Raw genomic sequence first — 108,199 nt, 5'->3', positions numbered from 1 at the left:
GAAGCGACGCGGCTGCGGGCGCTGCTGGCGGAACTCAACCCCGTGGCCCGCCAACTGGACGCGCCTTCGGCGGCGTCCGTGCCCTGGCTCGAAGATCTCGCGGACGGCGCTTCTCGCGACGACACCGCGGGCTGGATCGCGCGCGTCGCCGCGGGCACGTTGCGGCCGCGTGCCGGCGCACGGCCGGTGCCCGCGCGCATCGGCGGCACCCATGCGCAGCAGCTGGCCGGCACGGGCGCGCGCTCGTTCTGCCTGGTGTTCGAGCGGCCCCTAGAATGGTTCACCCTCACTCTCTGGCTCACGCTGCTGGTGCATCGTCATGGCGATCGATTGCTGCGCATCAAGGGCTTGCTGGGCATCGCGGCAGACGGTTTCGCGCACGGGCAACCCACGGTGCTGCACGGGATCGGGCACCTGATGCACCCGCCCGAACACCTGGCCGACTGGCCCGACGACGACCGGCGCTCGCGCCTGGTCTTCATCGTGCAGGGCCTGTCCGAGGCGGACGTGCGCGCTTCGTGGGAAGCCTTCGAACGCTTCTACGCGCCGCGGGAAGCCGGGCCGAATCCTCTCACCTCGAAAGCGTAGCCATGGCCGCCCTGGCATCGAAGAGAACCGAGCTGCGCGTGCTGGGCACGTCGGTCACGCTCACGGAAGCCGTGCGCAAGCGCGCCATGTCGGACCTCGGCCTGCGCATCCACTTCGAGGTGCTCGACGGCTTCGACGCGCAGCGCCAGGCCGTGATCGAGCAGGGCAGCTTCGACGTCTACGACCAGTGGTTCCACAGCATCGACTACCTCTGGCCGGCCGGCGCGCTGCAGCCGATCGAGCTGGACCGGATCGAGCACTGGTCCGAGGTCAATGCCCTGCCCAAGACCGGGCGGATCGCGCCGGACGCGCGCTACGGGCAGGGCTGCAATCCCGTGACGCGCCTCTACGTGCAGCCCGACGGCAGCGTGGGCGACGCGCCGAGCGCGCAGATCAGCATGCTGCCGCTCACGCACAACGCCGACAGCTTCGTCTACCTGCCGGCCGAGATCCCGTCGCTGTTCGGCACCGAGGAAAGCTGGTCGTGGCTGGTGTCGCCGGCCTGCAATGGCCGCGTGGCGCTGCAGGCCGATGCCGCGATCGGCGCGCTCGACGCCGTGCTGGCGCTGCGCGCGAGCGGCGAGATGGCGTTCGGCGACATCAGCAACCTCGAGATCGAGGAGGTCGACCGGATGATCGCCCTGCTGATGGCCAAGAAGAAGGCCGGCCTGTTCCGCGGCTTCTGGGGCAACTACGCCGATGCCGCGCGCATGATGATCGATGCGCGCGTCGCGATCCAGAGCAACTGGTCACCCGCCATCGCGCAGTACGAGCAGGCCGGCCTGGCCTACCGGCTGGCGCGTCCGCGCGAAGGCTATAGGGCCTGGTACGGCGGCCTGGGCATCGCGCGCCGCGCGCAGGGGCCCAAGCTCGACGCGGCCTACCGCTACCTGAACTGGTGGCATTCGGGCTGGGCCGGCGCGGTGATGGCGCGGCAGGGCTTCTACATCTCGAACCCGCTGCGCACGCGCGCGCACCTGAGTGCGGCCGAATGGGGCTATTGGTACGAGGGGCTGCCGGCGGCCGAGGACCTGCCGGGAACTGACGGTACCATCCTGATCCGCCGAGGCAGCGTGCGCGACGGCGGCTCCTATGCGCAGCGCATGAGCGACGTGGCCGTGTGGAACACCGTCATGGACGAGCACAACTACCTGGTGCGCAAATGGACCGAGTTCCTGCGCAGCGGCTGAACCCCTGTTGAGACACCGAGACGCGACTGCACGACAGCGATGAGAAGACCATGAGTCCGCCAGCCTCCGACCCCGCGTCGGCCGAGGAAAGCACCGAAGCTGGCGAACGGAAGCTGCGCTACGAACTGATCCGCCACCGGCTGCGTCAGGCCATCGTCGACCGGCGCATCGTGCCCGGGCTGGTGCTGCTCGAAGGACCGGTCGCCGACGTGTTCGGCACCAGCCGCGTGCCGGTGCGCAAAGCCTTCCACCTGCTCCATGAAGAAGGCCTGCTGCAGAAGTTCATGGGCCGCGGCTACATGGTCGCGCCGCGCGGCCAGCAGGTGGAGCCGCTGCGGCTGCCGATCGACGAGGCCTCGCTCGGGCAGGACGCGCAGGACGCGACCATCTACATCCCCTCCGAGAGCGAGCGCATCTACAGCGAGTTCGAGCAGTCGATCTCGGCCGCCATCGTGTTCGGCCACTTCCGCATCGACGAAGCGCAGGCCATGCAGCATTTCAGCGTGAACCGCGGCGCGCTGCGCGAGGTGCTGAGCCGTCTGGTCGACCGCGGCCTGGTCGAGAAGAGCGCCTATGCGGCATGGCGTGCCGGCCCGCTGACGGCGCGCGCCATGGCGCAGGACTTCGAGGTCCGGCTGCTGCTGGCGCCGGCCGCGCTGCTCGAGAGCGCCCCGAAGCTCGATGCGCAGTTCCTGTCGGGGCTGCGCGAGGTGCTGCGCGATCCCGCGGCCGTCGACACGGAAGAGCTGCTGCGCATCGAGAGCCAGATCCACGACGCGTGCCTGGCGCACCACCCCAACACCAAGATGCTCGGCATCCTGCGGCAATGCCAGATGCCGCTGATCGTCCATCAGACCTTCTGCCGCATGTTCCACCAGCCGGTGCATCCCGCGCTGATCGACGAGTACCGGCAGATCGTCGAGCACCTGTGCGAGGGCCGCTACGCGCAGGCGGCCGAGGCGCTCGCGGCGCACCTGCAGGCCGCGCGCAAGCGCACGCAGCAGCAGCTCAAGGTGCTGGCCGTGCTGCCCGAGCCGCCGTTGCCGGCTTACCTCGTGCGCATTGCCTGAACGCGGGCCGTGGCCCGGCCTCAGCCGATCGCCTGCGCCTCCCTGAAGCCCTCGAGCACCGCGTCGTCGACCTCCCGCGGCGCCACGCAGTCGCCGATGCGGCGCACCGCGAGGCCGCGTGCCTTCAGCTGGTGGTACAGCCCGTCCTCGCTCTCGCGCAGCATCGACAGCACGACCGTGTCGGCCGCCAGCGTCTCGCTGGCGCCGCCCAGCGTGCTGCGCAACACGACGCGGCCCGGCTCGATGTGCTCGACGGTGGTCGAGGCACGCAGTGCCACGCCGGCCGCGGCCACGCGCGGCATCAGCCAGGGCCAGTCGAGCGTGGGCTCGAGCTTGCGGCCGAGCAGCGCGTCGGCGCCGACCACCGTGACCTCGCGACCCGCTGCGCTCAGCAGCCGCGCCAGGCCCAGCGGCAGGTAGTCGCCGTTGTCGTCGACGATCAGCACGCGGCGCCCGCAGGCGGGCAGGTCGTCGAGCGCCGAGAGCGCATCCGTCACGTGCGGCAGCTCCGAGCCCGGGATCGCGTCGCGGTCGGTGCGGAACATCGAGCGGCCGCCGCGTTGCCAGCGCGCGCCCGTGGCCACCACGACCTCGTCGGCGCCGAAGGCGGCCACCGCGTCGGCCGTGGCCTCGCGGCGCAGCACGATCTCCACGCCGCGCCTGCGCAGCGAGGCCTCGAGGTCGTCGACCAGGAAGTTCCACGAACCGTAGTCGGGCAGCAGGCCGGCGCGGCGGATCTGGCCGCCGAGCCGGTCCGTGCGTTCCCACAGGGTGACGCGATGGCCGCGCGCGGCCGCGCCGTCCGCGAACTTGAGGCCGCCCGGACCGCCACCGATCACGAGCAGCGTGCGCGGCGTGGCGGCGGGACGCGCCAGCGCCGCACCGAACTGCAGTTCGCGGCCCGCCTCGGGGTTCACGGTGCAGCTCACGTTCTGCCCCAACCGTCGCCAGCAGCCCTGGTTGGCGCCCACGCAGCGCCGGGTCTGGTCGGCGCGGCCTTCCCTGGCCTTGCGCACGATCTCGGGGTCGGCGATCTGGGCGCGCACCAGCCCGACCATGTCGGACTGCCCGTGCGCGACGATCCGTGCGGCCGTGGCGATGTCGCGCACCGAGCCCTGGATCAGCAGCGGGATGCGCCCTTGCAACGCCTCGCGCACGCGCGCGGCGTTGGCGGCCAGCGGCGCGGTCTCGCCGCTCGACTGCGGTGGCACCAGCCGGTGGTTCTGGTGGTAGTCGGTGTGCGAGAGGCACACGTAGTCGAACAGGCGCTCGGCTTCGAGCAGTGCGATCACGCGCAGCGTTTCCTCAGGCGTGGTGCCAGCTTCGCCGAGGTACTCGTCGAGGCTCAGCTTGATGCCGATCGCGAAATCGCCGCCGCAGCGCGCGCGCACCGCGCGGCCGATCTCGAGCGCGAGTCGCGCGCGGCGCCCGGTGTCGCCGCCCCATTCGTCGTCGCGCCGGTTCCAGTACGGCGAGAGGAAGTTGCTCAGCAGGTAGCCGTGCGAGCCATGGATCTCCACGCCGTCGCCGCCACCGGCCTGCACGTTGGCGCAGGTCGCGGCGAAGCCTTCGATCACCGCGCGGATGTCGTCCTCCTCCATCGGCTGCGGCATCGCACGGTGCACCGGCGAGGCCAGCTGCGAAGGCGCGAGCACGGCACCCCAGTGCGCGATGTCGTCGGTGCGGCGCGTGCCGCTGGCACCCATGTGCGTGACCTGCACGATCACCGGCACGCCGAGCCGCTTGCTCGGGGTGACGAAGGCCCGCACCGCATCGGCCCAGGCGGGCTCCCATGGCGACACGCCGGCGCGCGCGCTGGCTGGATGCACATGGAAGCCGTGCGTGACGATCAGGCCGACGCCGCCGCGCGCGCGTTCGGCCAGGTAGGCGCCATAGGCCAGCGGTGGCAGGCTCACCTGGTGCGCGGGCAGGTAGATGCGGTTGAGCGCCTGCACGGGGCCGATGCGCACCGGCTCCCACAGGCCGTCGAGCGCGGTGGGCGTCGCAGGCTGCGTCGTCATGCGCGGCTCAGGAGAAGCACATGCCGCCGTTGACGTCGAGCACTGCGCCGGTGGTGAAGCTGGCGCCGCGCGAGGCCAGGAAGGCGGCGGGCCAGCCGATCTCCTCGGGCTGGCCCAGGCGCTTCATCGGGTACTGGTCGACGGTGAAGGGCTGGTTCGCCGACACCAGCAGCGGCGTGAAGATCGGTCCCGGCGCCACGCCGTTGACCACCACGCCCGAGGCCGCGGCCTGGCGCGCGAAGTAGCGAACCAGCGCCGACAGCCCGCCCTTCGAGGCCGCGTAGGCCGGCTCCACCGCCAGCGTCGAGCCCGCGTTGCGCGCGGCCATCGAGCTGGTCAGCACGATGCGGCCGCTGCCGCGCTTCATCATCGAAGGCAGCGCCGCGCGCAGCAGGTTGACCGGGCCCTTCACGTTCACGGCCATGGTGCGCTCGAACAGCTGCTCCCATTCGTCGCCGCCATCGAGCCAGTCGCCCTTGACGTAATAGCCGCTGGTGTCGATCAGCGCGTCGATCTCGCCGATGTCCTGCAGCAGTGCATTGACGTCGTCGCGCTTCGTGTTGTCGAGCGCGGCGGCGCGTACCTTCAGTTCTGCGGCCAGCTTGGTCGGCGCCTTCAGGTCGGCGATGAACAGCTCGGCACCGAGCGCGGCGCACACGCGCGCGGTGGCGCCGCCGATGGCGCCGCCGGCGCCGGTGATCAGGATGCGCTCGCCGCGCAGGTCGAAGAGGTTCTTCATGGGTGGTCGTCCTTCAGGGAGTGGTGCAAAGAGTTCGTTTCATTCGGGCGCGCCGTAGGCGCCCGCCTCGAGCAGCGCGCGCGAGCCGAGGTCGGCGCCGTTCCAGCGCGTGAAGAAGCCCGCGGCGCTGCCGCCGTCGACGGTCATCACCGAGCCGGTGACGTAGCTTGCGGCATCCGACAGCAGAAAGAGGGCGGGGCCGGCCTGTTCCTCGGCCCGACACAGGCGGCCCAGCGGGTTGCGGTCGACCATTGCGTACTGCAGGTGGTCGGGCGGGATGTTGGCCTGCACGAGCGGCGTGTCGACCACGCCCGGCGCGAGCGCATTCACGCGCACGCCGAAGCGGCCCCACTCGATCGCGAGCGCGCGCGTGAGGCCGATCACGCCGTGCTTCGAGGCGCTGTAGTGCGCGCGGCCCGCATGGCCGCCGAGGCCGTCGATCGAGGCCACGGTGACGATCGCGCCGCGCCGGCGTTCGAGCATGCGCCGGCCCACGGGCTGCAGCGAGCGGAACATGCCCGTGAGGTTGACGTCGAGGCAGCGGGTCCAGAGCTCGTCGGGCATGGTGTGGGCGGGCGCCGGCGGCGAGATGCCGGCGCAGGCCACCATGCCGTCGATGGCGCCGAGCTGTTCCTCGATGCGCGCCACCGCGGCTTCGCAGGCGGCGGCATCGCGCACGTCGAGCGTCTGCGCGACGGCCTGCGCGCCGAGTTCGCGCAGCTCGGCCGCCACGCTCGTGGCGCGCTCGGCCACCGCGTCGACGACGGCGATGCGCGCGCCGCCGCGCGCGGCCTCGATGCCGATCGCGCGGCCGATGCCGCTGCCGCCGCCGGTGACGAGGATCACGCGGTCCTGCAGTCCGTAGTCCATGGCTGTGCCTCCACGAGGGGATGAGTGAATGAGGAGTGGGAAGAGGGGAGTGCGGCGAATGTGGCAGCGCCGCCGCGCGGCGTCTGTCCCCGTGGCAAGGGACAGCGTGGCCTGTACCACGGGCAGGGGACTGACGGGCCCGCGATGCGCGGCGAATACTGCCCGCCATGACAACCCCCTCCGCCTCCACCAACGCCGCCGCCGACGTGCTGCTGCGCGTCAGCGGCCTCGGCGTGCGCTTCGGCGGCATCGTGGCGCTCGACGGCATCTCCTTCGAGGTGCGCCGCGGCCAGATCTGCGGACTGATCGGTCCCAACGGGGCCGGCAAGACCACGCTGTTCAACTGCCTGAGCCGCATCTACACGCCGGCTTCGGGAGCTATCGTGTTCGACGGCGTCGACCTGCTCGCGCAGCCGCAGCATGCGATCGCGGCGGCGGGCATCGGCCGCACCTTCCAGAACGTGGCGCTGTTCCCCGCGATGACGGTGCGCGAGAACGTGATGGTGGGCCGCCATTGCCGCACCGGCACCGGCTACCTCGCCAATGCCTTCCGCCTGCCCTCGGTGCGGCGCGAGGAGGCCGAGGTGCGCGAGCGCACCGAGCGGTTGCTGGCCCTGCTCGACCTCTCGGCGCTGGCCGAGACGCCGGTGAAGAACCTCTCGTTCGGCACCCGCAAGCGCGTGGAGATGGCGCGCGCGCTGGTGGCCGATCCCAAGCTGCTGCTGCTCGACGAGCCCGCGGCCGGCCTCAACCACGAGGAGGTCGACGGGCTGCGCCAGCTGATCCTCGACGTGCGCGAGCGCTTCCACGTGACCGTGCTGCTGGTCGAGCATCACCTGAACCTGGTGATGCGGGTGTCCGACCAGGTGGTGGCGATGAACTTCGGCCGCAAGATCGCCGACGGCCCGCCCGCGCAGGTGCAGGCCGACCCGGAAGTGGTGCGCGCCTACCTCGGCACGGAGACCGCCTGATGGCCGCGCTGCTGGAGGTGAGGAAGCTCGAGGCCTTCTACGGCCCCACGCGCGTGCTCGAGGGCATCGACTTCGAGGTCGCAGAGGGCGGCATCACCACCATCCTCGGCGCCAACGGCGCGGGCAAGACGACGACGCTGCGCGCGCTGAGCGGGCTGGTGCGGCGCACCGGCGAGATCCGCCTCGCGGGCCAGCGCATCGATGGCCACAGCACCGAGAAGACCGCCGCGCTGGGCATCGCGCACGTGCCCGACGGGCGCGGCACGCTGGTCAACATGACGGTGGAGGAGAACCTGCGCGTGGGCGCCTACCTGCGCCGCGGCAAGGCCGAGGTCGAGCAGGACATGGCGCGCATGTTCGGCTACTTCCCGCGGCTGCGCGAGCGGCGCGGGCAGCAGGCCGGCACGCTCTCGGGCGGCGAGCAGCAGATGCTGGCGATCAGCCGCGCGCTGATGCAGCGCCCGCGCCTGCTGCTGATGGACGAGCCCTCGTTCGGCCTCGCGCCGCTGGTGATCCGCGAGATCTTCGAGATCATGCGCGTGGTCAATCGCGAGGAGGGCGTGGGCATCCTGCTGGTCGAGCAGAACGTCGCTCGCGCGCTCGAGATCGCCGACCACGCCTGGCTGCTCGAGACCGGCCGCACCGTCATCTCGGGCACCGCGAAGCAGCTGCGCGACGACGCGCAGATCCGCCGCTCCTACCTCGGCTTCTGACAAGGACCCACCCCATGTACAGCCTGCTGCAACAGATCGCCTCCGGCATCGCCATGGGCGGCATCTATGCCTGCCTCGGCCTGGCGCTGGTGATGATCTACCAGTCCACCCACCACATCAATTTCGCGCAGGGCGAGATGGCGATGTTCTCCACCTTCATCGCCTTCCTGCTGCTGAAGTGGGGCCTGCCGTACTGGGCCGCCGCGCTCGCCACGCTGGCCTTCGGCTTCGTGGCCGGCTTCGCCATCGAGCGGCTGGTGCTGCGGCCGCTGGGCGACGTGCCCGAGCTCTCGGTGATCGTGGTCTTCATCGGCCTGTTCGTCGGCATCAACTCGCTGGCCGGCTGGATCTTCGGCCACCAGCTCGAACCCTTCCCGAGTCCGTTCCCCGACAAGCTGCCCGGCGGCAGCACGCTGATCTCGGGCCACGAGCTCGGTACGGTCGCGGTGGTGCTGCTGGTGATGGCGCTGCTCTATGCCTTCCTGCGCTTCACCAAGGTCGGGCTCGCGATGCGCGCCTCGGCCGAGAACCCGGTGTCCTCGCGCCTCGCGGGCATCCCGGTGTCGCTGATGCTCTCGCTGGGCTGGGGCCTGTCGGCGCTGATCGGCGCGGTGGCCGGGCTGATGGTGGCGCCCGTGGTCTTCCTCGAGCCCAACATGATGGGCGGCGTGCTGATCTACGCCTTCGCGGCGGCGCTGCTCGGCGGCATCGACAACCCCTGGGGCGCGGTGGCCGGCGGGCTGATCGTGGGCGTGGTCGAGAACCTCGCGGGCACCTACCTCGTGGGCACCGAGCTCAAGCTAACGCTGGCCCTGGTGCTGATCGTGGCCGTGCTGCTGGTGCGGCCCTCGGGCCTGTTCGGCCGCAAGCTGGTGGCGAGGGTCTGACGATGTCGGCACTGCCCTTCATTCCCGAGCAGGCACCGGCGCTGGCCGCCGACGCCGCGCCCGCGCGTTCGCCCTGGCGCATCGCCGCCTTCGCGCTGCTCGCTATCGCGTCGCTCGCGCTGCCCTTCGCACTGTCGGACTACCGCCTCTTCCTCGTCACCATGACGCTGATCACCGCCATCGGCGTGCTCGGCCTCAACATGCTGGTGGGCTACAACGGTCAGCTCTCGCTGGGCCATGGCGCGCTGTACGCGCTCGGTGCCTATGTCACCGCGGTGCTGATGGAGCACGGCGGCTTCGCCTGGTGGGCCACCCTGCCGGTGTCGGCCGCGGTGTGCTTCGGCTTCGGCTTCCTGTTCGGCTGGCCGGCGCTGCGGCTCAAGGGCCACTACCTCGCGCTCGCCACCTTCGCGCTGGCGCTGGCCACGCCGCAGCTGCTCAAGCACAAGGCGCTCGAGCCATGGACCGGTGGCGTGCAGGGCATCGTGCTCATGAAGCCCGAGGCGCCCTTCGGCCTGCAGCTGTCGGCCGACCAGTGGCTCTACCTGGTGGTGCTGGCGATCGCGGCGCTGATGTTCGTCTGTGCCTGGAACATGCTGCGCGGCCGGCTGGGCCGCGCCACCATCGCGATCCGCGAGCAGCCGACCGCCGCGGCCGCGATGGGCGTCAACGTGCCGCATGTGAAGGCCATGACCTTCGGCATCAGCGCGCTCTACACCGGCGTGGCCGGCTCGCTCGGCGCCATCGCCACCGCCTTCGTGGCGCCCGACAGCTTCGGCATGTTCGTGTCGGTGTTCTTCCTCGTGGGCGTGGTGGTGGGCGGGCTCGGCACCATCTCGGGCGCGCTGGTGGGCGCGGCCTTCATCCAGTTCATACCGAACATCGCCGACCAGATCTCGAAGTCGGCGCCCTCGGCGATCTTCGCGGGCTTCCTGATCCTGTGCATGTTCCTGATGCCGCAGGGCTTCGTGGGGCTGGTGCTTAGCGTGCTGCGGCGCCTTCGTGGCAACGGCGCGGGCCAACGTCCCCGTCGAGGGGACTGACGCGAACGAGCGCCTGAGAGAAAGTCCTTCCATGCCCCGCGCCATCTACATCCATTCCAACGGCGAGCGCACCGAGCTCGAGGTCGCTGAAGGCCAGAGCCTGATGCTTGCCGCCACCAGCCACGACCTGCAAGGCATCGTCGGCGACTGCGGCGGCGTCATGAGCTGCGCCACCTGCCACGTGATCGTCGACGAGGCCTTCATCGACAGGCTGCCGCCCGCGGTCGACACCGAGAACCAGATGCTCGACTACACGGCCGCGCCGCGCGAAGCGGGCAGCCGGCTGTCGTGCCAGATCGTCATGAGCGACGCGCTCGACGGCATCGCCGTGCGCATCGCCGACCCTCAACTGTAAGAGCCGACATCAACACGGAGAAACGCTTCATGCAAGCCACCGCAACCGACAACAGCACCAAGCCCAAGGCGGCGCTGACCCCCAATCCCGGCCTCACGCCGATGATGCTGAACCATGCGGCCTGGGTCACGCCCGACGCGGCGGCCACCACCGACTTCTACACCCGCATCATGGGCATGGAGCTCGCGAGCACGGTGCTCGACGACAGCGTGCCCTCGACCGGCGACGCGATTCCCTACTTCCATATCTTCTTCCGCATGGGCGACGGCTCCACGCTGGCCTTCTTCGAGGCACCGGGCGTGCCCGCGCCCTCGAAGTCCAGCCATCCGGCCTACGACATCTTCAACCACATCGCGCTGCAGGCGAAGGACCGCGCCGAGGTGACGAAGTGGTACGAGTGGCTGACCTCGCAGGGCGTGGAGGTGATCGGACCGACCGACCACAAGGGCCTGATCCTGTCGATCTACTTCCACGACCCGGCCGGCGTGCGCCTGGAGATCACCACGCCGCTGGACAAGGAATGGAACCGCCACACCGACAAGGGCTATGCGGACCTCAAGCTGTGGGAGGACTGCAAGCGCCAGGCCAAGGCCGAGGGCCGCGACGTGCCCAAGGCGCTGCTGGAATTGATCCAGGACGTGCGCAAGCGCTACGGCACGGGCCACGGCGAGAAGGCCGGCGAGTGAGCGGCGCACCGGCATGACACCGATCGAACTGCGACCGCTGTTCACGATCAAGGCCGAGGTCACGGCACCGGCGCAGCTCGTGGGCGCCGTGCCACATGGCTACACGCGGCGCGTGATGTGCGTGAGCGGCGGCCGCTTCGAAGGCGAGCGGCTGCGCGGCCGGGTGCTGCCCGGCGGCGCCGACGTGGTGCTCGAGCGGCCCGACGGCGGCCTGCACCTCGATGTGCGGCTGGTGCTCGAGGCCGAGGGCGGCGGGCTGGTCTACATGACCTACAGCGGACGCCGCAACGGGCCCACGCCCGAGGTCATGCGCAAGATCGTGAATCGCGAGCCGATCGCGCGCGGCGAGGACTACTTCCGCGTCGCGGTGCAGTTCGAGACCGCGGCACCGGGCCTCGAATGGCTCAACGACCGCATCGCGGTCGGCACCGGCACGCGCGAGAGCGACGGCCCCGTGTACGACGTGTGGGAAGTCGCATGAAGCGCTTCGAGGGCCGGGCCGCCATCGTGACCGCCGCGGCCTCGGGCATCGGCCGCGCCATCGCGCTGCGGCTGCATGCCGAGGGCGCGCGCGTGCTCGCGGTCGACATCAACGCCGAGGGGCTCGCGCAACTGCCGCGCGACCAACACCTGCAGGTCTTTGCCGCCGACGTCACGGCCGATGACGCGCCGCAGGCCATCGTCGACGAATGCATGGAGCGCTTCGGCGACCTGCGCGTGCTGGTCAACAACGCGGGACTGGGCAACTGCCCGCCGTTCCACGAGACCACCGACGACGACTACCGCAGGTTCGCCGACATCAACCAGAAGGCCACCTTCATGGTCACGCGCGCGGCCTTTCCGGCGCTGATCGCGGCGCGCGGCGTGGTGCTCAACATCGCGTCCACGCTGGGGCTGGTGGGCTACCGCCGGCAGGCCGTGTACTCGATGGCCAAGGCCGGCGTGATCGGCCTCACGCGCAACCTCGCGGCCGACTATGCCGACCAGGGCATCCGCGTCAACGCGATCGCGCCGGGCATCATCGCCACGCCGCAGACCGCGGGGCGGCTGAACACCGCGCGCTTCCAGGCCACCATCGTCGGCACCACGCCGATGGGCCGGCCCGGCCTGCCCGAGGAGGTGGCCGGCGCGGCCGCCTTCCTCTGCAGCGACGACGCGGGCTACGTCACGGGCCAGGTGCTGGCCGTCGACGGGGGCCAGACCACGAGCGCCTACATCAGCGAACCGCTGGTGCAGTGCTGGGCCGAGGCCCATCCGGACCGCTGAATTCCAGGAGTCTTTTCATGCGCATCGCACTCATCACCGGCGCCGCTGGCGGGCTGGGGCTGGCCAGCGCGCGGCGGCTGGCCGAGGACGGCCTGACCGTCGCCGTGGCCGACCTGCATGTGGAGGCCGCCGAGCGTGCCGCCGCCGCCTTGCCGGGCAAGGGCCACGTTGGCCTGGGCTGCAACGTGGCCGACGAGGACAGCGTGCGCGCCGCTTTCGACACGGTGCAGGAGCGGCTTGGCAGCGTGGCCGTGCTGGCCTGCTTCGCGGGCATCCTCAGCGCGCAGCCCGCGCCGGGGCGCTTGCCCACCGTCGACATCACGCTGCAGGAGTGGGACACCGTGCTGCGCGTGAACGCGCTCGGCACCTTCCTCTGCGTGCGCGAGATGCTGCGCCGCTGCGGCGGCCAGGCCATCGAGCACGGCCGCATCGTCACCGTCGCCTCGCTCGCGGGGCAGATGGGCGGCATGCAGAGCGGTGCGGCCTACAGCGCCTCGAAGGGCGCGGTGCTCGCGCTGTCGAAGGTGGTGGCGCGCGAGGCCGCCGCGCTGGGCATCACCGTCAACACCGTGGCACCGGGACCGATCGACACGCCGATGCTGCAGCAGACCGTGCCCGAGGCGCAGCGCGGCCAGAAGTACCTCGGCACCGCGGCCGTGCCGCTGGGCCGCATCGGCACGCCCGAGGAGATCGCGGCCGCGGTGTCCTACCTCGTGTCGCCCGGTGCCGGCTTCGTGACGGGCGCCACGATCGACGTCAACGGCGGCATGTTGATGCGCTGACGCTTCTTCTTCCAAGACAACCCACGCCAGGAGACTTCCCGATGAATGCCATTGCCGGTTGCCCCTTTCATGCGGGGACTTCGCCGTCCGCCGACTTCAAGCCCTACTTCAGCCCCGAGCTGCATGCGGCCTTCGAGACCCAGCGGCGCGACGAGCCCGTGTTCTGGTGCGAGGAGATCGGCTACTGGGTGCTGACCAAACACGCCGACGTCTACAGCGTGCTGCACGACGGCGCGCGCTTCTCGTCGCAGAACACCACGCGGCCCGTGACGCCGATGCATCCCGATGCGCAGGCGATCCTCAAGGAGGGCGGCTATGCGCAGACCGGCAGCCACTCGAGCCTCGACGGCGCCGTGCACAAGCGCATCCGCGGCGTGACCGGCCAGGTGCTGAACCTGCGCGAGTTCGTCAAGCTCGACGGCCACATCCGCCGGCTCGTGAACGAGGCCATCGACCGCGTCGAGGGCAAGGATGCCGTCGACCTGCTGCGAGAGGTCAACTACGAGCTGCCGGCGCAGGTGGTGTTCAAGGTGCTGGGCATTCCCGATTCGGACATTCCGAGCGTCAAGCACTGGGCCGGCGCACGCAGCGTGATCGACTTCAGCCCGGCCACCCATGCCGAGCAGCTCGAGGGCGCGCGCAACATGGTGGCGTTCTGGCAGTACTGCACCGAGATGGTCCGCGAGCGCGAGAAGCATCCGCAGGACGACTTCACCAGCCGCATGCTCGAGATCCGCAATGGCGACGACGCCGTGATGTCCATTCCCGAGATCATCACCCACACCTTCGGCGTCGCCTTCGCGGGCCACGAGACCACCACCAACCAGCTCACCAACACCTTCCGCAGCCTGCTCGAGAACCGCGAGCAGTGGGAAGCGCTGTGCGCCGATCCCTCGCTCGCGGCCAACACCGTGGAGGAGGGCATGCGCTATGCGGGTGCCGTGATCGGCTGGCGCCGCATCGCGCTCGAGGACGTGGAGTTCCGCGGCGTGACGATCCCGAAGGGCGCGCCGATCGTGCTGTCCTTCGCCTCGGCCAACCGCGACGAGGAGGTGTTCGAGAACCCGCAGCGCTTCGACATCCGTCGCGCCAATGCGCGCAAGCAGCTCACCTTCGGCAACGGCGTGCACTTCTGCCTGGGCGCGCCGCTCGCGCGGCTCGAGATGAAGATCGTGTTCGAGGAGTTCGCCAAGCGCTTCCCGCGCATGCGGCTGGTCGAGCCCGATCGCGCGACGCATCTGCATACCTTCGTGTTTCGCGCGCCGAGCGCGCTGGAGGTCACGCTGCAATGAGCGCGCCCGTGTTCGAAGGCCAGGTGGCGGTCGTCACCGGCGGCGCCAGCGGCGTGGGGCTTGCGCTCGCGCGCCAATTGCTCGAGGCTGGCGCGCGCGTCGCCATCGTCGACCGCGACGAGGCGGCGCTGGACCGCGCGCTCGAGGGGCTCGATGCGCGCGATGCGATCGGCGTCGCGGCCGATGTCGCGCAGGAGGCCGACGTGCAGCGCTACGTCGACACGGCACTGCGCAAGTTCGGCCGCATCGACCTGTTCCACAACAACGCCGCCATCGTCGGCCCGCAATCCTCGCTGCTCGAGTTCCGCATGCAGGACTTCGAGCGCATCTTCGCGGTCAACGTGCGCGGCGTGCTGCTCGGCATGCAGGCCGTGGCGCGCGCGATGCGCGACCAGGGCGGCGGCACCATGGTCAACACCGCCTCGGTGTCGGGCCAGCGCAGCAGCCGCGCCGAGGCCGGGCTCGGCGTCTACGGCGCTTCGAAGGCCGCGGTGATCCGCATGACGCAGCAGGCGGCGCTCGAGTTCGCGCCGCTCGGCATCCGCATCAACGCCATCTGCCCGGGACCGATCGACACGCCGCTGTTGCGCAGCACCTTCCTCGTCGACGGCCGCACCGAGGCGCAGGCCGAGGCCGCGCTGAAGCAGCATTTCCTGAACCAGCCGCTCCGGCGCGCGGCGACCGCGCAGGAGGTGGCAAACCTGGTGTTCTGGCTGCTGGGGCCGCAGGCGAGCTTCGTGACGGGTGGGGTTTACAACGTGGATGGGGGGATGACGGCCTGAGCGAATGACGGCAGCCTTGAGATGCCTATTCGATACATATAAAATATGCATCCTGTACCCATCTCGGAGGCCCCATGCCCGCCACCACCAACCAACAATCGCTGAAGCTGAACTTCAAGGATGACACGCTGACCACTGTGTCGAGAGATGCATTGCGGGCGCTGGCCAAGAAGTTGGGCTTCAACGAAACCCAGACGGTCTTGTACGCCCTCGCCAGGCTGCGAGACGAGGTTTTCATCGAACAGGACAGGGAGCGTCTGGTTCCGCTCACGAAGACGCAGCATCAGGCCATCGCGCAGGCCGAGCCGAAGAAAAAAGGCAAGGTCATCGACTCGCTGCTGTGAGCGGGCTCTACTGGAAACCCCGGCCGCGGCTCGGGGACATCGTCGAATGCTGCTTTCCGCAGCAGGTGGGCGTTCCCGGTCCCAAGAACCGTCCGGCACTGGTGCTCCAGATCGAAGAGGCGAACGATGACCCGAGCGGCTCGGTGCTGGTGGTCGCTTATGCCACTTCCCAGAACACCTCGATGGTGTATCCGGGAGAGTTCGTCATCGAGGCCAGCGAAAAGACAGGCCTGACCAAGGCAACCAAGTTCGATCTGGTCAACCATCATCGCCTGCCCTTCGATGACGTCTGGTTCGCCCCTGTGCCCGGAAAGACGCCGAGGTATCCGCGGCGCGGGCGGCTCGACCTGCAGGATGGGGCCGTGAAGCGAAAGCTGCAGTCGGCCATTCTGGAAGCCAGGAGCCAACTCAAGGGCTTCTGAGACGGCGATCGCACCCAACGAGGTGGCCCGCCGAAGCACCTTCGCAATGTCTGCATGAACGGCTACAGTCCGCCTCGGCCCCGGCAAGCGCCGCGAGGTCGCGGAGGATCCCGATGCTCCCTATCGTCGTCGCGCTCGCTGCCACCGTCGTCCTGCTGGTCTGGATGGGCTTCTTCATGATGGGCTCGCTGCCGCTGCTCGTGCTCAAGCACGACACGCCGCTGGACGGGCGCTTCATCCGGGGCCTGTTCAACGTCTACTACGTGGCGGTAATCCTGACGGCGAGCGCCGCGGCGCTCAGCTATGTCTGGTCGGGCAAGCTCGTCTTCGCATTCGGGGCCGCAGTCATCGGAGGGCTCGCCTTCGCCCTGCGGGGCTGGATCATCATCCCGCGCATGGATGCGCTGCGCGGCACGATCCCGGGCGTCGACGCGTCGGTCGTCGCGTTCCGCAAGCTGCACATCGCGGGGATGCTGGTGAACGTCGCACAGCTGGCGATGGTGGCCTGGGCGCTGACGCAATTGAAGATGTGACGGGGGCCTCGATCCGGCGCCGCGATTTGCACGATTTCAACAAGTCTTGCACAATGGACGTTGTTTGACTGCAAGGAGGCGCCATGCAGAGCATGACCCTGGAGCAACTCCGCACGGCCTCCGAAGCCGGCGGTGTTTCGAGCGTGACGCTCAAAGGGCAGGGGGGCGCGTTTCTGGTTCAGATCGCCACGCGCAACGGCGACGGCGCCGTTCTGGCGAAGGCCCGCAGCACCGAGCCGCGTCGTTTCGGAAATCCGGCCACCGCACTGAGCGTGCTGCGCGACCTGGGCATCACCGTCGGGCAGTTCGATGCCAGCGAGTGGAATCCGGCCGAGCGCGAACCCCTGGAGCGTTCCACCGACAACCGTGCGCAGGCCCTGCGCAAGGCGCACGAAGCCGCTGCCTACAACGAATGGCTGGCCGCGGAAATCCAGGAGGCCGTCGACGACCCCCGGCCGAATCTTTCGCACGATGAAGTGATGGCCCTTATGGAGGCCGACATCGCGGCCCCGACGGCCGCACGAAAGCCCGCCGCGAAGAAACGCGCATGACGCCTTGCCGCATCGAGTGGCGGCCGAAGGCGGTCGACGATCTGCGTGCCATCGTTCGCTACATCGGCAAGGACAACCCTGCGCGGGCGCGCAGCTTCGGCCAGGAGTTGCGCGACAAGACCCTGCCCCTTACGCAGCACCCTGAACTCGGCCGCAGCGGAAGACCCGGTCTGCCGAGCCACGTGCGCGAGCTGGTCGTGCATCGCAACTACATCGTGTTCTATCGCGTGCTGCACGAAGCGCGCATCGTCGAGATCCTGCGCGTCAAGCATGCGGCGCAGCAGACGCCCTGACTGCCGCTTCGAGTCGAATGTCCTTCGGATCGTGACGAGATCGGGACGGCCCGAACGCGCTTGATAGAATGAGAACGACTATCAATTGCCTCGGACGACCGCGCATGCGGGCCCACTGAAACGAGGCTGGCATCGGCAAGGCGTCACGCCTGCCGCCGTCATCCACCCCGTCGAAGAAACCATGGCCCAGAACGCTGTCCCCGCCCTGCAGATCGTCTCCCGCATCGGCGCCGCCGTGCTCGGCGGCTATGCGTTCTCGTGGGGCTTCGTCGCGCTCGGCATCGGGTTGCTGTTCGCCGCGGGCATGCCGTTCCACGACGCCGAGTCGCTCGCCAGCATGCTGGCCTTCCTGGTGTTCCTGGTCGCGTTCCTCTGGGCGTTCTCGGCCGCCAACATCAAGCGCGTGTGGCTGGTGCTGGCCGGCGGCGGCCTGTCGATGACGGCGGCGGCATCGCTCGTGCAGCGGGCGCTGCTCTGACCTGACCCGACCCGAACCATTCCCGCGAGGAGAGACTTCCGTGTTCCAGAATTTCCGCCTCTCGATGGCCTGGCTCCACACCTGGTTCGGGCTGGTGCTCGGCTTCGTGCTGATGGTCGTGTTCTTCTTCGGCTCGCTGTCGGTGTTCGACCGCGAGATCGACCGCTGGGCGATCCCCGAGACGCGCTTCGAGCCGCAGCGCATGCCTTCGTTCGACCAGGTCCTGCTGCCGCTGTTCAAGGAGGTGAAGCCCGCGCCCGCCAACATCGAGCAGGCGCGCTCGCGCGTGAACGGCCCGATGGCGACGAGCTTCGAGCCCAAGCAGTGGCTGGCCTACACCACGCACCGCGACCCGGTGCTGAGCATCTATTCGGGCTTCATCCTGCCCAATGCCAAGGACCCCGAAGACGCGGTCTGGGGCTACGCCACCATCGACCCGCGCACCGGCAAGACGCTGTCGGAAGACCGGCTGAAGATCGGCAGCGACTTCTTCTACCCGCTGCACTACAGCCTGCACATCAACTGGCTGAACCTCGGCACCTGGATCGTCGGCTTCGCGGCGCTGGTGATGCTGATCGCGCTGGTGAGCGGCGTGGTGATGCACCGCAAGATCTTCCGCGAGCTGTTCACCTTCCGTCCGGCCAAGCACGTGCAGCGCAGCGCGCTCGACCTGCACAACCTCACGGGCGTGGTCGCGCTGCCCTTCCACTTCATCTTCGCGCTGTCGGGCCTGGTGGTGTTCGCGGGCGTCTACTTCCCCGTCAGCCACACCCAGCTCGAGCCGCTGCACGAACTGCACGAGAAGCTCGAGGCCCAGGAGACCGGCCTGCCGCACGACCGCGCGGGTACGCCGGGCACGCTGGCCTCGGTCGACGCGATGGTGACCGAGGCCCAGCGCCGCTGGGCCAGCCGCGGCATGGCGGGCGAGGTCGGCATGCTCAACGTGCAGCACGTGAACGATGCCAATGCCTACGTCAGCGTCTACCGCGCGGGCACCGACCGGGTCACGCTCACGGGCGAGGGCATCCACTTCAACGGCGCCACCGGCGAGGTGATTCGCGAGGACCCGGCGCCCACGGTGGTCGCGGGCATCAAGGACTTCCTCACCGGCCTGCACCTGCAGCACTTCAGGCACTGGCTGCTGCGCTGGCTCTACGTGCTGGGCGGGCTGGCCGGCTGCGCCTGCATCGCCACCGGCTTCATCTTCTTCGTCGAGAAGCGCAAGCGCCAGCATGCGAAGCAGGGCCTGCAGGGCGCGCGCTGGGTCGATGCCTTCGCGGTCGCGACGGTGCCGGGCCTGCTGATCGCGACCTTCTCCATGCTGGTCGCCAACCGCCTGCTGCCGGCCGAGCTGCCGCTGCGCGGCAACTGGGAGATCGGCGTCTTCGCGGGCGCCTGGCTGCTCTCACTGCTCCATGGCCTGTGGCGCACCGCGCCCACGGCGCAGGGCCGTCTGGCGCCGGCCTGGGCCGAGCAGTGCTGGGCCGTGGCGCTGCTGGGCGTGGCGGCGGTGCTGCTGAACTGGATCACCACGGGCGACCACCTGCTGCGCACCATCGGCAGCGGCTACTGGCCGGTGGCGGGCGTCGACCTGTCGGTGCTCGCGGCGGTCTCGCTGGCCGTGGTGGCCGCGCGCATGCTGCGGCGCCGTGCCGCCGCGAGCGCCGTTACCACCGTGTCGGCGTCGAACGGATCGGCGGTGGCCCGTGTCTGAGGCCCTGATGCTCGCGGCCGCGCTGGCCGCCAACCTCGTGGGCGCGGGCCTGTTCGCGCTGTCGATGGACGTGCACTGGGAGCAGGCGCGCCCCGGCACGGCCTACCCGGCGCGCATGGCGCGCGTGCTGCGCGTGCTGGGCGCGGCGTGCCTGGTCGTGTCGTTGCTGCTGTGCCTGCGCGTCGACCATGTCTCGATGGCCTCGCTGGTGTGGTTCATGGCGCTCGCGGGTGCCGCGCTCGCCGTGACCTTCACGCTGAGCTGGCGGCCGCGCTGGCTGGCGCCGCTGGTGGCGTGGATTCCCGCGCGGCCGGCGACGAGCCCGCGCTGAGCGGCCCCGCGCCGTCCTCGAAGTACACCACCATGCGCAGGTGGCGGTACTCGTCCACCGTCAGCGCCTCGTGTTCGAAGGCCACGCGCTGGCCCTCGGCCAGCAGGGCCGAGATGCCACGCGAGGGCTGCGGATCGCGCGGCGTGTCCCACCAGCGCCGGAAGTCGGGCGACAGCCGCCGCAACTGATCGACCAGCGCCAGCATCGCGGGATCGTCGGGCGCGACCGCGAGCTCGCGGCGGAAAGCGGCCAGCAGGCGCGGCGCGTCCTCCTTCCAGTCCGGCAAGCGCCGGCGCAGCTCGGGATCGGCGAAGGCCAGGCGCAGGAAGTTGCGCTGCGCGGGCTCCCGGCCCGAGAAGCCGAACAACCGGTCGGCCGCGGCATTCCACGCGACCACGTCCCAGCGCAGGTTGGTGACGTACGCGGGGCGCGCGACCAGCTCGTCCATCATGCGTTGCACCAGCGGCGGGATGCTCGGCCAGTGATGGGCCTCGGCCGAGGGCGGCCGCTGCTGCGCGAGCAGGAACAGGTGGCAGCACTCGGCATCGTCGAGCCGCAGGATCTTGCCGATGCGCAGCAGGAAGGCTTCCGAGATACCGATCTCGCGGCCCTGTTCGAACCACGTGTACCAGGTGATGCCCACGCCCGCGAGCGCCGCCACCTCCTCGCGGCGCAGGCCCGGCGTGCGCCGCCGGCCGCCGCTGGGCAGGCCCACGTCCGCGGGCGCGAGCCGCTCGCGATGGGCGCGCAGGAAGGCCGAGAGTTCGGTGCGCGTGCGGTCGAGCGATCTAGACGCCATGGCACGCCGCGCTTCGTATTGCTGCCAGTAATAGCATGAGAGGAAATATTGTCCTGTTGCTGATCCGTTCCCAGAATGATCGCTCTTTCATCATTCAGGAGTGGCTCGCATGGCTTTCGGTCTCAACCAGCACAACGGCAACAGCGTTGCGACAACGCCGCCGGCGCGCGCGGGCCTCGCCCAGTGGGCCGGCCTCGCCATGCTCGCGCTGCCCACGATGCTGCTGGGGCTCGACGTGACGCTGCTCTACCTCGCGCTGCCCAAGCTGGCCGAGGACCTGCAGCCCAGCGCCACGCAGGCGCTGTGGATCATGGACGCCTACGGCTTCATGATCGCGGGCTTCCTGGTCACGATGGGCGCGCTGGGCGATGCGATCGGGCGCCGCCGCCTGCTGTTGATCGGCGCCGCGGCCTTCGCCGTGACCTCGGTGCTGGCCGCGTTCGCACCCAGCGCCAACCTGCTGATCGCCGCGCGGGCCCTGCTCGGCATCGCGGGCGCGGCGCTGATGCCCTCCACGCTGGCGCTGATCCGCAACATGTTCCTCGATGCACGCCAGCGTGCGCTGGCGATCGGCGTGTGGGCCACCATGTTCGCCTTCGGCATGGCCGCGGGGCCGCTGGTCGGCGGCCTGCTGCTCGCGCACTTCTGGTGGGGCTCGGCCTTCCTGGTGGCGATTCCCGTGGTGCTGCTGCTGTGGATCGGCGGGCCGTTGCTGCTGCCCGAATACCGGGCACCGGAACGCGCGCGCCTTGACCTCGCGAGCGTCGCGCTCTCGCTGGCGGCGATCCTGCCGCTGGTCTACGTGGTCAAGCAGAGCGCGAAGAGCGGCTGGGGCATTGCCACCACGCTGGCGCTGCTGCTCGGCATCGCCTGCGCGATCGCGTTCGTGCGGCGCCAGCGCGCGCTCGCGAATCCGCTGCTCGACATCGGGCTGTTCGCCGACCGCAGCTTCAGCGTCGCGCTCGGCGTGCTGCTGGTCGGGCTGACCGGCGTCGGCGGCGCGTTGCTGCTGGTCACGCAGTACCTGCAGCTCGTGATCGGCCTGCCGCCGGTGACGGCCGGCCTGTGGATGGCACCGCCCGCGCTCGCGATGCTGGTGGCCGGCATCGGTGCGCCGCTGGTCGCGCGGCGCGTGCGCCCGGGCTTCGTGATGGCCGCGTCGCTCGCGCTGTCGGCGCTCGGCCATGGCCTGCTTGCGCTGCTGCCCGTGATGCCCGCGACGCAGGGCCTGGGCTGGGCGGTGGCCGGCTATTCGCTGATCTACCTGGGCTTGGGAACGCTGGCCGCGCTGGGCACCGACCTCGTGATCGGCGCGGCGCCGGCGGCGCACGCTGGTTCGGCCTCGGCGTTGTCGGAAACGGTGCAGGAACTCGGCGTCGCGCTCGGCGTGGCGATCTTCGGCAGCCTGACGACCGTGGTCTATCGCGCAGGCGTCGCCGGGCACCTGCCGCGCGGGTTGCCCGAACAGGCCGCCCGCGCGGTGGAAGAGGGCCTCTGGACCGCGACCTCGCTCGCGCAAAGCCTGCCCGCGGGCCTGCTCGACGAGGCCCGGCACGCCTTCGTGGCCGGGCTCGGCGTGTCGTCCGCCGTGGCGGCCGTGGGGATCGCGGCCCTGGCCGTGGTGTCGGCCGTGGCGCTGCGGCGCATCGCGATCCCCGCGCCGCGCGCGCTCAAGCCTTCGCGGGCGGCAGCGCCAGCGGCTTCGGCAGCCGGATGCGGATGAACTCGTTGCCGTCCACCTTGTTCGGCAGGCGCGAGGGCGAGCCGCCGGGGTAGTTGTTGTCGTTCACCAGCATCAGCGTCTGCGCGTCGGCGATCGTCACCACCTCCACGCACTCCATCGGGAACGCGAAGACGCCGTCGATGGTGGCATCGCCGCCCAGGCCCTTCGGGTCCCTCAGCGCCATCAGGTCGACGATCTCCTCCTTCTTGAGGTAACCGCTGCTGTCGACCTGCGCGAGGTCGATCCTGTAGACGCGCTTGAAGCGCGCCGCGTTGCGCCAGGTGCCCGAGGCCGGGAACTTGCCGCTGCGCACGTCGCCCGCGCCGCTGTTCTTCTCGACCACGAGGAACTCGGTGTCGTTGATCGCGACCATGTCGTTGACGCTGTAGACCTCGGTCTCGAGGTTGCCGTCGCCGTTGATGCGCTGGCCGGTGCTGACCTTGTAGGCGTAGACGCGCGGCTCGAAGTTCTGCGAGGCCAGGTCGAACACGCTGATGATGCGGCGCTGCGCGTTGTCGCCATTCATCTCCTTCTCGTACATCGCGTAGAGCTTGGCGCGGCTGGCGTTGATCGCCATGCTTTCCAGGCCGCCCGAACCGCCGAGGTTGGCCACCGAGGTGTTCGACTGGATGTACGGATTGTTCGGCGTCTGCACCAGCGGATTGCCGCCGATCTTCGCGAGGTTGGGCATCTGCACCTCGCGCGCGACCAGCCGGCCCTGGCGGTCGAACTTCAGCAGGAAGGGACCGAACTCGTCGCCGATCCAGAAGTTGCCCTGCGCGTCGATCTGCAGCGACTCGGGGTCGATGTCGTAGCCGGTCAGCAGGCGGCCCGAGACGATCGCCGGGTCCACGGCCAGCGTCTGGCCGGCCGGCGACACCGAGGCGCCGGGGTAGTTGACCATGTCGGCCACGGCCGGGTAGCCGAGGTTGCGGTAGGGGTCGCTCAGGCGGATGTAGCTCTGCTCGCTGAAGGACGCGAGCGTCTCGCCGGTCTGGAAGTTGACCGGGATCACCTGGCCCTTGGCCCAGTCGAACTTCACCGCGTAGATGTGCAGCAGAGCATCGGGCGAGGCAGCGCGGCCGCCGAAGCCGTTGTCCTGCATCGCATAGAAGACGCCCGGCATGCCGCTGGGCACCAGCGCCGAGAAGCCCTGCATCGGCTGCTTGCCCTGGAAGGGCAGGGTGTAGCCGTAGGTGTCCTTGGCGCGCGTGTAGTCGCCGCCCGAGATGAACTGGCCCGAGGTCGGGCCGGCCACGTAGCTGTCGGCCGGCAGCACGGCGCGGCCGGTCAGCGTCGGTGCCGTGACCTCGGGTTCGGCCACCGGCGCGGGCGCCGGTGCGGGAGCAGGGGCCGGCGCGGGGGCCGGCACGAAGGGGAAGCCGCCACTGCTTCCGCCGCCGCCGCAACCGGCCAGCAGCGCGCCGCCCGCGCCGAGCAGCAGGCCGCGGCGCTGGATGTTGTTCTTCGATGTCATGTCTGGGTCTTCGCTGCGATTCAGAAGGGCGCCGGTGCCGACGTCATGTCGGTCAGCTTGTTGGTCTGCAGATCGATCACGAAATGCTGCGTCGGCGCGCCGCGGGCGAGCTTGAGCAGGATCTGCATCAGCGGCTTGAAGCGCGCCTGGAACACCGCATGGGCCGGGTTGTCGTTCATCACCTGCTGGCTGCCGTTGAGCGCCAGCGCGGTGTTGGTGCCTTCGAGCGCCTGGGCGATCAGCTTGTACTGGCGCGCGCGGTCGGCCGGGATGTCGGTGAACGCGAGGTCGCCGGCATTGGCCAGGCGCACGAAGTCGCCCGCCAGGTCGATCGCCTTCCACTGGTTGAAGTCCTCCAGCCGCATGCCGTTGGCACCCGCGAGCGCGCGCGCCCTGGCTTCCGCATCCGCGTAGTCCTTGGCGTAGGCCGCCTGCTGCGCGCTGCCGTCGCCGCCGGCGTCGCCCAGGCACGAGAAGAAGGCGTTGCTCAGCAGGCCGCGGTTGCCGGTGTTGCCCAGTTGCTTGAGCGTGACCTTGGTCTGCAGCTGCGACAGCACCAGCAGGTCGGAGCCGTAGATCGGGCTCTTCACGAGCTCGCGCATCTCGCAGCGCCAGTCGTCGTTGAGCAGCCGCAGGCGCACCAGCTCCGACATGTAGCGCGTGCTGAACTCGCCGTAGCTCTTCGCGTCGAGCACGGTCCGGTCCCACAGCACGCCGTTGCTGCCGCCCGGCAGCCGGCCCGGGAAGTCGGTGAAGAAGCGATGTTCCTCGCGGTAGAGGTCGAACAGCTCATCGAAGCGCGCCACGTTGTCCAGGCGCACGGTCTGCACGTCGATGTGCGTCGCGTCCTTGAAGGTCAGCAGCTTGTAGGCCGGCACGTAGGCCGCCATCGACGGTGCCTGGATGTTCACCAGGCCATGGCCGTCGTCGTAGTTGCGCACGGCGGTGTCGTTGAAGTGCATGTGGCCGCCCACGTGCACCTGCAGGCCTGTGTCGGCCAGGGCCTTGGTCACGTCCTCGGCGGGACGGCGCACCATCTGCATCTTGCCCGCGCCGAGCAGCGCGATGATGTCGTCGGAGGCGCCGTTGAAGAACTCGCTCATCGGGAAGTGGCTGAAGGCCACGACCTGCTTGCCCTGCTTCTTGCCGCGTGCCACCACGTCCTTGAGCCACGCGATCACGTGCGGCTTGTGGGTCAGCATCTTGTTGTAGCCGGCATCGCCCGAGCCGTTGAAGTCGTTGGGGCCGGTGCCGGTGGGCACGTAGACGTTGGCATCGATGCCCACGAGCCACAGGCCTTCGACCGGTTCGACCAGGTAGCTGGTGTCGGGCACGTCATGGCAGAAGGTGTAGCCGTCCTTCTTGTAGGTGCCGCCCGCGCCCTGCGCGCAGATCTCGAAAGTGCGCTTGCTCCAGGACGCCTGTTCCTTCGCCTTCGCGAAGTCGTAGTTCTGGTAGCTGTAGCTGCTGTAGGGCGTCTCGAAATAGCGGTAGCCGGCCTTGGGCATCAGGCCGTGCTGGTCGAGCGTCTCGGTGATGCCCGCGTAGCCCTGTTCCTTGACTTCCTCGGTGCAGTAGCTGCTGTTGACCTTGGCCCATTCGCCGCTGTAGTTGGACGCCGCGCAATCGCCGTTGCCGCCGCGACTGTAGATCGGCTGGGGCGCGCCGACGCGGTTGGTCGTGGGGTCGATGCCCAGGTAGTCGGCCTTGCCGCCCGCGCGCTCGAGCGGCTTGTTCGGGTCGTGGTTGCCCGGGGCCGCGAAGAACTGGATGCCGTGCTTGTTCGCGTAGTCGTCCAGCACCTTCTTCAGGCCGCGCATGTGCACCGGTTGTCCGTCGTCCGAGAAGTCGCCGGGCAGCGCGATCAGCTTCACGCCGCGCGCCACCGCGTCGTCGAGCGCGGTGATGAAGGCGAAGTAGTTCTCGTTGAACAGGCGCGTCGAGGTCATCTGCGCATGCATCAGGCGGATCGTCGCGTTGCGGCCCGACTTCTGGTTGAACACGCCGGGGAACGAACCGTCCTTGAAGTTGGCGTAGACGTCGTGGAAGTGGATGTCGGGCATGAACGCGACCTGCACCGGCGGCGCGGACTCGGCCGGCGGGGGCGTGGTCTGGCCGGGGTTGGAGCCCGAGGGCGGCAGCGGGAAGAAGCCGGCGTTCTGGTTGTCGCTGCCGCCGCAGGCGGACAGCAGCAGCACCGCTGCGGCGACGGCGATCGTCGAGGTCGCGCGCGCAGTGCGAGGAAGGGAAAAAATCATGAAAAAAGATCCGCGAAAAAGGTGACGAAACGCCCGCCGCCCCTGCGAAGGGGCCGGCGGGCGCGGGGCGGATCATGCGGGGGTCGTATGACCTCCCGGTGGCAGATGCATGACATAGGACGACTGACCGCACACTGACGCCGAAGTGAAAAGTTCGCATCGAACGCGCAGCGTGTCACGGGCCGCCGTCGGACCCCGCCGGCCGCGCGCCAGGCGGAATCGCCCGCGCCGCGCCATGGCACCATCGCCCCCATGCACGAGCCCTCCCGCCGCATCCCCTACCGCACCTGGCCGGGCGCCCTCGCGGTCTTCCTCGCCATCGCCGCCTATGTGGGCGGCCTGATCTTCTGGGACCGCCACACGCCCGGCGCGCGCCCGCTGCCGGCCGGCGAGACCGTGTCGGTCGGCCATGCGCGCTTCGAGCCCGCGCGCGGCTGGCAGATGGACGTGGCGCGCTCCAAGGCCGGCCGCTCGCTGATGCTGTTCAAGGGCAACCACAAGTTCCTCGTGACCACGCTGCCCTGGGCCGGCGGGCCCGACGGTCCGCTGGTGCGCCAGCAGCGGCTGATGGAGCGCGGCCAGGGCCTGAGCATCGAGGGCGACGTGTCCGACTTCGTCACCATGTGGGGCCTGCAGGGCAAGACCTTCGCCTACTACGGCAGCAAGATCGCCGGCCGCTTCTGGCAGGTGGTGGACCAGCGCCGCAAGTCGCTGGTGCAGATCGACGTCTACGGCGGCAGCGACGGTCTCGACGAAGCCATGGCCGACGCGCGCAGCATGCTCGAGTCGATGGACCTGGAGGCGCCGCTGTGAACCACGACACCACCATCACCACCACCGCCTTCGACAGCGACGAGTCGCCGTGGCCGGTCGGCACCGACTCCTTCTTCCAGCCGCGCCGCGCCGCCTTCTGGCTGCTGAGCGCGCTGATCGTCAACGGCCTGTTCTACACCGTGCAGATGTTCTCGATGGGCTTTCGCGTGGTGCCCATCACGGCCTTCCTGGGGCTCGTGGTGTGGGGCCTCTACACGCTGGCCTTCCTGCTGGTGTTCCGCACGCTCGACCTGCTCGAGCAGCATCCGCCCGAGGCCTTCGTGCTGGCCTTCGCCTGGGGTGGCATGGGTGCCGTGTACTTCGCGGCGCCGGCCAACATCGCGATCCAGAGCCTGTGCGCCAAGCTGATCTCGCCCGAGTTCGTGGCGGCCTGGGGACCCGCGGTCGCGGGACCGATCACCGAGGAATTCCTCAAGCTCGCGGGCGTGGTGCTGCTGGTGCTGGTGGCGCGCAACCAGTTCCAGACCTACCTGTCGGTGCTCATCGTCGGCGCCATGGCGGGGCTCGGTTTCCAGGTGGTCGAGAACCTGACCTACACCGTCAATGCGTCGATGCGCTTCCCGCTCGAGAACCAGGTCTACCCGGTGCTGCTGAACCTGCTCACGCGCGGACTCATGAGCGGGCTGTGGAGCCATGCGGCCTACACCGCCATCGCCTCCTTCGGCGTCGCCTGGTTCCTGCTGCATCCCGAGCGGCGGCTGGTCACGCGCATCGGCGCCGCCGTGCTGTGCTTTGTGCTGGCCTGGGCCATGCACTTCGTCTGGAACTCGCCGCTGCTCGAGGACTACTTCGACGGCGGCTATGGCGAGATGGCGCTGCTGCTGCTGGTCAAGGGCATCCCGGTGCTGATCGCGGCCTGGCTGTTCTGGCGCGAGGCCGCGCGCGAGAACGGCGCCTACCTGCACGCGCTCGCGGCCTACTTCGTGCCCGAGCGCGAGCTGATCCGCGACGACGAATGGGTGCGCCTGGGCCAGCCGCTGGCGCGCTGGCGCGTGCGCCGCGAGATGGGCCGGGTCTTCGGCGCCAGGGCGCGGCGGCTCAAGACGCGGCTGCAGCGCGAGCAGCTGCGGCTGATCCGGCTCGCGGGCACCTATGGGCGCGGGCCGCAGACACTGGCGAGCGAGCTGGCGGTGCGACGGATTAGGGCGGCGCTCGAGCCCTTGATCCAGGCACCGCGCGACGCTACTCGCGCAGGGTGAACACGATCGAGAGGTAGGAGACGGGCCGCTCGCGCAGTATCTCGGCCCCGTGCAGCGCACGGGCATCGAAAAGCAGCGAGTCGCCGGCCTTGACCTCGAGCGTCCGGCTGCCGTAGCGGTACTTGACGCGTCCCGAGAGCATGTAGATGAACTTCACGCCGGGATGCTGGAACGCCGGGTAGGGCGTGGCCTCGTCGGAGAGTTCGATCAGGTAGGGTTCGACGAACAGGTTCCCCGACAGCAGGTGGCCGAGCAGCGCATAGTGGTAGCCCTTGACGGCATCCACGCGCTCGATCTTCAGGCCCTTGCCCGCCGGTACGTGCGACATGTCGAGCCGGCGCACCTGGTCGGCGAAGAAGCGCGACATCGGCACGTCGAGCACGGTCGCGATCTTGTCCAGCACCTCGATGGAGGGCGACACCAGGCCTCTCTCGATGCGCGACATCATCGATCGCGACACGCCCGCCTGGGTGGCCAGCGCGCCCGCGGACAGGTCGGCGGCCAGGCGCTGGGCGCGGATCTGGACGCCGACCTTGATCGAGGTCGTGCTGCGCTTCGGCGGGGCCGAATCCTGCTTGCGCGCGCTTCGCGGCGGGCTCTGCTTCTGCAGCGTCGGAAACGGCGAAGCAATCTGCTTCTTGGGCATCAGCCGCACCTTTCTTTGAGGTTCGCGGAGCCGGCTTCCAGGTCAGAACACCTGCCTCAGGAACTTCCGGACCCGCTCGTCGGCACCTTCGCCGAAGAAGACATCAGGCCGCGCGGTCGCGGCGATGGTACCCGCCTCCATGAAGACCACCTTGTCCGCAACCGCCTTGGCGAATCCCATCTCGTGCGTGATGCAGATCATCGTCATGCCGTCGCGCGCGAGCAGGATCATCGTCTCGAGCACTTCCTTGACCATCTCCGGATCCAGTGCCGAAGTCGCTTCGTCGAAGAGCATGACGGAGGGGTTCAGGCACAGCGCCCGTGCGATGGCCACGCGCTGCTGCTGCCCGCCCGACAGCTGCGAAGGAAAGGACGAGGCCTTGCCCGCCATGCGCACCTTGTCGAGATGGGCCATGGCGATCTCCCTGGCCTCGCGCTTCGAGCGTCGTCGCACCCAGGTCTGCGCGAGCGTGCAGTTCTCGAGCACGCTCAGGTGCGGGAACAGGTTGAACTGCTGGAACACCATGCCCACGTTGGCGCGCACGCGATCGGCGTGGCTGGCATCGGGCGAGATGGCGATGCCGTTGACCTTGACCTCGCCCTGCTGGTAGGGCTCCAGGCCGTTGATGCAGCGCGCCAGGGTGGACTTTCCCGAGCCCGAGGGACCGCAGATCACGACCCGTTCGGAAGGGCGGACATCGAGATCGATGCCGTCGAGCACCGGGTGTTCGCCGAAGCGCTTGGAGAGCCCGCGCACCGCCACGATGGCCGGTGCCGCGGAGGAGGATGCCGAGCTCATCGCCGCCTCAGGCCATCTCGTGGAAGATCGCCGCGGCGGGGCTGTCGGGCCAGGCGAGCAACTGGCCGCCGCTGATCTTGGTGCGGCCGTAGACGATCCACGCGTCGTCGACCGTGCCGATGAATTCCTCGACCATCAGCACGTCGGCGTGGGCGTTGGCGACCGAGACGAAGCCCAGGCCCGCGTCGTACTTGCCCTCGACCAGACCCCTGCTGACTTCCGCCACGGTGGCGACGTACTCGATCCGGTCCCAGCGCGAGGCATCGGTGTAGTCGAGCGTCGGCGCCATGACCGCCAGCGTGCCCGATCGCGCCGCCGCCTTGCGCCGGATGATGGCCAGGTCCTGACTGGGCGAGATGAAGGTATCGACCACGTAGAGGCCCTCGAGGTACTTCGCGACCGTGGCCATCGTGGCGGGGTGGACCGCGCACTGCACGAGGAAATCGGCTTCGCCATCGAGCACGGCCCGGGCGCCTTGCTCGAAGTCGACCGCCAACTCGACGCCGGCCTTCCGGTCGATGCCATGGAACGCGAGGTAGTTGCGCGTGACGTATTCGTGGTTGCTGCCCGAAGGGCCGAGGGTGATGAATTTCATGAGGGGCTTTCGTGTCAGTTCGAGTGCTTGAATGCGCGTTCCAGCCGACGCATCAGGAGCATCAGGCTGTAGTTGATGGCGAGATAGACCAGGCCCGCGCCGAGGAACACCTCGTACGGCGCATAGGTTTCCGCGCTGAGCAGGCGCGCGGTCCCCGTGAGGTCCAGCAAGGTGACGGTGCTGGCCAGCGAGGTGGCCTTGCAGGTGAGGATGACCTCGTTGCCGAAGGCCGGCAGCGCGGTGCGCGCGGCCAGCGGGAACTCCACGCTCAGGAAGGCCTGGTAGCGCGCCAGGCCGAGCGAGAACGCGGCCTCCCTCGCGCCCCTGGGCACGGCCGCCAGGGCGGCGGCCAGCGTCTTGCCCGTGTAGGAGGCGGAGTTCAGCGCCAGCGCGATCACCACGCACCAGAAGGGATCGCGCAGCACGGGCCACAGGAAGGTGGCCTGCAGCGACTGGAACTGTCCGGCGCCGTAGTAGAGCAGGAAGACCTGGACCAGCGAGGGCGTGCCGCGGAAGAACACGATGTAGGCGTGCGCGAACGACCGGGCCGCCACGTGGCGCGCGTTCTTGGCCAGGGCCAGGGGCAACGCGAGCAGGGTGCCGAAGAGGATGACCAGCGCGGTCAGCTCCAGGGTCAGCAAGGCGCCCTTGCCCAAGGCGGGCAGGACCGACCAGACGATGGCAATGTCGAACACGCTTCAGGCTCCGAGGTAGCGCGAGGCGCGCCGTTCCGCGCGCTCGAGCAGCAAGGTGGCGGCGCCCGTCAGCACCAGGTAGATCAGCGCGACCGCGAGGTACATCGTGAAGGGCTGTCGCGTCGCGCCCGATGCCTCGGCCGCCTTGCGCATGAGTTCGTCGCAGCCGACGATCGACACGATCGAGGTCTGCTTGAGCAGCACGATGGACTGGTTGCCGAAGGGCGCGAGCGCCGTGCGCGCCGCCTGGGGCAGGATCACGGTCCACAGCGCCTGCGTCTTCGACAGGCCCAGGGTCCATGCCGCCTCGCGCTGGCCGGCATTCACCGAGAGCAGCGCGCCGCGGGCGATCTCCGCCGCATAGGCGCCGAAGGACAGCGAGAGCGCGAACACGCCGGCCGCGAAGGCATCGATCTCCACGTACCGGCCCGTGAGCTTCGCGAGCGTCAGCGATCCGCCGAAGTAGACCGCGAACACCACCAGCAGGTCGGGAATACCGCGGATCAGCGCCGCATAGAGATAGCCCGCGCCGCGCAGCAGGCGGTTCTGGCGCAGCTGCAGCCAGCAGCCGATGACGCCGAACAGCGATCCGACGACCAGCGAGGCGAGGGCGAGTTGCACCGTGGCCAGCGCGCCCAGCAGCAGCTGCGATCCGAAGCCGTGAAGAATGCTCACCGCGTGCCGCCTTCTACATCAGCTTGAAGGGAAAGTACTTGGCCGTGATGCGGTCGTAGGTGCCGTCGGCGCGGATGGCGGCCAGCGCGGCATTGACCTTCTCGAGCAGGGCGGTGTCGCCCTTGCGCACGGCGATGCCGTTGCCGTCGCCGAGCAGGCCGCCCTTCAGCTCGGGGCCGACGAAGGCGAAGCTCGCGGCCTCCGGCGTCTTCATGAAGCCGATGAAGTAGGTCACCATGTTGCCGAAGATGTAGTCGACGCGGCCCGCCACGAGGTCCAGCTCGGCCGCCTGCGGCGTGTCGTAGAACTTGAGGTCCGAGGCCTTGTAGTTCTGGCTCAGGTAGGCGGCCTGGATCGAGCCGCGCTGCACGCCGATGCGCTTGCCCTTGAGCGCATCGGGGCCGGTGTCGTCGGGCGCGCCTTTCCTGGCGACGAAGCGCGAGATCGTTTCCTTGTACTTGTCCGAGAAGTCCACCCGCTGGCGGCGCTGCTCGGTGATCGCCATGCTCGCCACGATCAGGTCGAACTTCCTCGCCATGAGGCCGGGGATGATCCCGTCCCAGTCCTGCGCCACGATCTCGCACCGGGCCTTCATCTTCTCGCACAGGGCATGGGCGATGTCCACGTCCCAGCCCTGGAGGCCGCCTTGCGCATCCTTGAAGCTCCAGGGCGGGTAGGTGCCTTCGGTCGCGATGCGGTAGCTCACGGACTGCGCCTGGGCGGACAGCGCGAGTCCCGCGCCGAGCAGGAGGGTGAGGGCGAAGCGGCGATCGAGCCGCGGCTTCGACATCGAGACGGTCATGGGGTACCTCGTCGTGAGTGCTGGAAGGCCCCGATGATTCGCGCGTTTCAGGGGGCGTACAAGTCTTGCGCCACGCGCAAAACCGCCAATGAGGACGAGCCATGCGGTCCCATCGGTCGCCGATGGCTGTTGTTGCATGGCATGCAAATCCTGTCAGGGATGACACGCGCCGGCGGCCCGGGAACCGGCGCGAAAGGCGATCCTCGTTGGCTTGTATCGCCGTATACAGCGCCCGTGGATCGGTCGAGGACAGAATCCTCGGACGCCCCCTTCGAGGCCATCGCCTCGTCCATTGCATCAAGGATGTCCCCATGAGTGAAGTGCAACGCCTGCGCCTGCCCGACAACGATCCGACCTTCGGCGGCAACAAGGTCTTCGACCTGTTTCAGTACGCGCCTGCCGTGAAGGCCGGCGGACTGGTCTTCATCGCCGGCCAGGTCGGCATTCATGCCGACGGCAGCGTGCCGGAGCGCGCCGAGGAACAGATCGAGCTCGCGTTCAAGCGCCTCGGTGCCATCCTCGCGCATGAAGGGCTGGGCTTCGAGGACCTGGTCGAGCTGGTGTCCTATCACGTGCGCATCGACGAGCAGCTGACGGCGTTCCGCGAGATCAAGGAGCGCTACATCGTGCGCGACTTCCCGGCCTGGACCATCCTGGGCGTGGCGTCGCTGGCGCGGCCCAACCTGCTGATCGAGATCAAGGCCGTCGCCGCGGCAAGATGAGCCTTCGGGCATTCGTCCCGTGACCCGGAAGCCGCGCCGCATCGAGACCTGGCATCCCGACGACGAGGTCGTCGAGCCCTTGCTGAGGGCGATGCACCTCGGGCGGCGGCGGGTCTACCGCCAGGGTGACTTCCTCTACAGCCAGGGCGAGGTCGACCCGAGCTTCTATCTCGTCCTGCGCGGGCATGTGCTGGTCTCGTCCATGCGCGAGGACGGCAGCGAGTTCACGCTCGAGACGATGGGACATCGGGCCGTCTGCGGCGAGGCGGCGGCGTTCGACGGCAAGCCCAGCTTCACCTCGGCCTTCGCGCTCGACGAGGTCGAGGTGATCGCCTTTCGCGCGGACCAAACCGCCGCGGCTTTCGCGACGCATCCCGAGATCGCCGTGGCCCTGCTGCGCATCGCATCGCGCAAGCAGCGCATCATCGCCGTGCGCGCCAACTACCTGGCGTCGCTCAAGCCGCAGGCGCGCATCGCCGAGCTGCTGCATCGGCTGGCGGAGCAGTACGGCCTGGCAGAGCAGGGCGCGACTGCCATCGGCGTCTCCCTCACGCACCAGCAGATCGCGGCATTGACCGGCACCACGCGCGTCACGGTGACGCGCGCGCTCAAGCGCCTGCGCGAGCAGGGCGACATTGCCGTCGAGGACAACCGGGTGCTCGTGCCCGACATGAAGCGGCTGATGCAGGTCGCGGCGAGGCGCTAGCAAGGGCGCGGCCGGGTCCGGCATGGGCCGCCTTCGAAACCAAAGCCGGCGCACCGGCCGGGCACGAAGAAAGTCTCCGCACACCCGTTCCGCTTTGGAAACGCAAGCCTTTCCATCGCCGGCGATACCGACAATTTTCAGGTGGAAACGGAGCGCGACCGCCGACCTGGCGCGTGCGCCGGATGCCCCGCCGCCAACCCAGGAGACACCCCATGAACAAGACCGTCCTCGTCCGGGCCGCCATGCTCGGCCTCACTCTTTCAGGCGCCATCGCCACGACGGCGCTCGCGGCCGACGTGCGCGTCGCCGTGACCGCCATCGTCGATCATCCCGCGCTCGACGCGGCGCGCAAGGGCGTGGCGGACGAGCTCCAGGACGCCGGCTACGTCGTCGGCAAGAACCTTCGGCTCGAGTATCAAAGTGCCCAGGGCAATGTCGCCACCGCCGCGCAGATCGCCCGGAAGTTCGCCGGCGACCGGCCCGATGTCATCGTCGCGGTCTCCACGCCATCGGCCCAGACCATGCTCGCGGCGACGCGCGAGATTCCGATCGTCTTCAGCGCGGTGACCGACCCGGTGGCCGCGAAGCTGGTGAAGTCCTGGCAGGCCACGGGCGGCAACGTGACGGGGGTGTCGGACCTGCCGTCAATCGACAAGCACCTGGCCGCGCTGCGCCAGGCCATGCCGGCCGCCAGGCGCATCGGCGTGGTCTACAGCCCCGGCGAGGCCAACTCCGTGGCCGCCATCGCCGAACTCAAGAAGCTCGCGCAACCCGCGGGCCTGACGGTGGTGGAGGCGGCCGCGCCGCGCACGGTCGACGTCGCGAGCGCCGCGCAGAGCCTGGTCGGCAAGGTGGACGTGTTCTACGAACCGACCGACAACAACGTGACCTCGGCCTTCGAGAGCCTCGCCAAGGTCGCGGACCAGGGCCGGATTCCGCTCGTGTCCGCCGATCCGTCCGTCGCGACGCGCGGTGCCGCCATCGGCATCGGCACCAACTACTACGACCTCGGCCGCCAGACCGGCAAGCTGGTGGTGCGCATCCTCAAGGGCGAGGCGCCCGGCTCGATCCCCTCGCAGCTCAGCACGACGCTGGAGACGCACATCGGCAAGGGGGCCGCGCAGCGCCAGGGCTGGACGGTGCCCGAGGCCTTTCTGAAGGCGGCCACCAAGGTCGTGGACTGAACGCCGGGAGAGCTGCTCGTGACGCTGATTGCCTTGCTCGGCTCGCTGGAGATGGGCCTGATCTTCGCGCTCGTGGCGCTGGGTGTGTTCATCTCGTTCCGGGTCATCAACTTTCCGGACCTGACGGTGGACGGAAGCTTTCCGCTCGGCGGCGCCGTGGCCGCCACCCTGCTGGTGGCCGGATGGCATCCGCTGGCCGCGACGGCGGCCGCCTTCGCGGCGGGGGCGCTGGCCGGGCTCACGACGGGCTGGCTGCATGTGAAGCTCAAGATCATGCAGCTGCTCGCGGGCATCCTCGTGATGATCGCGCTCTATTCGATCAACCTGCGCGTGATGGGCAAGCCCAACCAGCCGCTGCTCGATTCGCCGACGGTCTTCGGCCTGGTGCATCTCGGGGGGCTGCCCGCACCGTGGGTCACGCCGGTGGTGCTGCTGGCCATCACGCTGCTGGTCAAGTTCGGCCTTGATGGCTACTTCGCGTCCGAGGCGGGGTTGGCGATGCGCGCAACGGGCTGCAATCCCCGCATGGCACGCGCGATGGGCATCTCCACCGACCGCCTCTCGCTGGTCGCGCTGGCGCTGTCCAATGGCATCGTCGCGCTCGCGGGCGGCCTCTTCGCCCAATCCCAGGGCGGCGCGGACGTGTCGATGGGGATCGGCACCATCGTGATCGGCCTGGCCGCGGTGATCATCGGCGAGACCATCCTGCCGGGCCGGAGCATGGCGATCGCGACCTGGGGCTGCATCGTCGGCGCCGTCCTCTATCGCCTGCTCATCGCGCTGGGACTCAACAGCGACTTCATCGGCCTGCAGGCGCAGGACCTCAACCTGGTGACGGCGCTGCTGGTGACGGTCGCGCTCATGATGCCGGCATCGAGGCGATGGTTGCAGCGGCAGCGCAAGGCGTCGGCGGCGCGCAAGGAGGTCGCTTCATGCTGAAGGCCACGAATCTGCGGCTGACCTTCAACGCGGGCACCCCGATGGAGAACCGCGCATTGCGCGGGCTCGACCTGACGATCCCCCGCGGTGAATTCGTGACCGTCATCGGCTCGAACGGCGCCGGCAAGTCCACGATGCTCAATGCGCTGAGCGGAGACCTGCTCGTCGACAGCGGCAGCATCGCCCTGGACGACATCGACGTCACGCGCATGGGCGCATGGCAACGCAGCGCGCTGGTGTCGCGCGTCTTCCAGGATCCGATGGCCGGCACCTGCGAAGCCTTGACCATCGAGGAAAACCTGGCGCTGGCCTGGCGCCGCGGCGAGCGGCGCGGCATCCGCTGGGCGCTGGACCGGAATTTGCGCGAACGCTTCCGCGACCGGCTCCGCATCCTGGGCCTGGGACTCGAGAACCGGCTGCAGGACCGCATGGGCCTGCTCTCGGGCGGCCAGCGGCAGGCGGTCAGCCTGCTCATGGCTTCGCTCAGGCCCTCGCGCCTGCTGCTGCTCGACGAGCACACCGCCGCGCTGGACCCGAAAACCGCCGCCTTCGTGCTCGACCTCACGCGCAAGATCGTGGAAGACGGCGCCCTGACCACCCTGATGGTCACGCACAGCATGCGCCATGCACTGAGCTACGGCACGCGCACCGTCATGCTTCACGAAGGACGCGTGGTGCTGGACGTCAGCGGCACCGAGCGCGCGGGCATGGACGTGCCGGACCTGCTGCGCCTGTTCGAGCACACCCGCGGCGAAGCCATCGCCGACGACGCGCTGCTGCTGGGCTGACCCTAGATGCGGGCATTGGCCGGCATCGGCATCCCGAGCAGCGCGCGGCCATGAAGCTCGGCCGAGGGTGCCGACTGCATCAGGAAATGCGAAGCCATGGCGTGCAGGTCGCGGAAGTAGCGCTCCAGCGGCCCCAGCGGCATCAGGCCGCCGCCCAGGTTGCGGATCAGGGCGTCGGCGCCTTCCATCGCCATGTCGCAGATGAGCGCGCCATCCATGCGGTAGCGCGTGCGCTGGGCCACGGTGAAGGGCTGGCCGGCAACGGCCTGGTCCCACATCTCGTCGACGTTGCGCAGCAGCAGGTGGAAGGCCCCCTCGATCTTCGCGCCGGCCTTGCCCAGTTCGGCCAGGGAGAAACGGTCCTCGACCTGGGGCGCGTTCAGGCCCACCGGCGTGCGCTGGCGGATCGTCTCGAGATAGATGTCGAGCAGGCCGGTCGCCACCGCGGTGGCCGCCGCGGCGACCGACATCACGAACAGGCTGGTGTGGGGAATCCGGTAGATCGGCCCCTTGTTGCGCGCCAGGCCCGGCACCTGGTTGCACTGCACGTCGGACCACCGGATCGAGCGGTGCGGCGGCACGCGTTCGCCGCTCAGGTAGACGTCCTTGCTGCCCGTGCCCTTCATACCGAAGACGTTCCAGCTGTCGTGGTCGATGCGAAAGCTCGCCCGGGGCACGAGCAAGAGCCGCAGTTCCGTGCCGCCTTCGGCGGTGGGCACCTCCACCAGCGTCGCGGCCCAATCGGCCACGTCGATGCCCGAGGCATAGGTCCACTTGCCGTCGAGCACGTAGTGGCCGTCCTCCAGCCGCGCCTGCACGCCACGTCCGACGTTGCCTGTGAGCGCGATCACGACGGCGTCCTGGCCGCCGGCGAAGACCTCGTCCTGGGCCTCGGGCGGGAACATGCCGGCCATCCAGGGATGGAGCCCCGCGAGCGAGAGGATCCAGGCGGTGGCGCTGTCACCGCGCGCGATCTCCCGCGACACGCGCCACAGCGTGGAGGGACGCATGCCATAGCCGCCGTTCTCCACCGGCTGGCAGATGCGGAAGAAGCCGGCATCGCGCAGGCGCCGGGCCACGTCGTCCGAGATGCGCCGGGCCGCGTCATGGCCCGGTCCGACGGCTCGAAGATGCGGGATCATGGCGTGCGCCCGTTCGACGAGTTCGTCGGTCGAGGGGATGGCGGGTGGCGTGGCGATTGGCAGCATGGGATTGGCTCCGTTGATTCTTGGGAAAGGCGGGATTCAGGAATGGGCGAGCTCCACGCCCATGTATTTGCCGCAGGCGTAGATCAGCGCGGGGGCCGGCGGATCGGCCGAGACCATGTCGACGACCTCGCCGATCACCACGTGGTGATCGCCGAAAGCCTGCAGGTGCCGGCTGCGGCACAGGAAGCTCGCGTTGGCGCCGGCGAGTGCCGGTACGGATCCGGCGTCGCGCAGCCACGCGCCGCGCGCGCCCTGGCCGGTCTGCCCGCCGTAGTAGCGCGAGATATCGTCCTGGTGCGCGCCCAGCACATTGACGGAGAAGCCGCCGGTGGCCTGCAGGTGCGGCAGCAGCCGGCTCTCGTTGCGCACGCAGAACAGCAACAGCAGGGGACTGAGGCTGACCGAGGTGACGGAACTGGCCGTCATCGCGACCACCTCGCCGGGCTGCTGCGAGTGCGCGACGCCGATGACGGTCACGCCCGTCACGAAGCGGCTCATCAGCGAGCGGAATCTGCGGCTATCGGCCATGTCGAGCATCGTTCTCTCCTGGGACTGGGGACATGGGAGAACTCTAGGCAGACGCTCCGGCCGCGCGTGTATCCGCCGATACACGAAGCGGCGAAATCTTCATTCGCCAAGAACGGTTGCGGATCGGCTGCGACTTCGCATCGCATTCGACGCTGCGATGTATCGCGCGATACAGCGACGAACGAGGGTGCGCCCACAGAATTTCCGGCGCGGGCATCGGACCATCCTGCCGCGCGTCCCCCACTTCTTTTTCTTGCGGAGTCATCATGAAAATCACGAGGCTGATTGCCGGCGTTCTTGCCCTGGCGGCGGCGATGGGTGTCCATGCCCAGGAGCTTCCCGTGCTCAGGATCGGCATCGTCACGGCGGCGACGGGTGCCGCATCGACGATCGCGGCACCGGCCAACCAGGCGATCGATCTCTATCGCGAGCAGATGGCCGCGCGCAAGCTGCCCTTCAAGCTCGAGTTCATCCAGTACGACGACGCGTCGGACCCCACCAAGTCCGTCAACCTGGTGCGCAAGCTGATCCAGGAAGACGGCGCCGCGATGGTGGTCTGCTGCACCACCACGCCGTCCTCGCTCGCCGTCGCCAAGGTCTCCGAGGAGGGCCAGACGCCCACCATCTCCATGGCCGCCTCGGCCAGCGTGGTGGAGCCGCCGGCCGAGAAGCGCTACACCTTCAAGACGCCCGTCACCGATCGCCTCATGATCGACCACACCCTCGACTACATGCGCCGCCAGGGCGTGAAGAGCGTGGCCTTCCTCGGGCTGGAGGACTCCTACGGCGAAGGCGGATGGATCGAACTCAAGGCCCTGGCGGAAAAGAAGGGCGTCCGGATCGTCGCGTCCGAGCGCTTCGCGCGCGGCGACACCAACTTCACGCCGCAGGCGCTCAAGATCGCGCAGTCGAAGCCCGACGCCGTCTACATCCATGCGATCCCGCCTTCCGCGGCGCTCGTGCATGAAGCCCTGAAGCGCGTCGGCTTTCGAGGCCCGATCTATCACGGCGCGGGCGCCCCGACGACCGCGTTCGTCACCATCGGCAAGAGCGCGGTCGAAGGCGCCATCGTGGGGGCCACGCCGATCACCGTCTACAAGGAGCTGGAGCCGGGGAATCCGCTGAGCCGCTCGATCGGAGAGTTCGTCAAGGCCTACGACGGCAAGTACGGCGCGGGCAAGGCCGAGATCTTCGCGACGCAGGGCTACGACGCCATCGGCCTGGCGGTCGATACCGTGCGCCGCTACGTCGCGTCGGGCAAGAAGGGCAGCCTCGAACAGACCCGCAAGGACCTGCGCGACGAGCTGGAGCAGACCCGGGAGTACGCAGGCAGCGTCGGCATCTTCAACTTCACGCCGACCGACCACGTGGGGCTGGACAAGCGCACGCTGTTCCTCGTGCAGGTGAAGGACGGCCGGTTCCAGCGCATCCAAGAGTGACCGGAGCGAAGCGAATGGACAGTTCGATCACCGTCTTCCTCGGCGTGGACGGCCTCACGAACGGGGCCGTGTATGCCCTGGTGGCCCTGTCGCTCGTGCTGGTCTACACCACCACGCGCGTGGTCAACGTGGCCCAGGGCGACTACCTGACCTTCGGTGCCTTGTCGTTCGCGAGCTTCGCCTCGGGCTCGTTGACGCCGCTGGTCCATCTGGTGCTCGGCGTCGGCGTAGTGGCGATGGCCCTCGACATCCGGCGGGCCATCGTCTGCAAGCGCAGCCCCATCGCGCCCTTGCTCAGGTACCTAGCCGCCGGCCTCGCGCTGGCCGCGCTGACCCTGGCGGCGAGCCATTCGCAGTCGATGCCGCTGCAGATGATCGCCGCGCTCGTGCTGGTCGCGGCGATGGGGCCGATCATCTACCAGCTGACCGTGGAGCCCGACCCCGGCAATCCGCCGATCGTGCTGCTGACCTGCAGCGTCGGGGTCACGCTGATCCTGCATCCGCTGGGCCTGCTGCTGTGGGGCACCGACTCGCGCACGGTCGAGCCGATCAGCGCGCAGCGCCTGAGCCTGGGCGGCGTCGATCTCGCCATGCAATCGATCTTCATCCTGGCCGCGGCGCTGCTGATGACCCTCGCGCTGTTCGCGTTCTTCCGCTGGTCGCTGTACGGAAAGGCCTTGCGCGCGGCATCGATCCATCGCGAAGGCGCGCTCTATTGCGGCGTGCCCGTGGGCACCGTCGGCCGGTTGAGCTACTTCATCGCCGCGGGCATGTCGGCGCTGGGCGGCATGCTGCTCGCGCCGCTGGTCACGGCGCACTACGAGATGGGATTCGTGGTCGGCCTCAAGGGCTTCGTCGGCGCGGTGATGGGCGGGCTGGTGGCCTACCCGCTCTCGCTGCTGGGCGTGTTCGTCGTCGGGGTCTTCGAGTCGTTCTCCGCCTACTTCAGCAGCGCGTTCCGGGATGCCTGGGTGTTCGCGCTGGTGCTTCCCATTCTTCTCTGGCGCAACGCCAGCCATGGAGCCGATCTCGATGAACACTGACAACGCGGCGGCGCGGCTCGCGCCGCCACGAAGGCTCGACCGCGAGCGCCTGATGCTGGGGGCCATCGCCGTCCTGGTCGCATCGCTGCTGCTGACGGCATCGACCTACTACGTGGGCCTGGTGGCGGTGGTGGGGGTGAATGCGATCGTCGTGATGGGCCTGGGCTTCCTCATGGCCACGGGCCAGATCTCGCTCGGGCACGCCGCCTTCCTCGGACTGGGCGCCTACGGCAGCGCGTTGCTGACCGCGCGCTGGGGCGTGCCGGTGCTGCTGGCGATTCCCTGCGCCACGGCGCTGTGCGCGGTGGTCGGCTATGTGCTGGCCAGGCTGACCTTGCAGCTCAAGGGGCACTACCTGCCGCTGGCGACGCTGGCCTACGGCATGGCGATCTCCGTGTGCTTCGTGGCCGCCATCGAGCTGACCGGCGGCGCCTCGGGGCTCACCGGCGTCAAGCCGCTGTCGGTGTTCGGCTGGGTCTTCGACACGCGTTCGACCGCAACGCTCATCTGGGTCGTCGTGGCCTTGCTGCTCGTCGGCTACCGGCGCATCTACCGCGGGCGCGTCGGCCGCGTGGCGCGCGCGCTCAAGAGCAACGGCGTCATGGTCAGCGCGTTCGGCGTCGACGTGCCGGCCACCCGGACCCGCATCTTCGTGCTCTCCGCGGCGCTGGGCGGCCTCGCGGGCGCGCTGTATGCGTGCTACATGCAGTTCCTGAGCCCGTCGACCTTCTCGCTGGGCGCCTCCATCAACCTGCTCATCATGGCCGTGCTGGGCGGCGTGGTGGGTCCCATGGGCGCGATCCTCGGCGCCATCTTCTTCACCGTCATCGAACTGTCCGCCCAGAAGCTGATCGCGAATGTCCTGAACCTGCCCGGGCAGGTCGAGACCATGGTGTTCGGTGTCATGCTGATCGTGATGCTGCTCAAGTGGCCGCATGGACTGCTGTCCTGGGCCCGGCTCGGGGAGGGAGGGGCGGGAGCCCGCGACGACGCCAGGCCCGTGGCCGTCCCTGTTCCGGCCTCGCGCATGCAGGCCCCCGTGTCGCTGGTCGCGCACAACGTGACCAAGAAGTTCGGGGGACTGACGGCGCTCGCCGATGTGAGCGTCGCCATTCCCGGCGCGGCCATCACCGGACTGATCGGTCCCAACGGGGCGGGCAAGTCCACGCTCTTCAACGTCCTGACGCAGGTGTATCCGGCCACCAGCGGCAGCGTGAGCTTCAACGGCAAGCCCTTGCCGTCGACCAGCCAGGAGGTCGTGCGCCAGGGCATCGCGCGCACCTTCCAGCACGTGCAGCTGGTGCAGGACCTCGACGTGCTGCGCAACGTGCTGATCGGCGGCTACGTCAACGGCCGCGCGGGGCTGCTCTCGTCGGCCTTCGGCCGCGATCGTGCCGAGGAAGCCCGGCTGATGGACGAGGCGCTGGCCGCGCTGCGCCGCGTGGGCCTGCTCGAGCTGGCCGGCGTCAAGGTGTCCGAGCTGCCGCTGGGAAGCCAGCGCATGGTCGAGGTGGCGCGTGCGCTCATGGCGCGGCCCGCGCTGCTGCTGCTCGACGAGCCGGCGGCGGGACTGCGCGCACCCGAGAAGGAACGCCTGGCCAGGCTGCTGCAGTCCTTGCGCGACGAGGACGGGATGACGGTGCTGATCGTCGAGCACGACATGGAACTGGTGATGGGCTGCGCCGACTACCTGTTCGTGCTGAACTTCGGCAAGCTGCTCGCGCAGGGAACGCCCGCGCAGATCCGGAGCAATCCCGAGGTGATCGATGCCTATCTGGGGACCGACGCATGAGCATGCTCGAAGTGCAGAAACTCTCGGTCTCCTATGGCCGGGTCCGTGCCGTCAACGGCGTGTCCTTCGAAGTGAAGGAAGGCGATCTCGTCTCCCTGATCGGTGCCAACGGCGCCGGCAAGAGCACCTTGCTCAAGGCGGTCATGGGTGCCTTGACGGCCGAGGCCGGAGAGATCTCGCTGGCCGGTGTGCCGCTGGGGCGCGCACCGGTGGAAGAGCGCGTGCGCCGCGGCATGTATCTCGTGCCCGAGAAGCGCTCGCTCTTCAACTCCATGACCGTGCAGGACAACCTGGAGCTCGGGACCTATGCGAACCGGCGCGCCCTGCGCTTCCAGGACGAGCTCAGGCGCATCTACCGCCTCTTTCCGATCCTCGAGGAGCGCAAGGCCCAGCTGGCCGGAACGCTCTCGGGCGGACAGCAGCAGATGGTGGCGATCGGCCGCGCGTTGATCGCGCGCCCCAAGGTGCTGCTGCTCGACGAGCCCTCGATCGGACTGGCGCCGCTGGTGGTGCAGCAGATCATGGACGTGATCGTCGAGCACAAGCGCCAGGAGGGACTCACGGTGGTCCTGGTGGAGCAGAACGCGCGGCTCGCGCTGCGAGCGGCCGACCGGGCCTATCTGATCGAGATCGGGAAGGTCGTGAAGGAGGGATCGGGCAGCGAGCTGGCCAACGATCCGCAACTCGCCGAGATCTACCTCGGCGCGGGCAAGGCAGGAAGGGAGACGGCGGATGCTGCATCGTCGATCGTTTGAGGCGCTGCGCGCGGGCTACCGCAGCGGCGCCTGGTCCCCGGTCGAGGTGGCCGAATCGGCGCTGCGGCACGCGCAGCAGGTCCAGGGCGAGCTCAATGCCTTCGCATGGCTCGACCCTCGGCGTGCCTTGTCCGCGGCGGCGGCGTCGGCGCGCCGCTGGAAAAGCGGGGCACCGATCGGAGCGCTCGACGGCATGCCCTTGACGGTCAAGGAGTTCGCGGCGGTCCAGGGCTGGCCCACGCGCCGCGGTTCGCGCGTGACTTCCGCCGAGCCCGTGCCGCACAGCGCGGTGTTCGTCGAGCGGCTGCTCGACGCCGGCGTGGTGCTTCTCGGCAAGACGCGCGCGCCGGAATTCAACTGGAAAGGCGTGACCGACAGCCCCGGCTACGGCCTGACCCGCAATCCATGGGATGCCAGGCTCACGCCCGGCGGCAGCAGCGGCGGTTGCGCCGCGGCCGTCGCGGCGGGCGTCGTGCGTGTCTCGCTGGGCAGCGATGCGGGCGGTTCGGTGCGCATACCCGCGGCCTTCACGGGCACGGTCGCGCTCAAGCCGAGCTTCGGCCGCATTCCGCAGGTGCCGCTGCCGAGCGCGTTCTTCAACGTCACGCACACGGGGCCGATCGCCGCCAGCGTCGGCGAACTGGCCGAGGTGATGCGGGTCGTCGGCGGTCCTCATGCCGGCGACTGGTCGTCGATCGGCTTGAGAGCGCTGTCGTTCGACCAGGTCCCGTCCGCGCGCAAGCTGCGGATCGGACTGCTCGCGCCGGACCGATGGGAGCGCGCGTGCGATCCGGTCGTGCGGCAGGGCATGCAGGAAACGCTCGCGCTGCTGAGCGAGGACGGCTTCGAAATCCGGACCATGGACTTCGACGTCCGGCGTGCCTCGCAGGTGGGGGCGTTCTTCTACACGCTCGGATGCCGCGCGGCCGTGCGCGCCGTTCCCGAGGAGCTGCAAGATCAGCTCGACCCCGAACTCGTGCGTTTCGTCCGGTCGGTGGAAGAGGTCGGTCTGGACGAGCTGGTCGCCATGCAGCAGCAGCGCGATCTGCTCGCCGCCGAGATCCATGCCGCGTTCGACACGGTCGACGTGGTGATGCTGCCCACCCTGCCGATCCTTCCCTTCGAGGCCGGGCGCAATGTGCCGGAGGGATCGCCGTCCAGCGACTGGATGTCCTGGAACCCGTTCACGCCGGCGTTCAACCTGAGCCAGATGCCGGCGCTGTCGTATCCGGTGTGGCCGCGCGGGGCCGCGCTGCCGATGGGGGTGCAGTTCGTCGCCGCCAAGGGCTTCGACGACCACGTGCTGGCTGTCGCGGCCTGGCTCGAGCGGCGCTGCCCGATCCGGCTCGCGGGAGAGACCTAGGCGGCGCGGCGCTGCTCGCGCAGCGCGAGCAGCGGATCGAGCACCCAGAAGTGGCGTCCTTCGTTGCGGATCACGCCTTCGGCCTTGAGCTTCATGATCGTGCGGGTGACGGTCACCCGGCTCGTGCCGGTGAGGGCCGCCACCAGCTCGTGCGTCAGCGGGGTGCGGATACGAACGCCGTCGGCCTCCTCGACGCCGTACAGGTTCGCGAGGCGACCGAGCAGTTCCACCACGCGCAGGTCCGGCTTGGGCGTGGCCAGGCACTGGATGCGCATCCCCAGCACCCATTGCTTGACCGCGATCACCTCCATCAGCGCGGCGGCGAACTCGGGGTGCCGGCCCAGGACCCGCTTCACCTCGGGGTAGTCGAACTCGATCAGTTCGCAGGGCTCGAGGGTGGTGGCGCTGGACATGCGCCGCAGGCCCGCGACCGCCGAGCCTTCGCCCATCAGCGAGCCCGGTCCCATCAGCTCGAGGATGAATTCCGCGCCATGCTGCTGGAAGATCTCCACCTGCACCCGGCCCCTGACGACGAAGTAGAAGCTCGAGCCCTCGTCGCCCTGGCGATAGATGGCCGCGCCCTTGGCAAGCAGCCGCCGGCGGCCCAGGTGTTCGGCGGCCATGAAGACGCTGGCGGCCTGCGCGTCCATGTGCCAGGTTTCGGTGGCGGTTTCGTTGCGGGCTTCCATGGGGCACCTTTTCATGCCGGTCCGTCGCACCCTGGGCGGGTTGCCGCACCATGCGGGACCGGCGTTGCGCGAACCTTGTCGCGAATGACTCTGACAGAGCGTGTGTAGTGCAATATCCGTTCCAGAGAAACGCCGGTTTCCCTGAGTGCCTGCGAACACGCGTGCTCAGTCCGTCCACAGCCGGCGGCAGGCCGCGATGTCGAGGAGCAGGATCTGCTGCTTGTCGCGCCGCAGCAGGCCGCGCCGCTCGAACGCGGCGAGCGCGCGATTCACCCAGGGTCGGCTCGCGCCCACCATGCTGCCCAGCTCGTCCTGTGTGATGCCCCGCACCACATGGGTCGTGCCTGAAGGATCGGCCTCGGCCAGCTTCACCAGCACGCGTCCGAGCTTGGCCTCCACCGATTCGAGCGCCAGCGGCGCCGCGCGCCGGATGCTGTCGCTTGCGAGCAGGGCCAGCAGATGGGCGATGTTGAGCGCGAAGCGGGGAACGGCCTGCATGCAGGCATGCAGTTCGGTGCTGCGAAGCACCCGCAACGATGTCTGCTCCAGGCTCTCGGCGGCCAGGAAGCGCGGTTCGCCGAGGAACGCGCTGATGAGGCCGATCAGGTAGCCCTCGGACCAGACGCCGCTGGTGAATTCCTCGCCACTCTCCATGCGCCGGATCAGGCGCACGCGGCCGCTGCGGACGATGAACAACTCGCCGGCGGGATCGCCCTGGTGAAAGATCGGCGTGCGCGCGGGCACCTCGCGCACGCCGAGACAACGCTCGATGCGCCGCACTTCGTTGTCGTCCAGGCCGGCGAGCGCGCGGGTCCAGCCGATGTCGCTCGAGCTTTCCATCGCACCCCTTTGGATAGGCAGAGGACCGATGCCTCTGCCCGCCAGCATAGCGGGGCCGGGCGCGCGCCGAACCGGCGCGCTTCAGCCCTTCAAGGCGTAGGCCTCGACCTCGAGCAGCAGCGCTTCCTTGGCGAGGCCCGCGACGCCGACCATGGTGCTGGCGGGCAGCGCCGTCTCGACCAGGAACTCCTTGCGCACCTGCCGGATCGTCGCGACGGCCGCTTCGCTGATGTCGCGCACGAAGAAGTTGAGCTTGACCACGCTGTCGAAGCCCGCGTTCGCGGCCGCGAGCGCATGGCCCAGGTTGACGAAGACCTGCCGTGTCTGCGCGGCGAGATCGCCTGCGCCGACGATGGCGCCGGACGGGTCGTAGGCGACCTGCCCGGAGATGAAGACCATGCGGTCCACGGTCGCTTCCGTGAGATGCGAGAACCCGTTCGGGCGTGCCAGCAGGGGGGGATTCAGGTAATGGATCGGATCGGACATCGAAGGGACTCCAGGGGCTCAGTTCAACTGCAGCTTGTGGGTGGAAATGATCTCGCTGTACATGCGCTGCTGGCCTTTCACGAAATCGCCGAAGGCGCGCGGGCTCGATCCGACGAGGTCGACGCCCAGCGGGCCCAGGTCCTTCCGGAGCGCGGGTGCGTTGACCGCCGCCGCCGCCGCGTCATGCAGCGCCGCGATCACGGCGGGCGGTGTGCCCTTGGGGACCACGAGGCCGAACCACGAATAGATGTCGATGTCGCGCCCCGATGATTCCTTCGCGGTCGGAATCTCGGGCGCGCTGTCGGCGCGGCGCGCGCTGAGCACGGCGAGCGCGCGCAACTTCCCTTCGCGCAGATGCGGCAGGGTGGCCACCAGCGTGTCGACCACCACGTCGACATGTCCGCCCATCAGGTCGACCAGCGCGGGCGCGCTGCCCTTGTAGGGCACATGGGTCAAGGGCGCGCCCGTGGTCTGTGCGAGCACTTCCATCGCGATGTGGGTCGAGGTCCCGGTGCCCATCGAACCGTAGCTGGCGGGCTGGCCCGCCTTTGACGACGCGACCACGTCCGCCAGGCTGCGCCAGCGCGCATCGGGACGGGTGACGACGACATTCGGGACCGTGGCCAGCAGCGAAACGCAGTCGAACGAGTCCTCGGGGGCGTAGCCCAGCTTGATGCCCAGGTGCTGGTTGATGGCGAGCGTGGCATTGCTCGCGACCAGCAGCGTTCGGCCGTCCGCCGGTGCGCGGGCCACGGTGCTGGCCGCGATCGCCGTGCCCGCGCCGGGGCGGTTCTCCACCACGACCGGACGCTTCAAGCGCTCGGACATGCCCTGTGCCACCCGGCGGGCCAGGAGGTCGGTGGTGCCGCCCGGCGTGTAGGGAACGACCATCGTGATCGCACCCGGCGCCAGCACCTCGGCACCTGCCGCCAGGGTGGTCGAGGCACAGGAAATCCCCAGCGCGAGGGCCGCCAGCGGCCACAGGCATCGAACACGGAACTGCATCGGTATCGCCCTTGTCTTGATGGCTCTCCGTCGCGGAGAGCGCCTGGCGGGCAGTGTCGGCAGATCGGCCGCGGCTGGCTGTCTACTTGTTAACAGCTAATCAACCCAGCCCAGCACATCGGCCAAACGTTCGGCGGCCGGCAGCGGCGCGGAGAGCACGAGCGAGGTGTTGACGGTGCCGAAGCTTCCGATCTTGTCGATCACCGTTTCGAGCTCCTCGCTGGACCGGGCCAGGATGTGGACCACGTAGCTGTCGGAGCCGGTGACGCGCAGCACTTCGATCACGTTGGGCGTGTCGCGGAAGGCCTTGATCAGGCCCTTGCCGTGTTCCGCGGCCGCGCCGATGCGGATCAGCGCGTCGATGGGAAAGCCGAGGCGGTTCCAGTCGACGTCGGCGCGGTAGCCCTTGATCACGCCTTCCTCGCGCAGGCGGCGAACGCGCTCCGCGCATGCGGGCGCGGTGAGACCGACCTCCGCCGCCAGGGTCTTGAACGAGGCCCGGCCATCCTTGAGCAGCAGCTTGACCAGCTTGTGGTCGATCGCGTCGAGAAAGTTTCGCTTGGGTTGGCTCACAAAAAACTCCTCTTCGGCTGCCGTTGCTTTCCATCTTAAAGAAGGAGAGCGATGGTGAGGCCCGCGACCGGCCCGCATCGCTTTCATATGAAAGCTGGCCGGGCGCCAAAGTCGAAAAGAAAAATCCCGGCGCCCGCGCGCGCCTTGGAAATCAAGGCGAGGCCAGGGGCATCGAAAAACAGAATCGTGGCTTTGCCAACCTCTTCCATTTTTCAAGCCATGGCCATGACGCAAGTAACCACCGCAGGCTTCGCATTCGTCGAGTTCGTGTCGCCGCAGACCGAGGACCTCGTTCCCCTCTTCGAGCGGCTCGGCTTCAAGCCCCTGGGCCGATCCGAACGCACCGGCGCGGTCCTGATGCGGCAGGGCGAGGCGACCGTGATCGTCAATCCCGCGCCGAATCCTTTCCTCGACGTGCACGGTGCCTCGGTGCGCGCGATCGGCATCAACGTCGACAACGCGCGCAACGCCGTGGCGCGCGCCCTGGAAGGCGGCGCGCGCGAGGCCAGCCCGGAGGCCTTCGGAACCTATGTCGTCGAAAGCCCGGCCATCGTGGGCATCGGCGACAGCCTGGTGTACTTCGTCGATCGCGATGTGTATGGCGAGTTCTCCAGTCCCTGTGCCCCGACGCCGGGCATTCCGGCGCACGATGCCTCGATCGTCGCGATCGACCACACCTCCAACATCGTGCGGCCCGAGCATCTCGATCTGTGGGCGGACTTCTACAAGAACACCTTCGCGTTCACGCAGAAGCAGTACCTGGACGTCAAGGGCAAGAAGACCGGCATGCGGGCGCGCTCCATGGTCAGCCCTTGCGGCAAGGTCTCCATTCCCATCGCCGCCGCCGCGCACGACCAGCCCGGCACCCTGAACCAGAACGACGAGTTCATCCGCGACTACAACGGCGAGGGCATCCAGCACATCGCGCTGCTGTCCTCGGACATCGAGCAGACCATCGACTTCCTGCAGCAGGGCAGCGTCGAGTTCATGGAGGCACCGCACGAGGTCTACTACCGCGGCGTCGACGCGCGGGTGCCCGGCCATGGGCTGGACCTCGAAGCCATGAAGGCGCGCGGCATCCTGGTCGACGGCAAGGGCGGCGACCGCATCCTGCTGCAGCGCTTCACGCGCCGCCAGATCGGCCCGGTGTTCTTCGAGATCATCGAGCGCCGCGGGGAAGACGGCTTCGGCGAAGGAAACTTCAAGGCGCTGTTCGAGAGCCAGGAAACCGACCAGGTCCAGCGCGGCACCATCGAGGTCGAAGCGCGCTGAACGCAGGAATTCCCGGCGTGGCTCGCCGCGCCATCTTCTTCAATCCACCTTCCATCACCCTCCCACCATGTCCAGTCACATCCAGCGCCTGCGTCTTCCCGACAACGATCCCACCTTCGGCAGCAACAAGGTCTTCGACCTGTTCCAGTACGTGCCGGCCGTGAAGGCCGGCGGGCTGGTCTTCATTGCCGGCCAGGTCGGCATCCATGCCGACGGCAGCGTGCCGGAGCGCGCCGAGGAACAGATCGACCTGGCCTTCAAGCGCCTCGGTGCGATCCTCGCGCATGAAGGGCTGGGCTTCGAGGACCTGGTCGAACTGGTGTCCTATCACGTGCGCATCGATGAGCAACTCACGGCCTTCCGCGAGATCAAGGAGCGCTACATCGTGCGCGACTTCCCGGCCTGGACCATCCTGGGCGTGGCGTCGTTGGCACGCCCCAATCTGCTGATCGAGATCAAGGCGGTCGCGGCCGCCCGGCCACGCTAGAGGACGCGCTCATGCCGCAGGAGAACACCGCCGTCGCCGCCATCCTGGCGCGCTATCAGCACTGGATGCAATCGATCCGCGAGCGCGACCTCGAGGCCATCCTCGACATCTACGCGGACGACGCGACCTACATGCCGCCCGGCAAGCCGGCCTTCTCGGGCAAGCAGGCCTTGAGGGAGGTCTGGGCCGGCTATCTGCAGCGCGAGGACTTCGTCGCGAGCTATGTGCCCACCCTCCATCTCTGCGATGCGGGCGACATGGCCTACGACATCGGCCGCTATCGGATCGCGATGAAGAAGGAGGGGCTTTCCGTCAGCTTCGAGGGAAAGTACGTCGTGGTCTGGAAGCGCATCGACGGACGCTGGAAGGCGGTGGTCGACATGGACAACGACAACGGTCCCGCCGTGCGGGACGCGCCGACGGCGTGAGAAAGCCGCGAAGCCGCGGCGGGCGAACTTAGGGGTTAGTCCCGACGCCTTGCCGCTTGCCTGCGCTCGCGCGGCTGCGTTAGTCTCGTGCTGCTCCTGAACCGACCGTCCGGTCGGTCGATAGAAAAACCGATCGTTCGTTCGATGACGAGCTCGTCGAACGAGCGCCGTCGGTTGTCCGGCGCACCCCTCAAACACTGGAGAAAACCATGCGCGACGAAAAGTGTCTGCCCCGTGCCCTGCTGTCGACGGGCCCTCTGCTGGCCGCTGGCCTGGCTTTGCAAGGCTGTGGAGGGGGTGGCGGCGGAGGCGGCGGCTTCCTTCCGATTCCGGCGCCCGCACCCGCGCCGGCGCCGCCCGCGCCGCCACCGGCGGGCCCCAGCGTCGAACAGCTCAAGAGCAGCTGCAACGCGCTCAAGGGCCAGGTCATCGAAGGCGTGACGGTCACGGGCACGGTGCGCTTCGAGGCCAAGGCGCCGCTCTACCCCGCGGGCTTCTGCCAGGTGCTGGGCACGCGTGCACCCTTCCTGGACATCGAGATCGACGTGCCCGACAACTGGACCGGACGCTACTGGCAGCAGGGCGGCGGTGGCTTCGACGGCCGCATCGCCTCGGTGGTGACGACCGATCCGGGCGGCGCGGTGACCGCGGTCAGCCCCGTGCTCGCTCTCAAGGGCGCGGTGTACGCGGCCTCCAACGGGGGCAACCGGGCCAATGTTCCCGCGCAGGCCGCGCCGGGCGTGTGGATCGGCGGGACCGACGACGCGCGCCAGTCGGCAGCCGACTATGCCTACGCCGCGGGCGGCACCACGCTGCGCTTCGGCAAGGCGGTCGCGAAAGCCTTCTTCGGCAAGACGCCGAGCCACAGCTATTTCAACGGCTGCTCCAACGGGGGCCGCAACGCCTACATCGCCGCGCAGCGCTGGCCCGACGAGTTCGATGGCATCGTCGCCGGCTGCGAGACCATGGACATGGGCGGCGCGGTCACCGGCCTGATGAACACGGCCGCGAAGGCGGCCACGCCGGCCGAGATCAGCCCGGCCCAGTACGCCGCGGCCTACGCGGCCGCCGTGACGGCCTGCGACGCCGGCGACGGCGCGGCCGACGGCTACCTCGCCAACCCCGGCGCATGCGCCCTGCCCGCGGCGTCGCTGCAATGCGGCCAGCCGGGCGCGAATGCCGATCCCGCGCTGTGCCTGTCGGCCGCGCAGGTGCCCACGCTCGCGGGCCTGCTCGGCAACCTGACGCTGGCCGGCGGTGCCACGGCCTACAGCAAGTACAACTGGACCAACTTCGCACCGGTGTCCGCCATTCCCGGCGTGCCGGCGCTGGGCGTCACGAGCTATGGCGGCCTGGGCGGCGGCTTCGCGTTCCTGGCCACGAACGACCCGCTGTGGTTCGGCGCGCCTCCGCCGGGCACGGCGCCGGCACCCAACCTCGCGAGCTTCGACCTCAACCGCGACTACTACGTCTTCAGCAGCGGCCTCCAGCGCGCGGGCGCCGACCACGACCGGAACGCCATCGCGGCCTACGTGGCGTCGGGCCGCAAGCTGCTGTCCTGGCACGACGCGGGGGATCCGCTGCTGTCGGCCAACGATCACATGCGCAACTTCGCGACCATGTCCAGCACGGCCAGGGCGCTCGGCCTGGCCGACCCGCGCAGCAACGCGCGCCTGTTCATCGTGCCCGCCTCGAGCCACGGCGCGGGCGGCAACCTGAACGAGGTCGACTGGCTCGCCGCCATCATCGACTGGGTGGAGGGCGGCAAGGCGCCCGAGCAGCTGACCTACAACTTCCGGGTCGGCGCCACGGCCCGGACGATGCCGGTTTGCGAGTCCCCGAGGTATCCGCGCTACAACGGCAGCGGCGACATCAATTCGGCCGCGAGCTTCACCTGCACGCCGTGATGGCCCGCGCCATGGCGACGCGGCGCCGGGCCGTTCAGAGTCCCATCAACGCCTGCAACAGCATCCGGCTCGCCGGTGAGGGCTCGGCCAGCGCGGGAACGGCCAGGTAGCTGACCCGGTGCGCCCAGGGCTCATCGAGCGGCACGAAAGCCAGGTTCGGAAACTTCGCCTGCTGCTCCAGGCTGGCCTGGGGCAGCAGCCCGATGCCGAGGCCGCACTGCACCATGCGGCTGGCCGAATCCATGCCCTTGACCTGGATGCGCGTGCGCAGCCGCACGCCGTGCGCGAGCGCCTCCCTGCCCACGCGGCTCGCGAGCGCGGTGCCCGGTGGCAGTTCCACCCACTCCTCCTTCAGCAGTTGCTCGAAGCGCAGGCGCTTGCGCTTCGCGAGCCGGTGGTGCACGGGCAGGATCACGACCAGCCGCTCGGTGCGGTAGGGCTGCAGCTTGAGGCCGGGGATGTCGCCCTCCGCCACGAACACGCCGACGTCGGCCTTGCGTTGCAGCAGCAGCTCGACGATCTCCGCGCTCGTGTGTTCGGCCAGCTCGATCTTGATGCCCGGGTGCTGCTGCAGGAACAGCGCGAGGTCCTGCGGCAGGTGCTGCACGATGGCCGAGATCGAGGCGACCAGCTGGATGCGACCCGACACGCCGGCCTGCAGGTTCTGCAGCTCGGCATCGAGGGTGTCGACGTCCTCCATCATCGCGCGCGCATAGCGTGCGATCGACAGGCCCGCCGCGGTCAGGCCGGCGCCGCGCGCCGTGCGATGCAGCAGTTCGACGCCCATCGCGTTCTCGAGCTGCGTGATGCGGCGGCTCGCGGCCGAGGGCACGATGTGCAGGGTGGCGGCCGCGCGTGACAGGCTGCCTTCGTGCTCGATCGCCGCGACGAGCTTCAGGGTGGCGAGGTTCAGGTGATCGAGCAGGGGGCGTCGAGGTTTCATGGTGCGCGGGGCAGCGTTGCCGCAATGGCAACGCTGCCGTGAATTAATGTCGCTGGGCTTGTGGCGGGGACTGCGTCAGCATGCGGGCCATTCCAACCAGGAGACGCATCCTTCCATGCAGCAGATTCTGAACCTGCGCGATCTCACGATGATCGAGCGCACCCATGCCCGCGGCGGCAAGTTCCGCTACCACCCGCTGCTGTCCGGCCGCGACGGCAGCGCGGGCAACTTCTTCCTCCAGCTCTCGAACACCTTCAACGACTTCGACTCGCCGCGCCATCGCCACAACTTCGACCAGGTGCGCGTGCAGCTCGAGGGCGACGCCGACTTCGCGCGCGACGGCGTCATGAAGCCGGGCATGATCGGCTACTTTCCCGAGGGCGTGTTCTACGGCCCGCAGAGCATCTCGGGCGAATCGCTCACGCTGGTGCTGCAGTTCGGTGGCGCGAGCCGCAGCGGCTACCTGTCGGAGGCGGCGTTCCAGCGCGGCATCGTCGAGCTCAAGAAGAACGGGCGCTTCGAGGCCGGCGTCTACAAGGTCGACAAGCCCGAGGGCGGCACGCGCAACCAGGATGCCTACGAAGCCGTCTGGGAGCACATCAACGGCCGCGAGCTGCGCTACCCCGAGAGCCGCTACGACAAGCCGATCTTCATTCGCCCGTCTGCCGCGCAATGGCTGAGCGATGCGCAGCGGCCCGGCGTGTCGCGCAAGCACCTGGGCAGCTTCTCCGAGGCGCGGACCGTGCTGTCGCTGATCGCGCTCGAGGCGGGCCAGGGCATCGAGGTGCCGCCGAACACCATCGTGTTCGTGCTGGCCGGGAAGGGCCACGCGGATGATGGCAAGCGCGATTGGGAAGCACGGTCTTCGCTCTACAGCGGGGAGGCGGCCAGCGCGATGACGGCCGATGCCGCGAGCGAGCTGCTGCAGATCGAGCTGCCGAGGCTGTGACCATGCGCGACCTTCAGTCCGGCGGCCGGCGCCGTCGCATCGTGCTGGGACTCGGCGCGGCCCTGGCGGCCTCGCCACTGTCGCGCGCCTGGGCCGTGGAGGAATTTCCCTCGCGCCCGATCTCGATGGTGGTCCCGTTTCCGCCGGGTGGCGGCTTCGACACCATCGCGCGGCCGTTCGCGGAGCGGCTCGGCCAGTTGCTCGGACGTGCGGTCGTCGTGGACAACCGCGCGGGCAGCGGCGGCAACATGGGCACCGACTTCGTCGCGCGCGCGCCGGCCGACGGCCACACGCTGCTGTTCGCCAACGACTACCTCGCGACCAACCCGAGCGTGAACCGCAACACGCGCTTCGATCCGCTCAAGGACTTCGCGCCCGTGAGCATGGTCGGCAGCACGCAGGTGGTGATGGCGGTGCGGCCCGACTTCCCCGCGAAGAATTTCGAGGAGCTGGTCGCGCTGTCGAAGAAGCGCTCGCTGAGCTACGGCACGCCGGGCGCGGGCACCTCGCCGCACCTGGTGGGCGAGTACCTCTCGACCATCTCGCCGCTGCAATCGCTGCACGTGCCCTACAAGGGCACGGCGCCGGCGGTCAACGATGCGATGGGCGGGCAGATCGACATGGTCTATGCCACCTCGCCCTCGGTCGCGAGCCAGATCGCGGCCGGGCGGCTGCGCGGCATCGCGGTGTTCGGCGCGCAGCGCAGCACGCAGCTGCCCGAGGTGCCCACGCTCAAGGAGATCGGCGGGCCCTCGGTCGACTACGAGGTCTGGTACTGCCTGCTGGCGCCGGCCGGCGTGCCGGCCTCCGTGCTCGCGACGATCCGCGCCGCCACGCGCAAGGCCCTCGACGCCGACCTGGCCGCGCGGCTGGCGCGCCTGGGCTATGCGGTGAAATCGAGCGAGCCCGAGGCGGTCACGCACGCGATCCGGCAGGGGCTGGAGCGCTGGAAGGACGTGGTCGCGCGCGCGAAGATCGCGATCGATTAGGGCGCAGCGCTATCGTCGCTCGACGCCCTCGTACTCCCAGAAGAACTTGGTGCGCAGAAAGTCGAGCGACTCGGCCCAGGTGGACCGTTCGCAGGCCGCCACGCGCTGGCGCAGCGCCTCGCGCAGGGTGTCCCAGTCGTAGGGATCGACGATCAGCAGCGCATCGATGTCGAAGCCCTTTGCGCGCCGGCGCATCGAGGTGTAGGCCTGCAGCGCCCGGCCGTCGTGGTGGGCTCTCACGCCCTCGGGCGTTGCCGCGAGCAGCTGGAACACATGCGCGCCGGACACGCCCGCCTCGCCGATCTCGAGCTCGAGGGTGAGGTAGACATCCTCGGGGGCCTCCGGACGCCATGCGCTCAGCCTGTCGACATCGAGGGAACGCAGGTCGACGATTTCGAGACGGATTGTCATTTCAGGGCTCCACATCCACGTGAACGTTGGAATCGTAAGGGCCCTTGGGCACGGCACGCTGCTGGAAGTTCATCTGCGTGCCGGTCATGGAGAAGGGTTGGCCGGACACCGGGTGGACGTTGCGCCCCGCGTCGGTCGGCTTCTTGCTGGGCCCGCGCACCGTGCGCAGCCCATCCTCGGACCTCAGCATCCACCCGCCCTTGTCCGTGAGTTCCTGCGTGAAGCCGGGGCCGACGAACTCCTCGGCCAGTTCCCGCGCCTCGGCCTGCGTCAGGCGCGCGGTGATCTGCGTGTTGCCGGGCTTGTTCGACAGGCCCAGGATGCGGCGCAGCCGCGTGCGCTGCCGCTTCGTCTTGCAGCGCAGCCCCAGGGGATCGATCCAGCCCAGCGCATTCGGCGCGAAGCCGTAGGGGTTCTCGCCACCGTCGAGGCCGATCGGGTCCTGGCTCACGAAGGCGCCGATGTGCGGATCGAAGTAGCGGTTCCGGTTGTAGTGCAGGCCCGATTCCTCGTCGAAGTACTGCCCCTGCAGGCGCAGGGGGTTGTCGATCGCGGCGGCGCGCGAGGCGAGCGCGCTGCCCCAGGCGGTGGAGGTCGCGGACCAGAGGATCTCGCCGGCGGCGTCGGTCAGCCGCGAGGGCATCCCGTTCGGCTCGACATGGAAGTGGGCGACCCGTTTCGTGCCCGGCGACGACGCATCCGGCAGCGGGTCGACCAGCGCCAGCGGAATGCAGGTCTGCGGGTAGTACACGTACTCGCGCGCGCGTTCCCAGGCCACCACCGGCTGCTGGCGGCCGCGTATCGCGCGCCGCTGCGCGAGCGCGGCGGGGTTGAGCGACGCGGGCGCGACCTGTTCGTCGTGGGCCTGGCGCACCTCGCCCAGCAGCGCATCGCCGTCCCAGAAGAACCAGGTGGTATGGGTGGCGCCGCGCTTGAAGACGCGCCGGCCCACGGCGTCGTAGCCGTAGCGCGTGCGCACCGTGCCGCGCCGGCTCTCGATCAAGCGGTGGTGGGCGTCCCAGGCCAGCTCGAGCTCGTCGCCCGTGTCGGTCGCGCCGTGTGCCGCGGGTCCTCTGCGCACCAGATCGCCCGCGCGGTCGAACACGTAGTGCACGCCGTCGCAGCTGCCTTCGCGCATCCAGTGCACCGGTGCGTCGTCGTCGCCGCCGGCCACCTTCTGCATCCGTGTCTGCTCGATGGTGGTGCGAAGGCGGTCGCCCGCCGGATCGTGCAGCAGCCGCGTGACCTTGCCTTCGGGATCGATGTGCTGCAGGACGCGTCCCATCAGGTCGTAGCCGTACTGGTCGCTGCCATGGAGGCTGTCGTGCCGGTGCACCAGCTGGCCCTTGCGGTCGTAGTCGTAGCGGGTGCTGAACAGCGGCGAGGCGTCCCGCAGCACGGCCTGGGCCGTGAGCTGGTGGTTCGCGTCGTAGCGGGCGTGGCGCACGACGCTCGCGCTCAGCTGTTCCCGCACGATCCGGCCGAGGGCATCGCGCTCGATGCCGATCGGCGCCTCGTCGTCGATGCCCAGGCTCGCGAGCTGGTCGCAGGCGTCGAATTCCATCCGCACGCGATGGCCGGCCGAGCTCTCGCGCAGCGTGCGGTTGCCCACCGCGTCGTACTGCGAGGCGACGCGAAACCCGTTCTGCCATTCCTCGAGCACACGGCCGGCCGCGTCGAAGCGGCGCTTCACGTGGGCCGCGCCGTTGCGCATCTCCACCAGCTGTCCGCGCCGGTCGTAGACCAGCAGCTCATCTTGCTGGTGCCCGGGCCGCAGCGGATCAGCCGCCGTCTTGCGCGTGATGCGGCCGAGCTTGTCGCAGGCAAAGGCGATGCGCTGGCCCAGCGGGTCCGTCATCTGCGTCAGGTGGCCGGCCTCGTCGTAGGCGTAGTGCCGCGACTGGCCCCAGAAATCGGTCTCCTCGACGATGCGGCCCAGGGCATCGCGCCGCAGCACGAGGCGCTCGCCGCGCTGGTTCGTCACGCCGACGAGCTGCTCCTCGGTGTCGTAGTGGTACTGCAGGACCTGGCCGTCGGGCTGGATACGCCGGCCGATCTCGCCGAGGCCCACGTAGGCCAGCCGCGTCTCGGCGCGCGCTGCGTCCACGTGCCGCACCAGCCGGTCCTCGGCGTCGTAGCCGCAGAGGATCTGCGCGCCATCGGGATGGTCGATGCGCACCAGCCGGCCCTTCCGGTCGCAGTGGTAGCGCGTCGTCTCGCCCAGGGCGTTGGTGCGGCCGAGCAGGCGCCCCAGCGCGTCGTGCGTGAAGCGGTCGACGCGCCCGAGCGGATCGACCAGCGCTTCGAGCTGCCCGTGCCGGTCGTAGTGCAACTGCGTGGCCGCGCCGCGTGCGTTGACGTGGCGCACGAGCTGTCCGTGCGCGTCGTGCTCGAAGCGGGCGGCCGCGCCCAGCGGATCGGTCTGGCGCGTCGGCAGGCCGCGCGCGTCGCTCTCGAGCTGCCAGCGATGGCCCAGCGGATCGACGATCGCGCACAGCCGGTCTTCCGTGTCGTAGTCGCAGCCGACGCTGCTGCCGTCGGGGCGCTGCACGGCCAGCAGGTTGCCCCGCGCGTCGTAGACGAAGCCGGTGCGCAGCCCGCCCGGTGCCGTCACGGCCACGGTGCGGCCGGCATCGTCGTAGGCGAAGGTGGTCACGCCGTCGTGCGGATCGATCTCCGCCAGCGGCAGGCCGGACTCGTCGAAGCGCACCACCGTCAGGTGTCCCAGCGAGTTGCTGATCTCGGTCCGGCCCAGCGCCTCGTCGTAGGCGAAGCGGTAGTCGTGCAGCCCGCCATCGCCCCAGGCGTGCACCACGCGCCAGCGGTCGTCGTAGGCGTAGTGGAACGACAGGCCCGTGCGGTCGGTGTGGCGCGCCATGCGATGCTGCAGGTAGGCGAACTCGTACGCGGCGCCCAGCGCATCGATGGCCGCGAGCAGGTCGCCGTCGGCCTGGCGGTAACGCACCAGCGGATGGTCCTGCTGCGTGGCGGGATCGCGCAGTGCCATGGCCTCGATGCGTCCCTGCCGGCATTGCACCTCGATGCTGCGCCCGGGCAGTCCGTTCACGCCGCTCTCGACGATGCGCGCCAGCTCGCCGCGCTGCCGCACGAAGTCCCAGCGGTTGCCGCAGGCATCCTCCATGTGCGTCACGAAGGGGGACGGTGCGCGCAGCGCTCCCTCGGGCGAGAGCGCTTCCTCGAAGCGATAGCGCAGGCCGCTCTTGAGGCGCACCACCAGCGCGTCGCCCTGGCGCGTGAGCCGGGCGCCGTCCACCACGTCGAGCACCTGCTGTGCCTCGGTGCGCGGCAGTTCGGTGAACAGCGCGAACTCCTCCGGCCCGCGCAGGCTCACGATGCCGTCGTCCTCGGCCACCAGGCGCACGTCGGCCGGCGTCTGCCAGCCCAGGCCGCAGTGGCCGGCGAAGTCGTGGTCGCGCGATGCGTAGACGCGGCTCCACGTGAGCGGCAGGCGCCCGGGAACGTGGAAGTCCTCGTGCGCCACCGAGACGCTGCCGTCGCGGATGTCGACCGGTTCGGCGCGCAGCACCTGGCACTTGAGGAAGCCGGGCGGCATGTCCTTGAGCGCGCGCCGCGCGATGCGCGTGTAGGCGCGGCCCAGCGCCTTGAACAGGCCGCGCTGGATCATCGCGCCCCAGGAGATGGTGGGCGGGCCGCCGACGAACACCTGCGGCGGGATCGCCACGTTGAAGGTGGTCGGCAGCATCAGGCTCAGGCGCACCGGCTTGGCCAGCTTGCGCGGGCGAAACGGCGGCACCAGGCCGACGATGTTGCAGCTGAGCACCGGCATGGTGATGCGCGAGAACGGATCGCCATCGGCCAGCACGGTGCGGCTGCCCATGAACAGCTCGTCGTCGAACTGCGGGCCGCCCGGCCCCTTGATGATCGGCATCGGCGCGCCGACCAGGATGTGGAAGTCGACGCCGCCGGTGCCGGCATTGGCGCGCCGCACGCCGGCCACCTCGACGGTGGCGCCGAGCGGCAGCGGGATGCTCTCGGGCATCGCGCCCTCGGCCGGCGGCGCGCCGGGCGGCGCCGGTATCCGCGGCGACGCCGTGCCTTCGCCGATGGCGTTCTTGGCGGCTTCGGTCGCGGTGCCGAGCGCGCCCAGTCCCTTGACGATCGGGTTGTCGGGCGACACCTCGATGGTCGGCAGGTAGTCGAACGGGTCCATCACGATGCCGATGTGCACCGTGGGCCACACGCCGGGCGGTGCCAGGTAGGTGTGGGCATCGATGCCCAGCTGCGGGTCGAAATGCTTGGCCGCGAAGAACACGTGCTTTCCTTGTGGCGTGAGGAGTCGGCGCCCTTCAGGCAGCTTCGACGAAGGGTTGCGGATCGGGCAGGCGCGCGAACGCGGGCGGCTCGCGCCATTCGCCGGGCGCGAGGTCCAGCGGATGCTTCACGTGCGGCAGCCCGCTCCAGGCCGGGTCGAGCCACTGGCGCCCCATGGCCACGACGGTGCGGAACACCTCCTCGCCGCCTTGCACCAGCTGCTCGCGCTCGCGCAACTGACCCTGGAACAGTTGCTCGTAGCGCTGCGTCAGCTGCGTCTCGATCGCCGCGATGGCGCTCGGCGGTGGATGGGTGCCGAGCCGGTGGCCCGCGAGATCCGCCTCGACCAGGGCCGCGCGCGCCTCGCGCTCGTAGGCCGTGGCGCATTGCGCGATGCGCTCGCAGCGTCGGGGGTCCTGCATCGCGAGCATGTCCTGCAGCAGTTGCGGCACCGTGCTGTTCGGCCGGTCGGCGTCGGCCATGGCGCGCGCCTCGCGCACGCCGGCCAGCGCCGAGGCCCAGGCCCGGTCGCGCTCGCCGGCACCGAGCCAGGCCTGGGCCGCGGCGCGCTGGCCCTCGACTGCGAACAGGCTGTTGGGCACGCGGCGGGCCGCTTCGGCGGCCTGCTCGAAGGCATGGGCCGACTGTTTCATGTCGCCGGCCGCGGCCCATGCGCCGCCTTCGGCCATCCAGCCCTGCATCAGCAGCATCGGGCCCATCGGGTTGCCGGCCTGCGTGGCCTGTGCCGCCGCGGCACGGGCCTGGCGGTAGCGCGCGACCGCGCGCGCGACGTCGCGCGCCTGCAGCCAGGCGCCGCCCACCATCACGTCGAGCACGGCGCGCTGGTCGAACCAGCCGTTGCGCGTGGCCAGTCGCGCGGCGCGCTCGGCCGTCGCTTCCACGGCGGCCGCGTCGCCGCGACGCAGCAGCACCAGCATGTCGGCATAGAGCTGCCGAAACAGCGCGGCCCCGCCACTCCCGCCGCCCGCCTGGGCCGCGATCTCGCGCGCGGCCTCCAGGATGTCGAGCGGCGCATCGACCACGCGCACGACCCCCGCATGCCGCTCCACCAGCGGCTGCCAGGCGCGCGTGTCGCTGTCGTCGACCAGCACCAGACGCAGCAGCCCGGCATCCCGTGGCGGCACGGGCGCCTGCAGCGCCGCGTCGAGCCAGCGCTCGAAGCAGGCCGCGTCGCTCACGCCACCCGGTTGCAGCACGACCGACAGCCGCTGGCGGCGCAGGTGGCGCGCCAGCGACAGGCCGGTGTCGACGAAGCCGGCGGCGCTGTCGCGGCCGGGTGCGTGTTCCTCTTCCCAGGGATCGGTCACGCCCTGCTTCGCGAGCTGCGGCCGGTTGTGAAGGTAGGTCTCGATCAGGGCCTGCCGCAGCTCGCGGCTGTAGCGGTAGCCGGTCTCGAAGGCCGCGTCCAGCCGCAGGAAGAGGTCGGGCGTGGCGTAGTCGCTGTCCACCATCTGCAAGGTGAAGAAGGCATCGAGCATGCGCTGCGAGTCGGGCGGCAGCCGCAGCACGACCGCGCGCAGCGATGCATCGTCGGTGCGCTCCCACCACAGGTCGTGGAGCCGGGCCATGCGTTTTTCGACCGGGTTGCGCACCGGTGCCGCGGAGGACATCGATGCGGCCCTCAGCAGTTCAGGAAGATCTTGGTGCCGTTCACCGTGACGCCCGAGGCATCGAGCATCAGCGTGGCGCTGCCCGCGCGCAGCACGATGCGCCCCGGCGTGACCTCCACCGCCGTGCCGTCGACATCGAGCACCACGCTGGTCGGGCTCGCATGCCTCATGGCGCCCGAGGCGAAGGTGTCGAGCGTGCCGCTCTCCGCGCTCACGCCCACACTGCCCGAGGCCACGGCCGAGAAATCGCCGCCCTGCGCCAGCAGCCCCATGTTGAGGGCGGCCGTTCCATACAGGTTGGCGGCCGAGCTGGTCAGCGAGACGTCACCCTGCGCGGTGGCCGAGGCCGGGCCGGCCGGCACGTTGAGCGTCATCGCGTCGTTGTAGGTCGCGGCATGCGATCGGGCCGAGACCTGGTAGGCCTGTCCGATGGTGGTGGTCTGGCCCAGCGTGACGTTCCACAGGTCGTTGTCCTGCGCCGTGACGGTGCGGGCCTTCATGACCGTCAGCGAATCCGTTCCCGTGACCGAGGTGGTCTGGTTGCCCGTGACGCTGGCGGTGCGGTGGGCCTTGGCGATGTGCGTCTGGTCGCCCGTGACCGTCAGGGTCTCGGTGCCGGTGACGGCATGGCTGCGGTTCGACTTGACGTTGACCGCCTCGTCGCCGTCCACGGTCTCGGCGCGCTGGCCGTGGATCGTGATCGTCTCGTTGCGGTCGACGGTCTTGGTGCGGTCGTTCTTGATGTGGTGGGTCTCGTCGCGCTCGACGGTCTTGTTGCGGTCGCGGCCCACGGTGTGGACCTCGTCGTTCTCGACCTCGAGCAGCTGGTCGCGCTCCGCATGCAGCCACAGCTGCTCCTCGCCGAGCTTGTCCTCGAAGCGCAGCGCGTTCGCGTTCGCGGCATTGCCACCCTCGGAGCTGCGCGAGAGCAGGCCGCTCTGAGTCGCGTTGGCGGGCAGGTCCCACGGCGGCATGTTGTCCGCGTTGTAGACCCGGCCCGTGATCAGCGGGCGGTCGGGGTCGCCGTACTCGAAGTCGACCACCACCTCCTGGCCCACGCGCGGGATCTGCATGCCGCCGAAGTTGCTGCCGGCCCAGGGCGAGGACACGCGCACCCAGCACGAGCTGCTCTCGTCCTTGCTGCAGTAGCGGTTCCAGTGGAAGCTGAGCTTCACGCGCCCGTACTGGTCGGTCCAGATCTCGCGGCCCGCGGGGCCGGTGACCACCGCCGTCTGCGGGCCCGTGGTGCGTGGTTTGGTCGCGTCGGGCGTGGGGCGGAAGATGTTGTTCGCCGGCAGCACCTCGAACTCGACCCGGCAGCGGAACTCCTCCAGCCCCGTCGCGTCGCCCGCTTCCTGCAGCGACAGGCGCGCGGCGGTCACGAGGTAGTCGGCATTCGCGCTGTCCTGCGGATGGTCGGTCAGCGTGAAGCGGTAGCCGGCCGCCAGGCCGCGCAGGTTGCCCGCGCCGCTGGCGACCTGGCCGGGCGCGCCAGCCTCTTCCATCCGCGCGCGCGCGATCTGCTCGCCGTCGGCCTCGGCCGCGTAGTTGCCCGGCCAGGCGAACACCTCGCGCGTCGCATGCCGGGTGCGGCGCGGCATTGCCTTGGTGCGCAGCAGGTCAGCCTTGGGGCGCGTGAAGTCGAAGTCGCCGGTCGCCCACTGGCCGCTTTGCAGCGCCTCGGCCAGCTGGAAGTGATGGCAGTGCTCCTCGTTGGACGAGGCCTCGGCGGCGCTGAACGGAATGCGCTCGTAGCCGCCGGCGGGGAAGGGGCCGTGCGCCTGCATGTCGTCGACGATCACCAGCGTGTGGCTGTTGGCCGCGTGCTCGAAGTAGTAGTAGAGGCCCCACTCGTGCAGCAGGCGGCTCGCGAAGTCGTAGTCGGTCTCGCCGTACTGCACCACGAACTCGCGCGGCGGATAGCTGCCCGTGGCGCGGATCGAGAGCGCGAAGCCGTAGGCCCCGAGCACCTCGTCGACGATGTCGAGCACGTTCCTGTTCTGGAAGATCCGGAAGTCCTGCGAGCGCTGGGCCAGGCTCAGCCACGACTCGATGACCACCTCGTAGAGCGCGCGCCGCTGCTCCAGGCGCAGGAAGCGCGCCCGCGTCACCAGCCCCGAGAGATGGCGCTGCTGCTGCGCGCCGCCGGGCCGGCCGTCGAGCAGGATGTGCACGCCGAACTCCTCGCCGATCAGCGGCTTGAGCTTGATGTTCGCGGCCGAGTGCGCATCGACGGCGCCCGACGCCGGCGTGGTCAGCGTGAGGGTGTAGCGATAGGGGCGGCTCAATGCTTCCTCGCCCTCGATCAGGACGGGTTCGAGGGCGGCCACCCCATCGAGCATGGGCATGGCATCGGAGGTCGCGGTGATCTTGCGGCCCCGGCTGGAGGCGGGCGTGGGCATGAAACTCCCTGAAGCGAAACTTGGAAAGGCGACGACCGGAGCGGACCGCCTCCCACGAGCAAACCGAGCACTGTAGGGAAGCTCGTGCCGCTAGACCGTAAGAAGCTGCAACCAAATTGCAATGGCGACACATCCATTTCACTACTTTCGGCGACGAATATCAGTCGAAGGTATGAAGAATGGCTTTCGTCGGCCACACGGCGTCGAACCCGCGGTGCAAACGTTTCCGTTCTCGGCGGCACTCTACTGCCGTTTTGGCTGGCCGAGGGCGTGACTACTAGGATTCGTAGTCGCGCGCCGATGCGCCATCGGCGCCGCGAAATTCAGGCCCTCGGCCTCGCGCCGAAGCTCTGCCGGTACACGCTCGGACTCACGCCCGCCACGCGCTGGAACTGCGCCCGGAAGTTCGCCGCCGACCCCAGCCCGACCTTGACGACGATCTGCTCGATGCCCAGGCGCGTGCGTTCCAGCAGCTCCTGCGCGCGGCGCACGCGCGCGCGGATCAGCCATTGCGCGGGCGAGACGCCGAACTGGTGCTGGAAGCGCCGGTTCAGCGTGCGCTGGCTGCTGCAGGCCTGGCGCGCGAGGTCGTCGAGCGACAGCGGCCGGTGCAGGTTGCGCTCCACCCATGCGAGCAGCGGCTGCAGGTCGCGGTCGGCGGGCAGGTCGAGCGGCTGGATGAACTGGGCCTGGCCGCCCTCGCGGTGCAGCGGCACCACCGACAGCCGCGCCACCCGCGCCGCGACGGCCGCGCCGAAGTCCTTGCGCACCATGTGCAGGCACAGGTCCAGCCCCGCCGCCGCGCCCGCGGAGGTCAGGATGTTGCCGTGGTCGATGTAGAGCACCTTGGCATCGACCTCGACCCGTGGATGGAGCTCGGCCAGCAGCGGCGCCGCGACCCAGTGCGTGGTGGCGCTCAGGCCATCGAGCAGCCCGGCCTGCGCCAGCACGAAGGCGCCCGAGCAGATGGAGGCGATGCGCGCACCGCGCGCCGAGGCCGCGCGCAGCGCCTGCAGCACGGCGCGGCCGATCGGTGCGTCGGGACGGGCGATGCCGGGCACGACGATGGTCTGCGCCTCATCGAGGACCGAGAGCCCGTGCCGGACCGTGAGCGTGAAGCTGCCGTTGTCGAAGGACTTCTGTTCGCCGCAGACCGCAACGCGGTAGCAGGGCTGGCCGGGCGCGAGTTCCGCATGACCGAAGACCTCGCAGGCGCATGCGAGATCGAAGGCGATGAGGCCGGGCAGGGCGAGCACCGCGAGCCGGTGCGGCGGGGCGTTCGGGTCACGGTGTGTCATGGAAGCGGATTCTTCCATGGTTGGCGAGAAACAGTCGGAGCTTGTCAATCCGGCCACTTTCGCTTCAGGCATTGCATGGGGAAACTACGGAGGTTCCCATCATGGAGTTGCTCTTGCCGTCCCGAGCTCTGCGCCTTTCCCGTCTCCGGCTGTTCTGCCTGCTCGAAGCCGCTACGCTGCTGATCCTGCTGCTGGTCGCGGTGCCGATGAAACACCTCGCCGGCCTGCCCTGGGCCGTGAGCCTCATGGGGCCGCTGCATGGCCTCGTCTTCCTGGGCTTCTGCTGGAAGGTGGCGAACGCGGCGACGCTCGAGGACGTCTCCGCGCGCATGGGCTTCAAGCTCGTGCTCTTCGCCTGCCTGCCGGGCGGTGGCTTCTACAGCTGGAAGACGCTCGATAGCGAGCCGGCCTCCTCATGACCTACCTGTGGCTCAAGGCGTTGCACCTGGCCGCGGTGCTCGCCTGGACCGGTGGCCTGCTGCTGCTCGGCGTGGCGGCCGCTTCGCTCGGCCGTTCGGGCGGCGTGCTGCTGCCGCACGAGAAGCGCATGGGGCAGGCCTTCCTGCGCTGGGACCGCCGCGTCACCGTGCCGGCGATGGTGGCGGTGTGGGGCCTGGGCATCGCGCTCGCGAGCCTGGGCGGCTGGTTCGGCGCGGGCTGGCTCCACGCGAAGCTGGTGCTGGTGTTCGCGCTGTCGGGGCTGCACGGCGTGCTGTCGGCCTGTCTCAGAAGGCAGCTCGAGGGCATGAACATCCGCGAACGCGCTTGGATCCGGATCAGCCCCGGACTGTGCGTCGCGGCGCTCGGCGGCATCGCGCTGCTCGTCGTGCTCAAGCCTTGAACCCGGGCTCGAGCGAAGGCAGGTTCTGCGCCGCGAAGTCCGCGAACAGCTTCGCGCGCGCGAAGCTGCCCCGGGCCGCGGGCCACACCGCATGCACCGGCACCCGCGGCGACTCGAATTCGGTCAGCACCAGCTCGATGCGGCCGCTCTCGAGCAGATGGCGGATCTGCCACAGCGGCGTGAAGCACAGTCCCAGGCCGTTCGCCACCGCGGCATAGAGCGAAGCGGTGTTGTCCGCCCGGAAGCGTCCCGAGACCTTCACCCGTCGCGGCCGGCCATCGATGGTGAACGGCCAGTTGGCGTCGTTGCCGTGCGTGGTGCGCACCAGGCATTGGTGATCGACCAGGTCCTCGGGGCGTTGCGGACGCCCGTGCCGCGCGAAGTAGTCGGTCGCGCCGAACACCACGAGCCGCAGGTCGCCGAGCCGCCGCGCCGCCAGTTCGGAATCGGGCAGTTCGCCGATGCGGATCGCGAGGTCGATGTCGCCTTCGATCAGGTCGACGAAACGGTCGGAGGCGGTGAGGTCCACCTCGATGCCTGCGTAGCGCTGCATGAACGCGCCGATCAGCGGCACGACGAAGGCCGGCGCGAACTGCACGGGCGCGGCCACGCGCAGCAGGCCGCGCGGCGCGCTCGACTGGCTGCTTGCCTCCGCCGCGGCCGCGTCAAACTCCGCCAGCGCGGCCTGCACGCGCCGGTGGTAGGCCCGTCCCACCTCGGTGGGGGACGACTGCCGCGTGGTCCGCCGGATCAACTGCACGCCGATGCTGCGCTCGAGCACGCCCAGCGAACGGCTGATGGACTGCACCGAGCGCCCCAGCTGGCGGGCCGCGGCGCTCTGGCTGCCCAGCTCGACGATGGCGACGAAGGCGCGGATGTCCTGAATCTGGTCCATGGATTCTTCCGTTCTGGATGAAGGTCTTTGGCGGCCGCCGTGGATTCACGCCTGCGGCGGCCGTCCCTATCTTCGGGACTCCGCGGCCTGGTGCCGCTCATCGATCGAGGAATCATCCATGGAACAACATAGACCCACGGTGCTGGTGGTCGGCGCCACCGGCCGCGTGGCCGCGCTCGTGGTGCCCGCGCTGGTACGGCGGGGTGCCACGGTGCGCGCGCTGGTGCGCAGCGAATCCGGCCGGCGCCAGGCAATCGACAACGGCGCCGCCGAAGCCGTCGTTGCCGACCTGCGCGATCCGCCGAGCCTGCGGCGCGCGGCCGCGGGTGCGGACGGCGTGTTTCACATCGGCCCGGCCTTTCAGGCGGACGAAACGCAGATGGGTTGCAATCTCGTCGCCGCCGCGCAGCAGGCCGGGGTGCGCAAGTTCGTGTTCTCGTCGGTGATCCAGCCGACGCACGTCACGCTCGCGAACCACGCGAGCAAGGTCCCGGTGGAGGCCGCGCTGTTCGAGTCGAAGCTCGAATACACCCTGCTGCATCCCGCCAACTTCTTCCAGAACCTGCGGGGCGCCTGGCCCGGCATGGCGCGGGACGGCGTCTTCGCGGAACCCTACCCGGTGCACACGCGGATCGCGCGCGTGGACTATCGCGACGTCGCCGAGGTCGCGGCCATCGCGCTCACCGAAGACCGGCTGGCCTACGGCTCGTTCGAGCTGTGCGCGCCCGGCCGCTTCAATCCGCAGGAGATCGCGGCGATGGCCGGCGAGGCGCTCGGCCGGCCGGTGGCGGCGCGAGAGATGGACTTCGAGGGCTGGGTCGAGCGGACGCGCCCGCCCTATGACGCACGCCAGTTGCAGTTGCTGTCGAAGGTCCACGCGCACTATGCGGCGCACGGGCTCGGCGGCAATGCCCTCACGCTCGAGGCCATCCTCGGCCGCGCACCGCGCACGCTGGCGCAATACATCCGCGAGCTGGCCGCCGCATGAGCCGCGGCCTCCGGAAACTGCCGGCGCGCTGCGCGGGCATCCTCATGCCGCTGCTGCTGTCGGTCTTCATGTCGTGCATCGTGGCCGGCATCGCGACGCTCAAGAGCGTGGGGCTCAGCGAAGAGTGGCCTCGAATGTGGATGGGCGCCTGGGGCGTCTCGTGGCTGGCCGCGTTTCCCTCGTTGCTCGTGCTGCTGCCGGTGGTGCGCCGCATCGTCGCGGCGACCGTGCAGAGCCCGCCGCGCTGACCGGCGCGCAAGGCTGCGAAGGCTCAGCGATCGATCCGCGCGACGAACTCCTCGCTCGTCATCACGTGCGCGGTCGAGAAGGCCAGGATGGTCAGCGTGGCCTTGTGCACCGCCTCGGCCGGCATCGCGCCCTGGCCCACGTCGGGGTAGTCGAAGGTGCCGGTCGCATCCGACAGGAAGGCCACCTTGTAGTTGCGGAACATCGCGTCGCGTGCCGTCGCATGGCAGCAGTTCTCGGTCGTGGTGCCGGTGATCGCCACGGTGTCGATGCCCCACTCGCGCAGGATCAGGTCGAGGTCGGTCGCGAAGAAGCCGCTGTAGCGGTGCTTCTTGACCACGTGCTCGCCCGCGGCGGGTGCGAGCGCCGCGAAGATCTCGCTGCCGGGCGTCTCGTCGACCAGCGCGCTGCGGTCGGCGATCGGGCCGTAGAGGTCGTCGTACAGGCCCATGTCGCAGCCGTCGCGCCGGTGCACGTGGGCGGTGTAGATCACGCGGATGCCGCGTTCGCGGCAGGTGGCCAGGGTGCGCGCCAAGGTCGGCACCATGGCCGCGGCCTGGGCCGAGCGCAGCTGGGCGCCCTCGGCGACGAAGTCGTTCTGCATGTCGACGACGATGACGGCGGTGGTCGCCGGATTGATGCGATCGATCTGATAAGGCATATTGGCCCCTCGGTGGGTGAGTCGGATGGTGGCGGGTGCGGCGATCTTGGGTCGCGCCGGCCGTCCGCGCTGGCCCCGGCTTGCCAAGCTTTGTTCTCCACCTGCCATCCATTCCATGAAAACCCTGGTCGAACCCGGCGACAGCTTCGAGAAGTGGCACCAGGTCACGTGCCGCAGCTACTCGGTCACGCAGTGCGCGAATGCGCCGGGCGGCGCGGCGTTCCGCGCCAGGGTGTCGCAGCGCGGGCTCGGCGCGCTCGCGCTCAACGAGATCGAATCGAAGCTGCCCGGCGCGGCGACCATCCGCGTCACGCGCGGCGCCACCGACATCCGGCGCGACCCGCGCGACGACTTCTTTCTCTGGTTCGCGCTCGGCGGCAACACGCGCTTCAGCCAGGACGAGCGGCGCGTGAGCATGCGCCCCGGCGACATGGTGCTGCACGACCAGTCGCGTCCCTTCAGCCTCGAGTTCGGCGAGTGGTCGCATGCGGTCATGGTCGCGATCCCGCGCGCGCTGCTGACCAGCCGCATCGGCGCGGCCGATGAATTCGTGGCACGGCCGGTCGGCCGCGACGCCAAGCTGGCCGCGCTCGCGGGGTCGGTGCTGCAGCAGTTGATGGCGCTGCACGACGATGCGCCGCCGGCGCTCGCGCAGGCCGCGATGGACATCTGGTCGACGGCGCTCGAGGCGGAGCTCGCGCCCTCGCAGGTCGAGGCCGGCGCGCGCGACGGGCGCCTGGCGGCCGTGAAGCGCTACCTCCGTGCCCGGCTCGGCGATCCGACGCTCGACGGCGAAACCATCGCGCGCGACTGCCATCTGTCGCTGCGCACGCTGATGCGGCTGTTCGCCGCCGAGGGCACCACGCCCGGCCGTTGGCTCTGGCAGCAGCGGCTCGAGGCCAGCTACCGGGCGCTCGCCGAAGGGCGCGTGCGACAGGTGTCGCAGGCCGCGCTCGAGTTCGGCTTCACCGACCTCAGCCATTTCAGCCGCGCCTTCAAGGCGCGGTTCGGCCGCTCGCCGAAGGACGTGCAGGGCAAGGGTGGATGAGCACGAAGGAGATGAACGAGATGGCCACCAAGGCGCCCACCACGATCGACGATTACATCGCCGCCGCCCCGCCCGAGGCCCATGCGCACCTGCGGCGCCTGCGCGCGCTGCTGCGGCGCGTGGCACCCGAGGCCCGGGAGGCCATCAAGTGGGGCACGCCCTTCTTCATCGAGCCGCGCTTCCTGTTCGCCTTCTCGGCGCACAAGGCCCACCTGGGCTTCGCGCCCTCGGCCGCGGCGCTCGAGGCGTTCCGCAAGGAGCTGGCCGGGCACCAGACCACCAAGGAACTGCTCAAGGTCCGCTACGACGAGCCGCTGCCCGAGGACCTGATCCGCCGCATCGCCGAGCACCGGCTGCGCGTGGTGAAGGCACGCGAGGACGATTCGTTCTGGTGAAGCGCAGGCAGGCAGGCCGGCGGCGAGAATGAAGCGCAGAGCCCCAGCCAGGACACGAGATTGCACGACATCGATCGCCCGGACCCTTCGCCTCGCTTCGCCAACCTCGCCACCGCCGCATCGGCCCTCGCGGAGGCCGAAGCGCTCGTCGCGCGGCTGCTGCCGCTGAGCACGCCCGCCGACAGCGCCTCGCCCGACCTGCAGGAGCATCTGGCCTCGGCCTGGTTCCGGCAGGTCGAGGCACTGGATGCGCTCGGGCGCACGGCCGAGGTGGTGGCGGTGGCCGATGCGCTGTGCGCGCATTTCGAGCCCGGTGCGCGCGATGTGCTGGCGCCGGTGTTCGCACCGGTCGCGGCCTGGCCGTGGATCGCGCGTGCGCAGTGCGAGAAGGCCCGCGCGCTGGCCGCGACCGGCCACGCCGAGGCCTCGCTGGGCCTGCTGCGGGAGGTGCAGCGCCGCTTCGAGCAGGCGCAGTCCCCGGCGCTGCGCGAATGGATCGTCGCCGCGGGGCTCGAGGAAGCGAGGCTGCGCGCCGCCGGTGGCGCGACCTTCGCGCGCGTCGACATGGTGCGGCATTGCGAGGACCTGGCGCGGCGCTTCGGCGGCGACGACTGGCCCGCGACGCGCGTGCTCGTGGCCCGCGTGCGTGCCGCGCAGGCCCGGATGCTGGCGGAGCTCGACTACCACGACGAGGCGCTGAAGCAATACGCGGCCCTGCATGACGACCTGCAAGCCGCCGACGAGCCCGCGCTGAAGGCGCAGGCCGCCGATGCGCTGCATGCCCATGCGCGCCTGCTCGAGACGCTGGGCCGCAACGAGGAAGCCCGCGCGCTGCTGCGCACCCTGATCGACACCCATGCCGAGGCCGCCGACCCGGACCGGCGCCAGACCCTCGCGCTGGCGCGGACCGACCTCGCGCTCGCCTTGCAGCGCGACCTGCTGCGCGGCGCGCAGGACGAGGACCTCGAGGAGCGCCTGCTCGCGGCCTGCGATGCCGTGCTGGACCCGCATGCGGACAGCGAAGACGCCACCGTGTTGCGCTGCGTGAACCGCATCCTGCGCGTCAAGGCGCAGCTGCTGCGCGACCGCGATGCCGAGCCCGACGACGAGGATCGTGCCGACGAACTGGCCGAATGGCAGTGGTCGCGCTATGCCGGGCATGCCGATGCGCAGGTCCGCAAGGAGCTGCTGCTCGCGATGCTCGACCAGCTGGTGCCGCTCGACGACCCGGCGCGCGAGCTGGTTGGCTACCGTCGCCTGCTCGAACGTTTCGGCGACGACCGCAGCGCGTTGCTGCAGCCGCAGCTGGCACGCACGCGCCTGCTCGAGGCCTGGGCGCTGCGCGCGCTCGACTGGGGCGACGAGGCGCTGTCGGCGCTGTCGGAACTCGATGCACTGCATGCCGAGTCCGCCGATGCCTACACGCGGCTGCAATGCGTGCACGGCCGCATCGAGCGCGCGCGGATCCTGGAGGCCCGTGGCGATGTCGAAGGCGCCCTGCGCGCGCTCGAAGGCTGGACCGAGGCCCGCGGCGCGGAGGACACGGCCCTGCGCCGCGCCATCGCGCGCGCCATGGACCTGCGCTGCGACATCCTGCAGGCACAGGCGCCCGCCGCGCATCCGCGCCCGGACGGCAAGGACGAGGAGGGCCGCGCGATCGAGGTCGCCGTGACCGAGGCCGAACATCGTTTCGCCGCGGCGGTCGATGCGCTCGTCGCGCGTTTCGCGAAGGACCCCGCCGAGGACCTGCGCACGATCGCGGTGAAGGCGCAGTACGCGCTCGCGGCCCATTGGCGCGGGCGCCTGCAGTTCCAGCGCGCGGTCGATGCTTACGCGGCGCTGGTGCAGGCCTTCGCGGCCGACACCTGCGCCGAGGTCGAGGGCGTGGTCGCCAGCGCCTACCTCAACCAGGCCTATGCATTGATGATGCTGCTGGAGCGCGAGGCCGACGCCCTGCCGGTCTACGACGCGCTGCTCGCGCGCTTTCCGAATGCCACCGGCGCGGCGATGCGCGACACGCTGGCGAAGGCCGCGGCCAGCCGGCTGACCTGCCTCAACCGGCTGCAGCGTCAGGGCGCGACGGTGAGCTACGGCGACCAGTACGAGGACCTGACGCTGGCGCAGCGCGATGCGATCGACGCCACCATCGAGCGCGGGCGCGTGCTGGCCGTGGAGGGCAAGCACCGCGAGGCCATCGCCTGCTACGACGAGGTGCTGCAGGCCCATGTCGAATCGCTGCATCCCGAGCTGCGGCGTCATTGCCTCGACGCGATGGTGCGCAAGGGCTACAGCCTGGGCTGCCTGTCGCAGCGCGAAGCCGCGCTGGCGGTCAACGACGAGGTCATCGCGCGCTATGGCAACGAACTCTCGACCTCGGCCGAGAAGGACGTCGCGCTCGCGATGTCGAACCGCGCGGTGCAGCTCGACAAGCTCGGCCGCCGCGCCGAGGAGCTGCAGACCTACGACGCGATCATCGTGCGCTGGGCGCGCTCCGACGTGGCCTACCTGCGCGAGCGCGTGGCCAATGCGCGCTTCTGCAAGGCGATCACGATCGCCGACACCGATCTGGATGCCGCGCTGGCGCTCTATGGTCATGTGATCGACACCTGCCTGCATGCCTCCGAGGTCGCGCTGCGCACCTATGCCGCGAAGTCCAGCGTGAACCGCGGCGTGCGCCTGCGCAAGGCCGGCCGCTACGAGGAGGCGGTGGCCTGCTGCGAGGCGCTGGTGGAGGCCTGCGGCGAAGAGGCCGACAAGGGCATCGCGGCCCAGGTCGTGAAGGCGCGCATCGGGCTCGCGCGCAGCTACGGCCACGTGGGGCAGGTGGAGCGGCAGGTCGAGACGCTGGAACTGCTGCTGGCCTTGCCCGCCGGGAAGATCGACGAGGGCTTGCGCACCGAGCTGCGCGCGGAGTACCAGCAGCTGCGGCCGTCGCCGCTGGTCAAGGCGGCACGGGCGCTCGGCGCGCTGTTCGCTCCGAAGAAATGAACCCCCACCGTTCGAACTGAGCTCAGCCCGAACGGCGGGCTATCGCATCAATCCCCGAACTCGCGCCTCGTGCGTGGCGCCTCGGACGCCTGCTCCTCCAGCGACTGCCGGTACTTCACGCAGCCGCGCATGAACTGCGGCCAGGCCGGCACCGCGATCGCTGGCGGCGTCTTCTCGGGCAGCAGCGACCACAGGTCGGGGTGGTGCCAGCACAGGTCGTGGCCGGTGGCATCGCGGTGGCGGCGCACGCCCTCGCGCAGCTTCCGGACCTCGGCGATCAGGTCGTCGCGCGACAGGGTGTCCAGGTCTTCGTCCATGACGGTTCCTTCCGGATGGGGGGAGGCTTCAAGCTAGCAGAAGCCTCCCTCGGAAGGAATCGGACGGGAGGAGGGTGCTACTGCCGGATCTTGCCCGCGTTGCTGAGGATCGTGAGCTCGACGAAGCGCGTGCCGTTGCCGCCGGCGTTGGGGCCGAGGTCGACCACGTAGCCGCCGAAGTCGAAGTTCACCAGCGAGGCCAGCGCCGCGGCCATGCCTTCGCGCGTGGGCGTGCGCCCCTGCCGGCGCACCGCCTCGGCGATCACGCGGCCCGTGATGTAGCCCTCGAACATCGAGTAGCTGACCGGCACCTCCAGCGTCTGCCCGGCCGTGGCCTCGATGAACTCGCGCGTCAGCTTGCTCGAGATGCGGAACGGGCTCGGCGTGACCTGCGCGATCACGATGCCCTGCATGTGCTGCTCCGACAGCCGCTGCGACAGCTGCTCCACGTCGACGCCCGAATGCGCGACCAGTTGCGCCGTGCCCTTGGGCGCCATGCGGTAGCGTTCGATGAAGGCCGCGGCGGCGCCGGTGCTGGTCAGCATCACGATGGCCTGCGGCGGTTCCTTGAGGAAGGCCTCGGCGGCGTCGCCCACCTTGGTCGTGCCCGCCGGGTAGGAAGCCCGCACCACGATGCGCGACGACGAGGCCGCGGCGAGCTCGTCCATCAGCTTGAGCAGCTCCCCCGAGGCGGGCACGTCCTCGTAGAAGACGCCGAGCCGGTTGATGCCGATGGTGGCGAGGTGACGCGTGATCTTGGTCAGCTCCTCGCGCAGGTCGGCATGCATGTTGAACAGCAGCGGCGGCGGCGCGCGCAGCTCGGACGAGCGGTAGCCCACCAGCGCGAGCCGTTCCTTCTCGAGCGTGCCCGAGGCCACGAGCGCCGCGATGTTGCGCGTGCCGAAGTAGCCCGCGAGCACCATCGGCCGGTTCTCCGCGACCAGGGCCTTGGTCAGCGCCACGGTCTGCTCGGGCTGGCCCAGATCGTCCTTGCGCACCAGGCTCAGCGTGTGGCCATTGACGCCGCCGGCCTTGTTGATCGCGTCGAAGCTCAGCTTGAGCCCGACCCCGAAGGCCCGCCCCTGCCGCGCCTCGAGCCCCGACATCGGGGCCACCTGCCCGACCACCACCTGCACCGCCGCGGCGGGCAGAGCCGCAACCGCCATCGTGGCGGCCGCGAGCAGCGGACGCCAGAACGCCATCGATTTCATCTGTCTCTCTCCGTCTCCGGGCGGTGAACGCCCCTTCTTGCAAGGGCCGGATCTTGGTGTCCGGGCGGGGCGGAGGATAACGGAAAACGGTGAATCTGCGCGCGGGCCGTGGTGCGCCATCCCGGCGATATGATCTCGCGCGCTCGCAAGCGCATCGATGTAACCGTGTTGCTCGATCCATTCGATCACCAGGAGGGAGACAGGATGATGAAGACGCTCGTGTTGGCGGCCACGGCCGCATTGCTCGCCGGTTGCGGTACGACCTCGGGCAGGCTCGGTCCGTTGCCCGAGGTCCCGGATGCCTCGGTCGCCGCCAAGGTGGTGGTGGTCCGCATCAGCAGCATCGTCGGCGCGGCCAATGGCTACACGGTGGCGATGGATGGCAAGGACATCTTCGGCATCGGCTCCGGCGAGCACGCCGAATTCCAGGTGTCGCCCGGCGAGCACTACCTGGGGGTGAAATGCTTTGGCGGCTTCACGCCGACGTGGAAGGAGGACTCGCTGAAGTTCGACGCCGCGAAGGCATCGTCGAACTACTTCGTCGTCAGCCCCAGCATGACTTGCGCGGCGGTCAGAGGGGCCGACGAGGCGGAAGCGAAGAAGCTGCTGTCCGGCAGCAAGGCCGTCAACCTCGCGAATCCCGCCGGCCGATAGAGCGCCCGGGGGCGCGGCGAATCAATCGCTGCCGTCCTCGCGCGCCGCCATCCGCCCCGCTTCGCGATCGAAGGCCTCGTACTGCCCGTCGCAGAACAGCTCGCAGAGCCGGTCGAGCTCGCCGCGGTCGCGGGTCTCGAACACCGCGACGTCCTGTTCGAGCTTGCCCTTGCCGAAGAAACCCTTGCGCGGGCGCATCGCCACCGACTGCAGCTGGTATTCGCCGCGCCGGTCGGTACCGTCGCCCAGCAGCGTGACCCACAGCTCGCGCTGGTCGACCTCATTGCGCAGCACCAGCGCGGGCAGCGGGCCGTCCTGCTGCTCGTTCCATTCGCGGTGCTGTTCCTGCCACGGATGGGCATCGATCGCGGCCATGAAGCCGACGAGCGTGGTCTCGCCCTGCGGGTGGGTCTGCTGGAAGTCGTCGCCGACCTTCTGGATTGCGTAGCTCAGCATGCGGTGGAGCGCCGGTGCGCCCGTGTGGTGTCGATGACCGAGTGTGCCCAGCCGCGCGGCAAGGGCGTGTCGGTCGCCGCCCCGTCTTCCTCAACCCGCGGCGGGGCGAGAGAGCGGCCGCGGCGCGCGCGCGGCGCGGTGCTCCTGCAGCAGGGTCAGCATCACGGTCAGCGCCATGAAGACCACCGCGGCCCAGAAGATGCCGCTGAAATGGCCGCGGTCGAGCAGCCAGCCGAACAGCATCGGGCCCACCGCGCCGCCGATGTTGAAGCCCGTGGAGACGATGCCGAAGGCGCGGCCTTCGGCGCCGGGCGGTGCGGCGGCGCGCACGAGCATGTCGCGCGAGGGCGTGATCACCCCGGTCAGGAAGCCGGTGGCGCCCAGGCACAGCACGAGCGCGAGATCGGGCAGCCGGCCCCAGGCCGCGAGCGCCGCGAGCACGGCCGCGCCCGCGAACGCGACGGCCGCCACCAGGCCGTGGCGGCGCGTGCGGTCGGCCAGCGCGCCGCCGGCCAGCACGCCGAAGGCACTGGCGAACAGGAAGGCCGTGACCGCCGCATTGGCCCAGGTGAGGTTCACGCCGTAGCCGCCGACCAGCGCCGACACCGAGAAGCTGCCGATCGAGTTCGTGCTGAGGCTCAGCAGCACATAGAGCAGGGTCAGCGTGAGGATCGCGGGCGTGAGGATGCGAACGCCCGCTCCATTGCCGGCCGTGGTCTTCGGCTTGTTCGCAGGCCGCGCGGCAAGGGCCGGCTTCTCGCCCGCGAACAGGAAGACCCAGGCCAGCAGCCCCGCGAGGCCGGTGGCGGCGAAGGCCCAGCGCACGCCCAGTGTGCTGGCGATGCCCATCAGCAGGGCCGGCGCGATGGCGCCGCCGACGAAACCCGCGAAGGTGTGGACCGAGAAGGCCTTGCCCATGCGCGCGCTGTCGATGCCAGCGGAGAGCATCGCGTAGTCGGCCGGGTGGTAGACCCCGTTGGCGATGCCCGCCAGCGCCATCGCGGCGAGCAGCCAGGCGTAGTGGCCCGAGAACGCGAGCGAGCCGAAGGCCGCGCTGCCCAGCAGCAGGCCGGCCATCAGCAGGCGCCGCGCGCCGAAGCGGTCGACCGCGAAGCCCAGCGGCGCCTGCACCAGCGCCGACACCACGTTGAACACGCTGAGCGCGAGGCCGAGCTCGACGAAGCTCAGGCCCCACGCGCCGGGCAACACCGGCAGCAGCGCGGGCAGCGCCATGATGTGCAGGTGGCTGACGAGGTGGGCGGCGGAGACCTGCGCGAGCAGGCCGGTCTTGGGAAGGGGCATGGCCGGGGGCGTCGAAAGGACGGCGCATTGTGCGGCAAGCCCGGCGTCCGCGCTTGCCGTCCCCCGCTCAGGCGATCACTGCACCGCCACGAACTCCCCGCCCTTCACCTGCAGCAGCACGCCGCCATAGCTCGGGTTGCGCCCCGCGTCCACGCTCCAGGTGCCGTTGCCCAGCACCATCGGCACCTTGTTGAGCTTCGCGAGCTCGTCGCGGATCTTCGTGCGGTCGGGGTTCGGGCCGGCGTTCTTCACCGCCTGCACCGCGACCTGGCCCAACGCATAGCCCATGCCGGCCCAGTTGTCGGGCGCGGCCTTGTACTTGGCCTGGTAGGCCTTCACGAAGGCCTGGTTCATCGGCGAGGGATTGTTCGGCGAATAGTCCGACACGAAGTAGGTGCCCTCGACCGCCTTGCCGCCGGCCTTGATGAAGCCGGCCGAGCCCAGCGTCGACGGGCCGATGAACTTGACCTTCGATTCGAGCCCGGCCTGGCGGATCTGCAGGATCAGGTTGGCCGAGACCTCGGCCGGCGCGGCGATGAAGATGGCGTCGGTGGGCGTGGTCGCGACCTTGGTCGCGAGCGCGAGGAAATTCGAGTCGGAGGAGATGAACTTCTCGTCGGCCGCGATGGTGACGCCGGCCTTGGTGAAGTAGTCGGCCAGCGCGTTCTTCTGGCCGATGTAGCCGTCGCTGCTCTGGTCGTGCAGCAGCACCACGCGCTTCACGCCGAGCTTCTCCGAAGCCAGCTTGCCGAGGAAGCCCATGATGTCGGTCGGCGTGGCCTGGATCTTGAACGCCCAGGGGCCGGTGGCGAGGATGCCGGGCGAGCTGCCGATGGCGAGGATCGGCAGCTTGAGGTCGTTGGCCACCGGCGCGCCGGCCAGGGCCTCGGCGCTGACCGTGGGGCCGAGGATCAGCATCACGTTGTCGCGCTTGCCGAACTGGTTGACGAGGTTGATGACCTGGCCCTTGTCGCCCGCGGTGTCGCCCTCGACGATCCTGAACTTGTTGCCGCCGGGCAGCCCCTGCGCGTTGGCTTCCTCCAGCGCGAGCTTCATGGCGTTCTGGATCGGCACGCCGCCGAAGGCGTAGGTGCCGGTCATGGCGTTGAACACGCCGACGGGAATCTCCTTGCCCTGCCCGAAGGCGAGGCCGCTGAAGGCGAGAAGCAGCGCGCCGGCGACGGCGGCTCTGCGATGCATGGTCATGGTGTGTCTCCAAGGGCGCGCGAAGGTGCGCGGTTTTTCTCAGGGGGCCATGGCAGTGTCTTCATGCATCCGGGTTGCGTCAGTCCCCATCGCAGGGGACGGACCGACCCGAAGCGGTGCCGAGGCTATTCGGCCACCAGCTGCAGCGGCAGCACGTCGAGCGTGCGCAGCGTGTTGACCGGCCGCCAGCGCGATGCGCCCGCGGGCTCGATGCGCTTCACGCGCCGCACCAGCGCGCCGAGGATGCTCTCGGCCTCGAGCCGCGAGATCATCTGGCCGATGCACACGTGCGCGCCCACGCCGAAGGCGCGGTGCACGCCCGCGGTCTGGCGCGTGACGTCGAAGCGCGCGGGGTCGGGCCACTGGCGCGGGTCGCGGTTGGCGGCGCCCATGTGGTAGCCGACCTTGGTGTCGGCGCGCAGCCGCACGCCGCCGAGCTCGACCTCGCCCGTGGTGGTGCGGAACATTACCTGCGCCGGCGACTCCAGGCGCAGCGCCTCCTCGAACGCCCCCTTGATGAGCGCCGGATTGGCCTTCACGAGCGCGAACTGGTCGGGATGCTCGGCCAGCAGCTTGAGCGTCGATCCGATGCCGGCGATGGTGGTGTCGACGCCGGCGCGGAAGAAGGAGCGCACCTGCAGCGGCGCCGTGCCCTTGTCGAAATGGCCCGCGTCCTCGGCCTCGTAGATCTTCTCGGCGAAGCCGCCGGGCAGCGTGTGCTCGCGCTGCAGCACCTGCTGGTACCAGTCCATGATCGGCGCGGCACGCTCGAGCGCCTGCGCCACGCGCTCGTTGTTCGGCCCGAGCTGGTTGAAGTTGAGCTCGCCCGTGAGCTTGATGCGCTCGGGCGGCACCGCGATGCCGAGCACGGCCGGGAACACCTCGAGCACGTAGGCCTCGGTGATGTCGGCCACGCCGTCGACGCGGCCGCGCGCCACCGCGGCCTCGGCGATCTCCTCGGCGCGCTGCGCGAACTTCTCCTTCCAGCTCTTCACGACCAGCGGCGAAAGGATGCGCTGCAGCGCGGCGCGCACGCGCGTGTGCTCGGGCGGGTCGATCTCCGAGATCGGGCTGCGCGTGCGCCAGGCGCCGGGCTTGCGGATGTCGCTCATGCCCACGCCGCCCTCGACCGTGAAGCGCTCGAAGTCGCTCGCGACGATGCCGGCCTCGGCATGGCGCGTGACGGCGTAGTAGCCATGCGGCGCGACGTAGACCGCGGGGGCCATCTCGCGCATGCGGTCGAACAGCGGATAGGGATCGGCGATGTTCGCGTCGGAGAACGGATCCTCGTCGAGGACCGGTGCGTCGGGGATCGACAGGGTGGCGGTGGCGTTCATGGGTCGGTTCTCCTCAATCCGCGCTCGGCAGCACGCGCACGGTCATGTCGGCGATGCGCCAGCCCTCGCCGGTGCGCCGGAAGCGCAGGTCGTACTTGCCGAACATCGCGATCTTGCCGGGGCCGTCGCGCCAGTCGGTGATGAGCGCGCGCGCATGGCCGTGGGCCTCGTCGGCGCCTTCGCCGGGCACCGCGTAGAAGTCGGTCATCTGGTGGTGCATGCGCTGCCTGAACTTCTTCTTCATCACCTCTTCCATCAGTGCGAGCAGATGGTCGCGGCCGTGGATGGTTTCGGGCGGCAGGCCGCTGCCGCCCTGCGAAGCCGGTGGCGAGTTGGCGCGGGTCCAGCTGGCGTCCTCGGTGAACAGCTGGGCGAAGTCGGGATCGCCGGCGTCGGCCAGGTGGCCATAGCGGGCGAACAGGGAACGGATCTCGAGCTCGTCCTCGACGGGCAGTTGCGGAAAGCGCATGGGGTCTCCAGGGTCGGCACAGTGCTGCGCCCAGTGTCCGCAGGCGCGCCGCGCGCGTCTGTCCCCATGCGGGGGACGGCGGCCCCGGGCGCACCCGTACCACCGCAAGGGGACATACAACCAAGGGCCGCATTCCGATGATCGCCGCCATGCTGATGCAACAACTACTCAATGGCGTGGTCGTGGGCAGCGTCTATGCGCTGTTCGCGCTCGGGTTTACCCTTCTGTTCGGGGTCAACCACATCATGAACATGGCCCACGGCTCGGTGTTCATGTGGGGCGCGTTCGCGGGCCTGTACGCGGTCACGGTGCTCGACGCGCCGATCTACGTGGCCCTGCTGATCGGCATGCTCGCGGGCGGGCTGGTGTCGGTGGCGCTCGACCTGTTCGCGTTCCGGCCGCTGCGCCGCCGCGGCGCGCCGGAGTTCTCGGCCATCGTGTCCTCGATCGGCGCCGACCTGGTGCTGCTGGCGCTGGCGCAGAAGCTGTCGAACACGGCCGTGATGCGCTTTCCCTTCGATGCCTTCCCGGTGGTCATCTACACCATCGGCGGCGTGCGCGTGCAGCTGCTGCAGCTGGTGATCGTGGCGCTGGTGGTGGCGATGGTGTTCGGCCTGGTCTGGTACCTCTACCGCACCGGCTTCGGCCAGCGCATCCGTTGCGTGGCCTATTCGGAGCAGACCTCGCGCTTGCTGGGCATCAACCCCGGGCCGGTGAACATGCAGGTGTTCCTGATCTCGGGCGCGCTCGCGGGCATGGCCGGCGTGCTGATCGGGCTGGTCTTCAACTCGGTGCACTTCGCGATGGGCGAGCCGCTGTTGCTGCGCGCCTTCGTGATCATCATCCTCGGCGGGCTCGGCAGCATTCCGGGCGCGCTGATCGCCGGGCTCGCGATCGGCATCGTGCAGACGCTCGCGGTGGCCTACGTCTCCTCGGGCGTGGCGGAGGCGATCGTCTTCACCGCGCTGTTCGTCGTCATCCTGGTCCGGCCCACCGGCCTGTTCGGTCAATCGTCCGCCGCCATGCGGGTGCAACGCGCATGATGAACTTCTTCTACACCTACCAGTCGCTGTTCGACCACATCCTGGTCTACGCGATGCTCGCGATGAGCCAGTACGTGGTGCTGCGCGCGGGCGTGTTCTCGCTCGGCAGTGCGGGTTTCGCCGCCATCGGCGCCTATGGCTGCGCGCTGCTGGTGGTCAAGGCCGGCTGGCCGCCGCTGGCGGCGATCGCCGCGGGCACCGCGCTCGGCGGCGTGGCGAGCGCGGTGCTGGCCTTTCCGCTGTCGCGGCTGCGCGGCGTGTTCCAGGCGGTCGCCACCCTGGCCATGGTGCAGATCGTGCTGTCTGCCACGCAGAACTGGACCAGTGTCACCAACGGCGCGATCGGCATCAGCGGCATCCCGAAGGTGGCCGGCACCGGCGAGCTGCTGCTGATCGTGGTCGCGGTGGTGGTGCTGCTGGCCGCGATGGGCCGCCACAGCATCGGCCGCGCGATGGACGTGATCCGCGAGGACGAGACCGTGGCCGTGTCGCTCGGCATCTCCGTGCCCTACCACCAGCGCATCGCCTTCATCCTTTCGGGCCTGCTCGCGGGCCTGGGCGGCGCGCTGCAGGCTTCGAGCAGCTATGCCATCACGCCCGGCGAGTTCGGCTTCGGCATGCTGGTGGCGGTGCTCGCGATGGTGGTGCTCGGCGGGCGCACCTCGGTGTGGGGCGCGCTCGTGGGCGCGGCGATTCTCACCACCCTGCCCGAGCTGTTCCGCGTGTTCGCCGACTACCGCAACGTGGTGCAGGGCATCCTGCTGATGCTGGTGATCGTCTACCTGCCGCGCGGCGTGGCCGACACCGCGATCGCGCTGCTGCACGACCGCCGGCTGCGGCGCCAGGCGGGCCATGCGCCGCGCGCGCCCGCGGCACCGGCGGTGCCCAAGGCACCCATCGTCAAGACATCGATCGAAGGAGGCGTGCGCCCATGACCGCGACCCTGGTTCTCGAAGGCGTGGCCCGCCATTTCGGCGGCGTGCCGGCCGTCGACGGCCTGAGCCTGCAGGTGCCGGCCGGCCAGATCACCGGCCTGATCGGCCCCAATGGCGCGGGTAAGACCACGGTGGTCAACCTGATCACCGGGCTGCTGCACCTGACCGCGGGCCGGGTGCTGCTCGAGGGCCGCGACGTGTCGCGCGACGAGGCGCCGGCGCTCGCGCGCGCCGGCGTGGCGCGCACCTTCCAGAACATCCGGCTGGTGCCCGACGCGAGCGTGCGCGAGAACGTGGTGGCGGGCTTCCATCGGCACGAGAAGTCCGGCCTGTGGGCCAACCTGCTGGGCCTGCCGTCGGCGCGCGCCGAGGCGCGCGAGCTCGATGCGCGCGCGATGGAACTGCTCGAGCGCTTCGGCATGGCCGCGCTGGCCGAGCACCGCGCGGGCAGCCTCTCGTACGGCCATCAGCGGCGCATCGAGATGATGCGCGCGCTGGCCACCAGCCCGAAGCTGCTGCTGCTCGACGAGCCCGTGGCCGGCATGAACGACGCCGAGGCCGAGAGCCTCGCCGGCATCTTCCGCAACGTGGCCGCGAGTGGCGTGGCGGTGCTGCTGATCGAGCACAACATGCGCTTCGTCATGTCGCTGTGCTCGCACCTGTACGTGCTGGCCTCGGGCCGGCTGATCGCCGACGGCCTGCCCGAGGCGGTGGGTCGCGACCCGAAGGTCGTCGAAGCCTATCTGGGGGCCTGAACCATGCTCGAGATCCGAAACCTCGACGTCCACTACCGCGGCATCCAGGCGCTGCGCGGCGTGAGCCTCCATGTGAAGCAGGGCGAGATCTTCGCGCTGATCGGCCCCAACGGCGCCGGCAAGTCGAGCCTGGTGAACGCGCTCTCGGGCCTCGTGCCCACGGGCGGCGAGATCCGCTTCGAGGGCCAGCCGCTGGGCCGCATGCCCGCGCACCTGCGCTCGCGCGCCGGCATCATCCAGGTGCCCGAGGGCCGGCGCGTGATCGCGCCCTTGTCGGTGGCCGAGAACCTCGAGCTAGGCCGCCAGGCCGCCGGCGTGCGCGGCAGCGACGCGCAGGACCTGGAGCGCGTGCACGCGCTGTTCCCGGTACTCAAGGACCGGCGCCACCAGCTCTCGGGCTCGCTGTCGGGCGGCCAGCAGCAGATGCTCGCGATCGGCCGCGCGCTGATGGCGCGCCCGCGCGTGCTGATGCTCGACGAGCCCAGCCTCGGGCTCGCGCCCGTGATCATCAAGGAGGTGTTCCGCGCGCTGGTGCAGCTCAACCGCGAGGGCATGACCATCCTGCTGGTGGAGCAGAACGCGCGCCTCGCGCTGCAGACCGCGCACCGTGCCGCGGTGCTCGAGCAGGGGCGCATCGTGCACGAGGGCATGGCGAGAGAGCTGGCGAACGATCCGGTGATTGCGGACCACTACTTCGGGCGGGCGGGATTGATCGCCTGATCGACGCGCTCGGGATCAGGCGGTGGTGACCGTCTTCGGCTCGAGGAATGCCTCGAGCCCGAACACCCCGAACTCCCGGCCGAGGCCCGACTGCTTGACCCCGCCGAAGGGCGCGAGCAGGTCGGGCGCGATGCGGTTGACGAGCACCGTGCCGGCCTCCAGGCGTTCGGCGACGCGGCCGGCGCGTTGCGCATCGGAGGAGAACACGTAGGCCTGCAGTCCGTAGGGCGAGTCATTCGCGATCGCTACGGCCTCGTCCTCGCCTTCGTAACCGAGCACCGACAGCACCGGCCCGAAGATCTCCTCGCGCGCGATGTCCATGTCGTTGCGCACATCGGCGAACACCGTGGGCCTGACGTACCAGCCGCGCGACAGCCCGTCGGGCCTGCCCTCGCCGCCGGCTACGAGCGTCGCGCCCTGTTCCTTGCCGCGCCGGATGAAGCGCTGGATGCGCTCGAACTGGGCCGCGTTCAACAGTGGTCCGATCGCAGTGGCCGGATCGCGCGGATCGCCCACGCGCAACGCTGTTGCGACGGCGGCGATGCGTTCGATTGCTTCGGGCATGCGCGCACGCGGGATCAGGAGCCGCGTGCCCGCCACGCAGGCCTGGCCGTTGTTCATGAAGGCCGCATTCAGCGCCAGCGGCAGCGCGCGCGCGAAGTCGGCGTCGTCGAGCACGATCGAGGCCGACTTGCCGGTGAGCGCGAGGCTTACGCGCTTCATGGTGTCGAGCGCGGCGCGCGCGATCAGCTTGCCGGTGGGCGTCGAGCCCGTGAACGACAGCTTCGCGATGCCGGGATGGGTGGCGATCTCGTCGCCCACGTCCGCGCCGCGGCCGAGCAGCACATTGAACGCGCCCGCGGGCAGGCCCGCGTCGTGCAGCGCCTCGGTCACCACCTGGGCCTGGATCGGCCCCAGCTCGCTGGGCTTGATGACCGACGCGCAGCCCGCCGCGATCGCCGAGGCGAGCTTGCTGCAGACCGAGCCGGCGACGCTGTTCCACGGCGCGATCAGCCCGGCCACGCCGACCGGCGCCATCGTCACCGTGGAGTCGCCCACGCGGCGCGTGAACTCGAAGGCCTCGAGCGTGCGTGCCGCGTTGGCGAAGCATTGCGAGGCGTAGTCGCTGACCCACTGCGCGCGCGCGAGCGGGCCGCCGTACTCCTCGATGGTCGCGTCGCGGATCGCGTCGGTGCGCGCGAGCACGGCGGTGCGCAGCCGCTCGAGCATCTCGATGCGCTCGGCCTTGCCGGTGGCGGCCAGCGCGGGCTGGGCGCGCTGCGCGGCCGCGATCGCGCGCTTCGCGTCGTCGCGGTTGGCGAGCGTCGCGCTGCCGATGCGCTGTTCGGTCGCGGGGTTGGCGATCTCCACGACCTCGGTGCCCTGCACGGGCACGAAGGCGCCGTCGATGTAGGCCTTGTCGATGTTCCACATGGTGCTGACTCCTGGTTTGTGCCGCTGGGTGGCGGCGTTGAAGGCAGTCTAGGAATCCGACATCGTTTTGAGAATCCGATCAAAATGAGATGACTCATCCAGAAAATCGGAACAATGCACAAGAGCGGCCTGATCGAACTCGAGGTGGTGTTGGCCGTCGCGCGGCGGCAGGGCTTTCGCGCCGCGGCGGTGGAGCTCGAGATGTCGACCACCGCCGTCAGCAATGCCGTGTCGAGCCTCGAGGCCCGGCTCGGCGCGCGGCTGTTCCATCGCACCACGCGCAGCGTCTCGCTGACCGAAGCCGGCCGGCAGTTCGTCGCGCAGATCGGCCCGGCCGTCACGAACATCCGCGATGCGATGGACAGCGTCGGCGAGCGCCGCGCCACGCTGGGCGGCACCCTGCGCATCAACAGCGCGCTGGGCGCGGCGCTGATGGTGTTTCGGCCGCTCGTCGCGGAGTTCCTGCGCCGTCATCCGGGCGTGACCGTCGACATCGTCACCGAGGGCCGCATGGTCGACATCGTCGCCGAGGGCTTCGACGCCGGCCTGCGCCTCGCGCCGCTGGTGCCGCGCGACATGGTGCGCGTGCCGCTCGGCGGCAGCCTGCGCATGGCCGTGGTGGCGTCGGCCGAGTACTTCGCGAACCGCCCCCGGCCCGAGGTGCCCGCCGACCTGATGCAACACGCCTGCATCCGCGCGCGCCTGCCGAGCGGCGTGCCCTCACCGTGGGAGTTCGCGCAGGGCGGCGAGCCTTTCACTGTCGATGTGCCGGGGCCGCTGGTGCTCGATGCGCCGACGCTGATGCTGGAAGCGGTGCGGCAAGGCGTGGGCGTGGCGCAGTTGGCTGAGTGGTATGTGGCGGAAGACCTCGCGAGCGGGCGGCTGGTGCGCGTGCTCGATGAATGGACGGTGCCTGTGCCGGGGTTGTGCCTTTACTACGCGGGGCATCGGCATCTGCCGGCGGCGTTGCGAGCGTTGGTGGATTTGGTGCACGAGCTGCGGGCGAAAGAGGAGGAGCGAAACGCCGGGGCAAGGCCGGTGAAGCGAAAGTCCTCGAGGGACGGGGCGAAGTCGGGACGGCGTCCCGGGCCGTGAGCTGCGGGTGATTTGCAACTTGCGGGGTGACTTCCGGGGAGGATGCTTGGAAGTCCGCCGTGGACGTGATTGCACGAGAGCGTGAAGGGCGCGGCCTCACCCGCCAAGGACAAAGCGTGCCTGTTCCTTCCGCAGCATCTGGTAGGGGTTCATGAACTCGACGCCCAGCCCGACGCAGACATTGGGAATCTTGATGCGCTTGAGTGTCGGCGACGCGACCTCGTGCGTGACCACCGTGTGCCGGCCTGCCAGCGCCGCCGCGACAAGCCAGAAGTCCGCCACCTGCAAGAAGGTGCTGACTGCCGCGGGATCGAAACCCTGCCTGACCACCCAACCACTCACAGCGGGAGCGGCCGCCAGCACGTCGGCATCGGTCGGTACGAAGAATCCATCGCCCTGCGCTTCGGCCCAGGACGTCAACTCGTCGGCCCCTGCGGTCAACTCGTCGCCTACCTGTCGAATGCTGTACAGCCTGCCTGCGCCATGCGTCTTGGTGAGCCATTCCCAAAAGGCGGGACAGAAATCGAAACCATATTGCAGGTTCTTGGCCTGGATGAAGACGTTGGCGTCGAGCAGGTAGGCCATCAGGTCGGGAACCCCAAGGTTCGTCCCAGCTCGTTGAAGGTGCTTGGCTTGGCGATGCCGAGCATGCGGAACGCATCGCGGTACAGCGTGCGTCCTTCCAGGGTACTGGCCACCAAGGTTTGCGCGAAGCGCTTGCTGACGCGGGCAACGGTGGTTCGGTAAAAATCGCCGCCGCCGGTATTGCGCATTGCCAAGGCCTTCAGGCGTGCCTCCTCGGCGCGATAGGCGCCCCAGAACGCATTCCTGTCCAGCCAGCCCACGTCCAGCATGCGCCGCAGCAACACCAGCGTGCTCACCTTGAAATGCCGGGCCAGACGCTGCAAGGCCAGATCCAGTGCCTCGTCACGTTGCAGCGCTGCGCGGAATTCGGTCTGAGGAACCAGCAACTCGGCTGCCACGCGATTGCACCAGGTCTCGATCGCGTGATTGGAAGTCTCGACCATCGCAGCATCGGACAGGGCGGTTTGGCCCAGCCACAGATGGGCCAACTCATGCGCCAGCGTGAACATCTGCGCGGCCTTGCTGTCGGCCCCGTTGATGAACACGAGCGGTGCGAGCGCATCTGCCAACACGAAACCTCGAAACTCCTGAGGGTCCAGATGGCGCATGTTGTTGTTCATCACGACGCCGCTGACCATCACCATCACCCCGGCTTGTTCGGCCTGCGCAATGAACAACCGCAGAGCCTCTGCCCAGCTCGGACATTCGCGACGCGCATCCACGCTGAAGCCCAGGGTCTGGCGAATGAGTTGGGCGGCTTCTGTCGCCGGGGTGGCCAGCGTTGCGCTTCCGACGAACGGCAGGGGGGTCTCGCCATGGATGACGGCCTCGTCCCGATACCAGGTCTGCCGTGTCTGGCAGGTGTAGATAACGTCCAGCAGGTCGGCGCTCAGTCGGGGCAAGCCCTGACGCAGGGTCCGAAAATCCGGGATGGGAAGGGCTTCCTGTGGTGGTGCCGGCAGGAAGAAATAGCCCAGCGGGGCGTGAGTGGCCTGGGCGTAGTGTTCCAGTTGTCGCAGTGTCGGATGTGTCTCGCCTGCCTCCCAGCCCGGCAACTGCGGAAAGCGCGCCGCCAACACGGCCTCGTCCATCCGCGCGCGCTGGCGCGCCCAGACGAAAAGAGCGGGTTGAACGGGGACGCGGGTCATGGATGGAGCTTATCGCAAGGCGAACATGCGAAGGCTGGTGCCGGGTCTCGGAACATCCTGTCGCCGACGGACGGGCGGAAGAACTGACTGACTGGCGCTGCTTGGCCGGACGGCGTGTGCGCTCTACGTGGATGATTGTGTCCGCACCTTCAGCACCAGCCGCCGCCGTAATTGATCTTGCAGTCGTAGATGACCGCGGCATCTGGCGCGGTCATTTCGGATTGGCTAGCGTATCAAGTTCATTGAGTGTGACAAGGCAGAGAGCAAGTGCGGCAGCCATTCACTTGGTGGTAGTAGACACGAGCCGCCTGAACCGCAGGCTGACAAGATGCATGCCACCCCAGCGGGAGCACGTTGCTCGGATGTGGCCAGTATCTGCATCCTTCGGCGTGAACCTCATGATCGCCGTTGGGCTGTTCAGATCGATTTACACAGTATTGCGGCATTGCTGTCTCCTAATAGTTTGGGAGCTCTCATATTGGCCGCCGCGCCGACGCAGAAAATCGCAGGTTCAGAGGATTGACATTGGTTTCCTGCAATGTTTGCGATAGTGCCTCGTCTCAATGTCACGAGCGAAGCAGGTATTTTTCAATCCTGTGCAGAGCTCGCGCAACGTGAAGCGCGTAACCTCGACGCCCGTTCGACAGCTTGCTTGGCATGCGCCACGAACGCCGCCACCTCACCCTGCCGCGACGCCAGATCGTCCGCCGCCTGCCCCAGATAAGCCTCTCTCGCCCGCGCCATCAACGGCCGCAGTTCATCAGGCAGCCGTTCGATCACCCAAACCGCAGCCGCATCCTTCGAAGCAATGCCACCGGTCGCGGCACTGAACCAGATGCGCGCCAGCGCGAGCACCACGTTGCGCTCGTCGCCGTCCCAGTCCGAAGGTTCGTTCCAGATGCCGATGGTGTCGTGCAGCGCCTGTGCGAAATCGCTCGCGGGCACCGGATCGAACAAGGTCTCGGCCACCGGCCCGATCAGAGCGACGCTGTGCTGCCTGGCCTTGGTCAGCAGGATCGCGAGGTCGCGGTCGACCTCGGGCGCATCGAAGACGCCGGCCTTCAACGCGGCGCGCAGCCATTCGCCGAACTGCAACTCGCGCCGCGGCGGGTAGCGCCAGGGCAGCACCTCGTCGTGCACGACGATCGTCACCTCGAGCGGGCGCAGCGCCGCGTCGGTACCGGGCGGGGCCGACACCGAAAGCAGATCGGTCATCAGCGCTTGCCGGGTCGCGGCCGTCAGCGGAGCGGTCACGCAGACCAGCAGGTCGATGTCGCTCTCGGGCTGGAGGCCGCCGTCGACGGCCGAGCCGAACAGGTGCAGGGATTCGATGCGGCCGGGCAGATGGCGTTCGAGCACGACGCGCGAGAGCGAGAGTTGCGGTGCGATGTCGATGGGAAGCAATGCGGTCATCGGGGCAGGAGGCTGGGTGGAGCGGCAAAGCGCCTATTCGAGCGTCCTCCACCCCTGCGTGCAATCGTGCACCTGCCCGTACCAGGGGCATTCCTCTGTCCGAAGCCGTGCAGACTCCTAGAGATCGAGCACCAAGGCCGGGCTGCAGGCGCGGGAGCAGCACACCATCATCGTCTTGTGGCTCGCCCGTTCTGCTTCGGTCAGGATCTCGTCGCGGTGGTCCGGCACGCCCTCGAGCACGCGGACCTCGCAGGCGCCGCAGATGCCTTGTCGGCACGAGTAATCCACGTCCACGCCGGCCTCGAGCAATGCGTCGAGGGTGCTCATGTCCGGTTTCACGAGCACGCGTCGATTGCTCTTCGCGAGCCGGACCTCGAAGCTGCCCGCATCCGCGGGCGGAGCGGCGGCACCGAAGCGTTCCATGTGCACGCGCGCCGGATCGAGATCCCGCGTTGCCTCGGCGAAGGCATCCAGCATACCCGCGGGACCGCAGCAATAGAAATGGGCTCCGGGCTCCGCCTTTGCCACCAGCGCGGCCAGGTCGAGGCGTCCGGCGGTCTCGCTGTCGTGCAGGCAGACCCGGTCGCCCAGCTGTCGAAGCTCGCGCACGAAAGGGGCCGCCGCGGTGCCGCGCGCGGCATAGTGCAGGCGCCAGGAGCGGCCCACGCGCTCGAGCGCACGCGCCATCGGAAGCAGCGGCGTGATGCCGATGCCTCCCGCGATCAGCACGGCGGGACCCGTGTCGTCGGCCAGGGCGAAATGATTGCGCGGCGCCGAGACCCGGATCAGGTCGCCGACACGAAGACGCTCGTGCACATGGGCGGAGCCACCCTGGCCGGATGGCTCGCGCTTCACGGCCAGCACGTAGATGCCTTCGTCGCCACGCACGACGGAGTACGGGCGGGTCAGTCCGTCGCGCAGGCGCACGTCGACGTGGGCGCCCGGTGACGCCGGGGGGAGTTCCAGGCCATCGACGCCGCTCAGCTCCATGCTGAGCACGTCGGGCGATTCCAGGCGCATGGCGCTCACCTGAACTCGCAGGAGCTCGTCGGCCTGCGAGGGGGTGTCGGTGGTCGTTTGCTGCATGTCCGTTCGAGGCCGCATCGGATGCGGCCTCGTCATCCTTCCTCGTTACTGCTGCACGGCCAGGCCGGCTGCCTTGATCACCTTGCTGAACTTGGTGACGTCCTTCTCGAGCCACTTGCGCGCCTCGGCCGAGCCCACGAAGGTGGGCTGCACGTCGAGGTCGTTGAGCTTCTTCACGATCTCGGGGTCCTTCATCGTGGTCTGCAGCGCGGACTCGAGCTTGGCGATCACCGGTGCCGGCGTGCCCGCGGGCGCCGACAGGGTCACGAGCTGCTCGTTGTCGTCCATCTCCGCGTAGCCCTGTTCGCCCGTCGTGCCGACCTGGGGCATGGCCTTGAGCCGTTCATGGCGCTGCACCGCGATGTTGTGGATGCCGTTGCCCTCGAAGTTGCGCACGATGGTGCTGTAGGGCAGCGCGCAGGCCTGCACCTCGCCGGCCTTCAACGCGGTGAGCGCGGGTGCCACGCCGTTGTAGGGCACGTGGATCACGTTGAGCGCGGTCCCGGTCTTCGCCTTGACCAGGCCCTTGAACATCTCGAGCTGGAGGTGGTTCAGCCCGCTCACGCCCGTCGTGCAGAAGCTCAGGCCGCCGGGCCTTTCGCGCGACAACTTCACCAGTTCGGGCAGGGTCTTGGCCTGCACCGACGCATTGGTCGCGAACAGCGAGGTGTAGACGGCCACGCCGCCCAGCGGGGCATAGTCCTTCAGCTGGTATTCGAAGTTCGGAACGATCAGGTTCAGGAAGCCGAAGGCCGAACCGGAGGCGATGAACAGCGTGTATCCGTCCGGCTTGGCCTGGGCGACGTAGCGCGCTCCCACGGCACTGCCGGCGCCGGGGCGGTTCACCACCAGCACCGGCTGGCCGAGCAGGTCGCGCAGCTTCTCGGCGATGACGCGCGCCGTCGCATCGAGGCTGCCGCCGGGCGCGAAGGGCACGATGATGCTCACCGGCTGCCTGGGGTAATCGGTCTCGGCCGCCTGGCTCTGCGCGAGGCCGAGGCTGAAGAGGCCGGCCAGAACAATGGAACGGGTCAGCGCTCGCGCGCCGGGTCGGGAATGGGGGGATTTCATCGTGGGTCTCCTGATGTCTTGCATGAAGGGGAGGGGCAGCGGGGCGTGGACGCCTCTTGTGCTGCCGTTGTTTGCAACTGGCTCAGGTCGAGGCGGCTGGCAGATCCTTGGGGCGCGCGGTGCCCATGAGCTCGTCGGACTCGGTGGGGTCGAGGCTTTCGGGCAGAACCGTCTGGGTGGCGCGAACGCCGTAGAGGTACGGGTGGTCGGGTCCGACGGGCCGCTGGCCGTCCACGCAGGCGCGCGCTGCCTCCATGAGCGAGCGGCGCATCGCGACCACGGCACGGTCGCTGCTCCCCAGGTGCTCGCGGGTGCGGTCCACGATGGGACCCGCCGACTCCGACACCATCGCGTCCTGCGCGCGGATGCCCGCGATGCCCGTGAAGGAGACGGTCTTCTGCTGCTGCCGATCGATCAGGTAGTCGTTGTCCAGCCGCTCGGTGGGACGCGTGGTGCCGGGAATCACCCGGCGGTGCGCGTAGTCGCCGTTGCGCCAGGCCGTGAGTTCCTTCTCCTCCAGCGGACGGTCCGGCCGGAAGGTGGCGCACAGCACCCAGCAGCGCTCGTCGTTCATCGGCACCCACATGCGCACCAGCCGGGCTTCGGCGGGGTGCGGCGGAATCATCGTGTAGAACGGCAGCAGGAACTGGTTCACGCGCCAGTAGCGCTGGCTCTCGTCGACGCGACGGCCATTGCAGGCCAGGAAGCCGGAAGGCGTCGGCACGATCTTCCACAGCGGCGCCTTGTCGTTCTTGAAGAAGCGCCCCGTCAGCGCGCGGTCGTCGTCGTGGGTCTTGTCGACGAGGCTGTGCAGGAAGCCCACGTGCGCGCTGTCGAGCTCTCCCTCCATGGCCTGCGCATAGTTGCAATCCTGTTCCCAGCGCGAGACGTAGACGTGCGAGGAAGGCAGCCCGAGCCATTCGAAGTCGGGCAGCGGCGGCATCTTGTCGGGCTCGCCCATGTAGACCCAGAGCACGCCGCCGGCGATGCGCGCCGGGTAGGCGCGCGCGCGCACCTTGCATCGCATGGGGCTGTCGGATGCTTCGGTCGGCATGTCGAGGCACTCGCCATCGACGCCGAATTTCCAGCCGTGGTAGACGCAGCGAACGCCGCCTTCCTCGTTGCGTCCGAAGAAGAGGCTGGCGCCGCGGTGCGGGCAGTGCTGGTCGAGCACGCCGACCCGGCCTTCGGTGTCGCGGAACACCACGAGTGCTTCGCCGAGCAGTTGCAGGCGCACCGGCGCCTCGTCGGCGGCCGGCACTTCGGCCTCGGTCATGGCCGGTGTCCAGAAGCAGCGCATCAGTTGGCCCATGGGGGTGTCGGGGCCGGTGCGGGTCAGGAGGTCGTTGTTTTCTTTGCTGAGCATGGTTCGCGTGGGGTTGTCTTGGAATGGAGGAAGTCAGTCCGCGGGATCGGCGTCGAGGCTGTCGTCGCCCATGCGCGGCAGGTTCTCGATCAACTGGTGCAGGTCCGCGCGCAATCGCTTGACCTGCGCCGCGCTCATGCCGTGGGTCAGGCGCGTCTCGCGCTGCAGCGAGGTGCTGTAGAGCTCCTGCGAGAGCGAGCGCCCGGTTTCGGTCAGGCTGATCGTCATCTCCCGCCCATGCCGGGCGAGAACGACCAGGCCCTGCTGGCTCAGGACCTGGAGGCTTCGGCTGGCCGCGGCCTTGTCGACATCGGCGGCGGCGGCCACGAACGCGGCGCTGCATTCGTGCTCGACGCCCAGCGCCAGCAGCAGCCGGTATTCGGTGGTCCCGATGTCCCAGCGCTGCATGTAGTAGCTCGAAGCGCTGCGGCTCAACCGCACGGACAGGCTCGTGACCAGCCAGCCGATGAAGTCGGTGGCGAGCCCGGGCACCGGGCGTCCCACGACGGGGTCATGGCCGTCGTGTCTGCGCTCCTGCGTCTTGGCGGGAGGGCTGGCGCGCTGGGCGCGCCGAGGTGCTGAGGGCGTTTTCTTGGCCGGCATGGTGAGTTCGGAAGCTTGCGAAACGCTAATTGTTGATCTATCAACGTTGATGTGTCAACAATTGATTCGGAAGGCCCCCGATGCACGCGTTGGCGCTGCTCAGTCGGCGGTGGCCCCGGTCGCCTTGATCACGGGCGCCCACTTGAGGATGTCGCCGCGGATCCGCTGGTCGTACTCCTGCGGCGAGGAGCCCACGGGGTCGAGGCCCATCGTCAGCAGGCGGTCGGCGAAGGCCTTTGTTCGCACGGATCGCGCGATGTCGGAACTGATCCTGGCGATGACGGCGGAGGGCGTGCCCGCGGGCGCGACCAGGCCGACGCTGCTGGTGGCCGAGACATCGGGAACCGTCTCCGCGACCACGGGAATGTCGGGCAGGCTGGCTGGCCGCTTCGGGCTGAACAGGGCGATCGGCTTGAGCTTGCCGGCCTTGATGAGCGCCTCGCTGGCGTAGTACGTGTCCATCAGCAGGGGCACCTGGCCGCCCATCACGTCCTGCTGCGCGGGAGCGCCTCCGCGGTAGGGGACATGCACGATGTTGACGCCGGTCCTGGACTTGAGAAGCTCCATGACGAGGTGATGCGCCGTGCCGCTGCCGGGACTGGCATAGCTGAGCTTGCCGGGGTCCTTGCGCGCGAGTTCGAGCACCTCCTGCAGGTTGTTGGCCGGCAGCGATGGATTGGCCACGAGGATGATGTGCTGCACGCCGATCTCCGAGATCGGCAGCAGATCCTTGAGGGTGTCGTAGGGAAGGTTCGGGCGCAGCGTGGGATTGATGGCGTGCGAGGACACCACGATCCCGAGGGTGTAGCCGTCGGGCTGTGCCTTCGCCACCGTGTTGGTTGCCAGCACGGTCCCGGCACCCGGCCTGTTGTCCGCGATGACCGGCTGTCTCCAGAGTTCGCCGAGGTGCTGGCCGACCAGTCGGCCCTGCGAGTCGGTGGATCCTCCTGGCGGAAAGGGAATGATCAGCCGGACCGGATGGTTGGGCCATGGGTCCTGCGCGCGGGCTGCCCAGGGGCCGAACGCCAGCGGCAGCAGGAAGAGCGCGGAGCGGCTTCTGTATTTCATGGGGGTCTGTCTCCTGTGAATGTTCTGTCTCTTGCTCGGCAAGGCGCCATCCATCCAAGCATCCGGTCCCGGTCCGTCTCGGCCCGAAACCGCGCCTTGATACTTGCATTATGAAAATAAAAAACCGAGCCTGCAATCGGTGTTTGGCATCCCCGGAGAGATGGGCGATGCGGTCCTGGGCGACCGCGCTCGACCGGATCGCTGCGCTATCCTCGGAAACCCTTGCTCAAGCAGCTCGCGCTGGCAGTCATGGCCTCAAAGAAGAAGCTTCCCCTGGAGAACTGGATCTCCTACCGTTTCGGCCTGGTGGCCTCTCGCGTCGGCGCGGTGATGGCCGCCAAGTACGTCGAACAGCACCAGCTCACGATGCCGGCCTGGCGCTCGTTGGCCGTGATCGCTCGCTATGGGCCTCTTTCGGCGGGCGAACTGGGCGCCAAGACCTCCTCGGATCCCTATCGGGTGGTGCGCTCCATCGATCTGCTGGTGAAGCGGGGCTTGATCACGCGCGAAGCGGACCCCGCCGACCGCAGGCGCGCCAGCCTTCAACTGACCCCGCAGGGCCGCTCGACCTACGACGAGATCGAGCAGGGCGCCATGACCAACGAATTCTTCCTGCGCGCGGGGCTGACCAGCCAGGAAGTGCGCAGCCTCGAGAGCATCCTGGAACGCATCGATGCGCAGGTGGCGGCGCTCGCGCAAGGCGTGCTGGCCACGAGGCAAGGCGAAGACGATTGAAGGGCCCGCGCTCGCGTCATGCGGGCACGACGCATCGTTTCTCGCGGGCATGAGCCGACTTGCGAGGCGACATAATCATTTGCATAATGCAATTAATTGATCCCGATGACGGGGTCGAGGCAATGTCGCCAGCGTCCACTTCGCAAGCCCTCATCCATGAACGACACCGCGTCTCCTCGTCAGCAACCGATCGTGTTTCTCGGCAAGCGCCAGCAGGGCGGTGGCTATGGCAAGCAGCCCGGGCGTTCCGACGACTTCCTGACCTTGGTGGAACCGGGAACGCCGTGCGGGGAGCTGATGCGCCGCTACTGGCATCCGGTCGGCATCTCGGCCAAGGTCACGAGCGATCCGGCGAAGGTGCGGATCCTCGGGGAGGACCTGATCCTCTTTCGCGATGGCAAGGGTCGCGCGGGATTGCTGCACGAGCATTGCGCGCACCGTGGCAGCTCGCTGTACTACGGCAAGGTCGAGGCCGAAGGGATCCGCTGCTGCTATCACGGGTGGCTGTTCGCCGTCGACGGCGCATGCGTCGAGCAGCCGTGCGAGCCCGGCGGCGGGCAGCATCGCGACAAGTGCCGGCAGCCCTGGTATCCGGTGGAAGAGCGCTACGGCCTGGTGTTCGCCTACCTGGGGCCGCTCGATGCGATGCCCCCGCTGCCGCACTATGACGTCCTGGAGGAACTGGGGCCGGACGAGGAGCTGCAGCAGGAGGACAAGAGCTTCTACATCGGCGGCGGCACGACGGCCGAGAACCCCGTCGCGCCCTACAGCTGGCTGCAGAACTTCGAGAACGTGATGGATCCCTTCCATGTCGTGATCCTGCATTCCCGCTTCAGCGGCGTGCAGTTCAGGCAGCAGATGGCCGTCATGCCGAATGTCGAGTGGGAACTGTGTGACCACGGCGTGATGTATCGCTCGGTCCGCAAGACCGAGTCGGGCGTGCTCACGCGCATCACGCAAACCCTTCTGCCGAACGTGCGCATCGTTCCCTCGATCGAGCTCACGCCCGGCAAGGGCCGCGAGGTGGCGTGGCTGGTTCCCGTCGACAGCCATCACCACCGCTCGTTCGGCGTGGCCAGGGTGCCGAAGAACGAGGAACCGCTCTATTCACGCCGCTCGCGGATGGCGACGCACGAGGGCAAGACGTGGTGGGAGATGAGCGAGCAGGAGCACAAGCAGTTTCCCGACGACTATGAAGCGCAGTCCAGCCAGGGGAGCATCCCCGCCCACAGCGACGAGCACCTCGCGACGAGCGACAAGGGCGTCGTGATGCTGAGGCGGCTCCTGACCCGGCAGATCCGCGCGATCCAGGAAGGCGCCGTTCCCGAGGGGACCGGGCCCGAGTCGCAGCGAGTGATCGTGCGGGCGGGCAACTACTTCGAGTGAGCTCCGATGGCGCGGACCATGGCTCCGCCCCCGAACGATGCGGAATCTCGCGCTGGCTAGCGCGTCGCGATCAACAGCAGACCGGCCGCCGCCAGCGCCACGGTCCAGCCCAGTCGCAACGCCCGCCTCTCGAGCAGCCGTGGATGCCGCGCGATGCCGCGGCACACGCCGGTCGCTATCAGCCCCGTGGCCAGCAACATCGCCGCCGTGTGCACCGCGACCGCGGCGAGCGCCAGCGCCATCGAGCCCGATGCGGTGATGGCCCGCGCGGGATCGTTGGTGAGGCACAGCGGCACGAGCGCGGGCACCAGCATGAGTCCGGCGCCATGCGCGGTCGCCATCGCGAAGGACCAGCCCGCGAGGCCTGCATGGCCGGCCCGCAAGCCGATGGTGGAGCGACCACCGCGCAGCAACCGGTAGGCCGCTGCGAAGAGAAGCAGCGCACCAGCCAGCACCTGCACCAGCGCACGGTCCAGCCACAGCCCCTGCGCGACGACCAAGGCCACGATCGCGACCGACGCGAAATGCCCGACGGCGATCGGCAGCAGCGCGCGCCGTACCCTGCCATCGTCACGCGCCTGCACGCCCCAGGCCGCGGCAAACATCCAGCCGTTGGCCGGACTCAGCCCATGGAAGGCGCCGAGTCCCGCGATCGCCAGCCAGGGCCAGAGCGCGGTCATGGAACATGCCTCGCGCCGGGTCTCAGCCGCGCGATCCGCAGCATGCATGCGCCGCCGGCCGCTCCTCGTAGCGATCGTGATGCCGCACCCATGCCATCGTGTGCTCGAGCCCTTCCTCGTCGCGCCCCTTGGGCACGAGGTCGATCAGCGGATAGGCGCCCATCATCACTTCCACGCCGCGGCCATAGCGCGAGTAGGTGTGGAACACCTGGCCCGACTCGCCCTTGTGGAACACGCTGATGCCCGGCGCCTCGGCCTGCGGAAAGGGCTGCATGGCGAAGTTGTAGTAGACCGAGCCGCTCGCGAATTCCTCGGGCGTGAAGCTGACGTGGAAGTCGTGGTTGAAGTCGTTGCGCGCCGACGAGACCCACTTGAACCGCCAGCCCATGCGTTCGCGAAAGCGCTCGATCTCCGGCAGTGCGTTGCGCGAGACCACGAGCAGCGTGACGTCGCGCGCGGCCAGGTGCGGGGCGGCGCCGTCGTTGTGGTCGGCCATGTACGAGCAGCTCGGGCAGCCCTGTTCCCAGCCCGGCGCGAACATGAAGTGCTGCACCAGCAGTTGGCTGCGGCCCTCGAACAGGTCGGCCAGCGCGCGCGGGCCGTCGGGCGTGTCGAAGACGTAGTCCTTCTCGACGCGCACCCAGGGCAGGGCGCGGCGTTCGCGCGCGATCTGGTCGCCCAGCCGCGTGAGTTCCTTCTCGCGTTCCAGCAGGGCGCGGCGCGCCTCGGTCCATTGCGTCCTGGAGACGACGGCGTGGTGCGCCGTGCCTGCTTCGGTGGTCGTTGCATTCATCGGATGCTCCTTGCGTGAGGTTCGGTGGATCAGTGCGCGGGCCGGCGCACCGCGCGGACCTTGCCGCTAGGGCCGCCGCCGCAATAGAAGAGGCCCGCACCATCGGACTCGAGCCCGCTGACGCCGGTGCCGCGCGGCATCTCGAGCCGCTCGAGCACCTCGCCGCTGCGCGGGTCGATGCGGCGGATGTCGCTCTCCTCGGCCTCCCAGGTGCCGTGCCACAGTTCGCCGTCGACCCAGGTCACGCCGGTGACGAAGCGGTTGCACTCGATGGTGCGGCGCACGGCGCCGGTCGCGGGATCGATCTCGTGGATCTTGCGGTCGCGGTACTGGCCCACCCACAGGCTGCCCTCGGCCCAGGTGAGGCCCGAGTCGCTGCCCTGGCCGGGCGCGGGGATCGAGGCCAGCACCTGGCCGGTGGTGGGATCGATCTTGTCGATGCGGGCCTCGGCGATCTGGTAGAGGTGCGTGCCGTCGAAGGCCGTGCCGGCATCGCAGGTGCGGTCCAGCGCCTTCGTGGTCTCGCCGCTGTCGGGGTCGAAGGCCACCAGCTTCTCGCCGGTGGCGGCCCAGACGCGCTGGCCGTCGTGGGTCACGCCGTGCACCTGGGTGGCGCCCGCGAAGGGCCCGTACTCGCGCACGATCTCGGCTGCCCGGGCCCTGGAACTGTCGTGGATGGTCTTGGCTGTCATGGTTGGCTCCTTGGGAGGGCACCGGACATCGGCGCCTTGGAGACAACTCTATGCAATCGCGAGCGTGGAGGGGAGTAACAAGATCGTCGTGAAACCGGCCAGCGGCGGCGCCAGCCAACGCCGCGCGCGGGTCTGGCCGATGGCGCGCACGCGGCCCTCGGCCTCGAGCTCGGCCAGCGCGCGCTGCACGGTGCGCTGGCTGGCGTCGAGCGCGAGCGCCAGCGCCGAGGTCGACCAGGCGGCGCCGTCGGACAGCAGCGCGAGCAGCGCGGCCTGCTCGCCGGCGATCGGTGGCGCCAGCACCGAGACGGGCCGTTTGTCGTGCGGCCGCAGCACGAAGCCGCGCGCGCTGGCCTCGATGCGCGCCAGCGGCTTGACGAGCGCGCGCAGCCGGCCGATCTCGACGCGCAGGCGCGCGCGGTGGGTCTCGTCGGGGTCGCGCGTGCGGAACACCTGCGCGATCAGCGCCTCGCGATCGACGTCGCCGGGCCAGGCTTCGGCCAGCGCGAGGGCGAGCGCGAACAGCACCGGGCGGCGTGCCAGCGCACGCCAGGTCGTGCCCGCGCCCACGCCGCGACGGCAGGCATCGACCACCAGCGTGCCCGAGTCGAGCAGCGCCTCGACCTCGTCGAGCCGCAGCATCCGTTCGCCACCGGCAAAGCGTTGCCGCGCCGCGGGCCGGTCGAGCGCGGCGCGCGTGTCGACCACCTCGGCCAGCAGGGCCGGCACGCCCGCATGCTCGGCGGCGATGCGCGCACGGGCCAGGGCTTCGCGCGCCGGCGCGGTGTGCAGGGAACGCAGCGCCAGCTCGGCGGTGGCGAGCTCGGCCACGGCCGCGAGCGAAGCCGGCAGGCCCTGGCCGTCGAGATGGGCCAGCGCGTCGCGCGCCTCGTCGAGCCGCCCGAGCAGCAGCGATCGCCGCGCCGCGATCAGCCAGGCCTGCAGCGCGTTGGCGGGGTCGGCATGCGCCTCGAGCGTGGCGGCCGCCGCCAGCAACGCGCGCGGCGAGCCGCCGAGGTCGCGCATCGCCAGCGCCACCTCGGCCTCGGCGACCACGCAGCGCGCGCGTGCCAGCGCCTCGTGCGCGCCGAAGCCGCGCGCGGCACGTCGCAGCAGTTCGCGGGCACGCGCATGGTCGCCGAGCTGGGCCATGGCGATGCCGCGCAGCGCCAGCGCCGGCGGATCGTCGCGCAACGCGACCCGCTTGAGCGCGCCGAGCGCATCGCCCGCGGCCAGCGCGCGCGCGGCGGCGGCGATCAGGGAGTCCATCGAAGCGGCGCCGCTATTCGATCCAGGTCCGCGCGCCCACGCCCTGGTACTGGCGCCGGTAAGCCGAGGGCGTGGTGCCCACCACCTGCCGGAACCGGCGCGCGAAGTGGGCCGGCTCGGCGAAGCCCGTGCTCTCGCCGATCTCGGCCGCCGAGGCCGAGGTGAAGACCAGCAGCGTCTTGGCGCGGTCGATGCGCCGCTCGGTCACGATCTCGAGGAAGGTCTTGCCGGTCTCGCTCTTGAGCAGATGCGCCAGGTGGGTGGCCGACACGTGGCTGGCCTGCGCCGCGTCGCCCAGGGTCAGCTCCTGCGCCAGGTTCTGCGTGATGTAGCGGATGCAGCGCAGCACCGCCTGCTTGTACGACTGCAGCACCAGGCCCTGGGCCTCGCAATGGCGGAAGTCCTCGCCGTAGCGCCGCCACACCATGCCGATCAGGTTCAGCAGGTGGCCGCGGATCAGCAGGTGGCTGGCCGTGTCCTCGCCCGAGGGCCGCTGCGCCTCCTGCGTCATGCGCTCGCACAGCGCCTGCAGCTGCGCGGTCTCGGCCGCGTCGAAGCGGAAATCCAGGCAGTGCTGGAAGCGGAACGGCGCGAGCTCGGGCGCGCGCGCCAGCGGCACCTCCGACAGCTCGAACACGTCGAGGTCGAGCGAAGGCAGCAGGTAGTCCTTGCTGATGTTGATGATGTGGAACACGCCGTCGGCCGCGTTCGGGATGTAGTGGACCAGGAAGGGCAGCACGAAGCTCACCGTGCCGGGCCCGATCGGGCGCTGGCCGCCGCCGATGTAGTGCGTGGTCTCGCCGCGCGTGTTGACGTAGATCTGGAAGTACTCGTGCCGGTGCGGCACCGGGTTCGGCAGGATGTTGGTCTGGTCGTGGATGCCGAAGTAGGCGCGCTGCGCCCGCGTGGCCATGGTGTAGTTGCCGATGGCGGGGCGTGCGGCGCCGGAACGCGGCAGGGGCGGGTCGATGAGGGAGGGCGCTGGTTGCATGGCGGGCCTGGCACGAGGAATCGCAAGGATTGCATATCTTTGCGCAAGCCTGTGCGTTGAGGCCGAAGGGCCTCGTTCCTAGACTCTAGCCACTCCTTCACAACCCTTCCAGAGAGACAACACGCAATGTCCCCCAGCCAGACGACCGGCGGCGCCGACGCCCTCCAGGTCGCCCCCATCTCCATCGACATCGTCGGCAGCGACCGGCAGTTCCCCGTGCGCCGCGTCTACTGCGTGGGCCGCAACTACCTGGCCCACATCCGCGAGATGAAGGAGGGCGACGAGCGCGATCCGCCGTTCTTCTTCCAGAAGCCGGCCGATGCCGTGGTGACCGACGGCCGCGTGCCCTATCCGACGCTGACCGAGGACTTCCAGTTCGAGTTCGAGCTGGTGGTGGCGATCGGCAGCGAGGCATCGAACGTCTCGCCCGACACCGCGCTCGACCATGTGTTCGGCTACGCGGCCGGCCTCGACATGACGCGCCGCGACCGCCAGCGCGAGTGCAACAAGCGCGGCCTGCCGTGGGAGCAGGGCAAGTCCTTCGACCATTCGGCGCCCTGCGGCCCGATCCACCCGGTGGCGCGCGTCGGCCACATCCGCTCGGGCGCGCTGAACCTCGCGGTCAACGGCAGCGTGCGGCAGGATTCGGTGCTCGAGAAGATGATCTGGAACGTGCACGAGATCGTCAGCGAGCTGTCGAAGCAGTACCGCCTGCAGCCCGGCGACCTGATCTTCACCGGCACGCCCGAGGGCGTGGGCCCGGTGCAGCGCGGCGACCGGCTCACGGGCCGCATCGAGGGGCTCGCGCCGCTGCAGGTCGAGATCGTCTGAACCGACAAGGCCAAGGAGACACCGCATGAAACCGCTCGAACGCATCGCCTATTCGGCCATCGCCGACCGTCCCGCCCGCCGGCTGCCCGGCGGCAAGCGGCTCGCCGTCTGGGTCATCGTCAACGTCGAGGAATGGAACATCGACGAGACCATGCCGCGCACCGTGCTGACGCCGCCGGCCGGTGGCTCGCCCATGCCCGACATCCCGAACTGGGCCTGGCACGAGTACGGCAACCGCGTCGGCTTCTGGCGCATGCTCGAGGCGATCGACGCGCTCGGCATTCCCGCCACGCTCGCCATCAACGGCTCGGCCATCGGGGCCTACGAGCCGATCGCCAAGGCGGCGAAGGCGCGCGATTGGGAGTTCATCGGCCACGGCTTCGGTCAGCGCAACATGCAGAAGGTGCCCGACGAGGCCGAGGACATCGCCAAGACCACCGAGGCGATCCGCGCCTACACCGGCAAGCGCCCGCGCGGGTGGCTCGGGCCGGGCCTCACCGAGACCTGGCACACGCCCGACATCCTGGCCGAGCAGGGCTACGAGTACGTCTGCGACTGGGTGCTCGACGACCAGCCGGTGGAGCTGAAGACGCGCAACGGCGGCCACATCGTCAACGTGCCCTACACGCAGGAATGCAACGACGTGGCGATGATGCTGATCCAGCACCACAAGGCCAGCGAGTACCGCGACCGCGCCATCGACCAGTTCGAGCAGCTCTACGCCGACGCCAGGGACTCGGCGCGCGTGATGGCGCTGGTGGTGCATCCGTACATCATGGGCGCGCCGCACCGGCTGCGCTATTTCCGCGAGGCGCTGGCGCACATCCGCGAGCGCGAGGACGTCGGCTTCTTCACCGGCGAGCAGATCCTCGACTGGCATCTCGCGACGCGCAACGGCGCTTGAGACTTGCCCTCGGCGCGCGGCGCCGGGGCTCCCTTTCCCAGAACAAGAGTCTCGCCCCGGCGAGAAGGAGACAGACCGTGCATTCCACCACCTCGGCCCTGACGCTGGCCGGCGACGCGCGCCGCGAGGCGCCCATCAGCGGCCTCGAGATCGCCATGTTCCTGGTGCTGCTCGCGTCCTACGCGCTCAATGCGATGGACCGGCAGATCTTTCCGCTGATCGCGGCCGACGTGCGCCGCGAGTTCGGCTTCGGGCTGGCCGACACCGGCCTGCTGTCGACCATCTTCACGCTCGGCATGGCGGTGGCCGGCGTGCCCACCGGCTACCTGCTGGCGCGGCTGTCGCGCAAGACCGTGCTGCAGATCGGCATCGCCATCTTCTCGCTGGGCACGCTGCTCACGGCCTACTCGCACGGCTTCGCCGACATGATTGCCTACCGCGCCGCCACCGGCATCGGCGAGGCGATGCAGCTCACGGTGGTGATCGCCATCGCGGCCAGCCACTTCGCGCGCTACCGCGCCACGGCCGTGGGCGCGATCAACTTCTCGTTCGGCATCGGCGCGATCGTCGGGCCGCTGCTCGGCGGCCACCTGATCGGTGCCGAGCGCGACTGGCGGTTGCCGCTGGTGGTGTTCGGCGTGGCGGGCTTCGCGGCCATGGCGCTGATCGCGCTCACCGTGGGCCGGCGCATGACCGAGAACGTGGCCGCGGCCGACACGCGCGCCGACCAGCGCGGCGCCGAGCGCATGTGGAATCGCAACACCGTGCTGCTGACCGCGATGAGCGTGATCGGCGGCCTGTGTATCTACGGCTACCTCGGCATGTACCCGACCTTCCTGCGCGAGCACCTGCACTACACGCCGGCCGACACCGGCCGCGTCATGAGCATCTTCGGCTTCGGCGTGTTCGCCTCCATCTTCGGCGGCTGGCTCGGCGACCGCTTCCATCCCAAGCTGGTGCTGTCGCTGAGCTTCGTCGGCACCGGGCTGCTGGGCTTCCTGCTGTTCTCGGGCCCCACCGGCATCTGGGTGCAGTCCGCGCTGTCCTTCGCCTGGGGCCTGGTGGTCAGCGGCGTGCTCTACGTGAACCTGGCCGGCTACCACATCAAGGCCGTGCGGGCCGCGCTCACCAACCGCGCCACCGGCGTGTTCGTCACCACGCTCTACGGCGCCGGCGCCTTCGCGGGCTACGTCATCGGTGCCATCGCCGCGCGCCTGGGCTGGGGCTCGGCCGGGTTGCTGCAGATCACGCTGCTGGCGGCGCTGGGCGTGGTGCTGACGGCGCTGCTGCGCACCGACCGCATGTCGCTGCCGGCGCGCAAGCCGTGACCACGGCCTTCGAATGGGCGCTGCTCGGCGGCGCCGCGGCGCTGGCCGGCGCGCTCAATGCGGTGGCGGGCGGCGGCAGCTTCCTCACCTTGCCGGCGCTGGCGCTGGTCGGCGTGCCGCTGGTGTCGGCCAATGCCACCGGCACCGCCGCGCTGCTGCCGGGCTACCTGGCCGGGGCCTGGGCGCTGCGCCGCGAGCTCGCGGGGCCGATGTCGCCCTCGCTGCTTCGGCTGGGCGTGCTCTCGGTGCTCGGTGGCGCGGCCGGTGCGGCGCTGCTGCTGTCGACCTCGAACCAGGCCTTCGGCCGCATCGTGCCCTGGCTGCTGCTGGCCGCGACCTTGCTGTTCGCGATCGGGCCCGCGCTGGTGCGCCGCCGGACCGCGGCCGCCACGCCGGGGCGCGCCTGGCTCGCCGACCTGGGCATCGTGGCGGTCGCGATCTACGGCGGCTACTTCAACGGTGGCCTCGGCATCCTGCTGCTCGCGGTGCTCGGCGCGCTCGGGCATGCGGACATGGGCCGCATGAACGGCATCAAGAACTTCGTCTCGGCCATCCTCACGCTGATGGCGGTCGCGATCTACGCGGCCAGCGGCGCGATCGTCTGGACCCACGCGCTGTGGATGGCGCTCGGCGCCACGGCCGGCGGCTATGCGGGCGGCACGGCCGCGCGGCGGCTGCGGCCGGAGCTGGTGCGTGGGTTCGTGGTGCTGACGGGGCTTGCGATGACGGGGGCGTTCTTTCTCAATGCGCGCTGACGTGCAAGCCGTAACGATTCGGAAGGCTCGCTCAGAAAGAGGTAGACATCTATCCTAGTCCTCTGATCTCACAATGACTTCTGATAGTTCAATAATGGCTGCTAGTCGACCAAAGGCGAAGTAATGGCTAATTTGAAGTGCGAGTGTGGCTGTGTAATTCATCATGCAGGATGGGGTGAGGCGGAATTTTTGATTCTTCCGCAACTTGCTCTCGAGGAGATAGGAAGGAAAATCGAGAGCAAGGAAATCTCAGATGAGGAAGTCTTTTTTGAGAGCATTGATAGAAAGGGGAGGATCATGTGTGAATGCCCCGATTGCGGAAGATTTCATGTAAAAAACAATCGAGGGGCTTATGTGACTTATGTTCGAGAGCATGACTGAGAGTAATTGGGTTTAGGGGTTCCACGATATTCGCTTTGGTCGACGGCCACATCGTCAAGCGCGGCGGTCGTTTGCTGGCCTACGACACTCCGGCCGTCATGCGCCGCGCGCGCCAGTCGGCCGAGCGGATCCGCGCCGCGGCGGGCGCGGCGATCGTGCTCATCGACTTCTTCGTGGCGCAGGAAAGCAAGATCCTGCTGCCTGCGGCGCTCACGGGGCCGATCGCGGTCGAACTTGGATCATTGCGAGCACGCCACTGAGCGGAAAACGGCAGGAACGACTCTGAGATGATGTCGAGGGGGTCACGCCCCTTGAAGCTGATGACGAATGTCAGCCCATATAAGAACCTGAGGAGCTCCAATGTCGAAGAATGGAAAAGGGCGGGTCGCCCTTTCGGTTTGTCTTACCCTGTCGATTTCTGCGTGTGGAGGTGGAGGAGGCGGCGGTGGAGGGTTTCCCATACTGCCCGTGACGACGCCACCCACGTCGGGCTCGGATACGCCGCAGACGGAGACGCCGGTTGATCCGCCGAAGCCTCCCATGGCGACGACGCGCTACACCTTTGCGTTGGGAGATGCCGGGCTCGCCGGCTTGGATCCGCTTTTTACGGAGCTCCAGACTCCCAAGTTTTCGGGGCAGAGACTTTTCTATCTGCTTCCGATTTCCAGCGCGGGCGGGGCGCTCCGAGGGGTGTATTGGGGTGTCGAAAAAACCGAATATGTTCATCGCCTGGCTCCCGCATCCGACGCCGTGGACCTTTCCAGGCTGCAGGCCCTCGGTGCAGAAGGCTACAAGCTCAACTCGACGGCAAGGCTCCTTCTTGAGCCCGGAGCGGGCCGTGTCCTCTTCAGCAAGGACACCGCGGCGAACATCAAGTACGAATACGCCGATGCAGGTGCATTTCCGATGAAGGACTCGGACAAGCCGGAATTCCTGGCGTCCTTGAACAAGATGGGAAGCGATGGATATTGCAATGTCGAGGTCGGGATCGATACGACAGGTGGCACGCCGCAGATACGTGCACGGGTCGTGCGCGAACAACCGACGACTGCTCGCTGTTCCTTCACATTGAACCCCGTTGCAAAGACCTATGAGGAGCGCGTTTCCCAGGGAAACCGGCTAGGCGCTGACGGCAAGATCTTCTTGACGGACATTCCCACCGCGACGACGGAGAGCTTGTACGTTCAAGACACGGCTCAGAAGACGGTGTTCAAGCATCACCTGACGAAGCTGGATCTGAAGGGTGGCGCGGCGATCGGTTTGAGCGACCCCGAATACCAGAAGGCATTCGTTGCCCTGTTGAACGAGGAGGGAAGCAAGGGCGCGTTTCCCAGCAACATTGGCGTGGAGGAGACTCGGAGCAATCTTGTTTTCACTACCGCCTACGATTGCACCGGCCTGCTCTGCCATTACTGAAATAAGCGCCCGCCTACAAGCGCCGTGCTCCGGCACTGACGGTTCCCCACCCGCCCGGCCCCCACCATCGGTCCCCATGCGCCGGGTCTGTTGCCCGGCAAGCACCAGGAGCCGCACATGACGAAAAAAATAGGATCGCTGGCAGCCGGTGCTGCCCTTTTGGGATCGTTCTTTCTTGCGATCCTCGCGCCCATGGCGTGGGCGGTGGAGAAGGACGATGCCGCCGGCGCCACGGTCATCCAGACCGCCGCGCCGGCCTGCGAGGCCACGGCCGCGCACGACGGCGTCTTCACCAAGACCTGCCTCAAGTAGCCGTCATTCGGCCTTGATGCCGCGCTCGCGCACCACGCGGCCCCACTTGGCGGTCTCCGACTGGATGTACTGGGTGAACTGCTCGGGCGTGCCGCCCACCGGGTCGATGCCCGCCTCGCCGAGCTTGCGCCGGATCTCGGCCGGCGCGATGGCCTTGAGATAGGCCGCCTGCAGCGCCTGCACCACGGCATCGGGCGTGCCGGTGCGCACGGTGAAGCCCTGCCAGCCCTCGACCTCGAAACCCTTCACGCCCTGCTCGGCCACGGTCGGCACCTCGGGATAGGCCGCGATGCGCCTGGCGCCGGCGGCGGCGATCGGGCGCAGCCGGCCCGACTCGATGTGCGGCCGCGCGGTGGCGCGGTCGAGGAACATCAAACCCACCTGGCCGCCCAGCAGGTCCTGCACCGCGGGGCCGCCGCCCTTGTAGGTGATGGCCACCAGCTTCATGCCGGTCTCGCGCGCCAGCAACTCGGTGGCGAGATGGTGCGTGGTGCCCACGCTCGGCGAAGCGTAGTTCAGGCCCTCGGGCGTGCGCGCGGCCAGCGCGATCAGTTCCTGCAGGTTGCGCACCGGCAGCGTGTTCGGGTTGACCACCAGCAGGAAGTCGAACTTCGCGGTCATGGTCACGGTGCGCAGGTCCTTGAGCGGGTCGTACGACAGCTTGTCGAACATCGCCGGGTTCACCGCGTAGGTGGTCATGTCGCCGAGCAGGAAGGTGTGGCCGTCGGGCGCGAGCTGCTTCGCCACGGCGGTCGCGCCGATGATGCCGGAGGCGCCGGGGCGGTTGTCCACGATCACCGGCTGGCCCAGCACCTCGCCCATGCCGGGCGCGACCAGGCGCGCGAAGAAGTCGGTGCCGCCGCCGGCCGGGTAGGGCACGATCAGGCGGATCGGCTGG

General features: G+C 69.3%; 114 protein-coding genes (2 of these 114 running past the window's edge). 64 read left to right on the top strand and 50 right to left on the bottom strand.

The genetic code is table 11. From position 1 onward, the window contains the following. The 3 genes in view from AC07RV_RS05690 to AC07RV_RS05680 are tightly spaced (at most 50 nt apart) and all read left to right on the top strand, a layout consistent with a single transcriptional unit that may run on beyond the window. On the top strand, positions 1 to 588 hold the 3' portion of the coding sequence (locus AC07RV_RS05690; protein ID WP_296786269.1) for a CobW family GTP-binding protein. 516 nt of this gene lie to the left of the window's left edge; 588 of the gene's 1,104 nt are visible here — the last part of the coding sequence; its start codon lies beyond the left edge, outside the window; it ends in the stop codon at positions 586 to 588. A gap of 2 nt (positions 589 to 590) precedes the next feature. Then, entirely contained in the window at positions 591 to 1,778 is a 1,188-nt protein-coding gene (locus AC07RV_RS05685; RefSeq protein WP_296786266.1) for an ABC transporter substrate-binding protein, read from the top strand. A 50-nt stretch (positions 1,779 to 1,828) separates the two neighbouring features. Beyond that, entirely contained in the window at positions 1,829 to 2,848 is a 1,020-nt protein-coding gene (locus AC07RV_RS05680) for a GntR family transcriptional regulator (RefSeq protein WP_296786263.1), read from the top strand. A gap of 20 nt (positions 2,849 to 2,868) precedes the next feature. Here the strand turns inward: AC07RV_RS05680 and AC07RV_RS05675 are convergent, their stop codons facing one another. From AC07RV_RS05675 to AC07RV_RS05665, 3 genes are read right to left on the bottom strand one after another with little or no spacing between them, the layout of a single operon-like run. Further along, positions 2,869 to 4,869: an oxidoreductase gene (locus tag AC07RV_RS05675; protein WP_296786261.1), complete on the bottom strand. Its 2,001-nt coding sequence runs from the start codon at positions 4,867 to 4,869 to the stop codon at positions 2,869 to 2,871. A gap of 7 nt (positions 4,870 to 4,876) precedes the next feature. Then, a complete protein-coding gene (locus AC07RV_RS05670; protein WP_296786258.1) occupies positions 4,877 to 5,608 on the bottom strand; it encodes an SDR family NAD(P)-dependent oxidoreductase in 732 nt (243 codons plus the stop codon). Between the two features lie 39 nt (positions 5,609 to 5,647). After that, complete coding sequence (locus AC07RV_RS05665; protein WP_296786255.1) at positions 5,648 to 6,478, bottom strand: SDR family NAD(P)-dependent oxidoreductase; 831 nt, start codon at positions 6,476 to 6,478, stop codon at positions 5,648 to 5,650. 167 nt (positions 6,479 to 6,645) lie between these two features. On the opposite strand from AC07RV_RS05665, the gene AC07RV_RS05660 reads away from it, so the two are divergent. The 19 genes from AC07RV_RS05660 (at position 6,646) to AC07RV_RS05570 (ending at position 19,921) form a co-directional block, all read left to right on the top strand. Then, positions 6,646 to 7,449 (top strand): ABC transporter ATP-binding protein, encoded by an 804-nt coding sequence (locus AC07RV_RS05660; protein WP_296786252.1) that lies wholly within the window; start codon positions 6,646 to 6,648, stop codon positions 7,447 to 7,449. After that, a complete protein-coding gene (locus AC07RV_RS05655) occupies positions 7,449 to 8,162 on the top strand; it encodes an ABC transporter ATP-binding protein (RefSeq protein ID WP_296786249.1) in 714 nt (237 codons plus the stop codon). Before AC07RV_RS05660 ends, AC07RV_RS05655 begins: the two co-directional genes overlap by 1 nt. Positions 8,163 to 8,176: 14 nt before the next feature. Beyond that, the gene (locus tag AC07RV_RS05650; RefSeq protein WP_057597314.1) at positions 8,177 to 9,049 is read left to right on the top strand and encodes a branched-chain amino acid ABC transporter permease; all 873 of its coding nucleotides are present in this window, start codon (positions 8,177 to 8,179) and stop codon (positions 9,047 to 9,049) included. Positions 9,050 to 9,051: 2 nt separating this feature from the next. Further along, entirely contained in the window at positions 9,052 to 10,092 is a 1,041-nt protein-coding gene (locus tag AC07RV_RS05645) for a branched-chain amino acid ABC transporter permease (RefSeq protein WP_296786245.1), read from the top strand. Positions 10,093 to 10,123: 31 nt separating this feature from the next. Further along, positions 10,124 to 10,447 carry a 2Fe-2S iron-sulfur cluster-binding protein gene (locus AC07RV_RS05640; RefSeq protein ID WP_296786242.1) on the top strand — a complete coding sequence of 108 codons (324 nt, stop codon included), beginning with the start codon at positions 10,124 to 10,126 and terminating at the stop codon, positions 10,445 to 10,447. A 29-nt stretch (positions 10,448 to 10,476) separates the two neighbouring features. Further along, on the top strand, positions 10,477 to 11,133 hold the full coding sequence (locus tag AC07RV_RS05635; protein ID WP_296786239.1) for a VOC family protein: 657 nt from the start codon (positions 10,477 to 10,479) through the stop codon (positions 11,131 to 11,133). Between the two features lie 13 nt (positions 11,134 to 11,146). Further along, positions 11,147 to 11,614, top strand: coding sequence for a DUF3237 domain-containing protein (locus AC07RV_RS05630; RefSeq protein ID WP_209539923.1), 468 nt, complete (start codon positions 11,147 to 11,149; stop codon positions 11,612 to 11,614). After that, positions 11,611 to 12,399: an SDR family NAD(P)-dependent oxidoreductase gene (locus AC07RV_RS05625; RefSeq protein ID WP_296786234.1), complete on the top strand. Its 789-nt coding sequence runs from the start codon at positions 11,611 to 11,613 to the stop codon at positions 12,397 to 12,399. The genes AC07RV_RS05630 and AC07RV_RS05625 overlap by 4 nt, the downstream gene beginning before the upstream one ends. A gap of 17 nt (positions 12,400 to 12,416) precedes the next feature. Next, positions 12,417 to 13,181 carry an SDR family NAD(P)-dependent oxidoreductase gene (locus AC07RV_RS05620; RefSeq protein ID WP_296786231.1) on the top strand — a complete coding sequence of 255 codons (765 nt, stop codon included), beginning with the start codon at positions 12,417 to 12,419 and terminating at the stop codon, positions 13,179 to 13,181. A gap of 41 nt (positions 13,182 to 13,222) precedes the next feature. Next, complete coding sequence (locus AC07RV_RS05615) at positions 13,223 to 14,473, top strand: cytochrome P450 (RefSeq protein ID WP_296786229.1); 1,251 nt, start codon at positions 13,223 to 13,225, stop codon at positions 14,471 to 14,473. Further along, the gene (locus AC07RV_RS05610; protein ID WP_296786227.1) at positions 14,470 to 15,255 is read left to right on the top strand and encodes an SDR family NAD(P)-dependent oxidoreductase; all 786 of its coding nucleotides are present in this window, start codon (positions 14,470 to 14,472) and stop codon (positions 15,253 to 15,255) included. The genes AC07RV_RS05615 and AC07RV_RS05610 overlap by 4 nt, the downstream gene beginning before the upstream one ends. Positions 15,256 to 15,329: 74 nt before the next feature. Further along, on the top strand, positions 15,330 to 15,599 hold the full coding sequence (locus AC07RV_RS05605) for a hypothetical protein (protein WP_143129229.1): 270 nt from the start codon (positions 15,330 to 15,332) through the stop codon (positions 15,597 to 15,599). Next, positions 15,596 to 16,021, top strand: coding sequence for a type II toxin-antitoxin system PemK/MazF family toxin (locus tag AC07RV_RS05600; RefSeq protein WP_296786217.1), 426 nt, complete (start codon positions 15,596 to 15,598; stop codon positions 16,019 to 16,021). Before AC07RV_RS05605 ends, AC07RV_RS05600 begins: the two co-directional genes overlap by 4 nt. A gap of 113 nt (positions 16,022 to 16,134) precedes the next feature. Beyond that, on the top strand, positions 16,135 to 16,554 hold the full coding sequence (locus AC07RV_RS05595; protein ID WP_296786214.1) for a hypothetical protein: 420 nt from the start codon (positions 16,135 to 16,137) through the stop codon (positions 16,552 to 16,554). A gap of 83 nt (positions 16,555 to 16,637) precedes the next feature. Next, complete coding sequence (locus tag AC07RV_RS05590; protein ID WP_296786210.1) at positions 16,638 to 17,105, top strand: antitoxin PaaA2 family protein; 468 nt, start codon at positions 16,638 to 16,640, stop codon at positions 17,103 to 17,105. Continuing rightward, a complete protein-coding gene (locus tag AC07RV_RS05585; RefSeq protein WP_296786208.1) occupies positions 17,102 to 17,398 on the top strand; it encodes a type II toxin-antitoxin system RelE/ParE family toxin in 297 nt (98 codons plus the stop codon). The genes AC07RV_RS05590 and AC07RV_RS05585 overlap by 4 nt, the downstream gene beginning before the upstream one ends. 181 nt (positions 17,399 to 17,579) lie before the next feature. Next, positions 17,580 to 17,876 (top strand): iron uptake protein, encoded by a 297-nt coding sequence (locus AC07RV_RS05580; RefSeq protein ID WP_093346926.1) that lies wholly within the window; start codon positions 17,580 to 17,582, stop codon positions 17,874 to 17,876. Between the two features lie 40 nt (positions 17,877 to 17,916). After that, positions 17,917 to 19,590 (top strand): PepSY-associated TM helix domain-containing protein, encoded by a 1,674-nt coding sequence (locus tag AC07RV_RS05575; RefSeq protein WP_296786205.1) that lies wholly within the window; start codon positions 17,917 to 17,919, stop codon positions 19,588 to 19,590. Continuing rightward, positions 19,583 to 19,921 (top strand): DUF3325 domain-containing protein, encoded by a 339-nt coding sequence (locus AC07RV_RS05570; RefSeq protein ID WP_296786202.1) that lies wholly within the window; start codon positions 19,583 to 19,585, stop codon positions 19,919 to 19,921. The genes AC07RV_RS05575 and AC07RV_RS05570 overlap by 8 nt, the downstream gene beginning before the upstream one ends. On the opposite strand, the gene AC07RV_RS05565 is transcribed toward AC07RV_RS05570, so the two are convergent. Beyond that, positions 19,842 to 20,720, bottom strand: coding sequence for a helix-turn-helix transcriptional regulator (locus AC07RV_RS05565; RefSeq protein WP_296786200.1), 879 nt, complete (start codon positions 20,718 to 20,720; stop codon positions 19,842 to 19,844). The genes AC07RV_RS05570 and AC07RV_RS05565 overlap by 80 nt on opposite strands. Before the next feature lie 109 nt (positions 20,721 to 20,829). Here AC07RV_RS05565 and AC07RV_RS05560 point away from each other — a divergent pair, with 109 nt between their 5' ends. Then, positions 20,830 to 22,443: an MFS transporter gene (locus AC07RV_RS05560; RefSeq protein ID WP_296786199.1), complete on the top strand. Its 1,614-nt coding sequence runs from the start codon at positions 20,830 to 20,832 to the stop codon at positions 22,441 to 22,443. On the opposite strand, the gene AC07RV_RS05555 is transcribed toward AC07RV_RS05560, so the two are convergent. Together AC07RV_RS05555 and AC07RV_RS05550 are read right to left on the bottom strand one after the other, a co-directional pair. Then, on the bottom strand, positions 22,391 to 23,920 hold the full coding sequence (locus AC07RV_RS05555) for an esterase-like activity of phytase family protein (protein ID WP_296786196.1): 1,530 nt from the start codon (positions 23,918 to 23,920) through the stop codon (positions 22,391 to 22,393). The two genes, AC07RV_RS05560 and AC07RV_RS05555, sit on opposite strands and share 53 nt — an antisense overlap. A 20-nt stretch (positions 23,921 to 23,940) precedes the next feature. Next, positions 23,941 to 26,178: a metallophosphoesterase gene (locus AC07RV_RS05550; RefSeq protein WP_296786194.1), complete on the bottom strand. Its 2,238-nt coding sequence runs from the start codon at positions 26,176 to 26,178 to the stop codon at positions 23,941 to 23,943. A gap of 252 nt (positions 26,179 to 26,430) precedes the next feature. Here AC07RV_RS05550 and AC07RV_RS05545 point away from each other — a divergent pair, with 252 nt between their 5' ends. Continuing rightward, positions 26,431 to 26,991 (top strand): hypothetical protein, encoded by a 561-nt coding sequence (locus AC07RV_RS05545; protein ID WP_057594117.1) that lies wholly within the window; start codon positions 26,431 to 26,433, stop codon positions 26,989 to 26,991. Beyond that, the gene (locus tag AC07RV_RS05540) at positions 26,988 to 28,211 is read left to right on the top strand and encodes a PrsW family intramembrane metalloprotease (protein WP_296786190.1); all 1,224 of its coding nucleotides are present in this window, start codon (positions 26,988 to 26,990) and stop codon (positions 28,209 to 28,211) included. Before AC07RV_RS05545 ends, AC07RV_RS05540 begins: the two co-directional genes overlap by 4 nt. Here AC07RV_RS05540 and AC07RV_RS05535 read toward each other — a convergent pair. From AC07RV_RS05535 to AC07RV_RS05510, 6 genes are all read right to left on the bottom strand, one after another. Then, on the bottom strand, positions 28,195 to 28,731 hold the full coding sequence (locus AC07RV_RS05535) for a helix-turn-helix domain-containing protein (RefSeq protein WP_296787041.1): 537 nt from the start codon (positions 28,729 to 28,731) through the stop codon (positions 28,195 to 28,197). The two genes, AC07RV_RS05540 and AC07RV_RS05535, sit on opposite strands and share 17 nt — an antisense overlap. 168 nt (positions 28,732 to 28,899) lie before the next feature. Beyond that, entirely contained in the window at positions 28,900 to 29,655 is a 756-nt protein-coding gene (locus tag AC07RV_RS05530) for an amino acid ABC transporter ATP-binding protein (protein ID WP_296786187.1), read from the bottom strand. A 7-nt stretch (positions 29,656 to 29,662) separates the two neighbouring features. Next, complete coding sequence (locus tag AC07RV_RS05525; protein ID WP_296786185.1) at positions 29,663 to 30,250, bottom strand: type 2 periplasmic-binding domain-containing protein; 588 nt, start codon at positions 30,248 to 30,250, stop codon at positions 29,663 to 29,665. 14 nt (positions 30,251 to 30,264) lie between these two features. Continuing rightward, entirely contained in the window at positions 30,265 to 30,945 is a 681-nt protein-coding gene (locus tag AC07RV_RS05520; protein ID WP_296786183.1) for an ABC transporter permease, read from the bottom strand. Between the two features lie 3 nt (positions 30,946 to 30,948). Then, a complete protein-coding gene (locus AC07RV_RS05515; RefSeq protein WP_296726662.1) occupies positions 30,949 to 31,620 on the bottom strand; it encodes an ABC transporter permease in 672 nt (223 codons plus the stop codon). Positions 31,621 to 31,633: 13 nt separating this feature from the next. After that, entirely contained in the window at positions 31,634 to 32,422 is a 789-nt protein-coding gene (locus AC07RV_RS05510) for an ABC transporter substrate-binding protein (RefSeq protein WP_296786180.1), read from the bottom strand. Positions 32,423 to 32,733: 311 nt separating this feature from the next. Between AC07RV_RS05510 and AC07RV_RS05505 the strand changes: the two genes are divergently transcribed. From AC07RV_RS05505 to AC07RV_RS05485, 5 genes are all read left to right on the top strand, one after another. Then, on the top strand, positions 32,734 to 33,144 hold the full coding sequence (locus AC07RV_RS05505) for a RidA family protein (RefSeq protein WP_296786178.1): 411 nt from the start codon (positions 32,734 to 32,736) through the stop codon (positions 33,142 to 33,144). Between the two features lie 19 nt (positions 33,145 to 33,163). Next, on the top strand, positions 33,164 to 33,850 hold the full coding sequence (locus AC07RV_RS05500) for a Crp/Fnr family transcriptional regulator (RefSeq protein WP_296786174.1): 687 nt from the start codon (positions 33,164 to 33,166) through the stop codon (positions 33,848 to 33,850). 212 nt (positions 33,851 to 34,062) lie between these two features. Beyond that, the gene (locus AC07RV_RS05495; RefSeq protein ID WP_296786171.1) at positions 34,063 to 35,034 is read left to right on the top strand and encodes an ABC transporter substrate-binding protein; all 972 of its coding nucleotides are present in this window, start codon (positions 34,063 to 34,065) and stop codon (positions 35,032 to 35,034) included. Between the two features lie 18 nt (positions 35,035 to 35,052). Then, entirely contained in the window at positions 35,053 to 35,973 is a 921-nt protein-coding gene (locus AC07RV_RS05490; protein WP_296786168.1) for an ABC transporter permease, read from the top strand. Further along, positions 35,967 to 36,761 (top strand): ABC transporter ATP-binding protein, encoded by a 795-nt coding sequence (locus AC07RV_RS05485; RefSeq protein ID WP_296786166.1) that lies wholly within the window; start codon positions 35,967 to 35,969, stop codon positions 36,759 to 36,761. Before AC07RV_RS05490 ends, AC07RV_RS05485 begins: the two co-directional genes overlap by 7 nt. A 2-nt stretch (positions 36,762 to 36,763) precedes the next feature. Here the strand turns inward: AC07RV_RS05485 and AC07RV_RS05480 are convergent, their stop codons facing one another. Genes AC07RV_RS05480 through AC07RV_RS05470 form a run of 3 tightly spaced genes read right to left on the bottom strand, consistent with a single transcriptional unit; the run spans position 36,764 to position 38,855 of the window. Beyond that, positions 36,764 to 37,969, bottom strand: coding sequence for an acyl-CoA dehydrogenase family protein (locus tag AC07RV_RS05480; protein WP_296786163.1), 1,206 nt, complete (start codon positions 37,967 to 37,969; stop codon positions 36,764 to 36,766). 36 nt (positions 37,970 to 38,005) lie between these two features. Then, positions 38,006 to 38,506 carry a flavin reductase family protein gene (locus AC07RV_RS05475; RefSeq protein ID WP_444813674.1) on the bottom strand — a complete coding sequence of 167 codons (501 nt, stop codon included), beginning with the start codon at positions 38,504 to 38,506 and terminating at the stop codon, positions 38,006 to 38,008. 34 nt (positions 38,507 to 38,540) lie between these two features. Next, positions 38,541 to 38,855, bottom strand: a complete 315-nt coding sequence (locus tag AC07RV_RS05470; RefSeq protein ID WP_296786158.1) for a hypothetical protein — start codon at positions 38,853 to 38,855, stop codon at positions 38,541 to 38,543. On the opposite strand from AC07RV_RS05470, the gene AC07RV_RS05465 reads away from it, so the two are divergent. From AC07RV_RS05465 to AC07RV_RS05445, 5 genes are read left to right on the top strand one after another with little or no spacing between them, the layout of a single operon-like run. Beyond that, entirely contained in the window at positions 38,839 to 39,936 is a 1,098-nt protein-coding gene (locus AC07RV_RS05465) for an ABC transporter substrate-binding protein (protein WP_296786155.1), read from the top strand. The two genes, AC07RV_RS05470 and AC07RV_RS05465, sit on opposite strands and share 17 nt — an antisense overlap. A 14-nt stretch (positions 39,937 to 39,950) precedes the next feature. Beyond that, complete coding sequence (locus tag AC07RV_RS05460; RefSeq protein ID WP_296786152.1) at positions 39,951 to 40,979, top strand: branched-chain amino acid ABC transporter permease; 1,029 nt, start codon at positions 39,951 to 39,953, stop codon at positions 40,977 to 40,979. Continuing rightward, entirely contained in the window at positions 40,969 to 42,771 is a 1,803-nt protein-coding gene (locus AC07RV_RS05455; RefSeq protein WP_296786149.1) for a branched-chain amino acid ABC transporter ATP-binding protein/permease, read from the top strand. The genes AC07RV_RS05460 and AC07RV_RS05455 overlap by 11 nt, the downstream gene beginning before the upstream one ends. Continuing rightward, a complete protein-coding gene (locus AC07RV_RS05450; protein WP_296786146.1) occupies positions 42,768 to 43,526 on the top strand; it encodes an ABC transporter ATP-binding protein in 759 nt (252 codons plus the stop codon). Before AC07RV_RS05455 ends, AC07RV_RS05450 begins: the two co-directional genes overlap by 4 nt. Positions 43,527 to 43,572: 46 nt before the next feature. Then, positions 43,573 to 44,889, top strand: coding sequence for an amidase family protein (locus AC07RV_RS05445; RefSeq protein WP_444852450.1), 1,317 nt, complete (start codon positions 43,573 to 43,575; stop codon positions 44,887 to 44,889). Here the strand turns inward: AC07RV_RS05445 and AC07RV_RS05440 are convergent. The 5 genes from AC07RV_RS05440 to AC07RV_RS05420 form a co-directional block, all read right to left on the bottom strand. Then, positions 44,886 to 45,578 carry a Crp/Fnr family transcriptional regulator gene (locus AC07RV_RS05440; protein WP_296786140.1) on the bottom strand — a complete coding sequence of 231 codons (693 nt, stop codon included), beginning with the start codon at positions 45,576 to 45,578 and terminating at the stop codon, positions 44,886 to 44,888. The two genes, AC07RV_RS05445 and AC07RV_RS05440, sit on opposite strands and share 4 nt — an antisense overlap. A 165-nt stretch (positions 45,579 to 45,743) precedes the next feature. After that, on the bottom strand, positions 45,744 to 46,466 hold the full coding sequence (locus AC07RV_RS05435; RefSeq protein WP_444813675.1) for a Crp/Fnr family transcriptional regulator: 723 nt from the start codon (positions 46,464 to 46,466) through the stop codon (positions 45,744 to 45,746). A 33-nt stretch (positions 46,467 to 46,499) separates the two neighbouring features. After that, a complete protein-coding gene (locus tag AC07RV_RS05430) occupies positions 46,500 to 46,904 on the bottom strand; it encodes a RidA family protein (RefSeq protein WP_296786132.1) in 405 nt (134 codons plus the stop codon). 18 nt (positions 46,905 to 46,922) lie between these two features. After that, the gene (locus AC07RV_RS05425; RefSeq protein ID WP_296786129.1) at positions 46,923 to 47,909 is read right to left on the bottom strand and encodes a Bug family tripartite tricarboxylate transporter substrate binding protein; all 987 of its coding nucleotides are present in this window, start codon (positions 47,907 to 47,909) and stop codon (positions 46,923 to 46,925) included. A gap of 96 nt (positions 47,910 to 48,005) precedes the next feature. Continuing rightward, the gene (locus AC07RV_RS05420; protein WP_296786126.1) at positions 48,006 to 48,482 is read right to left on the bottom strand and encodes an Lrp/AsnC family transcriptional regulator; all 477 of its coding nucleotides are present in this window, start codon (positions 48,480 to 48,482) and stop codon (positions 48,006 to 48,008) included. Between the two features lie 225 nt (positions 48,483 to 48,707). Between AC07RV_RS05420 and AC07RV_RS05415 the strand changes: the two genes are divergently transcribed. The 4 genes from AC07RV_RS05415 (at position 48,708) to AC07RV_RS05400 (ending at position 52,576) form a co-directional block, all read left to right on the top strand. Continuing rightward, complete coding sequence (locus AC07RV_RS05415) at positions 48,708 to 49,754, top strand: 4-hydroxyphenylpyruvate dioxygenase family protein (protein WP_296786123.1); 1,047 nt, start codon at positions 48,708 to 48,710, stop codon at positions 49,752 to 49,754. A 67-nt stretch (positions 49,755 to 49,821) separates the two neighbouring features. Next, positions 49,822 to 50,241, top strand: a complete 420-nt coding sequence (locus AC07RV_RS05410; RefSeq protein ID WP_296786121.1) for a RidA family protein — start codon at positions 49,822 to 49,824, stop codon at positions 50,239 to 50,241. 11 nt (positions 50,242 to 50,252) lie between these two features. Then, positions 50,253 to 50,669, top strand: coding sequence for a YybH family protein (locus AC07RV_RS05405; RefSeq protein ID WP_296786119.1), 417 nt, complete (start codon positions 50,253 to 50,255; stop codon positions 50,667 to 50,669). 209 nt (positions 50,670 to 50,878) lie between these two features. Continuing rightward, positions 50,879 to 52,576, top strand: coding sequence for a tannase/feruloyl esterase family alpha/beta hydrolase (locus tag AC07RV_RS05400; RefSeq protein WP_296786117.1), 1,698 nt, complete (start codon positions 50,879 to 50,881; stop codon positions 52,574 to 52,576). Between the two features lie 34 nt (positions 52,577 to 52,610). On the opposite strand, the gene AC07RV_RS05395 is transcribed toward AC07RV_RS05400, so the two are convergent. Next, positions 52,611 to 53,519: a LysR family transcriptional regulator gene (locus AC07RV_RS05395; RefSeq protein ID WP_296786114.1), complete on the bottom strand. Its 909-nt coding sequence runs from the start codon at positions 53,517 to 53,519 to the stop codon at positions 52,611 to 52,613. A gap of 115 nt (positions 53,520 to 53,634) precedes the next feature. Here AC07RV_RS05395 and AC07RV_RS05390 point away from each other — a divergent pair, with 115 nt between their 5' ends. Further along, positions 53,635 to 54,468 carry a hypothetical protein gene (locus tag AC07RV_RS05390; protein ID WP_296786111.1) on the top strand — a complete coding sequence of 278 codons (834 nt, stop codon included), beginning with the start codon at positions 53,635 to 53,637 and terminating at the stop codon, positions 54,466 to 54,468. Between the two features lie 2 nt (positions 54,469 to 54,470). Then, entirely contained in the window at positions 54,471 to 55,457 is a 987-nt protein-coding gene (locus AC07RV_RS05385) for a Bug family tripartite tricarboxylate transporter substrate binding protein (RefSeq protein WP_296786109.1), read from the top strand. 9 nt (positions 55,458 to 55,466) lie between these two features. On the opposite strand, the gene AC07RV_RS05380 is transcribed toward AC07RV_RS05385, so the two are convergent. The 5 genes from AC07RV_RS05380 to AC07RV_RS05360 all read right to left on the bottom strand — a co-directional run bounded on the left by AC07RV_RS05380 (position 55,467) and on the right by AC07RV_RS05360 (position 65,492). Further along, positions 55,467 to 55,868 (bottom strand): Imm8 family immunity protein, encoded by a 402-nt coding sequence (locus tag AC07RV_RS05380; protein ID WP_296786106.1) that lies wholly within the window; start codon positions 55,866 to 55,868, stop codon positions 55,467 to 55,469. A gap of 1 nt (position 55,869) precedes the next feature. Continuing rightward, entirely contained in the window at positions 55,870 to 60,162 is a 4,293-nt protein-coding gene (locus AC07RV_RS05375; RefSeq protein WP_296786102.1) for an RHS repeat-associated core domain-containing protein, read from the bottom strand. 34 nt (positions 60,163 to 60,196) lie between these two features. Further along, positions 60,197 to 61,792: a hypothetical protein gene (locus tag AC07RV_RS05370; protein ID WP_296786099.1), complete on the bottom strand. Its 1,596-nt coding sequence runs from the start codon at positions 61,790 to 61,792 to the stop codon at positions 60,197 to 60,199. A gap of 11 nt (positions 61,793 to 61,803) precedes the next feature. Further along, entirely contained in the window at positions 61,804 to 64,194 is a 2,391-nt protein-coding gene (locus AC07RV_RS05365) for a type VI secretion system Vgr family protein (RefSeq protein WP_296786096.1), read from the bottom strand. Positions 64,195 to 64,517: 323 nt separating this feature from the next. Then, positions 64,518 to 65,492, bottom strand: coding sequence for a GlxA family transcriptional regulator (locus AC07RV_RS05360; RefSeq protein ID WP_296786094.1), 975 nt, complete (start codon positions 65,490 to 65,492; stop codon positions 64,518 to 64,520). A 101-nt stretch (positions 65,493 to 65,593) separates the two neighbouring features. Here AC07RV_RS05360 and AC07RV_RS05355 point away from each other — a divergent pair, with 101 nt between their 5' ends. Beyond that, positions 65,594 to 65,911 (top strand): DUF3817 domain-containing protein, encoded by a 318-nt coding sequence (locus AC07RV_RS05355; RefSeq protein ID WP_296786091.1) that lies wholly within the window; start codon positions 65,594 to 65,596, stop codon positions 65,909 to 65,911. After that, complete coding sequence (locus tag AC07RV_RS05350) at positions 65,908 to 66,333, top strand: CopD family protein (protein WP_296786088.1); 426 nt, start codon at positions 65,908 to 65,910, stop codon at positions 66,331 to 66,333. The genes AC07RV_RS05355 and AC07RV_RS05350 overlap by 4 nt, the downstream gene beginning before the upstream one ends. Here AC07RV_RS05350 and AC07RV_RS05345 read toward each other — a convergent pair. Beyond that, the gene (locus AC07RV_RS05345; RefSeq protein WP_093346966.1) at positions 66,323 to 67,228 is read right to left on the bottom strand and encodes a LysR family transcriptional regulator; all 906 of its coding nucleotides are present in this window, start codon (positions 67,226 to 67,228) and stop codon (positions 66,323 to 66,325) included. The genes AC07RV_RS05350 and AC07RV_RS05345 overlap by 11 nt on opposite strands. 118 nt (positions 67,229 to 67,346) lie before the next feature. On the opposite strand from AC07RV_RS05345, the gene AC07RV_RS05340 reads away from it, so the two are divergent. Together AC07RV_RS05340 and AC07RV_RS05335 are read left to right on the top strand one after the other, a co-directional pair. Next, positions 67,347 to 68,216, top strand: a complete 870-nt coding sequence (locus AC07RV_RS05340) for an NmrA/HSCARG family protein (RefSeq protein WP_296786085.1) — start codon at positions 67,347 to 67,349, stop codon at positions 68,214 to 68,216. Next, positions 68,213 to 68,464: a DUF2798 domain-containing protein gene (locus AC07RV_RS05335; RefSeq protein WP_093346974.1), complete on the top strand. Its 252-nt coding sequence runs from the start codon at positions 68,213 to 68,215 to the stop codon at positions 68,462 to 68,464. The genes AC07RV_RS05340 and AC07RV_RS05335 overlap by 4 nt, the downstream gene beginning before the upstream one ends. Before the next feature lie 23 nt (positions 68,465 to 68,487). On the opposite strand, the gene AC07RV_RS05330 is transcribed toward AC07RV_RS05335, so the two are convergent. Then, on the bottom strand, positions 68,488 to 69,123 hold the full coding sequence (locus AC07RV_RS05330) for a cysteine hydrolase family protein (protein ID WP_296786080.1): 636 nt from the start codon (positions 69,121 to 69,123) through the stop codon (positions 68,488 to 68,490). Positions 69,124 to 69,238: 115 nt separating this feature from the next. On the opposite strand from AC07RV_RS05330, the gene AC07RV_RS05325 reads away from it, so the two are divergent. The 3 genes from AC07RV_RS05325 to AC07RV_RS05315 are packed head-to-tail and all read left to right on the top strand — an operon-like array spanning position 69,239 to position 73,554. Then, positions 69,239 to 70,171 carry a helix-turn-helix domain-containing protein gene (locus tag AC07RV_RS05325; protein ID WP_296786077.1) on the top strand — a complete coding sequence of 311 codons (933 nt, stop codon included), beginning with the start codon at positions 69,239 to 69,241 and terminating at the stop codon, positions 70,169 to 70,171. Continuing rightward, positions 70,168 to 70,566 carry an iron chaperone gene (locus tag AC07RV_RS05320; RefSeq protein WP_296786072.1) on the top strand — a complete coding sequence of 133 codons (399 nt, stop codon included), beginning with the start codon at positions 70,168 to 70,170 and terminating at the stop codon, positions 70,564 to 70,566. Before AC07RV_RS05325 ends, AC07RV_RS05320 begins: the two co-directional genes overlap by 4 nt. 60 nt (positions 70,567 to 70,626) lie before the next feature. Then, complete coding sequence (locus AC07RV_RS05315) at positions 70,627 to 73,554, top strand: hypothetical protein (RefSeq protein WP_296786069.1); 2,928 nt, start codon at positions 70,627 to 70,629, stop codon at positions 73,552 to 73,554. 47 nt (positions 73,555 to 73,601) lie between these two features. Here AC07RV_RS05315 and AC07RV_RS05310 read toward each other — a convergent pair whose 3' ends face one another. Then, the gene (locus tag AC07RV_RS05310; RefSeq protein ID WP_296786065.1) at positions 73,602 to 73,871 is read right to left on the bottom strand and encodes a hypothetical protein; all 270 of its coding nucleotides are present in this window, start codon (positions 73,869 to 73,871) and stop codon (positions 73,602 to 73,604) included. A 77-nt stretch (positions 73,872 to 73,948) separates the two neighbouring features. Next, a complete protein-coding gene (locus tag AC07RV_RS05305) occupies positions 73,949 to 75,082 on the bottom strand; it encodes an ABC transporter substrate-binding protein (protein WP_366929029.1) in 1,134 nt (377 codons plus the stop codon). A 204-nt stretch (positions 75,083 to 75,286) separates the two neighbouring features. Between AC07RV_RS05305 and AC07RV_RS05300 the strand changes: the two genes are divergently transcribed. After that, positions 75,287 to 75,736: a hypothetical protein gene (locus AC07RV_RS05300; protein WP_143129232.1), complete on the top strand. Its 450-nt coding sequence runs from the start codon at positions 75,287 to 75,289 to the stop codon at positions 75,734 to 75,736. Between the two features lie 21 nt (positions 75,737 to 75,757). Here the strand turns inward: AC07RV_RS05300 and AC07RV_RS05295 are convergent, their stop codons facing one another. The 5 genes from AC07RV_RS05295 to AC07RV_RS05275 form a co-directional block, all read right to left on the bottom strand. After that, the gene (locus AC07RV_RS05295; RefSeq protein ID WP_296786061.1) at positions 75,758 to 76,192 is read right to left on the bottom strand and encodes a hypothetical protein; all 435 of its coding nucleotides are present in this window, start codon (positions 76,190 to 76,192) and stop codon (positions 75,758 to 75,760) included. Positions 76,193 to 76,282: 90 nt separating this feature from the next. Next, positions 76,283 to 77,494: an MFS transporter gene (locus AC07RV_RS05290; RefSeq protein ID WP_296786058.1), complete on the bottom strand. Its 1,212-nt coding sequence runs from the start codon at positions 77,492 to 77,494 to the stop codon at positions 76,283 to 76,285. A 75-nt stretch (positions 77,495 to 77,569) separates the two neighbouring features. Further along, positions 77,570 to 78,700: an ABC transporter substrate-binding protein gene (locus tag AC07RV_RS05285; RefSeq protein ID WP_093347002.1), complete on the bottom strand. Its 1,131-nt coding sequence runs from the start codon at positions 78,698 to 78,700 to the stop codon at positions 77,570 to 77,572. A gap of 125 nt (positions 78,701 to 78,825) precedes the next feature. Further along, entirely contained in the window at positions 78,826 to 80,037 is a 1,212-nt protein-coding gene (locus AC07RV_RS05280) for a cytochrome P450 (RefSeq protein WP_296786054.1), read from the bottom strand. Between the two features lie 13 nt (positions 80,038 to 80,050). Continuing rightward, positions 80,051 to 80,506 (bottom strand): nuclear transport factor 2 family protein, encoded by a 456-nt coding sequence (locus tag AC07RV_RS05275; RefSeq protein ID WP_296786051.1) that lies wholly within the window; start codon positions 80,504 to 80,506, stop codon positions 80,051 to 80,053. 137 nt (positions 80,507 to 80,643) lie between these two features. Between AC07RV_RS05275 and AC07RV_RS05270 the strand changes: the two genes are divergently transcribed. From AC07RV_RS05270 to AC07RV_RS05255, 4 genes are read left to right on the top strand one after another with little or no spacing between them, the layout of a single operon-like run. Then, positions 80,644 to 81,549, top strand: coding sequence for a branched-chain amino acid ABC transporter permease (locus AC07RV_RS05270; protein ID WP_256222704.1), 906 nt, complete (start codon positions 80,644 to 80,646; stop codon positions 81,547 to 81,549). Further along, entirely contained in the window at positions 81,546 to 82,484 is a 939-nt protein-coding gene (locus tag AC07RV_RS05265; RefSeq protein WP_296786050.1) for a branched-chain amino acid ABC transporter permease, read from the top strand. The genes AC07RV_RS05270 and AC07RV_RS05265 overlap by 4 nt, the downstream gene beginning before the upstream one ends. Then, a complete protein-coding gene (locus tag AC07RV_RS05260; protein WP_057594135.1) occupies positions 82,481 to 83,239 on the top strand; it encodes an ABC transporter ATP-binding protein in 759 nt (252 codons plus the stop codon). The genes AC07RV_RS05265 and AC07RV_RS05260 overlap by 4 nt, the downstream gene beginning before the upstream one ends. A gap of 3 nt (positions 83,240 to 83,242) precedes the next feature. Next, positions 83,243 to 83,959 (top strand): ABC transporter ATP-binding protein, encoded by a 717-nt coding sequence (locus AC07RV_RS05255; RefSeq protein ID WP_296786047.1) that lies wholly within the window; start codon positions 83,243 to 83,245, stop codon positions 83,957 to 83,959. 15 nt (positions 83,960 to 83,974) lie between these two features. Here the strand turns inward: AC07RV_RS05255 and AC07RV_RS05250 are convergent, their stop codons facing one another. After that, the gene (locus AC07RV_RS05250; protein WP_296786044.1) at positions 83,975 to 85,393 is read right to left on the bottom strand and encodes an aldehyde dehydrogenase family protein; all 1,419 of its coding nucleotides are present in this window, start codon (positions 85,391 to 85,393) and stop codon (positions 83,975 to 83,977) included. Between the two features lie 114 nt (positions 85,394 to 85,507). Here AC07RV_RS05250 and AC07RV_RS05245 point away from each other — a divergent pair, with 114 nt between their 5' ends. Beyond that, on the top strand, positions 85,508 to 86,488 hold the full coding sequence (locus AC07RV_RS05245) for a LysR family transcriptional regulator (protein WP_296786041.1): 981 nt from the start codon (positions 85,508 to 85,510) through the stop codon (positions 86,486 to 86,488). A 96-nt stretch (positions 86,489 to 86,584) separates the two neighbouring features. Here AC07RV_RS05245 and AC07RV_RS05240 read toward each other — a convergent pair whose 3' ends face one another. The 8 genes from AC07RV_RS05240 to AC07RV_RS05205 form a co-directional block, all read right to left on the bottom strand. Beyond that, positions 86,585 to 87,073, bottom strand: a complete 489-nt coding sequence (locus tag AC07RV_RS05240) for a DUF4411 family protein (protein WP_296786038.1) — start codon at positions 87,071 to 87,073, stop codon at positions 86,585 to 86,587. Further along, positions 87,073 to 88,221 carry an ImmA/IrrE family metallo-endopeptidase gene (locus AC07RV_RS05235; protein ID WP_296786035.1) on the bottom strand — a complete coding sequence of 383 codons (1,149 nt, stop codon included), beginning with the start codon at positions 88,219 to 88,221 and terminating at the stop codon, positions 87,073 to 87,075. The genes AC07RV_RS05240 and AC07RV_RS05235 overlap by 1 nt, the downstream gene beginning before the upstream one ends. A gap of 588 nt (positions 88,222 to 88,809) precedes the next feature. Next, complete coding sequence (locus tag AC07RV_RS05230) at positions 88,810 to 89,634, bottom strand: AadA family aminoglycoside 3''-O-nucleotidyltransferase (protein ID WP_296786032.1); 825 nt, start codon at positions 89,632 to 89,634, stop codon at positions 88,810 to 88,812. A gap of 117 nt (positions 89,635 to 89,751) precedes the next feature. Continuing rightward, the gene (locus AC07RV_RS05225; protein WP_296786029.1) at positions 89,752 to 90,720 is read right to left on the bottom strand and encodes a PDR/VanB family oxidoreductase; all 969 of its coding nucleotides are present in this window, start codon (positions 90,718 to 90,720) and stop codon (positions 89,752 to 89,754) included. Positions 90,721 to 90,765: 45 nt separating this feature from the next. Further along, on the bottom strand, positions 90,766 to 91,791 hold the full coding sequence (locus AC07RV_RS05220; protein ID WP_296786026.1) for a Bug family tripartite tricarboxylate transporter substrate binding protein: 1,026 nt from the start codon (positions 91,789 to 91,791) through the stop codon (positions 90,766 to 90,768). An 82-nt stretch (positions 91,792 to 91,873) separates the two neighbouring features. Next, complete coding sequence (locus AC07RV_RS05215; RefSeq protein ID WP_296786023.1) at positions 91,874 to 93,157, bottom strand: Rieske 2Fe-2S domain-containing protein; 1,284 nt, start codon at positions 93,155 to 93,157, stop codon at positions 91,874 to 91,876. 33 nt (positions 93,158 to 93,190) lie between these two features. After that, the gene (locus tag AC07RV_RS05210) at positions 93,191 to 93,760 is read right to left on the bottom strand and encodes a MarR family transcriptional regulator (RefSeq protein ID WP_296786019.1); all 570 of its coding nucleotides are present in this window, start codon (positions 93,758 to 93,760) and stop codon (positions 93,191 to 93,193) included. Between the two features lie 99 nt (positions 93,761 to 93,859). Then, the gene (locus AC07RV_RS05205) at positions 93,860 to 94,828 is read right to left on the bottom strand and encodes a Bug family tripartite tricarboxylate transporter substrate binding protein (RefSeq protein WP_296786016.1); all 969 of its coding nucleotides are present in this window, start codon (positions 94,826 to 94,828) and stop codon (positions 93,860 to 93,862) included. A 222-nt stretch (positions 94,829 to 95,050) separates the two neighbouring features. Between AC07RV_RS05205 and AC07RV_RS05200 the strand changes: the two genes are divergently transcribed. Both AC07RV_RS05200 and AC07RV_RS05195 read left to right on the top strand, forming a co-directional pair. After that, complete coding sequence (locus AC07RV_RS05200; protein ID WP_208513398.1) at positions 95,051 to 95,563, top strand: MarR family winged helix-turn-helix transcriptional regulator; 513 nt, start codon at positions 95,051 to 95,053, stop codon at positions 95,561 to 95,563. 156 nt (positions 95,564 to 95,719) lie between these two features. After that, the gene (locus AC07RV_RS05195) at positions 95,720 to 96,949 is read left to right on the top strand and encodes a Rieske 2Fe-2S domain-containing protein (RefSeq protein WP_296786009.1); all 1,230 of its coding nucleotides are present in this window, start codon (positions 95,720 to 95,722) and stop codon (positions 96,947 to 96,949) included. Positions 96,950 to 97,005: 56 nt separating this feature from the next. Here AC07RV_RS05195 and AC07RV_RS05190 read toward each other — a convergent pair whose 3' ends face one another. From AC07RV_RS05190 to AC07RV_RS05170, 5 genes are read right to left on the bottom strand one after another with little or no spacing between them, the layout of a single operon-like run. Then, complete coding sequence (locus tag AC07RV_RS05190; RefSeq protein ID WP_296786007.1) at positions 97,006 to 97,629, bottom strand: hypothetical protein; 624 nt, start codon at positions 97,627 to 97,629, stop codon at positions 97,006 to 97,008. A 22-nt stretch (positions 97,630 to 97,651) separates the two neighbouring features. Then, entirely contained in the window at positions 97,652 to 98,422 is a 771-nt protein-coding gene (locus AC07RV_RS05185) for a DUF899 domain-containing protein (protein WP_296786005.1), read from the bottom strand. 29 nt (positions 98,423 to 98,451) lie between these two features. Then, positions 98,452 to 99,114 (bottom strand): Vgb family protein, encoded by a 663-nt coding sequence (locus AC07RV_RS05180; protein ID WP_296786002.1) that lies wholly within the window; start codon positions 99,112 to 99,114, stop codon positions 98,452 to 98,454. Positions 99,115 to 99,162: 48 nt separating this feature from the next. Next, positions 99,163 to 100,383: a helix-turn-helix domain-containing protein gene (locus AC07RV_RS05175; protein WP_296785999.1), complete on the bottom strand. Its 1,221-nt coding sequence runs from the start codon at positions 100,381 to 100,383 to the stop codon at positions 99,163 to 99,165. 13 nt (positions 100,384 to 100,396) lie between these two features. Further along, entirely contained in the window at positions 100,397 to 101,374 is a 978-nt protein-coding gene (locus AC07RV_RS05170; RefSeq protein WP_296785997.1) for an AraC family transcriptional regulator, read from the bottom strand. Between the two features lie 126 nt (positions 101,375 to 101,500). On the opposite strand from AC07RV_RS05170, the gene AC07RV_RS05165 reads away from it, so the two are divergent. The 8 genes from AC07RV_RS05165 (at position 101,501) to AC07RV_RS05130 (ending at position 107,301) form a co-directional block, all read left to right on the top strand. Beyond that, on the top strand, positions 101,501 to 102,205 hold the full coding sequence (locus tag AC07RV_RS05165; protein ID WP_296785994.1) for a fumarylacetoacetate hydrolase family protein: 705 nt from the start codon (positions 101,501 to 101,503) through the stop codon (positions 102,203 to 102,205). Positions 102,206 to 102,230: 25 nt separating this feature from the next. Beyond that, complete coding sequence (locus AC07RV_RS05160) at positions 102,231 to 103,109, top strand: polysaccharide deacetylase family protein (protein WP_296785991.1); 879 nt, start codon at positions 102,231 to 102,233, stop codon at positions 103,107 to 103,109. Between the two features lie 77 nt (positions 103,110 to 103,186). After that, a complete protein-coding gene (locus AC07RV_RS05155) occupies positions 103,187 to 104,437 on the top strand; it encodes an MFS transporter (protein WP_296785988.1) in 1,251 nt (416 codons plus the stop codon). Beyond that, positions 104,434 to 105,192, top strand: a complete 759-nt coding sequence (locus tag AC07RV_RS05150; RefSeq protein ID WP_296785985.1) for a sulfite exporter TauE/SafE family protein — start codon at positions 104,434 to 104,436, stop codon at positions 105,190 to 105,192. Before AC07RV_RS05155 ends, AC07RV_RS05150 begins: the two co-directional genes overlap by 4 nt. A 123-nt stretch (positions 105,193 to 105,315) precedes the next feature. Then, positions 105,316 to 105,573, top strand: a complete 258-nt coding sequence (locus AC07RV_RS05145) for a DUF8617 domain-containing protein (protein WP_492713586.1) — start codon at positions 105,316 to 105,318, stop codon at positions 105,571 to 105,573. Between the two features lie 35 nt (positions 105,574 to 105,608). Then, positions 105,609 to 105,833, top strand: coding sequence for a hypothetical protein (locus AC07RV_RS05140; RefSeq protein WP_296785982.1), 225 nt, complete (start codon positions 105,609 to 105,611; stop codon positions 105,831 to 105,833). A gap of 280 nt (positions 105,834 to 106,113) precedes the next feature. Next, entirely contained in the window at positions 106,114 to 106,989 is an 876-nt protein-coding gene (locus AC07RV_RS05135; RefSeq protein WP_296785979.1) for a hypothetical protein, read from the top strand. A 117-nt stretch (positions 106,990 to 107,106) separates the two neighbouring features. Continuing rightward, positions 107,107 to 107,301 (top strand): hypothetical protein, encoded by a 195-nt coding sequence (locus tag AC07RV_RS05130; RefSeq protein ID WP_143129235.1) that lies wholly within the window; start codon positions 107,107 to 107,109, stop codon positions 107,299 to 107,301. A gap of 3 nt (positions 107,302 to 107,304) precedes the next feature. Here the strand turns inward: AC07RV_RS05130 and AC07RV_RS05125 are convergent, their stop codons facing one another. Beyond that, positions 107,305 to 108,199, bottom strand: the 3' portion of a protein-coding gene (locus AC07RV_RS05125) for a Bug family tripartite tricarboxylate transporter substrate binding protein (RefSeq protein WP_296785975.1). It continues 89 nt past the right edge of the window; 895 of the gene's 984 nt are visible here — the last part of the coding sequence; the start codon falls outside the window, past its right edge; its stop codon occupies positions 107,305 to 107,307.

It is taken from the genome of Variovorax sp. GW821-FHT09B01 (assembly GCF_059418345.1).
Note: the sequence above shows the minus strand (reverse complement) of the source record. Positions and strands in the feature narration are given on the sequence as shown.

What these genes read in the sequence shown, in the direction of transcription:
- AC07RV_RS05685 (WP_296786266.1), top strand. Translation starts at nt 591, where the DNA reads ATGGCCGCCCTGGCATCGAAGAGAACCGAGCTGCGCGTGCTGGGCACG.
- AC07RV_RS05680 (WP_296786263.1), top strand. Translation starts at nt 1,829, where the DNA reads ATGAGTCCGCCAGCCTCCGACCCCGCGTCGGCCGAGGAAAGCACCGAA.
- AC07RV_RS05675 (WP_296786261.1), bottom strand. Translation starts at nt 4,869, where the DNA reads ATGACGACGCAGCCTGCGACGCCCACCGCGCTCGACGGCCTGTGGGAG.
- AC07RV_RS05670 (WP_296786258.1), bottom strand. Translation starts at nt 5,608, where the DNA reads ATGAAGAACCTCTTCGACCTGCGCGGCGAGCGCATCCTGATCACCGGC.
- AC07RV_RS05665 (WP_296786255.1), bottom strand. Translation starts at nt 6,478, where the DNA reads ATGGACTACGGACTGCAGGACCGCGTGATCCTCGTCACCGGCGGCGGC.
- AC07RV_RS05660 (WP_296786252.1), top strand. Translation starts at nt 6,646, where the DNA reads ATGACAACCCCCTCCGCCTCCACCAACGCCGCCGCCGACGTGCTGCTG.
- AC07RV_RS05655 (WP_296786249.1), top strand. Translation starts at nt 7,449, where the DNA reads ATGGCCGCGCTGCTGGAGGTGAGGAAGCTCGAGGCCTTCTACGGCCCC.
- AC07RV_RS05650 (WP_057597314.1), top strand. Translation starts at nt 8,177, where the DNA reads ATGTACAGCCTGCTGCAACAGATCGCCTCCGGCATCGCCATGGGCGGC.
- AC07RV_RS05645 (WP_296786245.1), top strand. Translation starts at nt 9,052, where the DNA reads ATGTCGGCACTGCCCTTCATTCCCGAGCAGGCACCGGCGCTGGCCGCC.
- AC07RV_RS05640 (WP_296786242.1), top strand. Translation starts at nt 10,124, where the DNA reads ATGCCCCGCGCCATCTACATCCATTCCAACGGCGAGCGCACCGAGCTC.
- AC07RV_RS05635 (WP_296786239.1), top strand. Translation starts at nt 10,477, where the DNA reads ATGCAAGCCACCGCAACCGACAACAGCACCAAGCCCAAGGCGGCGCTG.
- AC07RV_RS05630 (WP_209539923.1), top strand. Translation starts at nt 11,147, where the DNA reads ATGACACCGATCGAACTGCGACCGCTGTTCACGATCAAGGCCGAGGTC.
- AC07RV_RS05625 (WP_296786234.1), top strand. Translation starts at nt 11,611, where the DNA reads ATGAAGCGCTTCGAGGGCCGGGCCGCCATCGTGACCGCCGCGGCCTCG.
- AC07RV_RS05620 (WP_296786231.1), top strand. Translation starts at nt 12,417, where the DNA reads ATGCGCATCGCACTCATCACCGGCGCCGCTGGCGGGCTGGGGCTGGCC.
- AC07RV_RS05615 (WP_296786229.1), top strand. Translation starts at nt 13,223, where the DNA reads ATGAATGCCATTGCCGGTTGCCCCTTTCATGCGGGGACTTCGCCGTCC.
- AC07RV_RS05610 (WP_296786227.1), top strand. Translation starts at nt 14,470, where the DNA reads ATGAGCGCGCCCGTGTTCGAAGGCCAGGTGGCGGTCGTCACCGGCGGC.
- AC07RV_RS05605 (WP_143129229.1), top strand. Translation starts at nt 15,330, where the DNA reads ATGCCCGCCACCACCAACCAACAATCGCTGAAGCTGAACTTCAAGGAT.
- AC07RV_RS05595 (WP_296786214.1), top strand. Translation starts at nt 16,135, where the DNA reads ATGCTCCCTATCGTCGTCGCGCTCGCTGCCACCGTCGTCCTGCTGGTC.
- AC07RV_RS05590 (WP_296786210.1), top strand. Translation starts at nt 16,638, where the DNA reads ATGCAGAGCATGACCCTGGAGCAACTCCGCACGGCCTCCGAAGCCGGC.
- AC07RV_RS05585 (WP_296786208.1), top strand. Translation starts at nt 17,102, where the DNA reads ATGACGCCTTGCCGCATCGAGTGGCGGCCGAAGGCGGTCGACGATCTG.
- AC07RV_RS05580 (WP_093346926.1), top strand. Translation starts at nt 17,580, where the DNA reads ATGGCCCAGAACGCTGTCCCCGCCCTGCAGATCGTCTCCCGCATCGGC.
- AC07RV_RS05565 (WP_296786200.1), bottom strand. Translation starts at nt 20,720, where the DNA reads ATGGCGTCTAGATCGCTCGACCGCACGCGCACCGAACTCTCGGCCTTC.
- AC07RV_RS05560 (WP_296786199.1), top strand. Translation starts at nt 20,830, where the DNA reads ATGGCTTTCGGTCTCAACCAGCACAACGGCAACAGCGTTGCGACAACG.
- AC07RV_RS05555 (WP_296786196.1), bottom strand. Translation starts at nt 23,920, where the DNA reads ATGACATCGAAGAACAACATCCAGCGCCGCGGCCTGCTGCTCGGCGCG.
- AC07RV_RS05550 (WP_296786194.1), bottom strand. Translation starts at nt 26,178, where the DNA reads ATGATTTTTTCCCTTCCTCGCACTGCGCGCGCGACCTCGACGATCGCC.
- AC07RV_RS05545 (WP_057594117.1), top strand. Translation starts at nt 26,431, where the DNA reads ATGCACGAGCCCTCCCGCCGCATCCCCTACCGCACCTGGCCGGGCGCC.
- AC07RV_RS05530 (WP_296786187.1), bottom strand. Translation starts at nt 29,655, where the DNA reads ATGAGCTCGGCATCCTCCTCCGCGGCACCGGCCATCGTGGCGGTGCGC.
- AC07RV_RS05525 (WP_296786185.1), bottom strand. Translation starts at nt 30,250, where the DNA reads ATGAAATTCATCACCCTCGGCCCTTCGGGCAGCAACCACGAATACGTC.
- AC07RV_RS05510 (WP_296786180.1), bottom strand. Translation starts at nt 32,422, where the DNA reads ATGACCGTCTCGATGTCGAAGCCGCGGCTCGATCGCCGCTTCGCCCTC.
- AC07RV_RS05505 (WP_296786178.1), top strand. Translation starts at nt 32,734, where the DNA reads ATGAGTGAAGTGCAACGCCTGCGCCTGCCCGACAACGATCCGACCTTC.
- AC07RV_RS05495 (WP_296786171.1), top strand. Translation starts at nt 34,063, where the DNA reads ATGAACAAGACCGTCCTCGTCCGGGCCGCCATGCTCGGCCTCACTCTT.
- AC07RV_RS05485 (WP_296786166.1), top strand. Translation starts at nt 35,967, where the DNA reads ATGCTGAAGGCCACGAATCTGCGGCTGACCTTCAACGCGGGCACCCCG.
- AC07RV_RS05480 (WP_296786163.1), bottom strand. Translation starts at nt 37,969, where the DNA reads ATGCTGCCAATCGCCACGCCACCCGCCATCCCCTCGACCGACGAACTC.
- AC07RV_RS05475 (WP_444813674.1), bottom strand. Translation starts at nt 38,506, where the DNA reads ATGCTCGACATGGCCGATAGCCGCAGATTCCGCTCGCTGATGAGCCGC.
- AC07RV_RS05470 (WP_296786158.1), bottom strand. Translation starts at nt 38,855, where the DNA reads ATGCCGATCCTGAGCACGGGAAGCTCCTGGGCATGGACACCCATCGCC.
- AC07RV_RS05460 (WP_296786152.1), top strand. Translation starts at nt 39,951, where the DNA reads ATGGACAGTTCGATCACCGTCTTCCTCGGCGTGGACGGCCTCACGAAC.
- AC07RV_RS05455 (WP_296786149.1), top strand. Translation starts at nt 40,969, where the DNA reads ATGAACACTGACAACGCGGCGGCGCGGCTCGCGCCGCCACGAAGGCTC.
- AC07RV_RS05450 (WP_296786146.1), top strand. Translation starts at nt 42,768, where the DNA reads ATGAGCATGCTCGAAGTGCAGAAACTCTCGGTCTCCTATGGCCGGGTC.
- AC07RV_RS05440 (WP_296786140.1), bottom strand. Translation starts at nt 45,578, where the DNA reads ATGGAAGCCCGCAACGAAACCGCCACCGAAACCTGGCACATGGACGCG.
- AC07RV_RS05435 (WP_444813675.1), bottom strand. Translation starts at nt 46,466, where the DNA reads ATGCTGGCGGGCAGAGGCATCGGTCCTCTGCCTATCCAAAGGGGTGCG.
- AC07RV_RS05430 (WP_296786132.1), bottom strand. Translation starts at nt 46,904, where the DNA reads ATGTCCGATCCGATCCATTACCTGAATCCCCCCCTGCTGGCACGCCCG.
- AC07RV_RS05425 (WP_296786129.1), bottom strand. Translation starts at nt 47,909, where the DNA reads ATGCAGTTCCGTGTTCGATGCCTGTGGCCGCTGGCGGCCCTCGCGCTG.
- AC07RV_RS05415 (WP_296786123.1), top strand. Translation starts at nt 48,708, where the DNA reads ATGACGCAAGTAACCACCGCAGGCTTCGCATTCGTCGAGTTCGTGTCG.
- AC07RV_RS05410 (WP_296786121.1), top strand. Translation starts at nt 49,822, where the DNA reads ATGTCCAGTCACATCCAGCGCCTGCGTCTTCCCGACAACGATCCCACC.
- AC07RV_RS05405 (WP_296786119.1), top strand. Translation starts at nt 50,253, where the DNA reads ATGCCGCAGGAGAACACCGCCGTCGCCGCCATCCTGGCGCGCTATCAG.
- AC07RV_RS05400 (WP_296786117.1), top strand. Translation starts at nt 50,879, where the DNA reads ATGCGCGACGAAAAGTGTCTGCCCCGTGCCCTGCTGTCGACGGGCCCT.
- AC07RV_RS05395 (WP_296786114.1), bottom strand. Translation starts at nt 53,519, where the DNA reads ATGAAACCTCGACGCCCCCTGCTCGATCACCTGAACCTCGCCACCCTG.
- AC07RV_RS05390 (WP_296786111.1), top strand. Translation starts at nt 53,635, where the DNA reads ATGCAGCAGATTCTGAACCTGCGCGATCTCACGATGATCGAGCGCACC.
- AC07RV_RS05385 (WP_296786109.1), top strand. Translation starts at nt 54,471, where the DNA reads ATGCGCGACCTTCAGTCCGGCGGCCGGCGCCGTCGCATCGTGCTGGGA.
- AC07RV_RS05380 (WP_296786106.1), bottom strand. Translation starts at nt 55,868, where the DNA reads ATGACAATCCGTCTCGAAATCGTCGACCTGCGTTCCCTCGATGTCGAC.
- AC07RV_RS05370 (WP_296786099.1), bottom strand. Translation starts at nt 61,792, where the DNA reads ATGTCCTCCGCGGCACCGGTGCGCAACCCGGTCGAAAAACGCATGGCC.
- AC07RV_RS05365 (WP_296786096.1), bottom strand. Translation starts at nt 64,194, where the DNA reads ATGCCCACGCCCGCCTCCAGCCGGGGCCGCAAGATCACCGCGACCTCC.
- AC07RV_RS05360 (WP_296786094.1), bottom strand. Translation starts at nt 65,492, where the DNA reads ATGACACACCGTGACCCGAACGCCCCGCCGCACCGGCTCGCGGTGCTC.
- AC07RV_RS05355 (WP_296786091.1), top strand. Translation starts at nt 65,594, where the DNA reads ATGGAGTTGCTCTTGCCGTCCCGAGCTCTGCGCCTTTCCCGTCTCCGG.
- AC07RV_RS05350 (WP_296786088.1), top strand. Translation starts at nt 65,908, where the DNA reads ATGACCTACCTGTGGCTCAAGGCGTTGCACCTGGCCGCGGTGCTCGCC.
- AC07RV_RS05345 (WP_093346966.1), bottom strand. Translation starts at nt 67,228, where the DNA reads ATGGACCAGATTCAGGACATCCGCGCCTTCGTCGCCATCGTCGAGCTG.
- AC07RV_RS05340 (WP_296786085.1), top strand. Translation starts at nt 67,347, where the DNA reads ATGGAACAACATAGACCCACGGTGCTGGTGGTCGGCGCCACCGGCCGC.
- AC07RV_RS05335 (WP_093346974.1), top strand. Translation starts at nt 68,213, where the DNA reads ATGAGCCGCGGCCTCCGGAAACTGCCGGCGCGCTGCGCGGGCATCCTC.
- AC07RV_RS05330 (WP_296786080.1), bottom strand. Translation starts at nt 69,123, where the DNA reads ATGCCTTATCAGATCGATCGCATCAATCCGGCGACCACCGCCGTCATC.
- AC07RV_RS05325 (WP_296786077.1), top strand. Translation starts at nt 69,239, where the DNA reads ATGAAAACCCTGGTCGAACCCGGCGACAGCTTCGAGAAGTGGCACCAG.
- AC07RV_RS05320 (WP_296786072.1), top strand. Translation starts at nt 70,168, where the DNA reads ATGAGCACGAAGGAGATGAACGAGATGGCCACCAAGGCGCCCACCACG.
- AC07RV_RS05310 (WP_296786065.1), bottom strand. Translation starts at nt 73,871, where the DNA reads ATGGACGAAGACCTGGACACCCTGTCGCGCGACGACCTGATCGCCGAG.
- AC07RV_RS05305 (WP_366929029.1), bottom strand. Translation starts at nt 75,082, where the DNA reads ATGAAATCGATGGCGTTCTGGCGTCCGCTGCTCGCGGCCGCCACGATG.
- AC07RV_RS05300 (WP_143129232.1), top strand. Translation starts at nt 75,287, where the DNA reads ATGATGAAGACGCTCGTGTTGGCGGCCACGGCCGCATTGCTCGCCGGT.
- AC07RV_RS05295 (WP_296786061.1), bottom strand. Translation starts at nt 76,192, where the DNA reads ATGCTGAGCTACGCAATCCAGAAGGTCGGCGACGACTTCCAGCAGACC.
- AC07RV_RS05290 (WP_296786058.1), bottom strand. Translation starts at nt 77,494, where the DNA reads ATGCCCCTTCCCAAGACCGGCCTGCTCGCGCAGGTCTCCGCCGCCCAC.
- AC07RV_RS05285 (WP_093347002.1), bottom strand. Translation starts at nt 78,700, where the DNA reads ATGACCATGCATCGCAGAGCCGCCGTCGCCGGCGCGCTGCTTCTCGCC.
- AC07RV_RS05280 (WP_296786054.1), bottom strand. Translation starts at nt 80,037, where the DNA reads ATGAACGCCACCGCCACCCTGTCGATCCCCGACGCACCGGTCCTCGAC.
- AC07RV_RS05275 (WP_296786051.1), bottom strand. Translation starts at nt 80,506, where the DNA reads ATGCGCTTTCCGCAACTGCCCGTCGAGGACGAGCTCGAGATCCGTTCC.
- AC07RV_RS05270 (WP_256222704.1), top strand. Translation starts at nt 80,644, where the DNA reads ATGATCGCCGCCATGCTGATGCAACAACTACTCAATGGCGTGGTCGTG.
- AC07RV_RS05265 (WP_296786050.1), top strand. Translation starts at nt 81,546, where the DNA reads ATGATGAACTTCTTCTACACCTACCAGTCGCTGTTCGACCACATCCTG.
- AC07RV_RS05260 (WP_057594135.1), top strand. Translation starts at nt 82,481, where the DNA reads ATGACCGCGACCCTGGTTCTCGAAGGCGTGGCCCGCCATTTCGGCGGC.
- AC07RV_RS05255 (WP_296786047.1), top strand. Translation starts at nt 83,243, where the DNA reads ATGCTCGAGATCCGAAACCTCGACGTCCACTACCGCGGCATCCAGGCG.
- AC07RV_RS05250 (WP_296786044.1), bottom strand. Translation starts at nt 85,393, where the DNA reads ATGTGGAACATCGACAAGGCCTACATCGACGGCGCCTTCGTGCCCGTG.
- AC07RV_RS05245 (WP_296786041.1), top strand. Translation starts at nt 85,508, where the DNA reads ATGCACAAGAGCGGCCTGATCGAACTCGAGGTGGTGTTGGCCGTCGCG.
- AC07RV_RS05240 (WP_296786038.1), bottom strand. Translation starts at nt 87,073, where the DNA reads ATGGCCTACCTGCTCGACGCCAACGTCTTCATCCAGGCCAAGAACCTG.
- AC07RV_RS05235 (WP_296786035.1), bottom strand. Translation starts at nt 88,221, where the DNA reads ATGACCCGCGTCCCCGTTCAACCCGCTCTTTTCGTCTGGGCGCGCCAG.
- AC07RV_RS05230 (WP_296786032.1), bottom strand. Translation starts at nt 89,634, where the DNA reads ATGACCGCATTGCTTCCCATCGACATCGCACCGCAACTCTCGCTCTCG.
- AC07RV_RS05225 (WP_296786029.1), bottom strand. Translation starts at nt 90,720, where the DNA reads ATGCAGCAAACGACCACCGACACCCCCTCGCAGGCCGACGAGCTCCTG.
- AC07RV_RS05220 (WP_296786026.1), bottom strand. Translation starts at nt 91,791, where the DNA reads ATGAAATCCCCCCATTCCCGACCCGGCGCGCGAGCGCTGACCCGTTCC.
- AC07RV_RS05215 (WP_296786023.1), bottom strand. Translation starts at nt 93,157, where the DNA reads ATGCTCAGCAAAGAAAACAACGACCTCCTGACCCGCACCGGCCCCGAC.
- AC07RV_RS05210 (WP_296786019.1), bottom strand. Translation starts at nt 93,760, where the DNA reads ATGCCGGCCAAGAAAACGCCCTCAGCACCTCGGCGCGCCCAGCGCGCC.
- AC07RV_RS05205 (WP_296786016.1), bottom strand. Translation starts at nt 94,828, where the DNA reads ATGAAATACAGAAGCCGCTCCGCGCTCTTCCTGCTGCCGCTGGCGTTC.
- AC07RV_RS05195 (WP_296786009.1), top strand. Translation starts at nt 95,720, where the DNA reads ATGAACGACACCGCGTCTCCTCGTCAGCAACCGATCGTGTTTCTCGGC.
- AC07RV_RS05190 (WP_296786007.1), bottom strand. Translation starts at nt 97,629, where the DNA reads ATGACCGCGCTCTGGCCCTGGCTGGCGATCGCGGGACTCGGCGCCTTC.
- AC07RV_RS05185 (WP_296786005.1), bottom strand. Translation starts at nt 98,422, where the DNA reads ATGAATGCAACGACCACCGAAGCAGGCACGGCGCACCACGCCGTCGTC.
- AC07RV_RS05180 (WP_296786002.1), bottom strand. Translation starts at nt 99,114, where the DNA reads ATGACAGCCAAGACCATCCACGACAGTTCCAGGGCCCGGGCAGCCGAG.
- AC07RV_RS05175 (WP_296785999.1), bottom strand. Translation starts at nt 100,383, where the DNA reads ATGGACTCCCTGATCGCCGCCGCCGCGCGCGCGCTGGCCGCGGGCGAT.
- AC07RV_RS05170 (WP_296785997.1), bottom strand. Translation starts at nt 101,374, where the DNA reads ATGCAACCAGCGCCCTCCCTCATCGACCCGCCCCTGCCGCGTTCCGGC.
- AC07RV_RS05165 (WP_296785994.1), top strand. Translation starts at nt 101,501, where the DNA reads ATGTCCCCCAGCCAGACGACCGGCGGCGCCGACGCCCTCCAGGTCGCC.
- AC07RV_RS05160 (WP_296785991.1), top strand. Translation starts at nt 102,231, where the DNA reads ATGAAACCGCTCGAACGCATCGCCTATTCGGCCATCGCCGACCGTCCC.
- AC07RV_RS05145 (WP_492713586.1), top strand. Translation starts at nt 105,316, where the DNA reads ATGGCTAATTTGAAGTGCGAGTGTGGCTGTGTAATTCATCATGCAGGA.
- AC07RV_RS05135 (WP_296785979.1), top strand. Translation starts at nt 106,114, where the DNA reads ATGGCGACGACGCGCTACACCTTTGCGTTGGGAGATGCCGGGCTCGCC.
- AC07RV_RS05130 (WP_143129235.1), top strand. Translation starts at nt 107,107, where the DNA reads ATGACGAAAAAAATAGGATCGCTGGCAGCCGGTGCTGCCCTTTTGGGA.